A 115,343-nucleotide genomic window follows, 5' to 3' on the forward strand; every position below is an offset into this window, starting at 1 on the left:
GTTGGGGCAGGCGTTGCAAGCAGCGTAGGCGGCCGTGGCCTCCGCGCGGGGCGCGCAGACACCGACGTTTGTCGGGCACAGGAGGTGGCAAGCGGCCGCGCCCACGGTGTGGCGTCGTCCGGGCGGACCGGTGCGCCCGATCTGGCGGCACCGCCTGCGACCCGCCGCGCCTGGGTGCGGGACGCCTTCCACGCGATCGCGGGCCGCTACGACCTCCTCAACCACCTGCTGAGCGGTGGGGCGCACCTGCTGTGGAAGCGCGCGGCGGTGCGGGCCGCAGGTCTGCAGCGGGGTGGCCGCGCGGTCGACGTGTGCTGCGGGACCGGAGATCTGCTGGTCGGGCTCGCCAGGGTCAGCGGCCCCGGCGGCCGGGTCGTGGGCGTGGACTTCGCGCCCGCAATGGTGGCCGCGGCCCGCGCGCGCCTGACGCGCCGGCGGGCCACGGGCGCGGCGGTCGTGCTGGCCGACGCCGAGGCCCTGCCGCTGCGCGACGGGGTGGTCGATGCCGCCACCATCGCCTTCGGCCTGCGCAACGTGGCCCGCCCCGCGCAGGCCCTGCGCGAGATGCACCGGGTGCTGCGCCCGGGCGGCCGGGTGGTGGTCCTGGAGTTCGGACAGCCCCAACCGGCCTGGTTTCGCGCGCTCTACGACCTCTTCTCCAGAACGGTCATCCCGCGGCTTGGCGGCTGGCTCTCGGGGCGGCCCGACGCCTACCGGTACCTCCACGACTCCATCCGGCAGTGGCCCGATCCGGAGCGGTTGAGCGACCTGCTCCGCGAGGCGGGGTTTGCCGACGTGCGCTTCCGACGACTGACCCGGGGGATCGCCGTCCTCCACGTTGCGACCAAGGCCTGACGCGCCCGGGTACGTGGTCTGCCAGGCGGCACGCGGCCACACGTCGTTCGGCCGGCGGGGCCCACTGCAGGCGGGGAGAGGGTTCGTGTCACCAGGCGCCGGGGCCGGCCGATGTGGAGCTGCGGAGCTTCGGTGGCCTTGCGACCGTCTGGCGCTCAGTGTCCCATCACCGCGGCCACCTTCAGCCGTCCGTGCTCGCGTGCCAGGCGCAGCGTGACGCGTCGCGGCACGATGAGCGTCGGTTTGTACCCCGTCCAGACGGTCATTTCGACCGATGCGCCGCGGCAGTAGGACGCGACGCGTTCGAACCGCGCCTGCTGGAGGTAGGGCGAGAAGATGGCGCGCGCCGGCTCCGCGGGATGCTCCAGCGTCCGGGCATGGGCCGAGGTGGCGACGTGCGCGAACTCCTGCCAGGGTTGTCGGGCCCAGCTGCGGGTCAGCTGCGCCACGTAGCCCATCACCGCGCGCTCGGCCTCGTACGACGAGGGGCGCGCGCAGACGAGACCGGGCACGACGTCCGTTCGAAAGCCTAGCACCACCAGGGCAACGCACGCGCTCAGCCCCGCAGGTACCAGCGCATGCCGCCAGGTGGTCCGGTCCGTGCGCATCATGTGTCCCGCCGCCTCTGTGCCCGCGTGCCCGTGGGGGCTCGACGTGCAGCGAGTGGTCGGACGGCAGGCATACCCGCCTCCGTCGCCGTGCCCGCCCGTGGGGTGTGCCCTCACGCTCGGCTACAGAACCCGCACCTCCCGTGGCAGCCGGCTGAGGCGTTCGGGACCGGATGGGGTCACCACGACGATCTCCTCCAGGCGTACGCCGAACTCGCCCTCCAGGTAGATCCCCGGCTCGACGCTGAAGACCATGCCAGCCTGCACGGGCATCTGGTTCGTGTGCGTCACGGACGGCGGCTCGTGGCCGGTGATGCCGATCCCGTGGCCGGTTCGGTGCGTGAAGTGCTTGCCATAGCCCGCGGCCTCGATCACGCCGCGGGCCGCCCGATCGACCTCGGCGAGGGGCACGCCGGGGCGAATGACGTCCAGCGCTGCGCGCACCGCCTGCTCCACCACGGCGTGGATCTCACGGTAGCGCGGCGGCGGCTCGCCCAGGTAGGCCATGCGGGTGATGTCGGAGGCGTACCCGCCCAGCCGACCGCCCAGATCCACCAGCACCGGCTCGCCGGCCTGCAGCGGTCGCTCGGTGACGGCGTGGTGCGGGAAGGCGGAGTGCGGCCCTCCGGCGACGGTGGCGAACAGGACCTCGGGCACGCCCTGGGCACCGAACGCGTGCCGCACCGCAGCGGCCACGGCGACTTCGGTAACGCCCGGGCGGCACGCAGCGAACGCGGCGTCCACGGCGACGTCGGCCGTCGCCGCCGAGCGCCGCATGGCCTCGATCTCGTCGGGGCTCTTGATCATGCGCACCGGCGCCATCACCTCGGCACCCGACACGATGGTGGCGCCCGGCCAGCGCGCCTGCAGCAGCAGCAGGAAGTCGGCCCGCATCACGTCGCTCACGCACAGCCGCTCCACGGGACCGAGCCGGTCGGCGGCCTGGCGCAGGGCGTTGTCCGGGCCCTCCGCGTCGGTGTAGACCAGCAGGGGGACGTCGACGTGCGCGCGCGCCTGCCCGGCGTTCAGTTCGGGCACGACGAAGAGCGCGTCGGACTGGGTGAGGAACAGGTAGCAGGGCCGCTCGTCGGGGTGCGGCGAGTAGCCCAACGCGTAGAACAGGTCGTCCGACGGGGGCAGGGCCAGCACGTCCACGCCCGCCTGCTGCATCTGCGCCCGCACGCGCGCGATCCGATCCGGGTGCTTCATCGAACGCTTGCCTCCTGCGCCGGCGATCGACGGTCCCTCCGGTGTTTCGCGCCGGCCCGCGGTCTCTTCCTGCGGCCCGTGGAGCGCGATCCGTGCCCGGACGGCGAGGCGCAGGTGCCCGGTGCCCGCGCACGGGGCTGCAGGTGAGCCTGCCGACCGCCGTCTCCCGGGCACCGTGCGGTGTGCCCTGGACCCGGCAGCCGGTGCGGGGCAGGCCGCCAAGTCCACTGCCGACCGCTGTCTCCCGGGCGCGGAGGGCGCGCCTGGCGCCCTCTGGCGAGACTCCGATCGTCCCGGTACGATGGGGCGGGAGTGGCGCGCTGGAGGAGACGTGGACACGGTCAGCCTCGTCCTGCGGCGGTCGATCCTGGCGGCATCGCACAGCCCGCGGCTCGCCCGGTGGATGCGCCGGTACGGGATGCGCCTGGGCGCCAGGCGGTTCGTGGCGGGCGAGACGCTGGAGGAGTGCGTGGCGGTGTTGCACCGGCTCCAGCAGCAGGGCTTCAAGACCAACACGACGCTGCTGGGCGAGGCGGTGCGGGACGAGGGCACGGTCCGCCAGGTGGCCACAGAGTACCTGCGCGTGCTCGACCGGATACGACAGGAGGGCCTGCGCACGAACCTCTCGGTGAAGCTCACCCAGCTGGGCCTGGCGATCGCCGAGGACCTGGCGTACGAGACGCTGGCGCGGCTGGTGGCACGGGCGGCCGAGCTCGGCAACTTCGTGCGCATCGACATGGAGGAGTCGAGGTGGGTCGAGCCGACCCTGGACATCTACCGGCGCCTGCGCGCTGCGGGCTTCGACAACGTGGGGGTGGTGCTGCAGGCCTACCTTTACCGCGCCGAGGCCGACCTGCGGGCGCTGCTGCCGTTGCGCCCGAATCTCAGGCTGGTCAAGGGCGCCTACCTGGAGCCGCCGCACGTGGCGTTCCCCCGCAAGGCCGACGTGGACCGCAACTACGTCCGGCTGATCGAGCTCGCCCTGCCGAGCGCAGGCTACACGGCCGTGGCGACCCACGACGAGCGCATGATCGAGCATGCGATCCGGTTCGCGCGCGCGCACGACATCGGCACCGACCGCTTCGAGTTCCAGATGCTCTACGGCGTGCGCCCCCAGCTGCAGCTCGACCTGGTGCGCCGCGGCTTCACGGTGCTGGTGGCGACACCGTACGGCACCGACTGGTACCCCTACCTGATGCGCCGCCTGGCCGAGCGCCCTGCCAACGTGCTCTTCCTGCTACGGAACCTGCTGCGGCGTTGACCGCACGACGCCGGGCAAGGCCTGCGGCGCGCGGCAGGACCCGCTGCGTCGTGCGGCGAATGCGCCGGGCCGATGCCCCGCCGGTCGTCCACGCAAGCCCTGGTCCTCCCGACGGCGTCCCCGGTCTCCGCCCGGGTGCCCCCGGCGTTTCCCACGGGCGAAACCCTCGCGCAGGCCCGCCGGCGCGCGGCACGCATCGCCGCCGAGCTGGCCAGGCGCTACCCGATCACCCGGGTCCCGCTCCGCCACCGGACGCCGCTGCAGCTGCTGGTGGCCACGATCCTCTCGGCGCAGTGCACCGACGCCCAGGTGAACAAGGTCACGCCCGCGCTGTTCGCACGCTACCGCACGGCCGAGGACTTCGCCGCCGCCGACCTGTCCGAACTCGAGTCGTACATTCGCTCGACCGGCTTCTACCGCCAGAAGGCCCGCGCCATCCGGGAGATGGCCCGGGCGCTCCTGGCCCGCTTCGGCGGTCGGGTGCCCGACACGATGGAGGAGCTGCTGCAGCTGCCCGGGGTGGGGCGCAAGACGGCCAACGTCGTCCTGGGGGCAGCGTTTGGCCAGCCGGGCATGGTCGTCGACACCCATGTGCGGCGTATCGCCAAGCGCTGGGGCCTCACGACGCACGACGACCCCGCAAAGATCGAGCGCGACCTGATGGCGTTGCTCGACCCCGCCCAGTGGTCGGACTTCTCGCTGCGCGTGATCTACTTCGGCAGGGAGATCTGCAGCGCCAGGGCCCCCCGATGTGCAGGGTGCCCGCTCAGGCGCCTGTGCCCCTCGGCGCCGTACGCGGGCCGGCCGCCCTGGATGCAGGCCGGCCCACTGCGGGGACGGCGCGCAGGGCGGGGCGAAGGAAGGGATACGCCCGGCAGATCGTCCGCATCGGGCAGGTCGGGCAGCGAGGTCTCCGGGCGACGCAGACCGTAGCGCCCAGGTCCATGAGTGCCTGGTTGAAGTCGTAGGCCGCCTGCCGGGGCAGCAGTGCGCCGGCCAGCCGCCACAGCCACCCGTCGGGCTGCGGCGCCGGCCCGTAGAACACCCGCTGGAGGACCCTGCGCACGTTGACGTCCACCAGCGGCACGCGACGCCCGTAGGCGAACGCGAGGACCGCGCTCGCCGTGTACGGCCCGATGCCGTCAAGCCCCCGCAGGGTGTCTTCGTCGGCGGGGATCTTCCCGTCGAACCTGGCCACGACCTCGCGGGCGATCGCGTGCAGTCGCACCGGGCGGACGTTGTAGCCCAGCGGGTACCAGGCCTCGCGCACCTCATCCACCGAGGCCGCGGCCAGCGCGCGGATCGACGGGTAGGCGCGAAGGAACTCCCGGTACTTGGGGACGACGCGCGACACCTGCGTCTGCTGGAGCATGATCTCCGACACCAGGATGCGGTAGGGGTCGCGCGTACGTCGCCAGGGCAGGTCACGCTTGTGCTGCCGGTACCAGCGCAGCAGGCGCCGGACGAACGTCCGGCGGCGGCGCAGCGACGGAAGGCGGCGCGGTCCTACGCCTGCGCCATCTCCTTCTGGCCGAAGCCTGCCCACAGACCGACGACGCCGAGCACCAGGTGGATCAGGTTGTAGAGGGTGCCCGTCGTGATCCCCAGCGCCGCCAGCGTGCCCGCGCTAACGAAGCCCAGCAGGCCCACCAGCGTGTAGATCACGCCGAAGACCTGCGCCCCGGTCTTCACCGACTTGTCGGTGAAGCCGAGGTAGGCCAGGATCACGCCGCTCACCAGGTGGACGAGGTTGTGCGTGGTGGTGAAGGTGAGGGTGAGGAAGCCACCGGGGATGAGGAACCCGAGGATGCCCAGGACGATCAGGATGACTCCAACCCACTGGCAATAGGTCTTTGCCATGGCCGGCCTCCCTTCGTCGTGGTAACTTGTTTGCATACTACTACACCGAAGAAGGCATTCCTGCACCACGCAGGTTCCTCTACCCGGGCGTTCCCCGGCAGACCATGGACGTGCCGCCGGCGCGCCGGCAGCCGCAGGAGACCCCAGGTGCCGAGGTGAAGCCATCGACGACAACGCTCGAGGTGATCTCGCCATGCCACACAGCCGTTCGATCGTCGTCGCCCGCCGCGGTATGGTCGCGTCGGGCCATCCCCTGGCGTCGGCCGCGGGCTTGCAGGTCCTGGCGGCGGGAGGCAACGCCTTCGACGCGGCCGTGGCCGTGGCGGGGGTCCTGGGCGTGGCGCAACCGATGATGAGCGGCGTGGGCGGCGACACGTTCATGGTGGTCTTCAGCCGCCGCGAGAACCGGGTATGGGCGATGAACGCCAGCGGCCCTGCTCCGGCCGGCGCGACGCGCGACTTCTTCATAACGCGGGGGTACACGAAGATGCCGCTGCGGGGGATGCTCTCGCCCTCGGTGCCCGGCGCGGTGAAGGCCATGGAAGTCTGCCTGCAGCGCTGGGGGAGCGGCAGGTTCACGTTGGGCAAACTCCTGGAGCCAGCGATCCGGTATGCCGAGGAGGGTGTGCCCGTCGCGCGGCGGGTCGCCCACTGGATCCGCGAGGCCGAGCCGGTCCTGGCGCAGTATCCCTCCTCGGCCAGGATCTTCCTGCCCGACGGACGACCGCCCCAGGAGGGCGACGTGCTGGTCCAGCGCGACCTGGGCAGGACGTTGCGGCAGATCGCCGATGGCGGTGCCGACGCGTTCTACAACGGGCCCATCGCCCGCGCGATCGGCGAGTACAGCCAGACCCACGGCGGGCTGCTCTCGGCCGACGACCTGGCCGGCTACGACGTCGAGGTGACCGACCCCGTCTCGACGACCTACCGCGGGGTCACGGTGTACACCACGCCCCCGCCGTCCCAGGGGTTCCTCCTGCTGGAGATGCTGAACATCCTCGAAGAGATGCCGCCGGTGCCGTGGGGTTCGGCCGACTGGGTGCACCGCGGCGTGGAGGCCAAGAAGCTCGCGTTCGCCGACCGGCTGGCCTATGTGGGAGATCCCCGTTTCGTGACGAACCCGCTGGGTGTCCTGCTCAGCAAGGACTACGCCGCGCGGCGGCGGCGCGACCTCGACATGACCCGTGCGGCCGACGTGCCGGCGGGCGGGCTCACCGAGGTGACCGGCGACACCACGTTCTTCTGCACGGCCGACGTCGAGGGCAACATGGTGGCGTACATCACGAGCCTCTCGGCATCGTTCGGATGCGGCGAGGTGGTCGAAGGCACCGGCATCATGCTCAACAACCGCGCCGGTCGCGGCTTCTCCCTGGAGGCGGGTCACCCCAACTGCATCGCGCCCGGCAAGCGCACGATGCACACGCTCTGCCCCTACCTGGCCACCCGGGACGGGGCCCCATGGCTGGTCTGGGGCACGCCGGGCGGCGACGCGCAGCCCCAGTGGAACCTGCAGATCTTCCAGAACCTGGTGGACGCGGGGATGGAGCTCCAGGCCGCGATCGAGGCGCCCCGGTGGCACAGCTTCCCGGGCACCGATCCGGCCACCGTGGAGCAGCCGTTCGAGCTGCGCATCGAGGAGGGCTATCCGGCCGAGACGCTGACCGAACTCGCGCGCCGCGGCCACCGGCTCAAGCCGATGGGCGAGATGGAAGGCGGTGGCGGCGCGCAGGCGATCGTGGCCGACCGCGTACGCGGCATCTACCTGGGAGCCTCGGACCCGCGCGTGGACGGCTGCGCGATCGGCCTGTAGCCCCGAGCGGCAGGAGCGCCGGCGCCGGGATTTTGGCGGCCCGCGTACACGGCAGCCGGACGGACACCCGGTGCATGGGAGAGGTCGGCGCCGGACCCCGGCGGCGGTCTGCGGCCGATTACGGGCGGACGACCCCGAACGGACGACCCGCGGGGAACAGCTCGATCCACACCGGTCCCCGGGGCACGCTGACCGGCGCGCCGCCGGCCAGCGCGAGGCGGAGAGGACCGCCGGCGGGGCGGCTCCACGTGCCTTCGTGCAGCCGACCGCGGGTGACGACCGCCAGGCGGCCGCCGCCGACGAGGTCGAGGTGGCTGCTGGGACCGCCGCGGTCGTCCGTCTGCCACCAGCGGACCACGGCGACGAGGATCGCGGTGGCCGCCACGGGCTGCCCGTCGCTGTCGAGGTGGGGCTGCCCGTCCTGTTCGCGGAAGTAGATCGCGCGGGCGGGATCGTAGCGGTAGGTCACGGCGTACCGCGGGGCGTAGTCGAGCACCACCGCAGGGGCCTCGGCACCGCCCGGGGGGCCATCGCCGAACTGGTAGGGCACGCCGCGGGGCTGCACGTGCGGGTGGCGTTGCCGCGCAACCTCTTGCAGGCTGTCCAGACGCGCGTACAGGTTGTGGGGCGCCCGGCGCGCGGGATCGCGCCAGAACGGACCGGCGGTCCAGAACTCGTTGATGACCGGGAGGCGTTCGCGGGTGATGCGCGCCCGGGCCTCGGCGCTGTAGCCCGCGTGGACCGTGATGGCGCCCAGGTCGGCGGCGAGGTCGAGCATGAAGGCCCGGACGCTGCGGATCGGGCCGACCGCCGACGGCGTCGCGTCGCAGAACGCCGCCAGGAACCGCGTGATGAGCGCCTCGGTGGGCATGGCGAAGACCAGGCACGCCTCGGCCAGACCGGCCTGCGGGCGCGCCTCCGGGGTGTTCTCGACGACGACGAGCAGCGGGGCTGCGCCGTCTTCGCCCGGCCAGAACGTCTGGCGGGCCCGCGGCATGGGCAGCGACGGCTCGCGCAGCGCCACGCGGATCTCGTCGCGCGGGGCGGCCAGCCAGGCGACCAGGGCGGCCAGTATGGCAGCGCCTGCCAGGGTCACCGCGGCCACAAGCCAGCGTTGTCGGGAGCGCATCGGTGGGTACCATTATAGCGGCGCGACGTGGAGGTGGAGCATGATCACAGCACGCACGGAACGCACCCTCGTCTTCCTCAAGCCCGACGGCGTGCGGCGCGGGCTGGTGGGGGAGGTGCTGCGGCGATTCGAGCGGATCGGCCTGCGGATCGTCGGGCTGAAGATGCTGCGGGCGTCGCGCGACCTGCTGGAGCGGCACTACCCCGCCGACGAGGGGTTCCTGCGGACCATCGGGGGCAAGACGCGGGAAGCGTTCGAGGCGGCGGGCCTCGACGTGCGCCAGGAAGCCGGCACCGACGATCCGCTCGAGATCGGCCGCCGCGTGCGGCAGTGGCTGATCGAGTTCGTGGCCTCGGGGCCCGTGGTGGCCATGGTGCTCGAGGGGACGCACGCGGTCTCGGTGGTGCGCAAGGTGGTGGGCGACACCCTGCCCTATCGGGCAGCGCCGGGCACGATCCGCGGCGACTACTCGGCCGACTCGCCGACGGTGGCCAACCTCCAGAAGCGGCCGGTGCGCAACCTCGTGCACGCCTCGGGGTCGCTGGAAGAGGCGGCGTTCGAGATCGGCCTGTGGTTTGCGCCCAGCGAGCTCCACGACTACACCCGCGTCGACGAGGACCTGATCCTGGGATAGCCCGGGCCGGTGCGTCGGTGTGGCATGCGCAGGGGCGACGACGTGCGCGGGCGCCGATTATCCGATGGACGGGCCGACTGCGGGCAGCACTTCTCCCAGCACCCATCCGCTGGCCGCCAGCACGTTGCCCACCCGCGGGGGCACCGGAAGCACCTCACGATCGGTGGCCGCAGGGAGGGTGAGGTCGGGGGCCACCCCGAGGCGCATCCACCAGAAGGCGGCATCGGTGGCGGTGTTGACGAGTTCACGGGCCTCCACCACGCGGCCGACCACCAGGGCGGTGGCCTCCATGTCGTCCGCGGCCTCCTCCACGTCGAAGTGGGCGCTCGACGACACCGACGGCAGCGGTGGCCGGTACTCGCGCTCCCTGACGGTCGCGTAGGCACCCTCGGTGGGGTAGAGGGTCGCCTCGTGCAGCAGCAGGATGAGGCGCACTACCACCACCGCGCCCTCGCGTAGCCGCCCCGCCACCAGGGCGTAGTTCACGACGTCCACCCGCATCGGAAACGCCCCGGAGAAGGGCTCGTCGTCCTCGCTGGGGTTCAGCCAGCCGTCCACCCAGCCCTCCAGGCCGCGCTCGTCGGAGACGCCGCTACCAGTGACGGCCAGGCGGTAGGCGTCGTCGGTGGCAAAGAACGGCGTGGCGCTGACCACCTCGCCGGCCGCGTCCGCCAGGGCCCAGATCTCGGGACCGCCCCCCGGCGCCCAGCGAAACAGAGCATGGCCATCGGCGCTGCCCACGCGCTGGCCGGCAGCGACGGCCCGCTGCCCCAGCCGCCAGTAGTCGCGCATCTCGCGCACCGGGAAGCCCACGGCGTGAAAGTGGCTCGACATCCTCTCCGCTCGCCTCCGCAGATCCGGCGGCAGGGCCTCCCGCTGCAGGAGGGACGCCAGGACCGCCGGAAAGCGACCAAGGGCGGATTCCACGCGCCCAGGAGGCGTCCCTGTGACGACGACCTTCCCCCCGGGGTTCCGGTGGGGGGTGGCCACCAGCGCCTACCAGTTCGAGGGCGACAACACCGCCGCCGACTGGTGGGTCTGGGAGCAGCGGGGCCGCATTCGCGACGGCAGCCGGTCCGGCCGGGCGTGCGACTGGTGGCGTGCGGCCGAGCGGGACTTCGACCTGATCGCGAGCCTGCACCTGAACGCGGTGCGCCTGTCGGTGGAGTGGAGCCGTCTGGAGCCTTCCCCCGGCCGGTGGGACGAAGCGGCGATGGCCCGCTACCTGGTCATGCTGCGTGGCCTGCGCGACCGCGGGCTCGAGCCCATGGTCACCCTCAACCACTTCACGCTCCCGCAGTGGGTGGCCGCGCGCGGCGGATGGGCCTGGCGCGGGATCGTCGAGGCGTTCGCGGCGTTCGTCGGCCGCGTCGTGGCGGCGGTCGGGGAGCTGGTCGACCGCTGGGTCACCCTCAACGAGCCTATGGGCTACCTGCTGAGCGCCTACCTGCTGGGCCAGTTTCCGCCCGGACGCAGGAACCCTGCGGCGTTCGTGCGGGCGCTGCGCCACTCGCTGCAGGCGCACGCCGCCGCCTACCGGACCGTGCACGCCGCCAGGCCCGCCGCGCAGGTCGGCCTGGCGGCCTACCTGCGACCGGTCGACCCTGCCCGTCCCCGGGGCGTCGAGGCGGCGCTGGCCGCACGCCTGGACTACGCGTTCAACTGGCTGTACCTCGATGCGCTGCGCCGGCAGGTCGACTCGGGCCGCCCGCGGCCGGCTCAGGACGGTGTCGGCCTTTTGGACTTCCTGGGAGTCAACTACTACACGCGCACGCTCCTGCGGCTGGACCTCCGGCGCCCGCAGACGCTGTTCGTACGCGCCGCGCCTCCCCAGGGGGCGGACCTGGCGGACAGGGGGTTCGGCGAGATGTACCCCGACGGGTTGCTGGCGGTGCTGCGCCGTGCCCGCGGCTACGCCGTTCCGCTCTACGTGACCGAGAACGGCCTGCCCGACGCCGCCGACCGGCTGCGACCGCGGTTCATCGTCGAGCACCTGCGGCGCCTGGCCCAGGCCATCGCCGAGGGCTGTCCGGTGCGCGGGTACTACCATTGGTCGATCGTCGACAACTTCGAGTGGAACGACGGGTGGAGCCTGCGCTTCGGGCTGTACGCGCTGGACGAGCGCACGCAGGCGCGCACCGCGCGGCCCAGCGCGGCCCTCTACGCCGCCATCGCCCGGGCGAACGCGCTCCCCTGACCCGGCGCCACACCGGGTTGCGGCCGGTCCCGCCGATCGAGTACGGACGGGCCCTCTCGCCCTACCGGTGGATCCGACGCCACGCCGCGTTGCGGTCGGTTGCGCCCGCACGGCCCGGGCCGTCTCGCCCGCACGGCCCGGGCCGTCCGAGCCCTGTTACAATGCAGGTGGTGGGAGCATGAGCACGACCGCCTCGCCGCCTGCCGCCACCGCCGCGCTGGCGGCTGTGCTCGACGCCAGGACGGCGGAAGGTGTGCTCTACGAGCGCCTGGCCGCCGGCAAGGTGCGCTGCCTGGCCTGCGGGCACCGGTGCGTCATCTTCCCCGGACACCGCGGCATCTGCCAGGTGCGCTTCAATGCCGATGGTGCGCTGCGGGTGCCGTGGGGGTACGTCGCCGCGCTCCAGTGCGATCCCACAGAGAAGAAGCCGTTCTTCCACGTGCTGCCGGGGTCCCAGACGCTGACCTTCGGGATGTTGGGCTGCGACCTGCACTGCCCCTACTGCCAGAACTTCGTCACCTCCCAGGCGTTGCGGGACCCCATGGCGGGCGCGCCACCGCAGGACGTCACGCCCGAGCTGCTGGTGGACCTGGCGCTGCGCCATGGCGCCCGGCTGGTCGGTAGCTCCTACAACGAGCCGCTGATCACCGCCGAGTGGGCGGTGGCCGTCTTCCGCAAGGCGAAGGAGGCCGGTCTGCGCACCTGCTTCGTCAGCAACGGGAACGCGACCCGCGAGGTGCTGACGTTCCTGCGGCCCTGGTGCGACTGCTACAAGATCGACCTGAAATCGATGAACCCGAAGAACTACCGGTACCTGGGCGGGGTGCTCGACCGCGTCCTGGAGGCCATCAAGATGGTGCACGCCATGGGCTTCTGGCTCGAGGTCGTGACCCTGGTCGTCCCGGGATGGAACGACAGCGACGCGGAGCTGCGTGAGGCGGCGGAGTTCATCGCGGCGGTCTCCCCGGACATTCCCTGGCACGTCACGGCGTTCCACCCCGACTACAAGATGACCGACTACGCTGCCACGCAGGCGGCCACGCTGGTGCGCGCGGCCCGCCACGGGCAGGCCGCGGGCCTGCGCTACGTCTACGCGGGCAACCTGCCCGGCCGGGTCGGCCCCTACGAGCACACCTTCTGTCCCGGGTGCCGGACGCTGCTGGTGGAACGGGTGGGCTACCAGGTCCGCCAAAATCGCCTGGCTGCCACCGGCGGGCGGTGTCCGGCGTGCAGCATGGAGATCCCCGGGATCTGGTGCTGAAGGCCACGTTGCGGCCCGTACCGGTGCGTCCGGCAGACCGAAGGTCTGCGGGCCTCCAGGCTCCTGGAACGTGCGGGCTTCTTGGCTCGGGCGTTCACCAAAGATTCACGAGGCGTTCACCCTGGGTCCACCCGCTGGCCGTATGGTGGATGGAGAGGGTCTGCTACGGGATGGCCTCGCCGCCATGGGACAGGAGGGATGGGCGATGACAGGTCGAGATGTAGCGGTGGTGCTGCTGGTCGTGCTGGGCGTCCTGGTCCTGCTGCCTGCGCTTGGCTGGATCGGCATGATGGGTGGGTGGATGGGCCCGGGCATGATGGGGCCGGGCATGATGGGCGGTTGGGGCGGCCGGTGGGGCGGCGGATGGGGCATGCCGCTCCTGGGCCTCGTGTTCTGGGCGCTGATCGTGACCGGCATCGTGGTGGGTGTGGTGGCGCTCGTGCGGCGTCCGGCCCAAGGTGCCGGCGTGACCGGCGCGGTCCCGTCGGCCCCCGCCGGGTCGCAGACAACGGAGACGCCCCTGGCGATCCTCAAGCGCCGGCTGGCCAGCGGCGAGATCACCCGCGAGGAGTACGAGGCCTTGAAGAAGGAAATCGCGTCGTCCTGACGATGGCGCGCACCATCCTGGTCGTCGACGACGAGCCGGAGATCACCGCGATCCTGCGGCGCTACCTGGAGCAGGACGGGTACCGCGTGGTGGAAGCGCGCGACGGTCGGCAGGCTCTCGAGGCGTTCCGACGTGAGCGGCCACATCTGGTGGTGCTCGACCTGATGCTCCCCGAGATCGACGGCTGGGAAGTCGCCCGCCAGATCCGGGCTGCGGGGAACACGCCCATCATCATGCTGACGGCGCGCAGCGAGGAGACCGACCGGCTGGTGGGGCTGGGGCTTGGCGCTGACGACTACGTCGTCAAGCCCTTCAGCCCCCGCGAAGTGGCTGCCCGCGTGCGCGCGGTGCTGCGGCGCGCGACCGGCGAGGTGCCGGCCGAGGTGCTGGCCGTCGGCGACCTGGAGATCGACACAGGGCGCATGGAGGTGCGTCGCGGCGGCGAGACGATCACCCTGACGCCCACCGAGTTCCGGCTGCTGGCGGCGCTGGCGCGCGCTCCCGGCCGGGTGTTCACGCGCCTGCAGCTCATCGATCAGGTCTACGGGCACGCCTTCGAGGGCTACGACCGCACCATCGACGCCCACGTCAAGAACATCCGGCAGAAGCTCGAGCCCGACCCACGGCGGCCGCGCTACCTGCTGACGGTGCATGGGGCCGGATACCGCCTGGCGGATCGCCCTGGCGAGCGTCCGCCGTGACCTCACGCCGATGGCGGGCGCACGGTGCCAGCGCGGCGACACAGCGGTGGTCCGTGGAAGACCAATGAGCGCCCTGCGCCGGCCGCGGGCGCTCGATGCCGGGCGACGCCTCACCTGTGGCGGCCGCCCCAGGCTGTGTGGCCGTTGGAGCCGTTAGAGGCGGCCCGACGCGGAACTTCCGCGTGCACGTGCGGTGCGCCCCAGGCTGTGTGGTCGTTGGAGCCGTTAGAGGAGGCCGCGTGAGCCTGCAGCGCAGGTTGATTCTGGCCTTCGTGGCGGTGGCCGTACTCTCGGTGGCCTGCGTGGCCGCCATCACGAGCCGGGCTACCCGGACCGAGTTCCAGCGCTACCTGTTCGGCCCGCCGCGGGCCGGCCCCGGCGCGGGCATGCCCCACGCGCGCGACGCCGGCATGCAGGCGATGATGCGGCGCATGATGGGCGCCCCCGAGCTGCGGTTCCTGGCCGCGTTGCGGCGGGCGACGTGGCTGGCGGCGCTGGTGGGCGTGGTGGCCGCGGTGCTGCTGGGCATCGCCGTGACCCGCTACCTGACCGCGCCGCTGCGCCAGATGGCGGAGGCAGCGGGCCAGATCGGTCAGGGCCAGCTGGCGCAGCGGGTAACAGTACCCGCCGATGACGAGCTGGGGGCCCTTGCGCGCGCCTTCAACGCCATGGCCGCCAACCTGCAGCGGCTGGAAGAGAGTCGGCGACAGCTGGGCGCCGACATCGCCCACGAGCTGCGCACGCCCTTGTCGGTGCTGCAGGCCAACCTGGAGGGGATGCTGGACGGCGTGGTGGCGCCGTCGCCGGAGCGGCTGGCCGCCCTGCACGGGCAGGTCCGTCTGCTGTCACGGCTCGTGGACGACCTGCGCGACCTCTCCCTGGCGCAGGCCGGGCAGCTGCCGCTGCACCGTCGGCCGACCGACCTGGCGGCGCTGGCGGCGGAGGCGGTGGCCGCCGTTGCAGCAGCGGCCGAGGAGAAGCAGATCCACGTGGACTCCCGCGTGGCAGGGCCGGTGTCGCCGGTGTCGGTGGACCGCGAGCGTGTCCTGCAGATGTTGCACAACCTGCTCCACAACGCATTGCGACACACGCCACGCGGCGGCCGGGTGACGGTGGGGGTCGACGCGGGTCCCGGGCGGGTGCAGCTGTGGGTGCAGGACACAGGGCCCGGCATTCCGCCCGAGGACCTCGAGCGCATTTTCGAGCGGTTCGTCCGGCTCGACGCCTCACGCACGCGGGCGACCGGGGGCAGTGGCCTGGGGCTGGCGATCGTCCGGGCGCTGGCCGAGGCCCATGGCGGCACGGTCACCGCCACCAGCGCGCCGGGCCAGGGCAGCCGGTTCACGATCACGCTGCCCGTCGTGACAGGCGATGCAAGCGCCGCCGGCCCCGCGCAGGACGGCGCGGACGTCTCGTAGCCCTACGCCGGCGCCAGCACGTGTTCCAGCAGGACGACCCGGTCCGCCACCGCGTCGTAATGCGGCCAGGCGGTGCTCAGGATCACCTGCCGTTCCTTCGCGGCGGCCACCAGCAGCGGCAGCATCGCCCGGCGGCGTGCCTCGTCCAGGTGCGCGAACGGCTCGTCCAGGAAGAGCGGCGGCCGTCGGTCGCCCGTCATCACGTCCAGCAGGGCCAGGCGTAGGCAGAAGTAGAGCTGGTCGGCCGTTCCCTGCCCCAGGTCCGCCGGGTCGCGCCAGCCGTCCTGTGCGTGTACCACCGGGCGGAGAGTCCGATCGTCGATCGCGACCCGGGTGAGGGCGCCGCCCGTGGCGGTCGCCAGGTAGGCCGACGCGCGGCGCTCCAGCACCTGCCGGGCGGGGTAGACCGAGTGCGCGCGGGCTTCCTCGAGCATGCGCAGCGTCAGCGCCGCGACCTGGAGTGCCCGTCGGTCGCGGGCGGCGCGCGCCTCGAGCACGGCGATCGCCTCTTCCAGGCTCGCAGCCTCCTCGGCCCGGCCGCGCGCCTCCTCGATGGCGGCCTCCAGGCGCGCGCGACGCTCGCGCAGCTCCTGGAGATCGGCGTCCAGCCGGCGGACCTGGTGCTCGACGTCGTCGGGGGAGGCGGCCGCACCGCGCGCGGGAGCCGGGATCGCCTCCAGCGCGGCGCGTATGCCCGCCAGGTCCTGCGCCAGCGCCTCCAGGCGCCGCTCGAGCGCTGCCTTTGGGTCTGGGCCCCACACCGCGCGCAGTGCTGCCCGCAGCTCCTCGCGCTCGCGCAGCTGCTCCATGTAACTTGAGAACCGCTGCTCCACGTCTTCCAGGCTGGCGCTGCCGATGGCCTGCAGGCGCGCCGTCACGGCCGCCTCGGCCTCGGCGAGCTGGCCCTGCAGGACGTCGACGCGTCGGCGAAGGTCGAGCACGCGCTGTTCCTGCTGCCGGTAGTCGGTACCCGTCTCGACGATGCGTCCCCGGTAGCGCATCCCCGTGACGGTGACGCCGCCGGCGGCAGCCAGCACGAGCCAACCCAGCCAGTGCTGCAGCGCGGCGACGATGCCGGCGCCGCCCACCACGCCGATCGCCCCCGCCGTAACCAGCGCCCACCCTCTGGCGCCCAGCTGGCGGACGGCGTGGTGCGCCGTGGCCAGCCGCTCCAGCACGCGTTCCTCCCGGGCCGCCTGGTCGCGGGCCGTGGCCAGGTGCTGCTGCACCTGGAGGTACTGCCGCCGCGCCTGGAACAGGCTGGCGACCAGCGCCTCCTGATGCGCGGAGAACGCGGCCAGGGCGGCATCCAACTCGGCCAGGCGCCGGAGCTGGTCCTCGACGCGGGCCAGCTGCGCGCGCACGTCCGCGGCTTCGCGGGCGAGCGCCTCCTCCCGCTCCTTGAGCTCGACAGTCTGGCGGAGTGCGCGCAGCAGCGCCGTCTGGGCTGCCAGCTCGCGCTCGGTGGCCGCGGTGCGCTGCGCCAGATCGTCGAGCTCGAGCTGGTGGCGTCGCAGGCGCTCGTCCTGCTGGCGCAGCGCGGCCAGCTGGGCCCGCAACTCGGCGACGCGCGCGGCGGCGCCGTGCGGCCCGTGCAGGGCAGCAGTGAGCCGGCTGCGCTGCTCGCCCACCAACTGCATCGCCTCCTGCAGCCGCGCAGTACCCGCGCCGGCGAGCACCCGGGAGAGGTGGGTGGCCAACAGCCGACGGTCGTCGGTGATCCGCGCCAGGCCGGCGTGCCCCACGAACGCCACCGCCCGGTAGGCGGCCTCGGGGGAGATGCCGATCCAGTCCACCAGGCGTCGGTGCACGTCGCGGGGTGCCTCGAGACGCTCCGCGCCGTCGGCGCGCTGCAGCAGGATCGTGTCGGCTTCCAGATCGCGGCGCAGCAGCCAGCGCGCGCCGTCGACCTCCAGGTCGATGGTGATCTCGCCGAGCCGGTCCTGGCCCCACGGCCGCAGCCGCTGGGCCTCCTCGGGACGCACCGGGTGACCGAACAGCCCGGCGAAGACCGCCTCCAGCACCGTCGTCTTGCCCGCGCCGTTGGGTCCGCGGACGACCGTGAGACCGGGTGCGAAGGTCGCGGTGTAGTCTGCAAACCGCCGGTACCGCCGCAGGCGCAGCTGTACGATCCTCACAGGGGCCTCCGTCCTTCCAGCTCTTTCTGCGACGTCCAGGCCGTCCGGTACCGGCCCCGCGCAGCCGGCTGCACGGTCGTCATGGGCCCTGCCGTCCTTCCAGCAGCGCCAGGCCCAGCCGTAGCGCCGCTGCTGCGATCCGACGCGCCTCGGGGTCGGGCGCACGCTCCAGCTCGCGGCGCGCTACCGTGAGGAAGGCGCTCGCTGCCGAGAGCTCGGGGAACCGGGTGGCGGCCGTCTCTGTGGCAGCCACCGTCGTCTCGTCCTCCAGGTCCAGCGCCAGGAACGCGTCGCGGGCGCCGGCCAGCGCGCGGTCGAGGTCGATCGGCTGGTCGGCGCGCAGGGCGCCGGTCAGGCGGACCACTGCCGCCAGGTCCGGGCTGCCCAGCGCCCGGATGGCCGCGACCAGGTCGTCGGTGTGAGCGTACGCTGCGGCGTCGAGCGTCAGACGCTGGAAACGGCGCCGGGCCACCGGCACGGGGATCACGTGCGCGTGGTCGTTGCAAAACTCCACCAGCACCGGTCCGCCGTCCCCTTCGACGGGCGCGACCAGCTCCGGGGCCCCCGGGAAGAGCGCGCGCACACGGTCCGAACCGACCTCCCGGCGCACGGGCGAGTTGCCCAACGCCAGGTAGTGAGCGCCGGAGGCGTCGATCAGCCTCCGCAGCAGGGCCAGCGCTTCGTCGCTCTCGGGCACCTCCAGGCAGGCCGCGCCTACCAGGTAGGGACGGCGCGGATAGCGTGCCAGGGCCGCGAGGAAGTCCGCCGACACCGGGGCAGCGCCCCACGAGATCCCCACGATCGTGATGGCGCCGTCGGCGACGTCTATGGCCCGAGGTGCCGCGGGAAAGACGGTGACGCGCTCGAGGTCGGCGAAGGCGCCCAGGGCGTAGGTGCGGTCGACCACGGGGTCGAGGGGACCCGCGGCGATGAGGACGGGGATGGCCCGGGCGGTGAAGCGCGCGAGCTGGTCCCGGGCGAACTGCAGGAGGTCCCGCGAGGGGACCGGCGTGCCAAACAGGTTTCCGGTGACGAGGACGGCTGCCGGCTGCAAGTCGATGCCGGCGTCCACGGCGCGCACGAAGGCCTCGCGGACCTGGCGTCGGTGCGCGGCGCCGGCCTCACCGAGGAAGGGGAACGCTGCGCCCAGCCGGACGTCGGCCAGGTGGTAGAGGGCCGGCCCGCAGCGGGGCCCGCCGAAGGCGGAAGGCGACGGACTCTGCGTCATGCGTGCGCTCCGATGAAGACATCTGGACGGTGCACGTCGGTCCGGCGCCTGACGCGCCCGCCGCTTCCGCAGAGGATTGTGCCCCAGATGGGGGAAAATCAGGCCGGCGCCGGGATGCCGAAGATGCGCCGGGCGTTCCCGGCCAGGATCGCCTCGCGGTCGGCGTCGCTCAGCCCCAGGCGGTCCAGCACCTCCAGCTGCTCGGCGAGGATCTGGGTCCGGTAGCCCGACCACCAGGTCGAGTCGGTGCCGAAGAGGATGCGCTGCGGGCCGAAGGTCCGCAGCGCATCGCGGAAGACCTGCTCGAGGGAGGGCTCGCCCGGGGTGTACAGCCGCCAGTTGTTGGTGCCCGAGGTGTCCACGCAGATGTTCTCGGTGTGGTAGGCCAGGAACAGCGTCTCCCGCAAGAAGCCCGCGCCGAAGTGGGCGATCACGAAGGTGATCTCGGGGAAGTCGCGGCCCGGCGCCGACAGCGCCAGCGGGTTGGCGTAGACGAGATCGTAGAAGGCGCCGACGGTGATCCCGAAGTGCACGATGATGGGCAGCCCGCACTCGGCCGCGGCTTCGTAGACCGGGTAGAAGAGGCGGTCGTTGAGGTGGGCCTTGTACTGGGGCGCGTACAGCTTGAGCGCCCGCAGCCCCAGTGAGGGGAACCGTCGGACCGTGCGCGGCGCGTCGGGGTGCGTGGGGTCCAGCAGCGAGCCGCACCCGACCAGCCGGTCGGGCCGCACGCGACAGAACTCGGCCAGCTCGTCGTTGACCTCGCCCATGGCGATGAACACCCCGGCCTGGATGCCAGCGGCGTCGAACGCCTGCAGCCAGGTCGCCGCCTGCGCCGCCAGCGAGACGCCGTCCAGCTCGTCGATGCGGGCCTGGAACGACTGGCCGCGGACGCGGGCCCGCTCCCGCGCCGCCTGCCGCGTGGCCTGCGCGCGCTGCAGCGTCCGGCGCAGCATGCTGGCGGTCATGAGGTGGAGATGGGCGTCGACGATGCGCATCGATGTCGCTCCTCGAATCGGGCTGCGAGACACCGGGCGGCGGTTCAGTGGAGGATCTTCGACAGGAAGATCCTGGTCCGCTCCTCCCGCGGCTGGCTGAAGAAGACGTCGGGCGGCCCTTCCTCGACGATGACGCCCTGGTCCATGAAGACGATGCGGTCGGCGACCTCCCGGGCAAACCCCATCTCGTGGGTCACCACCACCATGGTCATGCCGGCTTCCCGCGCGAGCCCGCGCATGACGTCCAGCACCTCCTGGATCATCTCGGGGTCCAGGGCGGAGGTGGGTTCGTCGAAGAGCATGATCTTGGGCTGCATGGCCAGCGCCCGGGCGATGGCCACCCGCTGCTGTTGCCCGCCCGACAGCTGCGCCGGGTAGGCGCCCGCCTTCTCGGGAATCCCCACCTTGGCCAGCAGCTCCCGGGCCACCTGCTCGGCCTTGCGGCGCGGCCAGCGCCGCACGTGGATCGGGGCCAGGGTGATGTTCTCCAGCGCCGTCAGGTGGGGGAACAGGTTGAACGACTGGAAGACCATGCCGACCTCGCTGCGCACCGCGTCGATGTTGCGCAGGTCGTCGGTGAGCTCGATGCCGTCGACGACGATACGGCCGCGGTCGTGGCGCTCCAGGCGGTTGATACAGCGGATCATGGTGGACTTGCCCGACCCCGAGGGGCCGCAGACCACCACCACCTCGCCCGGCCACACCGTCAGGTGAATGCCCCGCAGCACGTGCAGCCGGCCAAACCACTTGTGCACGTCCTCCAGCACGATCGCCGGTGGTCCGTCGCGCCGCGCCCCCGCCATCTCCGCTATCCCTCGCCCCTCTCGTGCTGCTGTCGCGTGCTGTCACATCCCGTGGCGCGTCCTGCTATGGCCTCCCGCCGGCCTCCGCCGTCTACCGCTCCCCCAGCCCCAGCCGGCGCTCCAGCACGCGGCTGGCGTGCGACATGGCGTACGAGAAGACGAAGTACACCACCAGGGCGAAGACGTACACCTCGCGCACGTCGTGCAGGTACTCGGTCAGGGCCAGCAGCGAGCGGCCCACGCCCAGCAGGTCGGACAGCCCGATGATGACCGTCAGCGACGTATCCTTGAACAGGCTGATGAACTGACCCACCAGCGCCGGGATCATGTTCTTGAACGCCTGGGGCAGCACCACCAGCCGCATCGTCTGCCACCCCGACAGCCCCAGCGCCCGCGCCGCTTCCACCTGGCCCCGGCCGACGGACTGGATGCCCGCCCGCATGATCTCGCCGACGTAGGCCGACGAGAAGATCGTCATGCCGATCATGGCGCGCATGACCCGCGGCACCGTCTCGCCCGACAGCAGGCTGACGAAGATCGAGAACCACAACAGCACCGTAATGAGCGGGATGCCGCGAATGCCCTCGATGTACGCCGTGCAGAACCACCGGATCGCGGGCAGCTGGCTGGTGCGGCCGATCCCCACCAGGACGCCGATGGGGAACGACGCCGAGATCGACACCGCGGCCAATAGCAGGGTCAGGTACAGGCCGCCGACCTGGTCGAGCCGGATCGGCGCGAACAGCCAGCCAACGGCCACGAACGTCCCCAGCCACAGGCCGGCCAGGGCCCGCGGCCCCACGCGCGCGGCGGCGCCGATGGCGGTGAGGCCCGCGGCCGCCACCACCAGCCCGCCGGCCCACCACGCCCGCCAGAGCTGTCCCAGCGGCAGGAGGCCCACGGCCCACAGGCGGACGTTGTGGGTGACCACTCCCCAGTGGGCGGCCACCGCCCACCGCCACAGCGCCGCAGCCGCCCAGACGACGACGCCCAGCGTCACCAGGGTGAGGACCGTGTTGGCCCACCCGTCGAAGAGGTTGCGCTGCGCCCATTCTGCAGCCGAGAGGCGGTGGCGCGGGGGCAGCGTCGCGGCGGGCGTGACCACGGCTACGCTCCCGGCAGCGCCAGGCGGGCGCGGACGGCGTTGAGCACGGCGGAGATCGTCAACGACATGGCCAGGTAGGCCAGGGTGACGAACGTGAACGTCTCCAGGGCGCGGAACGACTGGCTGGCGACGGTCATGGCAGACGTCAGCATGTCGGCGAAGCCGATCCCGATGGCCAGGCTGCTGTTCTTCGTGAGGTTGAGGAACTGGTTGCCCAGCGGCGGGATGACGATGCGCAGGGCCTGGGGCAGCACCACCAGACGCAGGGCGCGGCCGTAGGACAGGCCGAGGCTGCGCGCGGCCTCCATCTGCCCGCGGGGGATGGCCAGGATGCCGCCCCGGATGATCTCGCCGATGAACGCCGAGGTGTAGACCGCGAGGCCCACCACCAGGGCCGTGAACTCGCTGGTCAGCTGGAACCCGCCGTCGACGACCAGCCGGCCGAACCGCTCGGTGAGCGTCCCGCCGATGGCCAGTCCCCGGTTGGTGAGGACCACCGTCCCCCCCAGCAGCACCAGGGGTGGGCTGTCAGGCGCCCCCGTGGGCAACTGGAGGAAGACGCCGAAGTACCAGAAGAACAGCTGGACCAGCAGCGGCGTGTTGCGCAGCACCTCCACGTAGGCGAGGGCCAGGCGCGCCACCAGCCAGTTGCGCGACAGGCGGGCGATCCCCACGGCCAGCCCCAGGGCGGTGGCGAGCGTGATGCCCGTCACGGCCACCGTCGCTGTGTTGACCAGCCCCGCGATCATGGCCTCGGCGTAGGAGTCCTCGGGCCCGTAGCGCTTGGGCCGCAGCCGCTCCAGGTCCAGGGTCCAGCCCAGCGCTGTCAGCTGGAACCCGGCGGGCTGCCGGAAGAACCCCCAGTCGAGCCGGATGTTCTGCCGCACCATGCTCCGCTCGACGGCCGCCTTGGCAGCCCACAGCAGCACGACCAGCACCGCGACGAACACGACCTGCGCCGCGATGCGCAGGACGCGGAGGTCGCGCCAGACGGGGGTCGCGCGGGCTGCGCGGCGCACGGCGGGGCGTGGGTGCAGGGGCGGCCATGGTGGGGGCGGCGCCTGCGGCGCCGCCCCCGGTGCCCTAGCGGAACGGGCGGCTGGTCATGGCCCCGCCGTCGCGCGCCAGCGCGTTGCGGGTCCCCTTGCGGGGGATGGCCGTGGCCTTGGTCGGCCCGAAGTAGCGGTTGTAGACTTCCCCGTAGTTCCCCACGGCGCGCACCGCCCGCATCACGGCCCCGTCACCGGCGGTGATCAGCGACTTGGCCACGGGATCCCGGTCGCCGATCTCGCGCAGCCGGCCCTCCGAGCCCGCGGTGATCTGCGTGATGCCCAGCTCTTCGGCCCCGATCAGGCCCCAGACCGTGTAGTTCACGGCGTCGGCCCAGCGCGAGTCGTTCTCCTGGTACATGGGCGCCAGGGGCTCGTCGCTGAACTCCTTGCCGACGACCATGAACTCGCGGGGGTTGGGCGCCGTGGCCCGGAACGCCGTGAGCTGGCTGGCGTCGGTGGTCCACACGTCGCACCGGCCCGCCACGAGCCCGTCGAACGCCTCCTTGGGCTGGGCGAACGTGATCAACTCGAACTTGAAGTTGCGCAGTCGCATCTGGTCGGTGATGTTGCGCTCGCTGGTGGTGCCGGTCTGGGTGCAGATGCGCGCGCCATTGAGGTCGGCCAGGTCGCGGATCTTGGAGCTGCTGCGGACCAGCAGGCGCTGCCCGTCGTAGAACGTGACGGGCCCGAAGTCCACCTGCGCGTCGCGGCTGAAGGTCTGGGTGGTCGTGCGGAAGACCACGTCCACCGACCCTGCCACCACGGCCGGGATGCGGTTGGCCGAGGTGAGCTGCACGAACTCCACCGACGGCACGTTGACGAACGCCGCCAGTGCCCGGCAGAAGTCGGCGTCGAAGCCCACCATCTCGCCGCTGCGCGGCTCGACGAAGCTGAAGCCGACCGTTGTCCCCGAGATGCCGCAGATCAGGCGCCCGCGGGCCCGTACTACGTCCAGGCGCGAACGCGGCGCCTGGGCCCAGGCCACGTACGAGAGCGCCGAGGCCACCAGCACGATCACCGCCACCGCCAGAACCAACATCCGTCGCATACCGCACCTCCCAGGGCGTGGACTGTCGCCGTGCGCGTCCGTCGGCCGTTGCGTCCCACCGGCGCCGTGCGGCACCCTGCGCCCGCGCGCCGCTCCCTGACACGCGACCCGGACCGTGGCGCGCGGGCACCCCGGCGGCGCACTGGTGGGGGAATTGCACGGCACGTAACCGCTTCCTGCTGGTGGGTCCGGGCCTGCGTCCGGTGCCGCATGACCGGTGCGTGGACGAGGCGCAGGCGGACCCCCTGGGGATGGCGGGAATCGGCGATGCGGTTCCGAGGATGCCGTAGGCTGCTCGGTGGCCTTGACGCCGCGCCGCCTACCCTGCTACCCTTCGTCTCGACGTCGAGGGGAGTAATCGGTGGCCGGCATGCGGCCACGGCGCGGTCGTCAGGACGGCGGGGTCCCCGCCCGGTCGCGCCCAGCGATGAGACCTCCGCACTGCGTCGGGCGCGGAGGCTTTTTCTTTGAGGGGCGGGCGCGGGCCCGCGGCAGGCGCGCACGCGCGACGCCGGCCCACGCCAGGCCTTCGACGCCCTGAGGAGGACGTCCGGTGTTCGAATCGGTCGGCACACCCTGGTTGTGGGGCGGGTTCACCCTGTTCGTGCTGGCGATGCTGGCCCTGGACCTGGGTGTCTTTCATCGCACCGCCCACGTCATCGGAACGCGCGAGGCGCTGGGCTGGAGCGTCTTCTGGATCGCCCTGGCGCTGGTGTTCAACGCCGGGGTGTTCCGGTGGTTCGGGCCGGAGCGCGGCCTGGAGTTCCTGACCGGCTACCTGATCGAGAAGGCACTCAGCGTCGACAACATCTTCGTCTTCCTGGTGATCTTCTCGTACTTCGCCGTGCCCGCCGCCTACCGGCACCGGGTGTTGTTCTGGGGCGTGCTGGGCGCCATCGTCTTCCGCGTGATCTTCATCGTGCTGGGCGCGGCGCTGCTGGCCGCGTTCCACTGGGTCATCTACGTCTTCGGGGGCCTGCTGGTGGTGACGGGCGTCAAGCTCCTGCGGGCGCCCGACCACGAGGTGCACCCCGAGCGCAACCCGGCGCTGCGCCTGGTGCGGCGGCTGCTGCCCGTCACCGCCACCTACGAGGGCCCGCGCTTCTTCGTGCGGCGCGAGGGGCGGTTGTACGCGACGCCGCTGCTGCTCGTGCTCGCCGTCGTGGAGGCCACCGACATCGTGTTCGCCATCGACTCGATCCCCGCGATCTTCGCCGTCACCGCCGACCCGTTCATCGTCTACACGTCCAACATCTTCGCCATCCTGGGACTGCGGGCGCTGTTCTTCCTGCTGGCCGGATTCATCGAGCGCTTCCACTACCTCAAGGTCGGTCTGGCCCTGGTGCTGGTGTTCGTCGGGACGAAGATGCTCGCCAGCGACGTGTACAAGATCCCCATCGGCGTCTCGCTGGCGGTCGTGGCGGGCCTGATCGGCGGGGCGGTGGTGTTCTCGCTCCGGCGGCCGCGGGCCACGGCAGCGGCGCCCGCGACCGGTGGAGTGCCAGGGCGAGCGCCGGGCCGGGGATCGGCTGCACCAGTCGAGGACGGGCTCCGGTGAGCCAGCCGAGCACGTCCATCTGCGACCTGCCCGCCGCCACGCTGGCGGCACAGCTGCGCGCGGGCGCGCTCTCGGCCGTGGAGGTGGTGGAGGCCCACCTGGCCCGCATCGCGCAGGTGGAGCCCCACGTGCAGGCCTGGGTGCACGTGGACGCGGCGGGCGCCCGGGCCGCCGCGCGTGCGCTCGACGACGAATACCGGACGGGCCGCGTACGCGGCCCGCTGCACGGCGTACCCGTGGCCCTCAAGGACATCTTCGACGCGGCAGGCCTGGTGACCACGTCGGGTGCCGCGCCCTTCGCGCACCGCCGACCCGAGGTCGACGCTCCGGCCGTGGCGGTGCTGCGAGCCGCCGGCGCGGTCGTCCTCGGCAAGACGACGACCACGGAGTTCGCCTACTCCGACCCGACCGAAACCCGCAACCCCTGGAACCTCGCCCACACGCCCGGCGGCTCGTCGGCGGGCTCGGCGGCGGCCGTGGCCGCGCGCATGGTGCCGCTGGCGCTGGGCTCCCAGACCATCGGCTCGACGCTGCGGCCAGCGGCGTACTGTGGCGTCGTGGGGTTCAAGCCCACCTACGGCCTCGTCAGCACCGAGGGCGTGACCCCGCTGGCGTGGAGTCTCGACCACGTGGGCATCTTCGGACGCACCGTCGAGGACGTGGTGCTGGTGCTCGCCGTGCTCACATCATCCGCTGCGGCGTCCGGTGCCGGCGTGAGGAGCGGCCGCGTCCCGGGCGCGCCCGGCGCGGCGGCGGGCCCCGCAGGCGGTCCCCGGGCGGATGCCCACGAGTCCGCCGGCGAGGAGGAGAGATCAGGCGGGGTGGAGTTTCCGCGGCTGGGCCTGCTTCGGGCGTTCTATGCCGGCATCGCCATGCCGGAAGTGACGGCCCACCTGGACGACGTGGCCGAGACGTTTGCCGGTGCCGGCGCCACGGTCGAGGAGGTCGCGCTGCCGCCCTCTGCCGCCGATCTCCTGGCCGCCGGGCAGCTGGTGCTGCGCGTCGAGGCCGCGGCCTATCACCGCGCGCAGTTCGAGCGCCACGCCGACGCGTACCGTCCCAAGATTCGCCGGCTCGTGGAAGACGGGCTGCGCGAGCGCGGGGTGGACTACGTGCTGGCCCAGCGGGTGCGCGCGCAGTTCCGCCAGGAGATGGCACCACTGTTTGCGCGCTTCGACGCCCTGCTGTTGCCCGTCGCCCCGGCCCCCGCGCCCCCGCGCAGCGAGGGGACGACCGGCGATCCGGTGCTGTGCGCGCCCTGGAGCTTCTGTGGGTTCCCGGCCATCGCGCTGCCCGCCGGCCTGTCGCGCGACGGCCTGCCGCTGGGGATCCAGCTCGTCGCCGGGCAGGCCGCCGAGGCGCACCTGCTGGACGTCGCGCGGTGGTGCGAGGCGCGGCTGGGGGTATCCGCGGCGCCGCCCCTTCAGGGCCGGTAGACGCCAGGAGGCGCTCGCGCGCCGAACTCGCGCCGAAGTGGGTGAGCCCCGCGGCTTCCGCGCGGGCAACGGGGAGCCTCCCCGGGTGTCGCGGCACCACCCGTCGGGTGCGGGAGGCAGCTGCGGACTTTCACGGGGAGCACAGACCCCACAGGCGCGCCGCCGCGGGCTCCGACAGCCTGCCGGTTCGATCTCAGGCGCCGCCCGGCGGCGCGGCCATCAGCGCCGAGCGGACGACGTCCTCGTAGCGCACGCTGCTGGGGTCGAACGCCTCGAGGTTTTCGATCAGCCGCTTGAACGTGGTGTCGAACGACGGCAGCGTCTTGCGCGCGCGGCCCAGCGGCGTCGTCCGCGCCAGGACGAAGGCCTTGACGTAGGGATGCCGCAGGCCCCGACGACGGAGCCTGGCCACGATGTCGTTGAGCACCTCGTCGGCTGCGCGTACCTGTGCGGCACGCTCCTCGCGGGTCCGCAACGCCGCGGGCAGGGGGAGCCTGAGGAAGCGGTCCACCCGCCGCAGGATCGGCGCGAACGCACCGCCGGCGAAGCGCCCGTCGCTCTCGTAACACAGCCCCAGCGTGATGTAGTGGGCGGCCTCGAACTGGAAGGCGTAGTCGTCCTCGGCCGCCCTGGGCGTCTCGGCGGCCAGCGCCCGGTACATGCCGATGACCTCCAGGGCCTTCTCCTTGAGGTTGTGGGCCTTCTCGGTGTTCAGCGCCAGAATCTGGTAGGCCACCATCAGGTCCGGGATGGCGATGGCCGGGACGAGTTCCCCCTGCAGTTTCTCCAGCGCCGCGCGCCGGTGGTTGCCGTTGGGTGTCCAGTAGACGCCGGGGCCCGGGGAGACGACCACGATGGGGTCGACGAAGCGGCGCAGTTTCCTGATGACCTCCTGGAGGCGCTTGACGTGGGTGGGCGAGAGACGGCGCTGGAACGGCGTCGGCGCTACCCGGTCCAGTGGCAACAGGCAGAACACCTGCCAGTGGTCGCCAAGCGGCTCCTGGTAGACCGCCAGCACGTGCCCGCCGTCAGCCTCGATCTGCTCGGCCAGGGCCCGCACCTGGCGCGGCGGCTCACGCTGCGGATACGTGGCCCACGGACTCATGGCGGCTCGCCGCCCCTGGGTCGGACGCCGGGCCTCCCGCCCCGGAGCGCGCCAGGGCCTGTCGGCGCGCGGAGCCCCGGCCGCAGGCGCCCGGTATGCCCGTCCACTGGAAGACCCACCGTCGGGACTATTCGGATCGCCGGCCCTGGGCTCCCTGCCGGCGGCGCGTCGTCACCGGAGCGCGCTGCGCCAGCACCCCGGGACCTGCGTCGCGCTCGGGTGGCCACGGGGACTGCCGCGGGCCGTCTGTTCGAGGCAGTGCGGAACCGTGCGATACGGTGGCCGCTAATATGGGTAAGAGGTTTTTGATCGAGCAGGTTTCCGGCTGGAGCCCGGAGGGAGGACGAACATGCAGGCCAACGGGCCAGGGCAGGGGCTGCAGTTCATCTACGTGCTGGCCCACGCCCTGGGACAGGTGATCGTGCGCGGCATCCAGACGATCGTGCCGCAGACGCCGATTCCGTCCGACCTGGTCGATCCCATCGGCCTGCTCGCGGTGCTGACGCTCTTCGTGCTGCTCGCGGGCGTCGCCCGGCGCATCGCCTGGATCATCGTCGTCGTCGGATGGGTCCTGATCGGCGTGCGGATCGCCCTGCTCCTGCTCGGGCGGTGACGTGCGCCGCAGGCGCGACAAGGTAGACGGTGCCGACCGTTCCTGCCGGCAGGAGCGCTCTGCTAGTATGGGGAGTACTCCACGCTTCTGGAGGTGACGGGCATGGCGACGGCTGGTTTCGGTGCGTACGCGCTGACGCTGCTGCGCGTGATCGTCGGCCTCACCTTCCTCCTGCACGGCCTGCCCAAATGGGGCAACCTGGGCGGCGTGGCCGGGTTCTTCGGGAACGTCGGGATCCCCGCGCCCTCCCTGATGGCCCCCTGGGTGGCGTTCCTCGAGACCGTGGGGGGCCTCGCGCTGATCGTCGGTGTGGCGACACGCTACGCCGGCGTGCTCTTGGCCATCGAGATGGTGGTGACCACCGTGGTGGTCAAATGGCCCCGAGTGGGTTTCATCGCTCCCCTCGACCGGCCGGGGGTCGGCGCCGAACTCGACCTCCTGCTGCTGGCAGGCGCGCTGGTGGTGGCGACCCTGGGCCCTGGCCGGCTGTCGGTGGAGGGCGACCTGCTCAAGCGACAGCTCTAGCCCCTGACCGCACGCTGACGCGCGGACGAAGCGTTGGCTGGCCGGGACCATCAGCAGGCACCTGACAGTGTGCGGTGCGACACGTACTGCGGGTGCGTAAAGGGAAGAGGCTCGTTGGCTCCGCGGGCAGGATTCGAACCTGCAACCCTCCGGTTAACAGCCGGACGCTCTACCGTTGAGCTACCGCGGACCGTACGGGCAGCACCTGCATTCTAGGCAGCACGCGCGCGGCGCGTCAAGGCAGCGAACCCGGGCAGGCGGGGCCTGCCGCGCCCACTGGCCGGACTGCCGTTCGCAGCCCCTCCCGTCCCGCGGTGGTGGGGTCGTCGATGTGTGACCCGCGGTCGGGGCCAGGGAACGGCGGTGGCGCCCAGAAGTTACACCCCGCGACGGTCGACCCGGCGGCCCGCGGAGGTGTGCACCTGGCGTCGCGTGCGGAACTGATCGTTGGCACCACGGTCGTCGTCACCACGGCCCTGGCGCTGGTGGGCCTGGTGCGGCTGCTGGCCGTCGTGGCCGAGGTGCTGGTCATCGTGCTGATCGCCGCCATTCTGGCCACGGGGCTGGCACCGCTGGTCGACCGCCTGGAGCGTCGGACCTGGAGTCGCCGGCGCTGGCGGCTGTCCCGCACGGCGGCGGCCGGGGTGGTGTACGTGGGCCTGCTGGCGCTGCTGGGGCTCGTCGGCAGCGTGCTGGTCACGCCGGTCGTGCGCGAGGCCACCGATCTCGCCGCGCGGGCACCGGAGCTCTACGGACAGCTGCAGACGATGATCGCGGACCTGCAGCGGCGCTACCCCTGGCTGCCCGACCTGACGGGGCTCGTCGAGCGACTGCCGGAAGAGGCCGGCCGCCTGACGGCGTACGTGGGCCGCGCCACCGGCGTCGCCTTCCGCGTCTTCGGGGCCGTCGTCTCCGCGGTGACCGTGCTCATCCTGAGCTTCTACATGCTGCTGGAAGGCCCGACGATCAAGGCCGCGTTCCTGCGCCTGTTCCCCCGCCGCAACCACCGGCAGCTCGAGGCGGTGCTCGCCGAGATCGGCCGCAAGTTCGGGGGCTGGCTGCGCGGGCAGCTGTTCCTGGGGCTGATCGTCGGGATGGCCGCGGGGGTGGGCACGGCGGCCCTGGGCCTGCCCTACGCGTTCCTGCTGGGGCTCGCCGCCGGGGTCACAGAGCTGATCCCGCTGGTGGGGCCGGTGCTCGGCGCGATCCCCGCGGTGTTCGTGGCCCTGTTCGGGCCGCCGTGGCGTCTGGTGGCGGTGGTCGTCCTGTTCGTGGTGATCCAGCAGGCGGAGAACCACTTCCTGGTGCCGCGGGTGACGCGGCAGACGGTGGGACTGTCGCCGGTGCTGACGCTGATCGCCATCATGGTGGGGACGAAGCTGATGGGCGTACTCGGGGCGCTGCTGGCGGTGCCGGTCGCCGCCGCGGTGCAGGTCGTGGCCGGCGAGCTGGTGCGCACGTACGGTCCAAACGGCTGACGGGCCGCGGCCCCGCGGCCCGCACGCCGCTGCTCGTCCCTGCCGCACGGTGGTACGCGTCGCCTTCCCTGCCCGGGGCGCGTCACCTCCGTGCCCGGTGCGCTTCGCCTCCCGTTCCCGGTGCGCGTCGCCTGGCGTGCTCGGGCGGCCGGCAGGCGCACGACCGGCGCGAAGATCCGAAAGGTTTCCAGTGATCCGGCGGCCAACATGCCAGTGATGCGCACAGCGCGTTTCCAGGCGGCGCGGACGTCGACGGTGCGCGTCGCAGAGACCGGGCACGATCCACGAGGAGGCAGGCGATGAAGCACCCGGCAGGTCTACACCCCGCCGAGGCCCACGACTACCTGGTCGTCGCGCGCGGCAAGTTGCTGGACTGGATCCGCCCGCTGGCGTCCGAGCTGTACGCCCGCGAGTTCCCCTTCGGCCACAAGAGCATCCGCGCCACGCTGGTGCACGTCGCCTCCGCGGAGTGGGGCTACGTGCGACGCCTGCGCGGCGAGCTGGTGCCGCCCATCGACCAGCGGCCGTTCGCGCGATACGCCGGCGAGCCGTTCGCCCCGCTGGAGGCCGCGTGGGCGGCGCAGGCCGAGGAGACGCGCCGCACCTTGCAGGAAGTGCGGGACTGGGCGCAGCCGCTGGAGTGGGTGGCGTCGGTGGGCGGGCGGACGCGGCGGTTTCGCACGACGACGGGTGGCGTGGCGCTCCAGCTGCTCTTCCACGAGATCCACCACCGGGCGCAGGTCATGGCGATGCTCCGCCAGCTGGGGATCGCCGCGGAGAACCTCGACTACTCCGTGCTGGGCTTCCAGGTCGAGAACGCCTGACCCGCCCGCCTGGCGCAGCCCCGGCTGCCGGGGCCGCCGGTGCGGGGCGTTGCGGAAGTCCCACAACGCAGGCAGCAGGAACCGCCGCTCCTGCTGGGGCCGCGCGATCTCTTCCCGCGAGCGGCCCGCGCAGCCGCTCTCCGGTGCCGGGAGTGGGGACGTCCGGGGGGTCCGTTACCGCTCGTCGCCCTCGATCGTCGAGAGGGCCAGCGAGAGCGCAGCGGTCAGGAACGCCGTGGCCTCGTGCTCGCAGAGGTCGTTGAACCCGCGCTTGTCGAGAAAGCCGCGCAGCGCGGGGATCAGCCGCGCCAGCTTGTGCGCGGTGTACGAGAAGAGGTCCCAGTAGGCTTCCTCCGCGGCCGGGTGCCCCATGCCCGCCCGTTCGGTGAGGGCCAGGTAGCGGCTGTGCAGGTCGCGGTACTGCTGGTCCTCCTCGTGCTCGGCCCGCAGCCGGTCCACCACGCGCGCGACGTCGGCGTCGTCCATCGCCTCCTGGGCCAGGAAGCTCATGTCGAGCAGCAGCTCGGCCAGCTCCTCGGTGGGGTGCCCCAGGTAGAGGTCCTTCTTGTGGTGCTCGGCCCCGATCAGCCGTCGCAGTTCGCGCGAGAGCTCGTCGTCGGCCTTGGGCAGGCGGGGCGGCCGGCTGCCGGGGCCGTTGGGGCGTTCGCGCACCGTGATCCGGCTGAGCAGGTCGGCCCCGAACCGCTCGGACAGGAAGGCCTCGAGCTGGGCGCGCACCGGGGGCTGCGGGTGCACCAGGGTGACGGCGTCGCCCTTGAACGCCGCGTAGCGCCAGCCCTCCTTCGCCAGCGCGTCCAGCACCGCCGCCAGCCGGCCGAGCTGCGGGCCGCCGCGGGCCGCCTCGCGGCGCAAGGCAGCCACCAGCGCCCGCATCGAGCGGCCGCGGAACGCAAAGGGCCGAGGGCGATCGAAGAGGCGAATCTCCAGCTCGGCCACCATGTTGGCGCGGGCCATGGGAAACCCTAGCTCCAGACGCGCGGGGTCATCTCGGGAGCGGCAGCGACGAGGCTGTGGATGCGCCGTGCAGCTGGCACACCTCTATCCTCGGCGATGGCCGCGCGCTTGTCAACCACGCCCGCAGCGCCGGCTGCCTCACGGCACCATGACGACCTTGCCGAAGTGCTGGCGCCCTTCCATGATCTCGTGGGCGCGCCGAATCTCGGCCAGGGGAAGCACCGCGTGCAGCACGGGGTCGATGGCGCCCGCGAAGATGGCGCCCATCACGGCCCGCAGGTCGGAGACGTTGCCCATGGGCGCGCCGATGATGCGCCGGTGCCGCTGGTAGACCTCGCGGATGTCGAAGTCGGGCCGCTCGCCGCCCGATGCGCCGCAGATCGCCATACGGCCGCCGCGGCGCAGGCTGCGGATCGTCTGCACCCAGGTGGGCGCGCCCACGGGGTCGGCCGCCAGATGGACGCCGGCGCCGTCGGTGCGCTCGAGCACCACCGTGCTGAACTCGGGCGTCGCGCGGTGGTCGATGGCGATGGCGCCCAGGGCTGCAGCCCTGCGCGCCTTCTCCGGGCCGCCGACTACGGCGAAGATGCGCCGGGCCCCGGCCATCTTGGCGATGGCCAGCGCCGCCGTGCCCACCCCGCCGGAGGCGCCCACCACCAGCACGTCCTCGCCCGCCCGCAACCCGCCAGCGGTGATGAGCATCCGCCAGGCCGTGCAGTAGGCGGCCGGCACGGCGGCCTTCTCGAAGGGCACGTGGTCGGGCAGCCGCAGCAGGTTCTGCGCCGGCGCCACCGCGAACTCGGCCAGGCCGCCCGGGGTGTGCTCGCCCCAGATGCGGTAGTCCACGCACATCGTCTGCTCGCCGGCCAGGCAGAACTCGCACCGGCCACACGAGAGGATGGGGTTGACGACCACGCGGTCCCCGGGTCGCCATCCGTCGACCTGCGGCCCGACCGCCTCCACGACGCCCGCGACGTCGCCGCCGGTGGTGATGGGGAAGGTCCGCGGCCGCCAGGGGAAGATCGGCCGGCCGCCAGGCGGGCCCGACCGCGCCCAGATGTCCATGTTGTTGAGCCCGCAGGCCCGCACGCGGATCAACACCTCGCCGGGGCCGGGCACGGGCACCGGCACGTCTTCGATCTGAAGCACCTCGGGCGGCCCGTGCCGGTGGATGACGACGGCCTTCATGGTGGCACTGCGGGCGGCGCTCACGACGCCACCAGCTCCCGGGCCGCGCGCAGCGCGGCGGTCACGCGGTTGCGGCCGCGGACCAGGGCGGTCACCGTCAGGAAGTACTGGTCCGAGTCGGGCGCCAGGCTCGCCCACGTCCTGGCGGGCGCCAGGTCCGGCAGCGGCGGGACGTCCACGGCGGGGTCGTGCCGGAACCGGCCCGCCCGGGTGTAGTTGATCGGCACCAGGATGCGCGCCAGCCGCCGCAGCGTGGCGTTGGCTCGCCGGACCTCGGGGTCTGCGGGCGCGCGGCCCACCAGGTGCGCCCGGTCCAGGTACCAGCGCTCCAGCTCGGCGCGCAGCGCCCGGGCCTCGGCCAGCGGCGCGCTCAGGTCGAACGCCCCGCCGGTGGCGTCCTGGTAGGCCTGCAGCGTGCCCTCCAGTTCCGCGGCCAGCGCCGTGAAGTCCAGCGGGTGCAGCGTGGCGTTGGCGGTGCGGTACGCGGCGACCAGGTAGACCTTGATGTCGCGCAGCAGGTTGTCCCGGTCGGCGATCTCGATCGTGTCGTCCTCGGTGTGCCACGCGATGTTGCCGCCGCAGCCGCCCACGGCGTAGTACCCCTTCTCCCTGGCCAGGGCCGGCGGCATGGTGGACGACAGCATGTAGAACGTCGAGACCCCGATGTTGCTGAACGACTTGTCGCCGGCGCGCAGCGGGCGGCCGCCCGAGGCCTCCTGGCCGGTCACGTCCTTGATGACGGCCCTGGCGATGCCTGCGGCCTCGCTCATCCAGAAGACGTCCTCGTAGACCGTCGCCCACCGGCAGCCCGGCGAGTCGCAGTTGATGTGGGCGATGCAGTGGGCGTCCAGGTCCAGCGCAAAGGTGTCGGCGTACCAGACCGATCCGGCGTAGCGCCCCTGGGAGTGGCCGGGCCACCACGCGATCCGGACCGACCGCGCCAGGCGGTGGCGGTGCTTCCACAGGACGCGCGCCAGCTCCAGCAGCGTGGCGTCGCCGGTGGCGTTGTCGCCGATGCCCTGGTGCCAGCCGTCGACGTGGCCGTGGACCAGCACGAACTCCTCGGGCACCTGCGTGCCCGGGATCTCGGCGACGCACAGGGGGCAGGACATCCACCCCTCCGTGAGTCGTGTGGAGAGGCGCACCCGCACCGGGCCGGCCTGGGCCAGCTGTCGCAGCCACGCCCCCTCGGTCTTGTTGACCATGACCACCGGGATGGTGGGCTTGCGGTCCCACGCGTCCAGGTCGGGCGAGCCCCAGATGGTGGTGCAGATGCCCTCGTGGATGCGCTCGCCGGGGCTGATGAAGATCGCCCCGGCTGCACCCGCCTTCATGAACGCGAAGACCTTGCCCGGCGAGGCGTAGCCTTCGGTGAGGGCGATGCGACCGCGGACGTCGACGCCCGTCCCGCGGGCCGCGGCGAAGATCTCCCGGATGTCGGCGGCGACGCCGGTGGGGACGTAGACGACCTCGCCGCGCTTCCACCGGCCGCCGGTCGAGGCCGACATCGAGGGCGTCTTGGCCACCAGCGTCCGGCGTTCCGGGGCCAGCACCTCCAGCCGGGCCCCGCGGGGGAGGCTGATGAACAGCGTCGGCGTGTGGACCACATGGGGCACGCCGAACTGCGCCAGGCGACCGCTGATGTAGTCGAAGGCCGCACGCTCGTCGGGCGTGCCCGACTCGCGGACGAGGGTCGTGAAGCGCTCGACGAGGGCCCAGGGTTCGTCCAGCGAGACCTCAGTCAGGAGGGCCTGCTCGTCGACGTCGTTGCGCCAGGTGCTGACTGCCTGCATCCTCGACCTCCCTTCCCTCTGTCAAACCTGTCAAACCGCGTCACACCGCGTGCCGTGCTAGACCTTCAAGCGGGGATCCAGGGCGTCGCGCAGCCCGTCGCCCAGGAAGTTGTAGGCCAGCACCGTCAGCAGGATCAGGACGCCCGGATACACGGCGAGGCTGGGGGCCGACCACAGGTAGATCTGGGCGTTCTGCAACATGTTGCCCCACGACGGCAACGGCGGGCGGATGCCCAGTCCCAGGTAGGAGATGGCGGATTCGGTGAGGATGGCGAACGCCACGTTGAGCGTGGCCGCCACGATGACCGACGGTACCACCTGGGGGAAGATGTGGCGCAGCATGATGCGGGCATCACCGGATCCCAGCGCCCGCGCCGCCTCCACGAACTCGCTGGCCCGCCAGCGCAGGTACTCGGCCCGCACGACCCGCGCCACCGGCATCCACGTGGTCAGCCCGATGACCGCCGTGGCGGTCGCCGGGCCACCGCCGAACACCGTCAGCGCCGCCAGGATGACGAACAGCGTCGGGAGGGCGAGCATGGCATCGGTGAACCGCATGAGGACGGTGTCGGCGCCGCCCCCGAAGTAGCCAGCCACGGCGCCGAGGGCCCCGCCGACGACGACGCTGATGGCCATGGCCACGAACCCCACGCTGAGCGACACCCGTCCCCCCAGCAGCAGCCGCGCCAGGACGTCCCGCCCGATCTCGTCGGTGCCCAGCGGGTGCGCCAGCGACGGGCCCCGCAGGGCGCCCAGCGGGTTGGCGGTGAACGCGTCCCGAGGGAGCGCCCAGGGCCCGACGACGGCCGCCAGGTGAATGGCGACCAGGAACGCGAGGGCGGCCAGCGCGGGCGGATTGCGTCGTAACCGCCGGAGCGCGATGGTGCGCAGCGTGCGCGCCGGCGGCGGGACCACCGCGACCGTCGTGCGCAGGGGGGCCACCCGGGGCGAGCTGCGGGCGCTATCCATTGGCAAAGGGCGCACGCGACCTCGGCCGTCGGGTCCTGGGCCGCCTGCATGTCGGCGCGGATCCGGACGTGGTCACTGGTAGGTGATGCGGGGGTCCAGCCATCCGTAGACGAGGTCCACGGCCAGGCTCGACGCGGTGACCACGATGGCCACCACGACCGTCACGGCCATCACCACGGGGTAGTCGCGCCCGATGGCGGAGGCGACCGCAAGCTGTCCCATCCCCGGCCACCCGAAGATCGTCTCGGTGATCACCGCGCCGCCCACCAGCCGGGGGATGAGCAGGCCCAGCACGGTGACCGTGGGGATCAAGGCGTTGCGCAGCGCGTGGCGGGTGAGCACGTGGGGCTCGGGCAGCCCCTTGGCCCGTGCGGTCCGCACGTAGTCCTGTCCGAGCTCTTCCGCCAGCGCCGACCGCGTGAAGCGCGTGATGTTGGGCAGGATCACCGTGGCCAGGACCACGGTGGGCAGGATCAGATGGCTGAGGCGGTCGGCCAGCGAAAACCCGACCCCGACCGTGGCGACGCCCGACGCCGGAAGCCAGCGCAACCACACCGAGAACACCAGGATCAGGAGGATGGCGAGCCAGAATGCCGGGATCGAGACGCCGACGACGCTGAAGAACGTCACCACGTGGTCGGTCAGCGAGTAGCGGCGGGTGGCCGAGATCACCCCGGCCGGAATCCCGATCGCCAGGGAGACGACCAGCGCCGCGCCGCCCAGCACCAGAGTGAGCGGAAGCCGCTCCCCGATGATCTCGGCGACCCGCCGGCGGTCGTTGAAGGAGCGGCCGAGGTCGGCCCGCAGCGCCGCGCCCACCCACTTGACGTAGCGCACCAGCAACGGCTGGTCGAGCCCGAGCTGGCGCCGCAGCGCCTCTTGCTGCTCGGGCGTCATCTCCATGGTCATCATGATGGCCGGGCCGCCCGGCGCCAGATGCACCATGGCGAAGGTAAGGGTCGAGACCACCACGAGGACCACCAGGGCCTGGACCACCCGCTGGAGGAGGTAGCGGCTCATGGCGGGGTACGTGGCGCCGGACGATCGCTGGCAGGTGGTCGCCGCCGCGACCACCTGCCCGTCACGCTACTCCAGCTTCCACTCGTAGGCCCACTCCAGCGCCGACCGGAGGTCGATGGCCGGCACGCCCTTGAGGCGCTTGGACCAGGCGCGGATCTCGTTGGGCCACCACAGGTAGAGGTAGGGCAGATCCTCGGCCACCACTTCCTGGAACTTCTTGTAGATGCGCTCGCGTTCGGCGACGGTGGTGGCCTTCCTGCCGGCCTCCAGCAGCGCGTCGACCTCCTTGTTGCTGTACATCGGCAGGTTGAACCCGCGGTCGGCAGTGCTGGAGTGCATGTAGGGGAAGAAGTCGGGGTCGTACGGCGTGATCCACCAGCCCATGAGGGCGTCGTACTGCCGCGCCAGCATCTGGCGGATGAAGACGTTGAACTCCCGCCCGTCGAGCTTGGCCTCGATCCCCACCGCGCGCAGGTACTGCTGCACCAGGGCGGAGAGGGGCTCGAAGTACTGGACCGTGGGGTACATGAGCGTGAAGCTGAACCGCTCACCACCCTTGGTCAGCACGCCGTCGGGCCCCGGCTGCCAGCCGGCCTCCGCCAGCAGTGCCCGGGCGCGGGCGCGGTCGAACTCGTAGGTCCTGACGTTGGGGTTGAAGTAGTTCTTCAGCACCGGCGAAATCGGCCCGCTGGCCGGGGTGGCGAACCCTTCCAGGAAGCCTTTGATCATCGCGGGGCGATCCCAGGCATACATGATCGCCTGGCGGACACGGCGGTCCTGGAACAGCCGGTGACGGTGGCTGGGCGCCATGTAGTAGAAGTTGTTCTGCGGCAGGGTGGTGACCTCGATGTCGGGGCGGCCCCGGACGGCCCGGACCAGCGCGGGGTTGTCGATGAACACGATGGTCAGGTCGCCGGCCAGCAACTGCGCGATCTGCGCGTTCACGTCGGGCAAGACCTTGAAGGTGATGGTCTCGATGCTCGGCGTGCCCGCGAAGTAGTTCGGGTTGCGCTCCAGCGTCACGTACGAGCCGGCCACGTACTCCTTCATCTTGTAGGCGCCGGTGCCGATGGGGTTGCGCTTGTTGAACGCGTCGTGCGTCCACGGGTCGGTGACTCCCGCGAAGGCGTGCCGGGGAATGATCCCGACGTTGGTGCCGACCAGCGCCACCAGGCTGGCCAGGGGCGACGAGAGCACGAACTGCACCCGCAGCGGATCCAGGACGCGGACCTCGCGCAGCACGGGGCGGAAGTTGGGACCGAACTGGGCGCCCAGCTGCGGGTTGATGATCGTGTCGAACGTGAACTTGACGTCGTCGGCGGTGAAGTCGCGGCCGTCGTGCCACTTGACCCCCCGGCGCAGGTGGAAGGTCCAGGTCAGCCCGTCGGGCGAGACCTCCCAGCGCTCGGCCAGGTCTCCCACCCACTGCCCGTTCTTGCCCCACTTGGTCAGGCGGCTGAACAGCACGCGGTTGACGATGATGGACTCGACGAAGGCCCGCGGGTGCAGTGGGTTGAAGGTCGGGTCCGCCACGATGGGAAACGTCACGCCCCTGCCGGGCGCGGGCGCGCCGCCGGCCGGCGCGTACAGGCCGGCGAGCAGTGCCACGCCCACCAACAGTGGCACCACGCGCAGCGTCATTCCTCGCCTCTGCATCGTCATCCCCCCTTGCCGGGATCAGATCACCGACGCTGAACTCTCAGCGTCGCCTACGACGCACGCCCGCGTCAACACGTCAGAACGTAGCATGCCGGGTGCAGGCGGTCAACGCGACCCGTTACACGCCGGCCAGGAGCCCGGGGCCGACGGCGAGAACTCTCGCGGGCGGACGGCGCGGGTGCAGGTCCGGAGGCTGTCATGGAACCGATCCCGGTGACCATCGTGACGGGGTTTCTCGGCAGCGGCAAGACCACGCTGCTCAACCGCCTGTTGGACCACGCGGGCGGACGTCGCCTCGGCATCCTGCTCAACGACTTCGGCCAGATCGCCATCGACGCCCGGTTGCTGCAGTCCCGCGACCAGGACGTGGTGGAGCTGGCCAATGGCTGCGTGTGCTGCACCGTGCGCGACGACGTGGTGCCCGCCCTGGCGCGGCTCCTCGAGCGCGCCCCCGCCCCGCAGGCCATCGTGGTCGAGACGTCGGGCCTGGCCGACCCCGCCCCGCTGGCACGGCAGCTGCTGGCCCCGCCGCTGCAGGCCGTGGTGCGGTTGGACGCAGTGGTGACGGTCGTGGACGCGGCCAACTTCGATCGGGCGCTGGACTACGCGGAGTCGGCGTACGGGCAGATCACCTGCGCCGACCTCCTGCTGCTCAACAAGGTCGACCTGGTGGCCCCGCCGATCGTAGCGCAGGTCGAGCGCGGGCTGCAGGAGTTGAACCCCACGGCCCGCCGGCTGCGGTGCGTGCGCGCAGAGGTACCACCGGCCCTGGTGCTGGACTGGGGAGGCGGTCTTGCGCGTGAGCGGGCGCCGGACGCGCACGCGCCTGCTCCGGCCGTGACCACGCGTCCCCTGCCCTGGGGCCTGCACGGCGATCGCTTTCGCGCCGTATCGCTGCGGCTGCCACGACCGCTCGACCTCCAGCGACTGGGCCGGTTGCTCGACGCGCTGCCGCCGGCCGTGTTCCGGGCCAAGGGCGTGCTCCATCTGGACGGTGTGTCTCGCCGGGTGTTGCTGCACCTGGTGGGCGGGCGCTGGACCGTCACCGCCGGCGTCCCGTGGGCCGACGGCGAGGAGCGCAGCAGCGAGCTGGTGCTCATCGCGCGGGACCTGGCCGACGACGAGCTGGGCCGCCTGCGCCGGGCCCTCGAGGACTGTCAGGTGGCGCTGCCGTGATCAGCGTCGTGGCACACAAGGAACGCGTGCGGGCGCGCGCCGCAGGCCCAAAGGGGCAGGCGCTGGTGGCGTTGAGCCGTCGTATCCACGCCCATCCGGAGGTGGCCTTTGCCGAACACCGGGCCAGCGCGTGGTGCCGCGAGCTGCTGGAGCGCCATGGGTTCGAGACGGCCGTGGTGCCCGGGCTCCAGACGGCCTTCGTGGCCACCCGGCGCGGGGTCGGGCCCGGTCCCATCATTGGCTTCCTGGCCGAGTACGACGCGTTGCCCGAAATCGGCCACGGCTGCGGGCACAACCTCATCGCGGGGGCAGCGGTGGGCGCGGGCGTGTTGCTGGCCGACGAGATGCCGGCGCTCCCCGGCACCGTGCGGGTGTTCGGCTGTCCCGCCGAGGAGCGGGGCGCCGGCAAGGTGCAGATGCTCGCCGCCGGCGTGTTCGCCGACCTGGACGTCGCCCTGACGTTCCACCCCTGGCAGGCCACCGCGCTCCTGCGGGCCTGCAGCGGCCTTTGCCTCTTCGACCTGGTCTTTCGGGGACGGGCAGCCCATGCGGCCGACGAGCCGTGGCGCGGGGCCAGTGCGCTGGACGGTGTGTTGCTCACGTATGCCAACCTCAACGCGCTCCGCCAGTTCATCGGCGACGGCGCGCGGATCCACGGCATCGTCACCGACGGCGGCCAGGCACCCAACGTGATCCCCGAACGCGCAGCCTGCACCATCGGCGTGCGCGCCGCAGATCCCGCGACGCTGGAGCAGCTCGCGCGGCGGGTGGTGCGGTGCGCGCAGGCCGCCGCCATGGCCGCCGACGTCGAGCTGGAGGTGCGGGAGGTGCAGCGGCTCGCACCGGTGCGGCACAACGAGACGGTGGGGAACGTGCTGGCCGCCAACCTGCGCGCTCTGGGAGAGACGGTGGGGGAGTGGCGCGCGATGGCCTCCACCGACTTCGGCGACGTCAGCCAGGCGGTCCCGGCCGTGCTGTTCTCGGTGGGGACGTGGCCGGCCGACGTGGCGTTCCACACGCGGGCGGCAGCGGCATGCGCCGCAACCGATCGGGCCATGGCGGCCATGCTGGTGGCCGCGCAGGCCATGGCGTGGACGGCCCTGGACCTGCTGGCCGACAGCGCGGTGGTGGCGGCGGCCCACACCGAGCATCGGGGGCCGGTGCCGGCCCCAACCGGGGAGTGAGGAGGACGCTGTGGGCATCGAGGACGGCCGGCTCGTGGCCGACACCATCCTGTTCAACGGGAAGATCCTGACGGTCGACGCCCGGTTCTCCATCGCCGAGGCCCTGGCCGTGGTCGACGACAAGATCGTCGCCGTCGGTACCGACGGCGATATCAAGCGTCTGGCCGGCGCGTCCACCCGACGAATCGACCTCAAGGGAGCCTGCGTCATCCCCGGGATGATCGACAACCACACCCACATGCTGCTGGCAGGGCTCGACCAGCCGGAGGTGGGCGTCAAGGTCAACCTGGCCTGGGCCCAGAACATCGCCGAGATCCAGGAGGCCATCGCGCAGCGCGCACGACAGGCGCGGCCGGGCGAGTGGATCGTGACGTCGTGCATGTACCGCGGCGCGCTGCGTGACGGCCGGTTCCCCGACCGCCACGACCTGGACCGTGTCGCTCCCAACAACCCCGTGTACATCTTCCAGTCGGGGAAGAACGTGATCCTCAACACCCTGGCGCTGCGCCTGGCGGGGATCGATCGGCACACCCCCGACCCCGGCGGCGACCCCAACGAGCCCGAAGGGCACATCGTGCGCGACGACAGCGGCGAACCCACGGGCCACCTCATCGCCGGCGCCGGGGACCTGGCGCGCCGGCGGCTCTGGGAGCGCATGGGCCTGCCGTTGAAGAAATGGGACTTCCCGCACTACGACACGGCGACGTACGTGCGGGCCATCCAGGCCCAGGCCCGGCTGCTGAACCAGTGCGGGGTGACGGGCACGCGGGACATGGGGCTCATCCCCGAAGAGATCGACGCGTACATCGAAGCGGACCGACGGGGCGTGCTGACCGTGCGCACCGATCTGCTCCTGGGCCTGCCGGCGCGCTACATGCGCATCGACGACATCCGCGACTCCCTGCGCCGCTACTTCGGACCCAAGCAGGGGCTGGGCGGACCGTTCCTGCGGCTGGGCGGGCTGAAGCTGGTGGTACAGAACGACGGGTGGTGGGCCTACTCGCCGGAGAAGCTGCGCACGATGCTGCTGGAGGCCAACCGGCTGGGGTTCACCATGGCGATCCACGTCGGCACCGGGTACTCCGAGGACTCCACGCAGCTAGTGCTCGACGTCCTGGAGCAGGCGGACCGTGAGCGACCGCTGCGCGGGCGGCGGTGCACCTACGAGCACGGCTTCGGGCTGATCCGCCCCGAGTACTACCGCCGGGTCAAGGCGCTCGACCTCATCATCGCGGCCAACCCGACGCTGGCCTACTTCGCGGCGGCGCGCTCGTTCCACATGCACGAGGCGATGTCGCGGGTCCGGATCGCCAAGCACCCGCCGTCGGATCCGTGGGAGCGCACCGTGAAGGACTGGGGACTGCCGGTGCGGAGCTGGCTGCGCGAAGGCCTCGTCGTCACGGGCGGCACCGATTGCCCGGCGGTGGCGTACGACCCGCAGCGCCCCCTGCTGGGCCTGTACATGGTGACGACCCAGCAGACCCTGGCGGGCAGGCTGCTGCCGGGGGAGGAGATCAGCCGGGAGGATGCGCTGCGCCTGTGGACCATCAACGGCGCGTACGCCACGTTCGAGGAGCAGCGCAAGGGGTCGCTGGAAGTGGGGAAGTGGGCCGACCTGGCGGTGCTCAGCGACGACTACCTGACGGTCCCCGACGATCGGCTGCCGACGATCACGGTCTCCCTCACCATGGTGGGCGGCCGGATCGTGCACGAACGCGCCTGACCGCTCCGCGCCGGGTTCGCCGGGTCGCAGGCGCCGCGTGCCGTGCGACGCCGGGCGGCTGCGCGACGGCCGGGCGTGGCTAGCGGACCGGGGCTGTCGCCCGCAGCTTGGGCGGCAGCGGGTAGGCTTTCTTGCTGTGCCGCAGTCCCGCCCCGATCAGCGCCTCCAGCACCTTCACCGCCGCCAGAACCGGGTTGACGACGGGCACGCCCACCGCTTCGGCGATGCGGCCGTGGGCCTCGAGGAAGCCCATGCTCATGCAGCCCAGGACCAGCGTGTCGGCACCGTCGTCGTGCACGGCACGCTGTCCCAGGGCGATCATGCGCTCGATGCTGGCGTCGCGGTCGCGGGCGAGGTCCAGCACCGGAATGTCCACCGCCCGCACCGCGGCCAGTTTGCGCTCCAGGCCCACGCGCACGGCCAGGTGGCGCAACGGCGCCACCACCGAGTCCAACACCGTGACGATCGCGAAGCGGTGGCCCAGGGTGGCCGCCAGCAGCATCGATGCCTCGGCCGGCCCGACCACCGGGATCGCCACCAGTTCCCGGGCCGCGTCCACCCCCGGGTCGCCGAAGCAGCCCACGATGACGCCGTCGTAGCCCGCCCGTGCCGCTTCCTGCACGCGGCGCAGCGTCCCGGGCACCGCCAGGTACTCCTCGTAGGCCGACTCGATCGACAGCGGGCCGTCGGGCACGTCCACGACGTCCACGTGGGTGTCCGCGGCGGCCAGGCGCCGCAGGATGCCGCGGCGCCGCTCGATCTCGGCCCGCCCGGCGTCGGAGTGGGAGAGGTTGCCGGGGAGAATGTACAGGAGCTTCATGGCGCCGCCTCCTCGCGGAGTCCGTGCGACACGCTCACCGATGTGCAACTGCCTGTGCTGCGGCGTGGCGCTGAGCGAGCGTCAGTCGCATTGTAGGGATGGTCGGCAGATACCGTCAATACGACGACCAGATACCGTCAATGCGACGACGCGGCGGCCACCGCTCAGGCAGGGCCGGCGCCCGCGGGCGCTCGTTCCACCGGCCGGAGCACCCGCTGCGCCACGCCCACCGCGGCCAGCAGCGCCAGCCCCGCCACGTCGGTGACCAGCCCCGGCCGGATCAGCAGCAACGACGCCACGAAGAGCACCGCGCGCTCGAGCAGCGTGGCCCGCCGCGCCAGGTAGCCGATCATCGCCGCGGCCAGACACAGTGTGCCCACCGTGCCCGTGGTCAGGGCCAGCAGCGTCTCCGGCCACGGCCGCTGCCCGACCAGGATCGACGGGCCGTAGACGAACATGAAGGGCACGATGTACCCGGCCAGGCCAAAGCGCATCGACTCTACCGACGACTCCCACATGGGCGCCTTGGCGATGCTGGCGGCCGCGAACGAGGCGAAGGCCACGGGCGGCGTGACCGCCGAGATGATGGAGAAGTAGAAGATGAACATGTGGGCGGCCAGGGGCACCGCGCCCATCTTGATGAGGGCCGGCGCGAGCACGCTGGCTGCGATGGCGTAGGCGGCCGTGGTCGGCAGCCCGATGCCCAGGATCAGCGCCGCGAACATGGTGGCCACCAGCCCCGCCAGGAGGTTGCCTCCGGCCAGGTCGATCAGCAACTCCGAGAACTTCCCGCCGAGCCCGGTGAGCGCCAGGATGCCGACGATGACACCCGCCGAGGCACACGAGACGCCGATCTCGATGGTGCGCTTGGCCCCTTCTTCCATGGCGCCGACGATCTTGGGCAGCGTGAGGCGCGTGTCGGCCCGCACCAACGACGCGACGAACGCCACGCCCAGGGCGTAGAGGGCGGCGCGGGCCGGCGCGGCGCCACGGCCCATGATCATGTAGAGCAGCACGACGATGGGGAGCAGCAGGTAGCCATGCTGGAGCATCACGTCGCGGAACCGCGGGAGCTCCGCCCGGGGGAGTCCCCGCAGCCCCTGGGAGGCGGCGTAGAACTCGATCATCCAGTAGGCCGCCACGTAGTAGAGCAGAGCCGGCCCGATGGCCGCTACGGCCACCTGCGCGTAGGGGATGCCCAGGATGTCGGCCATGAGGAAGGCTGCGGCGCCCATGATGGGCGGGACGATCTGCCCCCCGGTGCTGTTCATCGCTTCGATCCCGGCGGCCACCGGGCCGGTGAAGCCCGTGGCCTTCATCAGGGGGATGTTGATCACCCCGTCGACCATCACGTTGGCGGCCGACGAGCCGCTGGCGGTGCCGAACAGGGCGCTGGTGAGGATGGAGACCTTGGCCGGGCCGCCGCGCCGGCTGCCGGCGACGCTGAGCGCTGCCTGCACGATGAACCGGCCGATGTTGGACGCTTCGATGAACGCCCCGAACAGGATGAACAGGTAGACGTCCCGGGCCGAGACCTGGATCGGCACGCCGTAGATGCCGTTGTCGCTGAACAGGAACGAGACGACGGTGCCAAACGAGAACCCCTTGTGGTGCAGCAGACCGGGCAGGTAGGGGCCCAGGAACGGATAGGCGGCGAACAGGGCGCCCATGACGGGCAGCGACCAGCCCGTGGCCCGCCGCGCGGCTTCGGTGGCGACGATGATCAGCAGGACCCCGACGATGACGTCCTCCCGCGTGGGGAAGACGCCGGCGCGTCCGGTCAGCTCCTCGAACACCAGGAAGACGTAGGCCAGGACCACCAGGGCCGCGGCCACCAGCAGCCAGTCCAGCACCGTGGGGCGCTGCTGGCCGCGGCGCGCCGGCACCAGCAGGAACGCCAGCACGACGACGAACGTGACGTGGACGGCGTAGAGCTTCTGCGGGTCCGTGACGATGCCAAAGAAGCGGCCGAGCTGCACGATGTGGTAGATGGCCATGGCTGCGGCGATGGCCCGCACCAGGGCGTGCAGCCGTGGCGAGAGGGCGCGCGTGGGGAGCTCGACGACCTCGCCCACCCGCGCCGTATCGACCGGCAGGCCAGCCGGCGCTGCGGGCGCGACGTCGGGTGGCCCGGCGCTCACGGACGGGGCCTCGTGTTCGGCGTGCGCATCGGGGCGGGCCTGCGCCGGCGGGTGACGGTGTCAGGCCGCCACCGGCGCGGCCGCGTGTCCCTCGTGCTCACCGCGGATCCGGGGCGGGCGCCGCCCGCGCCCGCCCCGGCGGGGTGTGAGGTCTGGGTGCCCCGGGCGTCACCAGGTCGGCCTCACTTCCTGGCGGCCAGCTCAGGCGGCAGGTGGGCGTCGTCCAGCTTGACCCCCTGCTCGCGGAAGAAGCGGATCGCCCCGGGGTGCATCGGCATCTTGATGTAGAAGACGTTCACCGGCAGCATCTCGTTGGCCGTCGGGTGCACGGTGGCCAGGAAGTCGCGGTTGGCGAACATGGTCTTGACCAGCTCGTAGACGAAGTCCTCGGGCGCGTCCTTGTGCACGATGGCGGCGTTCCACATCTGCACCGTGGGGATCGGCGCGTCCTGTCCCCGGTAGACGCCGCCCCGGATGGCGGCGCGGGCCAGGTAGGGGAACTTCTCGGTGAGCGTTTCGATCTGCTCGGGGGAGAACCCGAAGAATCGCACCGGCCGCGTCACCGCCGCCTCGACCCAGGCGGGTACCGGCACGCCGATCACGCCGAAGTTGGCGTCCACCACGCCGTCGCGCATGGCGGAGGCGCCGTCGGCGAACCCGAGGTAGACGATCCGCCGCGGCTTCACGTTGAACAACTGCATGACCCGCTCGCCCACGAACTCGGCCGAGCCGCCGCGGGGCCCGAGGCTGACGACCTTCCCGGTCAGGTCGGTGACCGAGCGGATGCCGGAGTCGGCGTTGACCATCCAGTGGGCGTAGGAGGTGTACATCGGGAAGATCACGCGGACAGCATCCATCTTGCGGCCCCGGAACTCGCCGATGCCCTGCAGGGCTTCGTAGAGCGGCCCGGTGGTCGTCATGCCGAGCTCGATCTCCTTGGTCTGCACCAGCTGGATGTTCTGCACCGGCCCGCCGGTCACGCGGTTGGTGGCCGGGAGGCCCATCTTCTCGCTGATGACCCGCGCCCAGCCGCCGGCCACGACGAAGTAGACGCCCCCGATGGAGGCCGAGCCGATCGTCACCGAGCGCGGCCACCCGGCGCGCGGCTGACTCTGCGCCAGCGGGGCGATGCTCGCCACCAGCAGGACGGCGAGGACCAAACTCCACACAGCGCGCGATCGCAACGCCATCCGCAATCCCTCCCACGGTGTCCAGCTCCCGACGCTGTCGGGGCGTAAACAGTGTAGGGGGCCGCAAAGCTCGCACCAATCGGGTTCTTGCCCGATTTTCCCCCATATCTCTATTTGCCATATCTCAGATCAGAGATGGAAGACTCCCGCCGGCGATGGTCGGCGCTCCCCGAAGCGCCCCGCAGGACGCGCGGACCACCAGCCGGGGCTGGAGCACCACGGTGCGTGGCCTGCTGGCGCCGCGCTCCAGGCGGTCGAGCAGCAGGCTGGCGGCGGTCCGGCCCAGGGCGTAGGAGGGCTGGGCCACGGCGGTCAGCGGGGGGGTCAGGATCGGCGCCCAGTCCATGTCGTCGAACCCCACGACCGCCATCTCCTCGGGGATGCGCACCCCGGCTTCCTGCAAGCGCAGCAGGGCGCCGATCGTCATGAGGTTGTTGGCGACGAAGATGGCCGTGGGGCGCTGTCCCTCGAGGAACCGCCCCGCCAGCTCGTACCCGCTCTCCTCCTTGAAGGTGCCCTCCAGGATCCACCGGTCGACGACGGGCAGCCCCGCGCGGCGCAGCGCCGCCCGGAACGCCGCGAGGCGCTCGCGCCCGGTGTAGACCTGCCGGGGCCCGCTGATCATGCCGATGTGCCGGTGGCCCAGGCGCACCAGGTGCGCGACGGCCGCGGCCACGCCGGCCCGGTTGTCGCACACCACGGCATCGGCCGGCAGGCCCCGGACCCGGCGGTCCACCTGCACCACGGGCACCCGGCTGGCCACCAGCGCGCGCAGCAGCGGCGAGGCACCGCGCGAGGGCGAGACGATCACCCCGTCGGCCCGCTTCTGCCGGACCATGGCGATGTAGAGGGCCTCCTTGGCCGGATCCTCGTCGGTGTTGCACAGCATGATGGCGTAGCCGCGGGCCAGAACCACGTCCTCGATGCCCCGGACGACCGCGGCGAAGAACGGGTTGGCGTTGTCCGAGACGATCACGCCCAGAGTGTGGGTGCGGCCCTTGATCATGCTGCGCGCGATGGCGTTGGTCTGGTAGTCCAGGGCGCGTGCGGCGCGCAGCACTCGGTCGCGGGTGGTCGGGCTGACGTGCCCGTAACCGCCCAGGGCGCGGGCGGCGGTGGGCACCGAGACGCCGGCGCGTCGGGCGACGTCCTTCAACGTGGCCATGTCGGGCTCCAGACCGGGGCCATGGTGGATCCAGGACGAGAGAACGTTCTCGCGATCTCGTTCTCCAGGGGCCGGGTGATCCCTGCGCCCCGGTGGGGAAAGGGACCGGCGCCGCGCAGCCGCGGTTCGGCCACCACCCTCGTCCCAGGTGGCCTGCCGCCAGCGCCCGGGGACCCCTTTCTCGCCGGCGCGGACCAGCGGCGCCTTCACCCGGTGGGGGTCGTAGACGGCGATGATACAGGCCACGCCCTTGGGCCAGAGAGTGCCGCGGTTGAGCGGGTTCCCGGGGTGGCCCTCGGGCTTGACGATCCGTCCGTTGGTGAGGCGGCAGACCATTGACTGGCTCCATTTTCGGATCTATATTTGGATCTGTAAATGGTCATCGTCGAGGTGCATCCGGATTGCCTCTCCGAGGACCTCGGAAAGGTGCACGATGAAGAGGTTCTGGAGGGAATCCTCGACAAGATCGCCCTTCTTGAGCGGGAGCCTGATTTTGGACGACCGCTGAGGGGGCCCTTACGAGGTCATCACCGGATCACCTACGGTCGCTATCGTATTGTCTATCGGTGGGACCGCGCCCGTGACCACGTGCTGGTGTGGTACGTGGGTGTGCGCCGTGAGAACCTTTATGAGTTAATCGAGAAGGCCTTGCAACGTCGAGGGATCGGGGGAGTGAGGAGGAGTCGTCCATGAGCTTGACAGCGATGATCGACAAGGTCGTACAGATCAGCGATTTTAAGAAGAATCCATCCCGGTTCTTGGACGAGGTGGCCGCTGGTACGCCCATCACCATCACCCGAGGACGGAAGGCCGATGCTATCCTCGTTCCCCGGGAGACGTGGTCCCGCCTGCTGGCCCGCGTGCAGGAGTTGGAAGATGAACTGGAGACGCGGGAACTGCTCGCGGATCCCGTCGTCCGCGAGCGGCTGCGGACCGGTCTTCCGGCCAGGGGAGTTCCCCTGGGTGAGGCGCGACAGCGCCTGCGGTCTCGCCGGCGGCGCCGCTGACTGCACCCGCGCGGCCGCCCCCTGCGGGTTCGCTCCCTGGTACGCTTCCCCGATGTCCCCCGGACACCACAGACCTCAGAGATCCGCAGTCCCGCAGCAGTGGCGGAGTTTCTGGATCAGGAGATACCGTCTTGCACCGCCCGACACCACCGTGCTGGTTGAGATGGACGTCCAGACGCGGGACCGCTACGGGCAGCTGATCAACCGGGGGATCAGGTGCTGGCGTGGCAGTGGATCGGCGCGAGGTCCGGGCCGGGCATCCGGCGCGGGGTCGGCCAGCACCAGCCGGCGGCCACCGCCCAGTTTGCCAGGCCGGGCGGATCGAGCGCAGACCCGATTGCCCCACGCTGCGGTCCTCCGGTAGGCTCGAAGGTGATGCGGCCTCGGGCCGCCCCGGCAGGAAGTTCGGGAGGGGCCGCGAACTTTTCACGGGTCTGAGAACGTTATCACTACGCCTGCGGCCCGGCGCCGTCTCGGGAGGGGATCGATGAAGCCACCCAGGGTGGGAGTGCTGACCTTCTCCGACGGCCGTCCCGCCGTCCACCGGGAACTGCTCCCGCTCACCCGCCAGTTCCAGGACCGTCTGGCCGCGCGCCTGCGGGCGGCCGGATGGGAGGTCGTCGTCGGCCGCGAGATCGTCTGGACCACCGACCTGGCCCAGCAGGAGGCGCGGTACCTCGCGGCCCAGGGCGTGGAGGTCACGATCTTCAACTACGCCATCTGGGCCTGGCCGCACTACTCTGCCATCGCGGCCCAGTTCGTCCCCGCCCCGATCCTGCTGTTCTCCAACGTGAACCCGCAGTATCCGGGGCTGGTGGCCATGCTGGCGGCGGCCGGCAGCCTGGACCAGATCGGGGTGTGCTGCGGGCGGGTCTCGGGCGACATCGACGACGACGCGGTCTTCCAGCGGGTGCTGCAGTTCCTGCGGCCGGCGGCGGCGCGCAACCGGTTGCGCGGCGAGGTGTACGGTGTGATCGGCGGCCGCTCGATGGGGATGTACACCGCCGTGCCCGCCCTGGACGTCTGGCGGCGAGAGTTCGGCATCGACATCGAGCACATCGACCAGTTCGAGATCGTCCGGCGCGCCGCGCGGGTCCCCGACAGCCGGGCCGACGCCGCCATCGCCTGGCTGCAGGAGCACGGCGCGACGATCCACTACGACGGCGAGAAGCTGACCCCCGAGCTGCTGCGCCGCCAGATCAAGGCCTACCACGCCGTGCGCGAGCTCGTCGACGAGTGGCGATTGGACTTCTGCGGGATCAAGGGCCAGCCCGAGATGACCGATCACTTCGTCACCATGGACGTGCCCGAAGCCTTCCTCAACGACCCCTACGACTGGGAAGGCCCCCACGACCCCATCGTCTGCGCCACCGAGGCCGACAGCGACGGCGCCCTGACCATGGAGATCTTCAAGCACCTGGCCGGCACCCCGGTGCTGTTCGCCGACGTGCGGCACTACGACGCCGCCGACGACGTGTGGGACCTGTGCAACTCGGGCCAGCACGCCACGTACTTCGCGGGCCGATCGTTCGACCCCGCGGCCAACCTCCGGCACGTGCACCTCTACCCGGCGATCCTCTACTTTCCCGCGGGCGGTGCCTCGGTGATGCACGTGGCGGCGCCGGGCCCGGTGACGCTCGCCCGCCTGGCCCGCCGCAACGGCCGCTACTGGATGGCCATCGTCCCCGGCGAGTTCGTCGCCTTTCCGCCGGAGGTCACCGCGCGCAAGGTGGCAGCTACCACGCCGCAGTGGCCGCACGCGTTCGCGCGGCTGCGCGTCTCGGCCGACGCGTTCCTGGCCGAGTACGACTCCAACCACATCCACGGAGTCTACGGAGACTGGGTGGCCGACCTCGTCTGGTTCTGCCGCATGACGGGGATCGAGCCGCGGGTGTTCGGGCCGGCACCGTCTGCGCTGCCCGGCGCCTCTGCGTGACGGCGGTGACCACCTACACCGTCGGCGTCGACTTCGGCACGGAGTCCGCCCGGGCGGTCCTGGTCCGGACCGCCGACGGCGCGCTGGCGGCCACGGCCACCGCCGCCTACCCCCACGGCGTCATCGACCGGACGCTGCCGGACGAGCCTCGGCCGCTGCCCGCGGACTGGGCCCTGCAGCATCCCGACGACTGGGTGGGCGTCCTGGAGGTGCTGCTCCGCCAGATGGCTGCTGCGGTCCCAGCCGACGCCATCGTGGGCATCGGCGTGGACTTCACATCGTGTACGGTGCTTCCCACGACCGCCGACGGCGTCCCCCTGTGCACGCTGCCCGAGTACCGCCGCGAGCCTCATGCCTGGCCCAAGCTGTGGAAGCACCACGCCGCGCAGCCCTACGCCGATCGCATCAATGCGGCCGCGGACCGGCCGGACGCCGGGTTCCTGCGCTGGTACGGCGGGAAGACCTCGTCGGAGTGGCTGTGGGCCAAAGGGTGGCAGGTGCTGGCGGAAGCGCCTGAGGTCATGGCTGCTGCCGCGCGCTGGATCGAGGGCGGCGACTGGATCGTCTGGCAGTTGACCGGCCGCGAGGTGCGCAGCGCCTGCCAGGCGGGCTACAAGGCCCACTGGCAGAAGGCAGAAGGGTATCCCGACGCAGCCTTCTGGGCCGCGCTGGACCCTGCGCTGCCCACGCTGCTCGACCGCCTGGGGCCTCCTCAGCCCGTGGCCACGGCGGCGGGCGCGCTCACCGACGCCTGGGCGCGCCGTACGGGCCTGCGCGCGGGCACGCCGGTCGCGGTGGCCGTCATCGACGCCCATGCGGCGGTGCCCGCCGTGGGCGTGCGCGAGCCCGGCCGGCTGGTGGCGATCATGGGCACCTCGACGTGCCACCTGCTGGTCGACCCGCAGCGCCGCGCGGTCCGGGGTATCGCCGGCGTCGTGGAGGACGGTATCCTGCCGGGGCTGTTCGGGTACGAGGCCGGGCAGGTCTCGGTTGGCGACATCTTCCAGTGGTACGTGCGCACCAGCGTGCCCGAGCGGGTGGCCGCGCGGGCGGAGACCGGGGGCGCGGCCCCGGCGGGGCGCGGCGCCGGCGCGCCCGGCGAGGCGGCGCTCTTCGCAGCGCTCGAGGCGCAGGCGGCGACGCTGCAACCGGGGGAGGCGGGACTGCTGGCGCTCGACTGGTGGAACGGCTGTCGGACGCCGCTGGTGGACGCGGACCTCTCGGGGCTGCTGGTGGGGCTGACGCTCGCCACCGAACCCCACGAGATCTACCGGGCGCTGCTGGAGTCGACCGCCTACGGCACCCGGCGCGTGCTCGACACGTTCGAGGCAGGCGGCGTGCCCGTGCGCGAGGTGATCGCGTGCGGCGGCCTGGCCGAACGCAGCCCGCTGCTGCTGCAGATCACCGCCGACGTGCTGGGCCGTGAGGTCCTGGCCTCGCAGGCCCGCCACGCGTCGGCGGTCGGCGCGGCCATCTACGCGGCCGCGGCGGCGGGCGCGGACCGCGGCGGCGATGGCATGCTGGCCGCCATCGAGCGCATGGGCGATCGGCAGTACGTGCCGTACCGGCCCGACACGCGGGCGCACCGGGTGTACGACGTGCTCTACCGCGAGTACCTGGACCTCGCCCGGCATTTCGGCGAGGGGGGTTCGGACGTGATGCGCCGCCTGCGGGCACTGCGCGCGCAGGCGCGCGGGGCCCGGGAGCGGCGCGCAGAGGTGGCACGAGACCGCGAGCGCGGAGGTGACGGGAGATGAGTGGCAACGGGCGTGGGGACGGAAGCGCGATCAGCCGGCGCGCTTTCCTCAAGACGGCCGCGGCGGCGGCGCTGGCGACGTCGGCCGGAGGGGTGCGGCTGCCCCTGGCGGCCGCCCAGGAGCGGGTGCTCACCCTCGACTACTACACGCTGTTCCACAGCGGCGACGCCGCCGCCATGGAGCGCATCGTCCGCCAGTTCAACACCGAGCACCGCACGGTGCGGTTGAACCTGCTGCAGGGCCAGTGGGCCGAGTACTACGCGCAGCTGTTCGCGGCGGTGGGCGCGGGCAACGCGCCGCACATCGGCATCTGCCACTCCAGCCGGGTGATGGACGTCTACCGGGCACTCACGCCGCTGGAGGAGTCGCGGGCGGGCAACCTGCTGGAGATCGCGGACATCCGGGCGCCGGCCTACACCAAGACGGTGTGGGAGGCGGGCGTCTACCAGGGGAAGCGCTACCTGGTGCCGCTGGACTCGCACATGTGGGGGCTGTGGTACAACAAGGACCTCTTTCGCCAGGCCGGCCTCGACCCCGACCGCCCGCCGGAGACCCGGGAAGAGTTCGAGCGCGCCTGCGAGGCCCTGCGCACCCGCACCGGCCGCTTCGCCTTCCACCCGGCCGAGGACGCGCTGCCCCGGAAGATCCGCCGGGCATGGGAGATCCTGTTCTGGGGGCAGGGCGGCGAGCTGCTCACGCCCGACGGGAAGCGCGCGGCGTTCAACGACGAGCGCGGCCTGCGCGCCCTGGACTACCTGGTGACGATGATCCGGCGCGGCTGGAACCAGCCCGGCACCGACGGGTTCAAGCAGTTCGCGGCCGGGCAGCTGGGGATGCTGCTGGCGGGGAACTGGTACCTGCCCACGGCCAAGGACAGCCGGGTCAACTTCGGCTTCCATTACGTGCCGAAGTTCTTCGACCGGCCCGTGACCTGGGGCGACAGCCACAACCTCGTGATCCCGCGCCAGCGGCCGGACCGGGCCAGCAACGAGGTGCTGGTGGCGGCGATTCGGGCCATCAAGTGGATCAACGAGCACTCCGACCTGTGGGGGATCTACGGCGGGCACATCCCGGCCTACCTGCCCGCGCAGCGCTCGCGGGCGCTGCTGGAGTCGGACTCGTGGTCGCTGGCGCTGAAGAAGTTCACGGACATGGCCAACCGGGGCTACGTGCACTACCCGTTGATCCACGAGAAGGCCCCGCAGGTCCACGCGGCCATCGAGCCCTACATCCAGGAGGCGTATAACCTGCGGCTGGCTCCTCGTGACGCGCTGGCGCGCGCCGAGGCCGAGGTCAACCGGGTGCTGGCAGCCTAGCCGGGGCCGGCACGACCTTCTGGGGCGCTGGACCGTGCGGCACCGGGTTATGGGACGACGGCGGCGGGCTGTAAGCGGGCGGGGCGCGGGGGGATCCCCGCGCCCCGCCCGCGGCCGTCGAGTTGCCGGGTGCGGCGCCCGCGCCCGGACGGCGTGACGCCACGCAGGCGCCGGCTGCTGCGCGCCGGCGAGATCGCGCTGTTCCTGGCACCCTTCGGGGCGTTCTGGGTGCTCTTTCGGCTGGGCCCGGTGCTCTATGGCGTCGTCATCAGCCTGTACCGGTGGGATCCCCTGGGCGAGGCCCAGTTCGCCGGGGCCCGCAACTACCTGGCGCTGGCCCGCGACCCCCGCTTCTGGAACGCGTTGGGCAACACGCTGGAGTTCGCGGCGCTCGCGATCCCGCTCATCGTGGGGGTCGGGCTGCTGCTGGCGCTGTTCCTGTTCACGCACCGGGGCACGCGCGTCGCCCACTGGATGGAGGCGGGGTTCTTCTTCCCGTACCTGCTGACGGTGTCCGTCGTGGGCCTGGTGTGGCGGTGGCTGCTGGATCCCGACTTCGGTATCGTGCTGCTGGTGCTGCGGGGCTGGGGGCTGCGCCCGCCGGTCTTCCTCAACGAGCCGCGGTGGGCGATCCCGGCCATCGCGCTGGCCACCACGTGGTGGCTGGCGGGCTACCGCATGGTGCTGTTTCGGGCGGCGCTCGAGGACATCCCCGAGGAGCTCTACGAGGCAGCGCGCATCGACGGGGCCTCGGGCGCCCGCATCTTCGTGGCGATCATGCTGCCGCTGTTGAAGCCGGCGGTGCTCTTCGCGCTGGTGCTGACCACGATCTCGGGCTTCATCGTCTTCGGCCAGGTGCTCATCATGACCGCCGGCGGCCCGGGGCGCGCCTCGGAGGTGCTGGCGTTGTACCTGTACCGCTTCGGGTTCGAGTACCTCGAGATGGGCCAGGCCGCGGCGGTGGGCGTAGTGCTGTTTGCCATCATCCTGGGGCTCACGCTGCTCGCCTTTCGCTGGCTCGGCCTGGGGACGGCGCTGTGAGGGCAGACCGGCTGCTGGCGGGCGTCGTGCTGGCGGTCATGGCGGGCCTGCTGGCCCTGTGGATCGCACCCATCGCGTGGATGTTCGCCACGGGCGTCAAGCCCGCGCCCGAGATCTTCGCGCTCCCGCCCCGGTGGATCCCCCAGCAGCCCACGCTGCACCACGTGCAGGTCGTCCTGACCCGCTGGCCCTTCCTGCGGTGGATGCTCAACAGCCTGGTGGTGGCCACGGCCACCACGGTGCTGTCGACCCTGGTGGCGATCCCCGCTGCGTTCGCCTTCGCCCGCCTGCAGTGGCGCGGGCGCGACGCGCTCTTCCTGGCGTTCCTGTCGTCGATGCTGATCCCGCTGGAGGTGAACGTGATTCCCCTGTACTTCCTCATGAACCGCCTGCACCTGCTGAACACGTACCCGGCGGTCTTCCTGCCCATGATCGGCATGCCCATCGGCATCTTCCTGCTGCGGCAGTTCTTCCTCAACATCCCCACGGAGCTGGACGACGCCGCCCGCGTCGACGGCGCCGGGAACGTGCGGATCCTGCTGCACGTGATCGTGCCGCTGGCCAGGCCGGCGCTGGCGGCCCTGGTCATCTACATGTTCACCTTCGCGTGGAACGAGTTCTTCTGGTCGATGATCGCGCTGTCCTCGCCCCAGATGTTCACGCTGCCCATCGGGCTGCGGGCGCTGCAGGGGGCCTACGACATCGACTACGGGATCCTCATGGCCGGCGCCGCGCTGGCGGCGCTGCCTGCCCTGGTGCTGTTCCTGTTCCTCCAGCGGTCCATCATCCGCGGCATCGCCATGACGGCCCACCGGTAGGATGGCCGCCGGAGTCCTCGCGCGGCGCGCCATGACGAACCCGCTGCCCACGGCGTTCTGCCACGGGGCCACGCTGCTGCCGCTGCCCGACGGCAGCCTGCTGGGCGCGTGGTTCGGAGGTACTGCGGAGGGGCTCCCCGACTCGGGGATCTACACCGCACGGCTGGCCGCAGGGGCGATGGCCTGGTCGGCTCCCACGTTGGTGGCGCCCGCCGACGGACACCCGTGCGGGAACCCGGTGCTGTTCGCCGGCGCACCGGGCGTGCTCTGGCTGGCCTACTTTCGCGTCTACGGCGCGTGGTGCACCGGCGGCAAACCGTGCGCGCGGCTCTCGACCGACGGCGGACAGACCTGGTCGGAGGAACTTCTGCTGTGGGATCGCGCGGGCGTGCTGACCAAGAACAAGCCCCTCCGCGTGGACGCCACGCTGCTGCTCCCGGTGTACGACGAGGTGCGCTGGCAGGTGGGGATCGCGCGCCTGGACGTCGCGCGGCACACCACGGCGTGGGTATTCGATGACCTGACGATCGGCGCCGGCACCGGCGTGGCCATGATCCAGGGGACGCTGGCCGAAGCGGCGCCGGGTCGATTGCTGCTGCTCATGCGCACCCGGGTAGGCCGCATCTGGGCCGCCGAGAGCGCTGACGGCGGGCAGACATGGTCGACGCCGTACCCGACGCCGCTGCCCAATCCCAACGCCGGCATCGACATGGTGCGCCTGCCCGACGGGCGCCTGTGGCTGGCGTACAACCACACCGACCGCGGGCGGGATCCGATGCAGTGGGAGCTGCGGTACCCCCTCTGCCTGGCCGAGAGCGGTGATGGCGGCGCGACCTGGACGCGGGTGGCGGTGCTCGAGGAGGGGCCGGGCGAGTACTCCTACCCGGCCATCGTGCTGGACGGCGCTGGCCGGGTGCACGTGGCCTACACGGCACGGCGGCGGGAGATCCGGCACGTCGTGCTCGCACCCTGAGCGCCGCCGTCGGCGCCGGGCGTCAAGGATCACGTCGGAGCCGGCCCGTGCAGGGGGACTGGCATTGACTAAGTCATAGACTTAGTTCAAAATCTTGTGCGTGAAGGTGAGCGTCCATCAGGCGAAGACCCACCTCTCCCGACTCCTGCGGCGCGTGGAGACCGGAGAGGAGGTGGTGATCATGCGGGCCGATACGCCGGTCGCCCGCCTGGTACCCGTCCGACGCAAACCCGCAGCCCGGCGCCTCGGGCTCGATCGGGGAAAGGTGACCATCGCCGACGACTTCGACGCTCCGCTGCCGGACGAGATCCTCGCCACGTTCGAAGGGGCATGAAGATCCTGCTGGACACCCAGTGCTGGCTCTGGATGGAGGCCGCACCCGAGCGGCTCTCGGCAGAGGCCCGGCGCGTGGTCCAGGACGGCGCCCATGCCCTCTACCTCTCGGCGGCCAGCGCGTGGGAGATCGCCATCAAACACGCCCTGGGCAAGCTGCGGTTGCCCGTCGCGCCCGAGCGCTACGTTCCCAGCAGGATGCGGCGGGGCCGCATCCTGCCGCTGCCCGTGCAGGTCGAACACGGGTTGCGCGCCGGCCGCCTGCCGCCGTACCACCGCGATCCGTTCGACCGCTTGCTCGTCGCCCAGGCGCAACTCGAGGGGCTGACGATCCTCACAGCGGACCCGCAACTGGCCGCGTACGAGGTGCCGCTCATCCGCGCCTGAGGCCGCGAGCGCAGCCCCTGGCGCGGCGTGCCCGCCAGGCCCAACGCGCACTGGCTTCCATCAGACGACCGGGGCCCGCAACAGCGCCGCCCGCGCGGCGCGGGCCAGCGCCCGCACCGCGGGAAAGGGCAGCCCTTCCAGTTGCATGAGGACCTCGGCGGCCTGCAGCACGATGCGCTGCAGGTCGCCTTCTTCCACGTCCACGTCGGCCACCAGCTTGAGCCACTCGGCGCCCTGGGCCCACGCTTCCACCGCTGCCGCGCGGCGCTCGGCGGGCGACGGCAGTGGCCGCCGTCGCTGGCGGTCCCAGTCGACGCGGAACTCGTCGACGACCGGGTCCGCCGGCAGGTGCACCTCGCGCTCGACGCGCGCCACCTCGTGCACGATCTGCGCGAGCCCGCCGAGCCGCGCGTGGGCCCCACCGGCCCGCGGCGCCCGCTCGGTCCCCAGGGCGGCCGCCACCGCGGCCAGACGGGGGACGGTGCCCGGCAGGTGCCGCCGCCGGACGAGCTCGGCCAGAATCAGCAGCCGCGGATGGCGCAGGCGCATCGCCCACCGGCCCTCAGGCGTCAGGCGCGCGTCCGCGTCGAGGTAGCCGAAGACCTGGAGGACGGCCGCGCGCAGCAGGAAGACGGCGCTCACCCCGTCCCGCGCGCGCGCCACCGCGGCGGCGATGCGCCCCTCCGGCAGCCGGCGTGGCAGGCGTGGGGGTCGGCCGAGGAGGTCTTGAAACGCGGCGAGCGACCGCTGCAGTTCTCCCAGCGCGGTCTCGAGGTCGCGGCGGGCAAGCAGGTTGAGCACCTGGGTGTAGGACGGTGTGAACGCCGAGATCACGGGTTCGGGGTCGGCGTCGGCGAGGCTCAGCCCGAGTTCGGCGTCCTCGCGGGTGAACGCCGGGATGACCACCACGCCAATGCGGTCGCGTCCCCGCCGGCCGGCGCGGCCCGACATCTGCTGGAACTCCGTGACCGAGAGCGGTACGGGCCCCTGCGGGCTGTTGCGCACCAGCGTGGTGAGCACGACCGTGCGCGCGGGGACGTCGAGCCCGCTGGCCAGGGTGGTCGTGGCTGCCACGGCCCGCACGAGTCCCCGCGCCAGCAGGTCTTCGACCGCCAGGCGCCACCCCATCAGGTGCCCGGCGTGATGGGGGGCGACGCCGCTCTGGATCAGCGTGTGCCGGAAGCGGTGGCCCAGCAGCGTCGGGTACTCGCTCTCCCAGCGGGCCAGCGCCCGCGCGCGCTCCTCGGCCCCGGGCACCCGCAGTACCGCCAGCTCCCGTGCGGCCTCGTCGCACTGGCGGCGCGAGGGGAAGAACAGGATCGCCGGCAGCAGCTGCGCCGCGTCCAGCTGGCGGAACAGGTCGCGCAGCCAGCCCGGGCGCCGCTGCCCCGGACGGATGCGCCCCGCCAACGCCGGCGGCAGCAGGCGCCCGGCGGCGTCGGCGAGCAGCAGCCGTAGCGGGACCGGTCGCTCGTCCTCGCGCACGATGCGCGGCGGGCGGCCCCGGACGCCGGCCAGCCAGGCCGCCAGCTCCTCGGCGTTGGGGATCGAGGCCGACAGCAGCAGCAGCCGCGTCGTCGGCGCCGCGAGCAGCAGGATCTCTTCCCAGGCGGTCCCGCGCTCTTCGTCTCCCAGGTAGTGGGCCTCGTCGAGCACGATCAGCCCGATACCGGCGCCGCCGCCGTAGAGGATGTTGCGCAGGATCTCGGTGGTGCCGACGATGAGCGGCGCCCGCGGGTTGATCCGTCGTTCGCCGGTGAGCAGGCCCACGGCGGCTTCGCCGAAGCGGCGCTGGAACTGCCGGAACTTCTGGTTGGACAGCGCCTTGAGCGGCGTCGTGTACCAGGCGGTCGCACCGCGGGCCAGCAGCGCGGCGATCGCCTCCTCGGCGATCCAGGTCTTCCCGCTGCCGGTGGGGGCCACCACGAGCACGTCGTCATGGGCGACCGCCGCAAGGGCTTCGCGCTGAAAGCGCGCTGGTACCAGGGGCCCGGGCGGTACCTCGCCGACCTCGGCGAGGATCGGCCGCAGCCCCGGATGCAGGGTGCTTGGCGCCGTGGTGGCAGACGCGGGCGGGCGTCCCATCGACGTCCGCTTCCACGGGCCGCGGGACGTTTCCTACAGCGCAGCGTTTCCCTGTAGCACAGCGCTTCCCGCAGCGCGGCGTTTCCGACAGCGGGATGTCTCCTCCAGCGGTGTATTGGTGAGCGCCGCCGGCTGCTGCGAGGGCCAACACCTGCGGGGACCGTAGACCGACGTGGCCTGTGTACGTACTGTTTAAACACCCGGGCGATCTCAATACGAACATGTGTCCGATACCGGCATAGTGGACGACTGCGCCTCCGATCCATACGCGCGGGCGGCCGGGAGCCTGGGGTGCCCACAGCGCCAGCGACGGCACTTGGACACGCGCGCGGAGGTGATCGCGCCCAGATGAACCGGTCTGCCCGGTGGACAACACGTCGCCGGCTGGGGCGCACGTGTCGTCCCTGCCCTCTGTGGGTGCAGAGGAATTCCTGCGGGTGCCCGGACCGTGCGTGCTTTGGCTTGGCGGCTTCTCCCCGAGGTGGACTACCTGGAAGGCGGTGCGGCCCTGGCGAAGAAGACTCCCAGGCGATGCGCACGCGCGCCACCCGGGTGCTCGACGAGCTGGGCATCACCTACGAGCTGCGCGAGTTCGAGGCCGAGGCCTACACCGCCGCCGAGGCCGCGGCACGCCTGGGGCTGGCGCCGGGCCAGGTGTTCAAGACCCTGGTGGCCCGCACGGACGATGGGCGGGTCGCGGTGGCCTGTGTGCCCGGAGATGCTGCGCTCGACCTGCGGGCGCTCGCCGGGCTCCTGGGCGCCAAGCGGGCCGCGTTGGTCGACGCTACCGAACTTATGCGGCTGGTCGGCTATGTCAAAGGAGCGGTCTCGCCGCTGGCGCAACGGCGCCGCCATCCCGTGTTCATCGATGCCTCAGCCCTGCGCCACCCGCGGATCAGCATCAGCGCCGGAGTGCGGGGGCTACAGCTGTGGATCGACCCGCGCGACCTCGCCCGGGCCACCGGCGCGCAGGTAGTGGTGCTGACCGGCAAGGTGACACGCCCTTGATCTATGTGGAATCGTCCGCCCCGTCCGTGACCGCCGACCCTTCCCACAGTGAGGGTAGGCCCGCCAGCCGCCGCCAGCCTTCGCCCTCGCGCACGCGCTCGACCCGCAGCGCCTCGAAGTACTCGTCCAGCACGGCCGCGCGCTCCATGGCCAGGGGCGGCGAGCAGTAGTCCTCTTCCTCCCACACCGCCTCGCCCGTCTGCGGATCGCGGCGGGCGCCCTCCAGGGCGCGGGTCAGCGAGCCCCCAAACGGCCGCATGGGGGCAAACTCCTGGCGGTCCAACCGTTCGCGCAGTTCTGTCAGCCGGTCTGGCTTCGGACGGGCGCGCACCAGGTAGTAGGCCATGGGAGTCTCCTCCGGTCCGGCGATCGGATGCGTTCGCCTGACTTCAACCGCGCACGTGTGCGGGGCATTCCCGACCGTGATTCCTGCGCCCCGTGCTCAGCACCGCGTGGCGCGCGTAGCGCGCCCGTCACGGTCGTGCTTACGGGTGACTGGCGACCCTGCGTCGCTCACTCCAGCACCGCGTGGCGCGCGTAGCCTGCCCGGCACAACCGTGATTGCAATGACTGAACGACCTGCGCCCCTCACTCCAGCACTGCATGGAGCACGTGGCCTTCAGCATCGCGGGGCGTGGGGATGCCCAGCAGGTGCGCCAGCGTGGGGGCGAGGTCGATCAGGTTGATCGGCTGCTGCGGCCAGACGTGCCTGACCCCGGGGCCCGCCAGGATCGCGGCCGCATGCATCTCCCGCACCGTGGGGAGCGTCAGGTGGGCACCCGTGAAGTTGTGCAGCAGGCGCGAGGCCTCGAACTTCTCGGTGTTGACGATGATGCGCTCGGTGCCGTCACGGTACTTGACGGCGGCGCGGTAGACGTAGGGGTTGGCCATGTACCCGGGCTTCCAGGCGTAGAGCACGTCGCCGATGCGATCGTAGCCACGCCCCTCGTGCACGCCCAGCAGACGGGCGTCCTCCTTGCGCACGGCTGCGGCCACGATCGGTTCGCCGGTGACCGGATCGCGCAGGCGCATCAGGGCGTCGATGATCTCGTCCTGCACCCTGCCGTAGTCCTTGGGGTCCACGCAGCCCTGGGGATCACGTCCCTTGAGGTTGATGAAGATGTGGGCGTGGCCCGGTTCCAACGGGTAGCACTTGGTGCGCGTCCAGTCGACGAGCATCTCACCGCTTGTTGGGTCCAGCGTGAACGCCATGAGCCCGGCTTCGGCCAGGCAGTACTTGAGGAACGGAAAGACGTCGAGGTGGGTGAAGCCGTGGTCGGAGACCGCGAGCACCAGCGTGCGCTCGAGGTCCACGGCCTGCAGGATCCGCGCCACGCCCGCGTCGACCTCGCGGTAGACGTCGCGGATCACCCCCAACCAGCGGTCGGCGCTGGCAGGGTCGTAGGTGCGTGCCCGGGGCTCGATCCCACCGTACAGGACGTGCTCGACGTGGTCGATGGTCCCCACCCACGAGAAGGCGAGGTCCCAGTCGCAGGTGGTCAGCACGTGGGCCGTGGCCCTGGTCCACCAGGTCGTGTGGGCGGTGAGCTGTGCCGTGAACGCCTCCAGGGGAATCCAGCCGTCCATGAACGCCCACGGGTCGTCCACCTCCATGTAGGGACCCGCTACGGCCTCCAGGGCCGGCGTGAGCTCGGCCGGGATCGTGTAGGGCTCGGCGGTGTTGATGGCGGTGACGTAGAGCCGCAGGTCGTGGGCGTCGGGGCTGAGCGCGACGAGCTGGAAGCGGAACCGCCCGCGCCGGCGACCGCTGGCGGTCTCGAACGTCTCGGTGATCCAGTCGCTGAGCTCGCCGACCCGCAGCCGCGTCACGGCGGCCTGCCCGTCGCGCTGCGGGGCCACGAGGAGCTGGTCGTAGCCGGCGTCTGTAGTGGCCAGGATGGCCACGTGGTAGCGCACCCCGCGGGCATAGGTGGGCGGGACGTCGACGGTGATCTCCAGCGGCGGGCGCGTGCTGGGCGGCAGTCCCGTCCAGGCCCGTGCGGGCTCGGGGGTGACCACCACCATGCGCCCGGGCACCTGGTTGCACGGGAACCGCTGCGTGGCGAAGAACGAGCTGCTGGCGATGTCGAACAGCGGCATGTAGAAGAAGCGAAACGGCGGGTTGAGGGCGGCCGCCACCTGGACACCGCGCTCGAGCCCCATGGGCCAGGTGACCGGCCAGTTCACCAGCGCCGGCACCTTGCCGGCGCGCAGCCCCGCCTCCCACAGCGTCTCCGCCAGCTGGATCCGCCGGTCGAACGAGGTGTGCCACGCGTCCAGCGGTTCTCCGGGCAGGTGCACCATCAGGCTGGGCACGCCGGTGCTCCCGGGGCCTGCCCCCGTGACGATGGCCGACCACGCCGCTGCGGTCAGGGGCGGAAAGGTGGTCAGGGCGCGGGCGAAGACGCCCCGCCGCATCAGGCCCGCCAGCGCGGGGAGCGCGCCCTCGTCGGCGAAGCGCCGCAACAGGTCGGGGAGCGCCGCGTCCAGGCCCAGGATCAACAGCTTGTCGGGTCGTGCTGCCATGGTCGCCTCCTCGGAGGGCCCCGTCCTACCGCAGCGCCCCCAGGGTGAGCCCGCGCACGATGTGGCGCTGCATCACGAAGGCCACGACGATCACCGGGCCCATGATCATCACCGCCGTGGCGGCGAACGGGCCCCACAGGGTCTCCTCGGTGGTCAGGAAGCCGAAGATCGCCACCGGCGCCATGCGCACACGGGCGCCGGTCAGCACCGAAGCGTACACGAACTCGTTCCAGGCGTTGATGAAGGAGAGGATGGCCGTGACGGCGATCCCGCCGTAGGCCTGGGGCAGCACCACCCGCAGAAACGCCGTCAGCCGTGAGCAGCCGTCCACCAGGGCGGCTTCCTCCAGCTCGCGGGGCACGTCGAGGAAGTACGTGGTGACGAGCCAGACGGCGAACGGCAGCGTGACGGTGAGGTAGATCAGCAGGATCCCGACGTGGGTGTCCAGCAGCCGCAGCCGCGACAGCGCCAGGAAGAAGGGGATGAGGAAGCCGACGGGCGGCGCCATCTGCGTGAACAGCGTGTAGAAGAACAGCGGCTCGCGGTAGGGGAACCGCACCCGCGCGTAGGCGTATCCGGCCGGCACGCTGACCAGCAGGGTGAGCGCCATGGTGAGCGTCCCGACCAGGGCGCTGTTGACGATGCTGCGCGAGACGTCGACGGTGCCCAGGGCGGTGCGGTAGTGCTCGAGGGTGGGCGCAAACCACAGGCGCGGCGGAATCGTGAAGATGTCGGTGCGCGCCTTCAGCGACGTGGCCAGCACCCAGAGCACCGGCACGGCCCAGATGCCGATGGCTGCCAGCAGGGCCGCGTAGCGGGGCAGGTGGCGGGCGAGACGTCGAAGCCCGAGGGACCTTGCGCTCTGCGCGCGAGGGAGGCGAAGCGGGCTCATGCAGGGCCCCTTGACGCCACGACGCGTCCCGGTGGCGGTGCGTGGCGGGCGCGGGGCGGCCTCGTGCGGGGCCCTCTACCCCCTACGACGCGTCGCCGTGGCGGTACGTGGGATGCGCGCATGCGGGGCGACCTCATGCGGGGCTCTCCACCGCAGCGCGCAGGCGGCCGAAGAGCACGGTCATCGCCGCGGTCACCAGGAGGAGGGTGACCGTGAGCGTCGCCCCGTACCCGAGGTTGAGCGCGTTGAACGCCACCCGGTAGGCGTAGAGGTTCAGGATCTCGGTGGCGGTACCCGGCCCGCCGCCCGTGGCGGCGTAGATGGCGTCGAAGGCGCGCAGCGCCACGATGGTCCGGATGATGACCACGGTGACGATCGCCGGGCGCATCAGCGGCAACGTGATGTAGCGGAATCGCTGCCAGGCGGTGGCGCGGTCCAGCAGGGCGGCCTCGAAGGGTTCCACGGGCAGCGCGGCCAGGCTGGCCGTGAACACCAGGAAGGCGAACGGGGTCCACTGCCAGGTGTGCAGCACGATCACCGCGCCCAGCGCCAGCGTGGGGTCGCCCAGCCAGCTGTGGGAGCCGATGCCGAGCACCGTGGCCAGGTAGTCGAGCAGCCCGTAGCGCGGCGTCAGCAGCAGGGTGCGCCAGACGAGCCCCACCACCACCGGGGCCAGGACCATGGGCAGCAGCACGGCGGTGCGCAGGACGTTGCGCCCGCGCATCTCCCCCGCCAGGGCCAGGGCGAAAGCGAGCCCCAGCACCACCTGCAGGGCCACGCTGGTGACGGTGTAAACGGCAGTCACCCGCAGGCTGTGCCAGAACCGGGGGTCGGTGAGCATGGCCGTATAGTTGGTCAGGCCGGCGAAGCCCGTGGCCCACGGTCGGGTCAGCTCGATCCGGAAGAAGGTCACCGCGACCAGGAAGACCAGCGGCAGGGTGGAGACGACGGCCAGGACCAGCAGACTCGGCCCGGTCAGGAGCAGCCCGAACCGCGCCTCGTCGTCGAACGTTCGGCGGCGGCGCGGAACGGCCCGGGCCGCCCCGACCGCCGGCGGGATCAGGGCGCCCGGGAGGCCGTTCCGCGCGTCGGCCGCCTGCTGCGTTCTGCGCGTCACCGTCGCAGGATGCGCGAGAGCTCGGCGTTGGCGTCGTCGAGGGCCTGCTTCGGCGTCTTGCGGCCCACCAGGGCCTCCTGGATGGCGATGGCCATCGCCTCGCCGATCTCCGGCCACTCGGGGATGCGGGGCCGCCAGTCGGCGTCGGTGTCCTCGCGCAACGAGGTCAGCACCACGTCGGCGTAGTCACGGGTGAACGCGATGACCTTGCGGTACTCGGGGTCCTGCCAGATGGACATGCGGTTGACGCCGGTGCGCACCACCGCGTCGGGCGCCTCCTTGAAGGTGGCCGACGACAGCTGGGTGGGGCGGCTGGCGAGCCACTGGATGTAGAGCCAGGTGGCCTGCTTCTTGCGGGAGGGCAGCGCGGCGTTGATGGGCATCGCCCAGTTCCAGATGCTGGTGACGCGCTTGTTGGCCGGGCCCTTGGGCCAGCGCTGGTAGCCGATCTGCCCGGCCACCTTCGACTTGGCCGGGTTCTCGATGACCGACGCGGTGCTGTTGGCGTCGATGTACTGCACCACGGTGCCCGCGGCGAACGCCTCCATGATCTCCGGCCAGTTCCAGTTCTCCACGCCCCTGGGCGCAAACTCCCGCAGGACGCTCACGTAGTACTCGAGGGACCTGACGCCGGCCTCGCTGTTGACCGTCGGGCGGCCGGCGTGGTCGAACCACTGCCCGCCGTAGGCACGGAACAGCGAGGGCCAGATGTACATGTTCTGCCCCGCGCCGCGAAATCCGCGCAGGGCGAGCCCGAAGAGGTTCTGGGCCGGCGCGTGGCTGCGCCGGGCGGTCTCCCGCAGCTCGTCCAGGGTCTCCGGTGGGCGCAGCCCCAGGCGGTCGTAGACGTCCTTGCGGTAGATGTGGATGGTGACCTCGCCCTCCACCGGCATTCCCCACAGCCGGCCGCGGACGGTGTTGGCCCGGCGCCACAGCGGTACGATGTCCTCGAGGGCGAACCAGGCCCGGTCGGTGAGCTTCGCGTCGTCCAGGAACAGATCGAGCGGCTCGACCCAGTTGTTGGCCGCGTAGAGCGGCAGGAACATGGGATCGGCCGTGTGGCTGGCGTAGTTGGCGGTGCGGGCGCCCAGGTCGAGCACCGCCTTCTCGCGCATCTCGCGCGGCGGGATCACCTCGAAGGTGACCTCGATGCCCGTGAGCCGGGTGAACTCGGGCGTCACGGCCCGGAACTTGGTGAAGTAGTGGGCGGGCGTCACCAGGATGTGGATGCGCTCGCCCGCCAGTTGCCGCCAGTTGATGCGCGCTGCCGCGTAGGGGTCGGTGCGGGCGGCCGCAGCCCAGACGGCCTCTCCGGCTCGCCCAAAGTACCCGGCGGCCAGGCCCCCGGCGGTCATGCGGAGCAGTTCGCGTCGCGACATCCTACGCATGGTCTCGCCTCCCATCTGGAGTCTGTCTCACCTGCCACGCGCGGTACAGCACGCCCGCACGCTTTTCGCCTACCGCAACCCTGCGCGCACGCCGACCGGCGCCGCCTGCCCGTACAGCGGCAGCACGGGCTCCAGCCGCCACACCAGCGCGGGGACCACGGCCAGCTGCACGACGATCCCCGGCAGTCCGGTGACGATCGCCGTGGCCAGATAGGTCCTCGCGGGCACCGGGAGGCCCATGACCGGCCCGACCACGGCTGCCACCAGTCCCAGCACCGCCCGGCCAGCCGTCAGGGCCACGACCAACGCCACGTACTCTGCGACCAGCGCCGACCAGGAACGCCCGCCTGATGCAGGCGACGTGCGCGCCGGCGAATCGGGTATCGCGTAGCCCGCGGGCCCCCGGGCCGGCACGAGGCGGCGACGTACTGCGCCCATGACCAGCCCGTAGGTGGCCAGCTCCGCCGTCATGAGCGGGGCGACCGGCGGGACCAGGGGCGGCATGCCCGTCAGCAGATGCGAGAGGCCCGGTGCGAGCAGGCCCACCAGACACCCCACCCGCGGGCCGACCAGCGCCCCCAGCAGCAGGACCGGCAGGTGCATGGGCAGCAAGCTGGGGCCCAGCCCCACGGCGTGGAACGCCACGGGCAGCACGACCGCCAGGGCCACGCCCACGCCGACCATCGTGACGGTTGCAGCGGCACCCAGCTCTGGCCACGGGGCGCGCGCCCGGTGGCGTGCGCGTCCCCTGGTGGCCACGCGCGCTGCGGTCTCCCGCACGGCCGCCACGGCCTCGTCCAGGTCGCCGCCGCGGTCCAGCACCTGGGCGACGGCGGTTTCGAACGGACACGGCCCCGTTCCCGCGCGGTTCGTGATCATGGGAACCCGACGGTCGGCTGTAAACGTCAGGCCGAGGGCCCGGGCATGTCGCTCTGCGGCGTCGCTGGCCACCCCGGCGTGGACGGCCTCCAGGCCGCCCCACGCCGCCACCACCACGGCGGCCGCGCCGACGATCCGATCGGCCAGGGCTGCCCCGCGGCAGCCCGCGTCGCGCAGGTGCGCTGCAGCGTCGAGCAGGGCGCCAAGGCCGGGATCGGCCGACTCCGCCAGCACCCGGCCCTCGTGCACGATCACGAACCCCAGGTGGCTGGTCCGCAGGCGCGCCGCTGCCAGCGCGAGGTCTTCGGCGAGGGTATCAGGAGGGCGCGGCATCTTCGGACTCCCCAACAGGAGGCTGCGCCAGACGCTCGTACACCTGCACCAGCGCAGCGCTGTCCAGTCCGGCCAGGCCGCGTGCGCGCGCCAGGTGGTTCAGCACCTGCACCATCGTCGTCAGCACCGGTGCGGCCCCTGCGGCGCGGGCCATGTGCACCGCCAGATCGGTGTCCTTGCACAGCAGGTCGATGGAGAAGACAGGGGAGAAGTCGGCCCGGGCGATCTTGCCGCCGGCCTCGCGGAACAGCCCCGAGACCGTCGCGGCCCCGCTGGAGACGATCGCGTGGTACAACACGTCCGGCGCGATGCCGACGCGCGGCGCGGCGGCCATCAGCTCGGCCGTCGCCGCGTTGATGATGGCGAACATCATCTGGTTGAGCAGCTTCACCGTGTGCCCGGCGCCGGCGGGCCCCACGTGGATGACGGTGGCGGCGAACGCCTCCAGCACGGGCCGTGCCCGCTCCAGCACCGCGACCTCGCCGCCCACGGGCACCGTCCAGCGCCCTGCGGTCGCCGGGCGCCCGAGGATGGGCGCGTCGAGGTAGCCGACGTGCGCGGCCGCGGCCCTGGCCGCCAGCCTGCGGCTGATCGCCGGGTCGCTGGTGCTCGTGTCGATGATGACCTGCAGGCTGCCGGGGTGCGCCAGCAGGCGCCCCGTGACCTCGACGATCTCCGCCGGGCCGGGGAGCGACAGCACGACGGCGGCGATGCGGCTGCCCAGGTCGTCCAGCGTCGGCACGGCGGTCGCGCCGGCGTCGACAGCGGCCGTCCGCGCCCGGGGGTCGGGGTCGTAGGCGACCACGGGATACCCTGCAGCGTGCAGGGCGGTGACCAGCAACCGGCCCATCGTCCCGCACCCGGCGACGCCCACCGGCGCCGGCGGGACCAGCGGTGAGACGGGACCGGTTGCCACCGCGACGGCGTCGCTGCTGGCGGTCAGCCGCCGCGCTGGCCGCGCGCTGGTGGGGGCTGCTTTGCCGGCGGTCCGGCGGGACGCGGGCGTCATGGCGGGACGGGGACCTCAGTGTGGGCGCGTGACGCGGCGTGCAGGTGTACCTGCACGCGCGACAGCCGCGGCACGATCAGCAGACGTGGCCGCCCGCCGACGTGGCGCGCGGCGTGTCGCAGCGCCTCGTCGAAGGTGGCCACGGGAATGCAGTTCATGCCCCGGGCATACCCGGGGTCGCGGGCGCCGACGAGGTAGACGGCGCGCGCGTAGCGGTCGGCCAGTCCGCCCATGTAAGCCATGGAGAACCCGTGGAACGGGTGGTAGGCGTAGGCATGGCGGTACCGGCGGGTCCACTCCGGTCGCGTGCAGACGTCGTCTTCGTAGCGGGCGAGGTCGTCCACGCGGTGACAGCGCTGCAGCAGGTCGTAGATCTCACGGTACGCCGGGAACCACTCGTCGTTGAACCAGCCGTCGCACACGCACGCGGCGATGACCACGGGAAACGGCACGAGCGCCCCGAACGCGCGCGCCAGGGAGGCACCGATCGCCTGCTTGAGCAGCAGCGGGTTGGACCCCATGCCGGGGCCGTAGTGGAAGGTGCGGGGAATGCCCAGTACCAGCACGTCAGCGGGCTCGCCCGGCACCGTCACCTCCGTGCGGCGCCCGGCGGCCGGCCAGGTCGCCTGCTCGACGTCCGCCAGGCGGCCGGCGACCACCGTCAGCTGCTGGTTCTGGCCGTTGAGCACGGCGTCGACGGCAAAGAACGGCTGCTTCATTGCGCGTTCCATGGCCTCCCCGATGCGGCGCAGCTGCTGGCGAAAGCGGCTGCCGGTCGAGATGGGCACGAAGTCGGGTCGGAACATGGTGCCGGGCGCGTGGTGGCAGCGAATGGAACGCCAGCCCACGAGCCCCGTGCACGGCATCTTGTAGCCACCGCTGTAGCCGCCGTAGGGGTTCCCCAGCGTGTGCCCCAGCACGATGGTCAGGTCGGCCTCCAGCACGGCCCGGTTCACCTCGACCACGTCGCCGTCCTCGGTCTCGCCCAGGTGCACCATCCCCTGGGGGTCTTCGGCGTCGTGGTTGACCAGGCGCTGTCCCCGGAACCGTGCGACCACCTCGGCGCCGAGGTAGCTCTCGAACTCGTGCGGCAGGTTCTTGCGGTGCAGCCCGATCGCGCACAGCAGGGTGACGTCGCGGTCGCGGACGCCGGCGTCCTGCAGCTCCTCGAGCAGCAACGGGATCGTCACGCGCCGGTGGGCCGTGCCGTGCGTGCCGCCCTTCACCCGATCCGGAAAGGCGATCACGACCCGCGCACCGGGGCCCACGAGGGCGCGCAGACGCGGCGTGCCCAGCGGGTGGGCCAGGGCCTGCCGGGTGAGGGCGACCGGGTCCGCGGTCGGCACGGGGTCGTGGTAGACCGTGCCGGGCTCGACGACGATCGCGTCGTCGGGGACCTCGATCTCCATGATGCCGTCGCCGTACTCCAGGGGTACCCGTTTCGTCGCCATCGTCTGCCCCGCCGTGCGCCACACGGGCCGGGCGCGGAGGCCGCCTGCCCTGCGGTCGGTGCGTGGTGCGCCGTTTCGACGGGCATGTTGTTTATTCCTCTAGACAATTGGCGGAAAATTTGGACGTGCCGTGGCCCCGTACGGGGGCCCCGGCCGCCGCAGCGAGGTGGTCGTCCCGGGGGGAGGGTGCCCTGGGTGGATGCTCGCGGAGCGCCCACCGTCCCCGGTGGCGGGGTTGCCGTGGGGACAGAGGCTCCCTGCAGCGGAGAGGACGGACCAGCCACCTCTCGGCCTCCCGTTTCCAGGGTGGGTGCCGTGGGGACAGGAGGGTCGCTGCAGCGGGCGGGTGCTGGCAGCTGGCGGCCTGCGCGCGGCGGGCCGGCCGCGCCGCCAATTGTCCACAGGTCAGGACAAGTGTTACCATGCGGGAGGCCGCCTGCGGGGCGGCGGGAGTCACCGGTGCGGCTCGATCGGAACAGCGGCGTTCCCCTGCACGTCCAGATCCGGGAGCTCATCCGGCTGGGGATCGCCCAGGGCGCGTGGCGCGTGGGCGAGACCCTCCCGCCCGAAGAGGAGCTCTGCCGTACCCTGGGCGTGAGCCGGGGCACCATTCGCCAGGCCCTCAACCGCCTCGTGCAGGACGGCCTCCTGGTGCGGCAGCGTCGTGCGGGGACCCGTATCGTGCGCGGCGTGGCCGACGCGGGCCTCCTGTTCATCTCACCCTATCGCGCCATTCAGGCCGCCGGCATGGATCCCAAAGTGCAGGTGCTGGCACTGGAGAAGCGGCGGGCGCCCGATCGGGTCCTGGCGGCCTGGGCCGCGGGGGCGCGCGAGCGTCCGCGGCCCGGACGCACCGGCCGGCAGGCGATCCACTTCGACCGCGTCTTCTGGGCCAACGGGGAGCCCGTGGCCCGGGGCAGTTCGTGGGCGCCCCTGCCGCGCTTCGAACGCCTGCTCACCATGGATCTCACCGACCGCGCCTTCCTGGACGTGCTCGCCCGGGAGTTCGGCGTGGTCATCACCCGCATCGACGAGCGCATGGAGCTCACGGCGATGTCCGCCGAGAACGCCCGCTTGCTCCGAGGACGCCGCGGCGCCCCGTGTCTGGCCGTGACGCTGTGCCAGTGGTCCCGGACCGAGCCGGTGGAGTACGCGGAGTTCTGGCTCGATCCCGCCAAGTCGCGCTTCCTGCTCACCGGCGTCCTGGGGATCGATGCCCGGCTGGCGCGCGGGCCTGCGGCCCCGGGGCTGCCCGGGCCCCGGTGAGCGGCGGGTCACCGGTAGCGCCCTGCAACGTGCCAGGCGCGATCGGTACCGGCCCGCGGGCCTCGTGCGCGGGCCGGTTGCGGCGCACGATGGCCGGAATGCCGCGGGCGGTCGCTGGTGCGGTCTGCGAGGCTCTGCCTGGCGAGGGCCCCGGACCGCCCTGGTGCGGTGACGCCCGTCGTGCAGGGCTCCGGGCCGTGTGCGTCGGAGTCTCGCGATGCAAGTAGACAGCCACGAGCGTGGCACATCCGTGGCACCTCCAGGAGGGCATCGGTGCGCGTCTACATCTCGGTCGACATGGAAGGCATCACCGGCGTCGCGGTCAGCAAGCACGTCACGCCCGGCGAGAAGGAGTACGATCGCTTCCGCAAGCTAATGACCCAGGAGGCCAACGCGGCGGTCGAAGGTGCGCTGGCGGCCGGGGCCACGGAGGTCGTGGTCAGCGACGGCCACGGGCCGATGACCAACCTGCTGGTGGAAGAGCTGCACGAGGCGGCACGGCTGCTGTCGGGCAGCAACAAGTTGCTGGGCCAGCTGGAGGGCATCGACCGCGGCTGGGACGCGGCGTTCTTCGTCGGCTACCACCAGCGCGAGGGCGGCGGCGACGGCATCCTCAACCACACCCTGCTGGGCCGCATCGTCTACGAGGTGCGCCTCAACGGCGAGCCGGTGGACGAGGCGGCGATCAACGCCGGGCTGGCGGGCGCCTTCGGAGTCCCCGTGGCGCTGGTCACCGGCGACGCGGCGGTATGCGCCGAGGCCGCGCGCCGTCTGCCCGGCGTGGTGACGGTGCCGGTGAAGGAGGCGATGGACCGGGTGGTGGGTTTGAGTCTCACCCCGGCCCGTGCCCACGCGCTGATCCGCGACGGCGCGGCCCGGGCACTGCGCGCCGTACGCGAGGGGACGATCGCACCCTACCGGGTGCCGGTGCCGGTCGTCTTCGAAGTGGACTTCAAGCGCACGCCGCCGGCCCGCATGGCGACCCTCTTCCCGGGCGTGCAACGACGCGGCCCCCGCACCATCGCCGTCACCGACGTCGACTACGTGAAGGCGTTCAAGCTGTTCTGGGGGTGCCTGATCGTCGGCATGGCGACGGCAGAGGGGCTGCTGTAGACCACGGCTGGTGGGATCGTCGCCGGCTCACCCGTCCTTCCAGGCTCCCAGCACCCGCCGCACCACGATCAGCTGCCCGATGTGGTAGGCGTTGTGGTCGATGAGGATGAGCACCTCCCGCAGGTAGGTATGCCGCTTCGCGTGCGGGATGGGCGCCAGGAGGTCGATCGCCCGGTTGGCCACCAGGCGCTCCATGCGCCGGAGGTCTCGCTGGAAGGCCGCGATGCTGGCAGTCCAGGCGCCCGCGGTGGGAGGCGCCGGATCCTTTGGCCAGTAGCCCTCGGGCCACGGCGGCGAGACATGCCCGGGGTTCAGGCAGTACTCGACGATGTCCCACTGGGCGATGCGCAGGTGCTCGAGCAACATCCACGGCGAGTACGGCAACCCCCGCGGCTTGACGCCCCGCAGCCTGGAGGACAGGCCGGCCACCGCCTTCTCGAACGGCACGTGGGCATGGCCGCCGCGCAGCTGCCAGCGGAGCCAGCGGCGCAACGCAGGATCGGTGCTCATCGGATTCCTCCTGTGTCGAGAGGTTGGACGTGCTCCCGGCGGAGGCCCTCTTGCCGGTGGCGGCACAGCATCCTACACCGCCATCCCCATCGCCCTGAGCATCTCCAGGTCGGGGGGTACCGGTCCGCCGATGCTGCGCATGCCCTGGGGGCCGGCCTCCACCACATGGCGCACGCCCGGTGGGACCACCAGCGCGCACGCGGCGTGGAGCGCCACGCGCTCACCCGCATCGAGGTCGTGGGCCCACCCGGAGCCCGCCAGCACGAACAGGCTGTCCTCGGAGGTCGGGTGCACGTGGGGGCGGTTCGCTTCGCCCGGCGCGAGCTCCACCAGGTTCATCACCGCATACCGCGCGCCCGTGTGGGGGGCGATCACCAGCCACGACCGGCGGGCGATTATGGGCATGGGGATGCCGTCCTGCAGCGGATCGAAGATGCGCAGCGCGGCCGGCGGGTAGCCGCGCGGGACGCTGCCCGCAGGGTCGGCGAGGTCGACTGTGCCTCCCGCGCCGGCGAAGAGGGTCGGGTCTGGTGGGCACGGCCCGCCGGCGAAGACGGCCGGTCCGACCAGCCGGTAGGCGACCCCCGGCGGCACGTAGAGCATCTGGGCCTCGCGCACCGGATGCGCGGGCCCGTCGGGTTCCGCGTGCACGGCGCCCGCCCCGTGCACGACGAAGTACGCTGCCTCGTACGGATGGCACAGGACCGCGGTGGCAGCCTGCGCCGGCAGCTCGACGTACAGGAGCGCCCGCTCGCGCGCTCCGACCTCGGGCCGTAGCAGGGCCCGCACGCGTCCGCCGCCGGCCGCCAGCGGGAGCTCGGGGGCGTCGTCGAGGCGCGCGACGCGGATCGCGCTCACGCCGGCACCTCCACGTCGAGGAACGCGACGATCCGGCAGATCGACGCTTCCCCGCCCACGAACTTCCACGGGAAGGCGCCCACCACGCACCGGCGGTTGAGGACCTGCGCGAGGTCGCCGCCGAGGTTCTCGGCGTGCACTACCCCGTGGCGAAACGGCTCGTGGTGCATGACGAACAGGTGCTCCTCCGGGAAGCGCTCCTCGACGCTGACCCCGAACCGTCGCTCGTACTCGCGCGCGAGGTCCGGGCGCTTCCAGCGGATCGAGGTGTTCATGGGGTGGTCCGCGGAGCCGCAGTCGACGCCGATCCAGCGGAAGCGCATCTCGACCGCCCACTCGGCGAACCGGCGGTCGGGGCCCGGGTGCTTGCAGAAGTACTTGACCAGGTCTTCCTCCGACATGCCCGCGTAGTACCGATGCCAGCCGGTGTGGAGGATGAGGATGTCGCGCGGGCGCACGTCCACCTTCTGCATCACCAGCTCCGGGGTGTAGACGCCCCACTCTCCGACCTCGGACACGTCGGCCACGGCCGCAGGGCCCACGAGCTGGTCCAGGGGGAGCGAGGCGATGTCCGCCCCGCCGGAGATGCCGTGCATGGGCGCGTCGAGGTGGGTGCTGAGGTGCAGGGGCGTCTCGATCATCTGGCTCACGATGCCGTGGGTCTGGTGCGTTTGCAGGTACCACAGCTTCAGGCCAGGGTAGCCGACCCACCCTGGCGAGTGGATCGTCACGGGATGGCTGAGGTCGACCAGGCGCATCGGTATCCCTCGAACGTGGTCTTCACGGAGTGATTGACGACGACGCGGGCGATGTCCTGCATCGGTCGCAGGGTGCGGTGTCCCGCGCAGGCCCATCGCGGTGCCCGGTCGTGGCGGTTCCGGGGTTGGGTTGTGCGGTCACGATGCCCGAGCGTGGTGGTCATGGCAGCGGAGCGTGCGGTTACCGTCGCCAGCGCGCACCCCACGATGCGCCGTGCCCAGAGCGTAGCAGTGAGGGTGCCCGGTCGTGTGGTCACTGTGTCCGAGCGTGGTGGCCGCGAAACCCGGCCGTGGCGATGGCGGTGCCCGGCCGTGCGGTCGTGGCGCGGCAGCGCACTACGGGTGGGACCGGGGCAGGAGGGGACGCCCCGAGGAGGCGAAGTTTAAGCCAGGTTGAAAGGGCGCGCCCGGCCGATCGCCGTCCGGCGCGCGAGGGGGTGGCCGATGAGCATCGTCTCCGCAGCGGAGGCGGAAGGTGTCCTGGCCCGCATCGACCGCGAGGAGCTCGTCACGCTCGCCCTGGACCTGGCCAACATCGACAGCCCCACGGGCCAGGAAGGCCCGGTGGCCGACTACCTGGTGGCGACGCTGACCAGCTGGGGGCTCGCGCCCCGCAAGGTGGCGCTGCTCCCCGACCGCCCGAACGTCGTGGCACGGCTGCGGGGTACCGGGGGCGGGTGCAGCCTCATCTTCAACAGCCACATGGACACCACCATCGCCAAAGACGAGCTCTGGGTGACCCCGCGCGCCGCCGACCCGATCTTCCACAGCGGCTGGCGCGACGGCGACTACCTGATCGGCAACGGGGTCTGCAACAACAAGGGGCCCATGGCCTGCTGGCTGATCGCGGCCAAGGCGATCCACGAGAGCGGCGTGCGGTTGCGCGGCGACCTGATCCTCACCATGGTGGCCGGCGAGATCGGGCAGGAACCTGTCGACGAGTTTGTGGCCCCGCACTACCTGGCCAAGGAGACCGGGGCCCGCTACCTGGTCGAGCACGGCACCGTGGCCGACTTCGCCCTGGTGGCCGAGGGCACCGACTTCGCCCTGGGGTGGGTCGAGGCGGGGAAAGCCTTCTTCAAGGTCACGGTGTACGGCAGCGACTTTCCCCTGTACACGCCCTACATCACGCGCCCGACCCCGCTGGAGGAGAGCCCCAGCGCCATCGTGCGGGCCGCGCGGGTGATCGAGCGGCTGGAGGCCTGGGCGGCCGAGTACGAGCGCCGCCACCGGTACGAGTCTCCCGGCGGCACCGTGGTCCCCAAGGTGAACATCGGCGCGATCCGCGGTGGGGTGCCGTGGAAGATCACCAAGACCGTGGGGGTCTGTACGCTCTACGTGGACGTGCGCATCACCCCCGTGCAGGACCCCCTGGACGTCCAGGAAGAGCTGCAGGCCGTGCTGCGCGCGGCAGGAGTGCCCGGCGAGGTCGAACTCTACGTCTACCGCCGTGGCTACGAAGGGCGCGGGGTCGAGCCCCTGGTGGAGGCCATCGGCCGCGCCCACGAACGGCTGATCGGCGGCCGTCCGGGCCTGGCGGCGGCACCATACACCAGCATGTGGCGCGACGTCAACGTCTTCAACGCGGCGGGCATTCCGTCGGTCATGTACGGGCCCGGGCCGAGCGTGGGCGGCGGCCAGCTGGCCATGCGCATCGACGACATGGTGCGGGCGGCCCAGGCGTATGCGCTGATCGCGCTCGACGTGTGCACCCAGCCGCGCCCGGCCCGGCGCGCGGAGGGATGAGCCGGACGGTGGCGGCCACGACCACGCAGGGCACGACCACGCAGGGAAAGGAGGCACGACCATCGACCTGGTGATCCGCCGCGGACGCCTGCGCGGCCGGGAGGGGCTGTGGGACCTCGCCGTGACCGGGGGCAGGATCGCGGCGGTGGCCCCGGCCATCCCGGAGCGCGGCCGCGAGGAGATCGACGCCGCCGGCGGCCTCGTCACGCCGACGTTCGTGAACCCCCACGTACACCTCGACAAGACCATGCTGGGCGACGTGATGCGCCCCAACGTCTCCCAGACGCTGCAGGAAGCGATCGAGATCACCTGGGAGTTCAAGCGCGCGTACACCGACGACGACATCGTCGGCCGGGCCGGGCCGGTGGTGGAGGCTGCGGTCGCGTACGGGACCACCGTGCTGCGGGCCTTCGCCGACGTGGACAGCCACGCGGAACTCCGCGCCGTCCGCGGGCTGCTGGCCCTGCGCGAGCGCTACCGCGGCATCGCCGACATCCAGGTGGTAGCCTTCCCGCAGGAAGGCATCGTGCGCGATCCCGGCACCGACCGGTTGCTGCGCGAGGCGATGGCGCTGGGCGCCGACGTGGTCGGCGGACTGCCCTGGTACGAGCGCACCGACGAGCACATGCGGCGCCACATCGACATCGTCTTCGAGATCGCGCAGGCCTGCGACGCCGACATCCACATGCTGGTCGACGACACCGACGACCCCAACGCCCGCAGCCTGGAGTACCTGGCGGTGAAGACCCTGGAGACCGGGTACCGGGGACGGGTCGTCGCCAGCCACTGCGGGGCGCTAGCGGCCTACAACGACACCTACGCCGCCAAGGTCGTCGGCATGGTCGCCGAGGCCGGCATCACCATCTGCAGCAACCCCCACATCAGCCTGGTGCTGGCCGGCCGGCGCGACCGCGAGCCGATCCGACGCGGCATCACCCGTGTCCGGGAGTTGCTCGCCGCCGGGGTGAACGTCGTCTCCGGCCAGGACGACGTCAACGACCCCTACTACCCGTTCGGCCGCAATAGCCAGGCGGAGGTCGCGCTGTTCATGGCCCACACCGCGCACCTGACCTCTCCGGACGAGATCGAGCGCTGCTTCGACATGGTGACCGGGAACGCGGCCCGGGCGCTGCGGCGCGAGGGCTACGGGACCCAGCCGGGTGACCGCGCCGACCTGAACGTCTGGCGCGCCGCGAGCGCGAAGGAGATCCTGCGGTGGCAGCAGCCGCCGGCGTACGTGCTGAAGGACGGGCGGGTCCTGACCGCCTGGAGCTGGCAGGCGCACCACCGGTGGGCCGTCCCGGGGTAGGCGCCGCCCGCCGCGGCAGCCTGGCATGCTGGCCGCCGGCACGGGCGGGGGGCGAGCGTGGCCCGGCGCAGGTGCAGCGCGTGCGGGAGTGCTGGATGGAGGAGGGGAGGGGCATGCGGCGTGCAGGCATGGTGATCGCAGCAACGCTGCTGGTCGTGGTCACAGCGGGCGCAAGCGCGGCACCGGCGCCGGACTTGGTCCGGGTGCGGATGGCACGGCTCGCGTTCCCGTCACTGGTCACGGTCATGGTCGATGTCGTCAAGGGGGCCGGCCTGGACCGTACGCACGGCCTCGACCTGGAGCCGGTGTCGTACAGCGCGGTCTCGGCCTTCTACGCCGCCCAGGCTACGGGCGAAGTCGACGCAGGGGTCGGCGGTCCCCACGTCTACCAGCGCCTGCGCCTGGAGGGCGCGCCGATTCAGATCGTGGCGTCGTACGTGGGGCTGGCGGCCATGGTGGTGATCTCCCGCAACCCGCAGGTGCGCACCGTCGCCGACCTGCGCGGCCGCACCCTGGCGGCCGACATGGGCTCCTCGGAGTTCCAGATCCTGGCCATCTACGCCAGGAGCAAGGGCCTGGACCTGCGCCGCGACGTCACGGTGGTGCAGGCCGGGCCGCCGCTGGCCCGTGCCCAGCTTGCCGCCGGCCGCGTGGACGCGGCCATGACGTGGGAGCCGACCGCGACGCTGACCCTGCGCGACAGCACCGAGTACCGGATCATCCTCAACGGGCGCGCAGCGTGGCGTGAGCTGACCGGCAAGGACGGGTGGGAGCTCGTGGTGCAGGTGCGGGAGGACGTCGCCCGACGCACCCCCGAGGCGGTGGCACGGCTGCTGGCCGCGCTGCAGGAGGGGCAGCGGTTCCTGCGCACCAACCTCGACGACGCCGACCGGATCGTCGCCCAGAGCGTCGGCCTGCCCGCGGGCGTGTTGAAGGAAGCCGTGCTCTTCCGTCGCATCGTCTACGACGTCCGGCCCGCCTGGACACCCGCGGTCCGGGCGTCGCTGCAGGAGATGTTCCAGGCCGGCGTCGACCAGGGCATCCTGCCGCGCCTGCCCGACGCGGGGATCATCTACCAGCCGCCGCGGTGAGCCCGTGGGGCGACCGACGGCGTCCGGCCGGTAGGGACGACGGCGATGCAGCGACCCGGGATCGTGGCCCAGACCGAAGCGGTGGAAGCCCTGGAGGCCCGGGTGTCCCGGGCCGGCCGCATCCCCCGCGAGACGCTGATCGCCCTCCTGCTGTTCGCCGTCGCCTGGCAGGTCGCCTCGCTCTTCCTGCCCCCCTACGCCGTGCCGTCGTGGCCGCGCATCTGGCGGGCGCTGCTGGGCCTGCGCCTGGAGTTCGTCACGATCACCGTGGCGCGCGTGACCGTGGCGCTGGTCCTCTCGTTTGGCCTGGGCATCCTGGCCGCGGTCCTCATGTACCAGTGGCAGGCCATCGAGCGCTACGTCCTGCCGCTGGTCCGCCTGGTGATGGCGGTGCCGGTCGTCTGCTGGATCCTGTTCGCCGTCCTGTGGTTTCGCGGCGTGGAGCTGCGCATCGCGTTCGTTCTGGTCGTGGTGTGCGCGCCCATTTTCCTCATCGACGTGCTGGACGCCATGCGCGGGGTGAGCAAGGACCTGCGGGAGATGCTGCGGGCGTTCCGGCCCACGCGCACGCAGTTCTTCGCCAAGCTCATCCTGCCGGCGGTGGTGCCCGCGATCCTGACCTCCTGGAAGATCAACCTCAGCCTGGCCATCCGCGTGGTGACCATGGCCGAGCTGGTGGGCGCCACCACGGGGATCGGGTACGGGCTCGTCATCGCCCAGGAGCTGTTCTCGGTGGCCGACGTCTTCGCCTGGACGGTGGTGCTGGTGCTGATCCTCCTGGCGACCCAGATGGTCGTCGGGCAGATCGAGCGGCGGGTGCTGCTGTGGCGGGAGTGACGCCGGCCCGCGTCGACGGCGGCGCGCACGCCCCGGGGGGCCGGGGCGGGGCCGGGACGATCTCCGTGCGCGCCCTGCGCAAGGTCTACCGGCAGAAGGGCACCGGGGTCCAGGTCGTGGCGATCGACCGGCTGGACTTCACCGTGCAGCGCGGCGAGATCGTGGCGATCGTCGGGCGGACCGGGTGCGGCAAGTCGACGTTCCTGCACATCCTCATCGGGCTGGAGTGGCCGTCGGCGGGCGCGATCGAGATCGACGGGCTGACGCCCTACGGCGACTTCGCCGCGTTCCGCGGGCGCATCGCCGCCGTCTTCCAGCAGGATCGGCTGCTCCCCTGGCGCACGGTGCTGCACAACGTCGAGCTGGGGCTGGAGATCCTGGGCGTCGAGCCCCGTCGGCGGCGCGAGGTGGCGGAGGCATGGCTGGCCCGGCTGGGCCTGGACCAGTTCCTGGGGGCGTTTCCCGGTGAGCTCTCCGGCGGCATGCGCCAGCGCGTCGCCCTCGCGCGGGCCTTCGCCGTGAACCCCGAGATCCTGGTCGCCGACGAGGCGTTCGGCCACCTCGACGAGGTGACGGCGAGCCAGATCCGACAGGACTTCTTGAACCTGGCCCGCGCCGAGGGCAAGACGGTCTTCATGGTCACCCACCAGATCGAGGAGGCGCTGGCCGTCGGGCAGCGCGTGCTGGTCTTCGGCCGTCCTGCCACGGTGCTGGCCGACGTGCGGCCCGACGCCCTGGCAGGAGGCGACCGGGCGGCTGCCCGGGAGATGATCCAGGCGATGCTCAACAAGGGACGGGGCGTGGGGGTGGAGGAAGGAGGCCGGCTGGGGTGACCTGCGGCGGGGAGGAGGACGAGATGCGCGGGGGCGGACGTGCGCGCGGGTCGTGCGGGGCGTGGTGGCGTGCGCTCGTGGTCGGGCTCGTCACGCTGGTGGCGGTGCTGCTGGCGTACCCGCCGGCGGCGGCCCAGCGGCCACGCCTGCGCATGGCGGTGCTGTCGTTCCCGGCCATCAGCACCTTTGTGGGCGCGGTCATCCGCGAGGCCGGACTCGACCGAGCCCACGGCCTCGACGTGGAGACCGTGCCGTTCGCCACCATCTCGGCCTACTACGCGGCCATCGCCACGGGCGAGGTCGACATGCTCGGTGGTGGTCCGAACGTGTTGCAACGGATGCGCCTGGAAGGCGTGCCGGTGCGGGCCGTGGCGACGCTCGTGCGCCCGAGCGACCTGGTGCTGATCGCGCGGCATCCGGAGGTGCGCAGCGTCACCGACCTGAAGGGAAAGACCCTGGCGGCGGACATGGGGTCCCAGCAGTTCCTGCTGCTCTCGATCTACGCCCGCTGGAGGGGCCTGGACCTGCGCCGCGACGTGACCGTCGTGCAGGCCCCGTTCCCGCTGGCCCGGGCCCAGCTGGCGGCGGGCCGGGTCGATGTCGCCATGCTCATCGAGCCCGTCGCCACCCTGGCCATGCGGGACAGCACCGCCTACCGCATCATCTTCAACGGCCGGCGCGCCTGGCGCGAGATGACCGGCAACGACGGGTGGGAGCTCATCGTCTGGATGCGGGACGACGTGGTGCGCCGCGCCCCGGGGCAGGTGGACGCGGTGGTGAAGATGCTGGCCGGGTTCCAGGAGTTCGTGCGCACGAACCTCGACGAGGCCGACCGGATCGTGGCCCGCACCACGGGCCTGCCGGCCGGTGCTTTCAAGGAGGCCGTGCTCTACCGGCGGCTGCAGTTCGAGGTCTACCCGGCCTGGGGCCGCGAGCGGAGCGCGATCGAGCAGATGTTTCGGCTCGCGGTGGACGCGGGCGTGGTCGAGCGTCTGCCGGACGCCGGGGTGATCCACCGGCCGTGATGGTGTGCCGGGCGGGTAGGCGTCGCAGGGCGCGCCCGCACCCGTCGCAGGGCTTTCCGAGGGCCGCCAGCGGGGCCATGGCGATGCGGCCCCTGGCCGTGTGGTCGAACGACGCTGTCGGCACAGTACGAGTCGCAGGGCGCGAGGCGCCCGGGGCTAGCGCCGCTCTCGCTGAACAAGTGTACTATGACATTAGGCGGGGCAAGCGCAGACCGCACGGCGCACACGCACTGTGGTCGGTTGCGACGCCGCACGGGCGTCGCTGTGAGGCGCGCGGGATAGGCCATTTGACTACACGGGCCGTGAGGGGAGGAGACCGTGCGCGAGCGTGACCGGGAGTTGCGGCGCCGGCGTCACCGGCGCAGGAAGATCAGGAAGCTGCTGGCGCGCCTGCAGGCGGCGCGGACCGAGGACGAGCGGCAGAAGCTGCTGGAGAAACTCGCCCGGCAGTCGCCGGCGCGGGCGGCCGAGGTACGGCGGACCCTCCAGGCAGGGCGGAAGTAGCGGCGCCGGCAGCGCTGGCCTGCTGGAGGCGACGAGATCTGCCTGGACGGCGGGCGCTACGTGGTGGAGACGAGGGGATTCGAACCCCCGACCCCCTGGTTGCAAACCAGGTGCTCTCCCGCTGAGCTACGTCCCCCGTCGTGCCGTCACTCATCTTACGGGACGCCGGCGGTTCGAGCAACGGCTCCGAATGTCAGGCGCCTGGAGAACCACCCCTCTGCAAGCCAGGGGGCCAGGACCGGAATGGGTCCTGGCCCCCATTGCGAGACCAGACCGCGACGCTGCTGCCTATGGAGCCGTGAGGTTCACACCGAAGTAGGCCAGGGCCTCGCTGTGGGAACGTAGTGGGGTTGAACTGCGAGTCGGTGAACAGCAGGATCGTCTCCCCTGGCGCACCGCACACAGCCCCAGCTTCTTCCGGAACAGGGGGACCAGGTCGGTCGCCCCCGACGAGGTCAGCGGGAACTTCTTCACTACCGGTGGAAAGCCGCGCGTCGCCACCTCAGTCACCTCCGCTTTGCGGGGCAGGCCGCCCCGGATTCTTTGATCCGGCCCAGGCAGGAATCTCGCTTTTGACGGCGAATATGTTGCAAACCATATAATTGACGGAATTCCTGCGTCCTCCTTGACTGGCGGGGTCGGCCGGGCGGCCGGATGACCAAGGGGTAGATGGACGGGTTCGACGCGTACGTGGCCGACAACCAGGCGCGCTTCGTCGCCGAGCTGCAGGCGTTCTGCCGGCTCCCCAGCGTCGCCGCCGAGGGCCGGGCCGTCGCTGAGACTGCCGACGCGGTCGCCGCACGCCTGGCGCAGGCCGGCGCGGCGGCGCGTGTGGTGCCCGTCCCGGGCGGCTCGCCCGTGGTACTGGGCGAGGTCGGCCGCGGCCCGCGCACCCTGCTGATCTATGGGCACTACGACGTGCAGCCGGCCGACCCGCTGGCCGAGTGGCACTCCGACCCGTTTGGGGCCGAGGCGCGTGACGGCCGCGTCTACGCCCGCGGTGTCTCGGACAACAAGGGTCCGGTCATGGCGCGCATCCAGGCGGTGGAGGCCTACCGGCACGCGGCCGGCGACCTGCCGGTCCGGGTGCGGTTCCTGATCGAGGGCGAAGAGGAGATCGGCAGCCCTCACCTGGCGGCCTTCGTGGAGGCCCACCTCGCAGACCTGCGCGCCGACCTAGCGCTGTGGGAAGGCAACGGCCGCGATGCCACCGGCCGTCCGATGGGCAGCCTGGGCCAGAAGGGCCTAGCGTCGTTCAACGTCCGCCTGCGCACCGCCCGGCAGGACCAGCACTCGATGTGGGGCACGCTCGTGCCCAACGCCCTCTGGCGCATGGTCTGGGCGCTGGGCACGCTCAAGGATCCGGAGGACCGCATCACCATCGAGGGGCTATCGGACCAGGTGCGGTCGCCGGGCGCCGCCGAGCTGGCGTTGCTGGACCGGATCCCCTTCGATGACGACCGGATCCACCAGCAGTTCGGCATCCGCGGGTTCGTGCGCGGCCTGCGGGGCCGCGACGCCCTGCGGCGTCACCTGTTCGAGCCCGCGTGCACGATCAACGGCCTGTGGGGCGGCTACACGGGCCCCGGCGGGAAGACGGTCCTCCCGGCCGAGGCGCAGGCCAAGATCGAGATCCGCCTAGTCCCCGACCTGACGCCCGACCTGGTGGCCCGGCTGCTGCGGGTGCACCTGGACCGCGCTGGCTTCGCCGACGTGGAGCTCGAGCCCGTCGACCGGCTGACACCCTTCCGTTGCCGTCCGGATCACCCGCTGGTCGCAGAGGCGCTCGCGGCGGCGGAGGAGACGTACGGCGAGCCGGTGGCGCTCTACCCCACGTCGCCCGGCTCCGGCCCGATGTTCCAGGTCTGCGGCCCGCTGCAGATCCCCGGCATCTCCATCGGCGGGATGAACCACGCTGGGGCGAACATCCACGGGCCCAACGAGAACATCTTTATCAGCGACTACCTGCTCGGCATCCGCTTTGCGGGCCGCCTGTTCGCCCGGCTGGGCGGCACGCGGTGAGGGGCCCATGGTGAGGGGCTCACGATAAGGAGCGCACACTGACGGTCGAGGAGGCACGATGACGCGGACCAACGACATCTCTGATCTCTGTGAGGCGATCCTGACGCTCTCGAAGGTGAGGCCCGGCGAGAAGGTCTGCCTGGTGACCACGCACGTTTACGACGACCGGGTGCTCGAGGGGTTCCGGACGGCGCTGGGCCGGCTGCGCGCCGACGCCGTGCGCCTGGTCCTGCCGCCGCTCACGGACGGCGCCGACTGGATCAACCCGGTGCAGCTCGGCGCCTACGCGCACCAGATCCTGAAGTCGGCCGATATGGTCGTGCGGGTCAACACCCTGCGGGCCGTGGCGGACATCAGCATGTACACCCAGGCGGTCCACGAGGTGCTCTTCGCCGGGGTGCGCTGGCTCGACGTCAACGGCGAGGAGATGATGATGCGGCGGCTCTTCCCGTCCGAGGCGATGATCGCCCGGACGCGGGCCGGGGCCGAGCGGATGGCTGTGGCGCACACGCTGCGCATCACCTCTGACGCCGGCACCGACCTGACGGTGCGGAAGCAGGGTCGGAAGGGCCACGCCCAGATCGGCCTGGTAGACGAGCCGGGCCGGTGGGACAACTACGGGTTCGGGCTGGTGGCCTGCGCGCCCGAGGAGGACCAGACCGAGGGCGTCCTGGTGTTCGACGTCGGTGATTCGCTGGGGCTCTTCCTCGGCTCCTACGCGAACCTGCTCTTCGAGCGGGTCCGGTTCATCTTCGAGGGCGGCCGGATCGTCCGGATCGAGGGCGGCCGGATCGCAGGCATGTACGAGGACTTCCTGCGCAGGCTCAACCGCCCCGAGCACTACCGCATCGCCCACATCGGCTGGGGAACGCACGAGAAGGCGCACTGGAGCGGGCCGCACTTCACCGTGGCCGACTGGGAGTCGTATTACGGGAGCGTCATGATCCACCTGGGCCACAACATCTTTGACACCCCGGTCCGCAACAGCGGGCTGGGCGGCCGCAACCGGCCCACGACCGACTGGCCGATCCCGCAGCACTCTGGTGGCGTCGTCCTCAACCACTCGCTGTGGCTGGACGGGGAGCAGATCCTGGACCACGGACGGATCGTCGCGGAGGGGCTGGCGTGATCCCTGCCGCGATGCTGCCCCGGGCGGCAGGGACCGGGCTGGCCATGCGCGTCACCGGCGTGGAGTGCATCGTCCTCCGGCTGCCCGAGGTCAGGCTCATCGCCGACGGGACACAGGACACGCTATTGGTGCGCGTCCACACCGACGCGGGGATCGTCGGCGTCGGCGAGGCCCACACGGCGCCCTGGGTGCTGAAGGCGATTATCGAGGCGCCGCCCTCCCACATCTACGCCCAGGGGTTGCGTGACCTGCTCATTGGCGAAGACCCGTTCGACCGGGAGCGCATCTGGGACAAGCTCTACCGGTACAGTACGGTCTACGGCCGGCGCGGCGCCGTGATCCACGCGATCAGCGCGCTGGATCTGGCCCTGTGGGATCTCGTCGGCAAGGCCGAGGGCAAGCCGGTGTGGCAACTGCTGGGCGAGCGCCGGCGCAGCCGGGTCCCGGCGTACGCGAGCACCCTGATGCCGGAGGACGCCGCCGAGGCCGCGGAGGAGACGCTACGCTGGCACGCTGAGGGCTTCCGGGCCGTGAAGCTCGGGTGGGGCAGCCTGGGGCAGGACGTGGCCAGGGACCTGGCGATGGTGGCCGCGGTACGCGAGCGGGTGGGGGCGGACGTGGACCTGCTCATCGACGTCGGCTACGGCATGGACGTGGAGAGCGCGATCAGGCTGGCACGCGGTCTGGAGGCCCTGGACGCCTTCCTCCTAGAGGAGCCGCTCTCGCCGGACGACCTGGACGGCTACGCGCGCCTCGCCGACGCCGTGGCCCTGCCGATCGCCGCCGGCGAGAAGGAGACCACGCGCTTCGGCTTTCAGGACCTGATCGAGCGCGGGCGGGTGGACATCGTCCAGCCCGACCTAGCCCGCGCCGGCGGGTTCACCGAGTGCCGGCGCATCGCTGGGCTTGCGGCCGCGCGCGGCGTCACCGTCCTGCCCCACTGCTGGAGCACGGACATCCTGGTGGCGGCCACGCTGCACTTCGTCTCCGTGCTGCCCGAGTGCCCCTACCTGGAGTACTGTGTGCTGGAGACGCCGCTGCGGCGCGAGCTGGTGCGCGAGCCAATCCGCGCGCGGGGCGGGTTCGTCGAGGTTCCTGAGGGGCCGGGGCTGGGGGTGGAGGTGAACGAGGAGACGGTGGCGCGGTTCAGGTACGCGTAGCACGGCAGACTGACGAGGAGGCCGGCGGCTATGGCAGGCAGGTTCAGTATCGGCGACATCACGGTCGGACCCGGCGAGGTCGGGCGCGGGGCAGTGGCCCGTTTCCGCCTGGGCGACTCGCAGGAGGTCAGGGTCCCGGCGGTGGTCGTGAACGGCAGGGAGGATGGGCCGACCCTGCTGGTGACGGCCGGCGTGCACGGCCGGGAGGTCTGCGGCATCGGCGCGCTCCTGGACGCGCTCAAGCAGATGAATCCGTCCCAGATGTCCGGGCGCGTGATCGGGGTCACCGTGGCCAATCCGCTTGCAGTCCAGCTCGGGACGTACATCACACCCCACGACTCGATCAACCTCTCCAGCCCCATCTACTTCCCCGCCAACGCGCGCGGCACGGTGACCCAGCGCATGGCCGCGGGTATCGAGCAGGCCATCGAGGCGGCCGACTACGTCATCGACATGCACGCCAACCCGCTGCCCTCCATGCCGTTCGTCCTCACCTGCGTCTCGCTGGCGCCGGACGAGAAGAGCAAGGCCGAAGCGAAGCGGTTCGCCCGGGCGTTCGGCGTCACGGTCATCGAGATGGTGAAGACGACGGCCAGCAGCATCCGGGACTTCGCCACCCAGCGGGGGAAGCCGGGCATCACGCCCGAGCTCGCCGGCAACCACTTCCTCTGGGACAGCATCACCAGCGTCGGGACGCGCGGCATCCTGAACTGCGCGAAGGCGGTGGGTATCCTGCCCGGCGAGCCCGAGCCGCAGACCGGGGCCGAGCCGATCCTGGAGGGCGACTACGTCTTCCACGGGATGCTGCGCAGCAACGCCGGCGGGTTCCTCAAGGTGCACCGGAAGCCGGGGGAGTTCATCCGGGCCGGCGACCGCGTGGCGACGATCCTCGACTGCTACGGCGAGGTCCTGGAAGAGATCCCCATGCCGGTCGACGGCTACTGCTGGGCGTTCCTCGGCGGCAGCCTGCCTCAGTCCTGGGTGATCACCGAGGGCGACAGCATCGCGTACGTGTTCAGGAAGCAGGCGTGATGGAAGGGGTGTGGGTCAATCGGAGAGCGAAGCACCGGACTCTGCGAGGGGGGAGACGCATGGTGGCAATCCGTCTGGTGGCCATAGGCCTGGTACTCGTCCTGAGCGTGCCGGCGCTCTTGGCGCCAGGCACCGCGGCCCAGGGCCGGAAGGTGCTCGTCGTTGCCCAGGCGGGCGACATCGACAGTCTGGACAACGAGAAGGCTCTGGGGCCCTCGAAGAACGCGATCATCCTCTGCACCGACTGGCAGTATCTTGCGTTCAAGCCCGTGCAGTTGAAGAGCGGGCTGTGGACCGTCGACACGAACGTCCTGGTGCCCCGCATCGTCGAGAAGTGGGAGGAGCGCGCCCTGCCCAACGGGCGGTACCAGTACGCCTTCCAGATCAAGCGCGGGTTGAAGCACCAGAGCGGCAACCCGGTCACGGCGCACGACATCGTCTTCTCGATGCAGCGGCGCCAGGCGTTCAAGCGTGACACGCTGGAGCGCACGCTCGGGCGGTTCGAGGCCAACAAGGACCTGGCGGTGCCCGACGACTACACCCTGCAGATCAACGCGGCCGGCGTCGCCCCGCTGTTGTTCAAGTCGGTCATGACCCAGCGCAACCTCTACGACTCGAAGCGGGTCAAGGAGCTGGCCGGCGCCAGCGATCCCTGGGGCGAGGAGTACTTGAAGAAGAACTGCGTGGGCGGCGGCCCCTACCGGCTCAGCAAGTGGACGCCCGGCGTGGAGATGGTCTTCGACCGCTGGCCCGACTGGTGGGGGAACCAGACCTGGGAGAAGACGACCGTCGACCAGATCGTCCTCCGCGTGGTGCCCTCGGTCGAGACCCGGGCCCTGCTGCTGCAGCGGGGCGAGGTGGACATCGCGCTGGACATGCCCCCCCGCGAGATCGACCGACTGCGCAGCGTGCAGGGGGTTAAGATCCTGTCATACCCCAGCCAGAACATGCTGTACGTCGGGATCAACCCGGTTATCAAGCCCTTCGATAACGTGAAGGTGCGCAAGGCGATGGCGCTCGCCTTCCCGTACCAAACGGCGATCGAGCAGGTCTTCCGCGGCGACGCCCGCCGGCTGAACGGGCCGGTGCCCACCGGCGTCGCGCTGGCGCGCAAAGTCGCGGCGTACTCCACCGACCTCAATAAGGCGAAGGGGCTGCTCACGGAGGCCGGCGTGCCGGGCGGCACCGAGATCGCGCTGACATTGGACGCCAAGTTCCAGACCCACGAGGACCTGGCCGTGCTGTACAAGGCCAACCTGGAGCAGCTCGGCCTGAGGGTGAACATCCAGAAGATGCCATCGGCGCAGTTCAACACCGAGACCCGGGCGAAGCGGATCGCGTTCTTCTTCTACGAGGCCCTGTGGTGGGTGCCCGACCCGCTCTACATCCTCAGCCTAAGCTTCGAGAGCAAGGCCCACACCAACGTCAGCAACTACCAGAACGCCCAGGTGGACGACATGCTGGCGAAGGCGCTGGAGACCGCTGACGAGAAGCAGCGGCTGCGGCTTCTGGAGCAGGTGCAGAACTTTGTAATCGACGACGTGGGCTGGGTGACCGTGGCCCAGCCGAACTTCAACCTGGCGGTGCGCGCGAACATCGATCGCTACGTGCATCAGAACACCGAGCTGCACCACCTCTGGCTCGTCCAGAAGAAGTGAGGGCGCGGGGGCCGGGCGGTTCGCCCGGCCCCCGCGCCGGTCCGGTAATGCGGCGATGGGCGTGATCGCGGTACACTTGGAGGTGCCGGACCTGGCCGTCCCCGAGGCGCCGATCCTGCGGGTGGAGGACCTCCGCAAGACCTTCGTGGTGAAGGGCGCTGGATGGCGGCGGTGGCGCCTCCACGCCCTCAGCGGCGTGACGTTCGACGTCCGGCGGGGCGAGACGCTCGGCCTAGTGGGCGAGAGCGGCTGCGGGAAGTCCACCACCGCCCGCTGCTTGGTCCGGCTGCTCCGGCCGGACGGCGGGCGGATCGTCTTCGACGGCCAGGACATCACGCGCCTGACCGACCGGCAGTTCTGGCCGCTGCGCCGGCGCATCCAGATGGTCTTCCAGGACCCGACCGACTCGCTCAACCCCCGCATGACCGTGGAGGAGATGGTCGGCGAGCCCCTCGACCTGCACTTCAGGCTGACGCCGCGGGAGCGGATGGAGCGGATCGTGGCGGTCCTGACCCTGGTGGGGCTGAAGGACGAGCACCTCGACCGCTACCCCCACCAGTTGAGCATCGGACAGCAGCAGCGCGTGGGCATCGCGCGGGCCGTGGCCACCGGCGCGGACCTGCTGGTGTTGGACGAGCCCACCTCGGCCCTCGACGTGTCCGTGCGGGGGATGGTGCTCCGTCTGCTGGAGGAGCTGCGCGAGCGGCTGCACATGACCTACGTCTTCATCTCGCACGACCTTAGCGTGGTGAAGCACATCTGCCACCGGGTGGCGGTCATGTACCTGGGGATGGTCGTCGAGGTGGGCTCCACCGAAGAGATCTTCCGCCGGCCTCGCCACCCCTACACGGAGGCGCTGCTGCAGGCGGTGCCCATCCCCGACCCGCGCGCCCGCCGCGAGCGCCTGATCCTGCCCGGCGAGGTGCCGAGCCCCCTCAGCCTGCCGGCCGGGTGCTTCTTCTACTCGCGGTGTTCCATCCGGCGCGAGGAGTGCGCGACGACGCCGCAGTGGCTGCGGCCCGCCGGGGCCGGGCACTACGTGGCGTGTCACGTGCGGGTGCCCTAGGGATCGCCTATGCGCCTCCTCAAGTACACGGTCAAACGCCTGCTCTTCCTCGCGCCGGTGATGCTCGGGGTCCTGGTGGTGACATTCATCGTCGCCCGCATCCTGCCAGCCGATCCGATCTACCTGCTCGTCCCGGCCGACGCCGACAAGATCACGGTCGACGCGGTGCGCAGGGAGCTCGGGCTGGACAAGCCGGTCTACGCTCAGTTCATCGGGTACCTCAAGGGCGTGGTCCGCGGGGACCTGGGCACATCGATCCACACCGGGAACCCGGTGACGGCGGACATCCGGCACCGGTTTCCCGCGACCCTCGAGCTGACACTGCTGGGGCTGGCCCTCTGCGTCTTCGTGTCCATCCCGCTGGGCGTGTTCGCCGCGGTGCGGCGCGACGGGCTGGTCGACCACGTCGCCCGGATCGTCTCCCTGGTGGGCGTGTCGCTACCCTCCTTCTGGCTCGCCCTGCTGCTGGTCTACTTGCTCTTCTTCAAGCTCGGATGGGCGCCGCCGCCGCTGGGCCGGGGCCCGGTGGGCTTCTCGCCGCCCACCATCACCGGCATGTACTCGGTAGACACGCTGCTGGCCGGCGACTGGCAAGGCTTTCTCGTCGTGCTGCGCTACCTGGCCCTGCCGGTGATCAGCCTGGCCCTAATCAACATGGCGCCGCTGACCCGCCTGACCCGCTCGAGCATGATCGAGGCCCTGGGGTCGGAGTACGTGCGCTTCGCGCTTGCCGCGGGGATCCCGAAGCGCACCATCTACTTCCGGCTGGCGCTGAAGAACGCGCTGCTGCCGCCCATCACGCTGCTGGGGATCATCGTCGGGTTCCTGCTGGGCGGGGCGGTGATTATCGAGACGATCTTCGCCTGGCCCGGGCTGGGGCTGTGGGCCGTCAATGCCGCCATGCAGAGCGACTACGCGCCGGTCCAGGCCTTCGCGCTGCTGGCCGCGGGGGTGAAGGTCATCGTCTACCTGCTCACCGACCTGGTCTACTTCGCCATCGACCCGCGGATCAGGTACTGAGGCGCGCCCATGGTCACCGTCGAGACCACCGCCATCGCCAGCGCCGCCCGCCGGTGGACGCGCCTCAAGAGCCGCTGGAGCCACATGGCCTACCTGTTCCGCCGCAACCCCCTCTCGATGGTGGGGCTGGGGATCGTGTTGTTCTTCCTGGCCCTGGCGGTCCTGGCGCCGGCCATCGTTACTCACGATCCGCTGGCGCCAGATCCCGTCAACCAGGCGCAGCCCCCGGGCCGGACGCACCTCTTTGGGACGGATGGGCTGGGGATGGACGTGTTCAGCCGCGTCATCGCTGCGGCGCGGGTCGACATGTACGTGGCCATCGCCTCGGTGACCCTGGCCATCCTGGTAGGACTACCCCTCGGTGCCGTGGCCGGCTACTTCGGCGGCGTGGTGGACGACATCGTCATGCGCGCGCTGGACAGCCAGCAGGCGTTCCCCAGCTACATCCTGGCGCTGGCCATCGTCACCGCCACGGGACAGTCGCTGACGAACATCATCCTGGTCATCGCCTTCGTGAACTATCCCATCTATGCGCGGCTGGTCCGGGCCCAGATGCTCTCTGTCAAGGAGAGCCAGTACGCCGACGCCGCGCGCGTGCTCGGCAACCCGCGCTGGCGCATCATCTTCCGGCACCTGGTGCCCAACTGCCTGGGGCCGGTGTACGTGCAGGGGTCCCTTAACGCCGGGTGGGCGCTGCTGCTGGCCGCCAGTCTCTCGTTCATCGGCCTGGGCGTGCGGCTACCGACGCCCGAGTGGGGGCTGATGGTCTCGCAGGGCTCCCGGCACCTCGTCTTCGGCGAGTGGTGGATGTCGTTCTTCCCGGGGCTGGCCCTCTTCCTGGCCGTTCTGGGCTTCAACCTGCTCGGCGACGGTCTGCAGGACATGTTCGATCCGAAGCGGCGGTGAGCCCGCAGATGATGCCCCTGCTGACCATCCGCGGCCTACGGGTGCACTTCGAGACGTTCAGGGGGACGGTGCACGCGCTGAACGGCGTGGACCTTTCGGTCCGGCCGGGCGAGATCCTCGGGCTGGTCGGCGAGACCGGGTCCGGGAAGTCAGTGACCGCGTACGCCAGCCTCAACCTGGTCCGGCCGCCGGGCCGGATCGTCGCCGGCGAGGTGTGGTTCCGCGAGCAGGACCTGCTCGCCCTCCCCGAGCAGGAGCTGGAGCGCATCCGCGGTCGCGACATCGCCATGATCCCGCAGTCACCGCGCGCGGCGCTGAACCCGCTCTTCAGCATCGGGGATCAACTCGTGACCTACATCCGGGTGCACCAGCAGGCCGCGCCGGCCGCCGCCCGCCGGGCCGCCCTCGAGATGCTGGAGAAAGTGCGCATCGCCGATCCCGCCCGGGTCCTGCGCGCGTTCCCCCACGAGCTGTCCACCGGCATGTGCCAGCGGGTGCTTATCGCCATGGCGCTGTCCTGCGGGCCGGCCCTCCTGATCGCCGACGAGCCGACGACCGGGATCGACGTCACGCTACAGGCCCAGATCCTGCGGCTGATCACGGATCTGGTGCGGGACGAGCACACGGCGACGGTGTTGATCACCCACGACCTGGGCGTCGTCGCTGAGACGTGCGACCGGGTGGCCGTCATGTATGCGGGCCGCGTCGTGGAGGAGGGCCCGGTCGAGGCCCTGTTCTCCGACCCGCGCCACCCGTACACGCAGGGGCTCATCGCTTCCACGCTGCGGGTCGATCAGGACCGTCCGATCCACGTCATCCCGGGCACCGTGCCCAACATGCTGGAGCCGCCGCAGGCGTGCATGTTCCGCTTCCGGTGCCCGATGGCCGAGGCGGTCTGCGCCCAGATCGACCCGCCGGTGACGGCGGTGCAGCTGGGACAGGCGGCGCGGTGCCACTTCGCAGACCGCACGGCTGGGTTTCTCGCGGCTCAGCGGCAGCGGGCGGCGCAGTTGAACGCGCAGGATGTCGCCGTCTAGGAATCGGAATACGACACCTCGGGAGGAGGAGATCGCATGGACCGGCACAGCGTCACCTGGGAGGGGAACTTCAACGCCGTGGTCACGCCCTTTGCGGCGGACGGCAGCGTCGATGCAGAGAAGTTCGTGCGCAACTTGACCCTGCTCATCGACGAGGGCATCGACGGCTTGGTCGTCACAGGCTGCACGGGCGAGTTCTGGGCGCTTGACCGGCGGGAGCGCATCGAGCTCTACCGGCTGGCCGTCGCGACGGCCGCGGGCCGGGTGCCCGTGATCTGCGGGACCTCGGCGATCCGCACCTCGGAGGTCATTGAGCTGTCGCGCGCGGCGGAGACGGCCGGCGCCCAGGGCGTCATGATTACGCCCCCGTTCTACGCGCTGCCCTCGCCGCGGGAGATCGCCGCGCACTACCAGACGATCAGCGACCAGATCGGCCTTCCCATCTTGGTGTACAACATCCCCAAGCGGCAGGCGGTGGGGATCGGGCCCGAGCTGCTGCAACGGCTGGCCGATGTGGACAAGGTCGTGGCCATCAAGCAGAGCGCGCCGTCGTTCGACGACGTGACCCAGGCCGTCGCGCTGGTGGGCGACCGGATCCGCATCTTCGCCGGCCACTCGGTCACGCGCGGCTTCCCGGCGATCGCCATGGGCTGCGACGGGTACGTCAGCAGCGTCGAGCCCCAGGTGATGGGCCGGGAGGCGATCGAGCTCTTCCGCCTCTCGCGCCGCGGCGACGTCGCGGCCGCGCGGGCCCTGCAATACCGGTGCATCGCCCTCGACGAGGCGATCCATGGCGTGGGCACCTTCCCAGCGTCACTGAAGGCCGCGATGAACCTGGTCGGCCGGCCGGGCGGCTATCCCCGCGAGCCCCTGCTCCCGCTGACCGCAGAGGAGCAGCAGCGCCTGGAGCGCGTCCTGACGGCGCTCGGGCTGCTGGCTGCGGTGCCCTCGTAGGAGGCTGCGGTGGACGAGGTCGAGGTCCTGATCGTCGGGGCCGGCGTTGTCGGCGTCTGTACGGCCCTGGAGATGCTCCGCGAGGGCCGGGGGGTCCTGGTGGTCGAGCGCCGGGAGATCGGCGCCGGCGCGTCGGGCAACAACGCCGGATCGTGCGCGGTGCAGAACAAACTCCCGCCTTTCGTTGCGATTGCGCGGGAGGCCGTGGCGATCTGGCAGGCGCTGCAGCAGGAACTCGAGCACGACGGCCTCGACCTCGGATACGTGCGCACGGGCGGCCTCCGGCTGGCAGAGACGCCGGAGGAAGTGAAGGAGCTCAGACAGTCGTACCGGGTGCAGCGGGCCCTGGGCGCTCCGGTCACCTTCATGTCCGGGGACGAGGCCAGGGCGGTGGCCCCGTACCTGGGGCCCGGCATCGTGGCGGCCAACTGGTGCCCGGAGGACGGGTTCTGCGACGTCCTCCAAGCGATGCGCGTGCTCGCCACGACGGTGCGCCGGCGCGGCGGCACGATCTGGACCCACACCGAGGTTTCGGCGATCACCCGCGACCGCACGGGTTTCCGCGTGCAGACCTCGCGCGGGCCGGTGCGCGCCGGCCGGGTGGTGGTCGCCGCCGGCCTGTGGGCGCGCGACTTGGCCACCACGCTGGGCGCTCCGGTCCCGCTGCGGCCGAAGATCAACATCCTGTCGGTCACGCCGCGGGTAGCCCCGGTGATGCATCACATGATCACGCACGCCTCCCACAGGCTCACAATGAAGCAGCTCCAGGTCGGCACGGTGGTGATCGGCGGCGGCTGGCAGGGCGAGGGCGACTACCGATCCTACCGCGTCTGGCCGACCTTCCCGCACCTGATGGGGAACTGGCAGCTGGCGGTCCGCGCGGTGCCGGCGCTGGCGGACCTGAACATCCTGCGGGCGTGGGCCGGGATCGACGGCCGGTCGCCGGACAACCTGCCGCTCGTCGGGCCGGTACCCGGGCTGCCCGGGGCCTATCTGATGGCGTGCTGCCCTGGCGGATGGACGATGGGGCCGTTCATGGCCCGCATGCTCGCGGAGATGATCCGCACGAGGCGCACCCCGCGCGCGGTCGAGCCGTTCGGCCTGCACCGCTTCGTCGAGACCGGGAGGGGCGCGTGATCCAGACCGCGCTCATCTACCAGCCCAGGTTCGGCCCGCTCCTGGCCGAGGAGCTGCGGCGCCGGGAGCCCGGCCTGGAGGTGCGCCTGGCGGTGCAGCCCGAGCAGGTCGCGGGCCTCATCGGGGAGGCCGACGCGCTGCTGACCACGTCGCGGTTCCCGATGGAGGCGCTCGCACAGGCGCGGCGGCTGCGCTGGATTCAGGTCACGGCCGCCGGCGTCGATCACTTCGTCGGGTCGCCGCACCTGCGCTGCGGCGTCAGGCTGACGCGTCTGGTCGGCACCTTCGGCCCGCGGATGGCGGAGTACGCCTTCGCTTACGCGCTGGCGATCAGCCAGGATGTCGTCCGTGTGTTGCGCCAGCAGCAGGCGCGGCGTTGGGAGTCGTTCGATCAATGGTGGCTGCTGGGCAGAACGCTGCTGCTCGTCGGGGTGGGAACGATCGGCCGCGCGGTGGGGAAGGTCGGCCGGGCCTTCGGGATGCGCGTGATCGGCGTGGGCCGGCGCGCCCGGCCAGGGCAGGCGGGCGGGATCAAGGCGGTCTACCCGCGCGAGCGCCTCAACGACGCGCTGGCGGCCGCACACCTCATCGTCGTCACCGTGCCGCTGACCGCCCAGACCCGGGGGATGTTCGGCCCCGTCGAGTTCGCGACCATGCGCGACGACGCGGTCTTCATCAACATGGGCCGGGGCGCCGTCGTGCAGCAAGACGCGCTGGTCGCGGCGCTGCAGCAGGGCCGGCCCGCGTGGGCCGTGCTCGACGTGTTCGAGCAGGAGCCGCTGCCCGCCAGGCACCCGCTCTGGGGCCTGCCCAACGCGATCGTCACCCCGCACCTGGCCGGGCACACACAGCCCCACGAGACGCTGGAGGCGTTCTTCGAGAACCTGCGCCGGCTGCGCGCGCGGGGCGGCAGCTACGCCACGCCGTGACGCTGTCGAGAGGGTACTAGACGAAGCGATGGCAATCGAGACCGGACTCCTGGTGGCAGGCGGAGGACCCGCCGGGCTGGCGGCCGCAACCGAGGCTGCAGAGGCGGGCGTCGAGGTTCTGGTGGCCGACGAGCACCGCACCGCCGGCGGCGTGCTGGCGTGCCTGGGCCAGATGCCGGTGGCGACCGACGCCGGGCCGGCGCCGGCCGCAGACCTGCGGCGCGCGCTGGCCGACGCCGCCCGCGCGGCCGGCGCCACGATCCTGACCGAGACGCTGGTGTGGGCCGCCTTCGAGGACCTCAGCGCCGGCGTGCTCACGCCCGGGGAGAACCTGGAGGTCCGCGCGCAGGCGATCGTCGTTGCCGCCGGCGCCGCGGACAGGCCGCTGCCGTTCCCGGGGTGGGAGACGCCGAACGTGCTCAACGCCCAGGAGGCGCTGCGGCTCGTCTCGTTCCATGACGCGCTGCGCGACCGCATCGCCGTGGTGGCCGGCGCAGGCGGCGCCGGCGTGCCCGTGGCCCTAGCACTGCGCGCCGGCGGCCTGACGGTCGCCGCCCTCGCGGAGGCAGCGTCGCTGGCCGACGACGAGCGGGCGGCGCTGGCCGGCGCGGGCATCCCAGCCGTCGAGGGTGCGCGCGTCGCGGCCGCAGAAGGGCAGGAGTACCTCAGAGCGGTCATCCTGCAGCGCAACGGTGAGCGGCGCCGGATCGATGCCGATGTCCTGGTGCTGGCCACAGGCCGGATGCCGCTCATCGAGCTCCTCGGGGTGGCCGGATGCGCCACGGAGTGGCGGCCGGACCTGGGCGGGTACATCCCGGTGCGGTCGGCGCGCCTGGAGACCTCGGTCGCCGGCCTGTTCGCCGCCGGCGCGTGCGGCGCTGTCTGCGGGCCGCTCACCGCGGTGGCCGAGGGTCGCCTGGCCGGCGCCGCGGCGGCACTGCGCCTGGGCCGCGGCAGCGGGGCGCGGGTCGAGGCGCTGGAGCAGGCGCTGGTTCGGGCCAGATCGCAAGAAGCCGCGCAGGTCGCGCGCGAGATGACCGTGCTGGCGGAACTCGAAGCCGACGCGGTGGCGGCGGCGCTGCGCGATCCCGATCAGATCTTCTGCCGGTGCGAGAAGGTCCCGGTGGCGAAGGTGCAGGCGGCCATCGAGTGGGGCGCACGCACGGCCGGCGAGGTGAAGCGGCTCACGCGGGTGGGCATGGGCGAGTGCCAGGGCCGGGCCTGCCGGCCGCTGCTCTCGCGGGCCGTCGCGCAGATCCTGGGTGAGGACATCATCCGCGTCCAGCCCATCACCTACCGGCCGCCGGTGCGTCCCATCCCGCTGGCGGCCCTGCTGCGGGGGACGGAATGAGCCGGCCCACGGCCTACGGGGTCATCGTCGGCTCCGGCATCCGGGGCGCTGGCGCGGCGTACTTCATGGCGCGCAGGGGATGGCGCGTGCACGTGGTCGAGGTCGGTGAGGTCGGGGGCGGCACGAGCACCGCCACCAACGCCAACTTGGCGCCGCACAACCGCGACCCGCTCTCGCCCGAGTTCGGCCTGGCGATGGCGACCGCGGCCATGTACGCGTCGCCGGAAGCCGACTTCAGCGCCGATCTGGAGTTCCGGCGGTGCGGCAGGGTGATGCTGGCGGAGGACGTAAACCCGCTGCTCGCCGTCGGCGCGTACCTGCGGGCGGTGCGCCGGATGGGCGGTCAGGTGTGGACGCAGACGCCGGCGACCCGCGTCCGCGTCGAGCGCGGCCGCGTCGTCGAGGTCCAGACGCCGCACGACCCCATCGCCACCGGGCTCGTCATCGACGCCGCCCGCGCGTCGGCGGGCGCGGTGGCGTGTATGGCCGGCATGCCGTTCGACATCACTCTGGTGTGGGGACAGCTCGTGGTGACCGAGCCGGTGCCGTCGCGCGGCGTCGGGACGTGGAACGAGGCAGCGGTCGTCCTCCACCACCACGACCGCACCGGGTATGCAGTCCGGTTCCTGGCGACCAGGGTGGCGAGCGGGAACCTGCTGATCGGGCGGTGCGAGCTGGCCGGCGAGGCGCAACGCCGCGTCATCCTCGAAGCGGTGGCGCCGGTCCTGCGCCGCGGCGTGCGCTTCATCCCGGCCATCCGTGACCTGCGGGTGATCCGCATCTTCGCCGGCATCCGGCCCTACAGCCCCGACGAGCGGGCGGCGATCGGCCTGGTGCCCTCCCCGTTGGGGTTCGCGCTGCTGGCGGGGTTCGGCGACAAGGGCATCGGGCTCAGCGCCGGGACGCGGCTGCTGACGCAGGCGCTCTGCGGCGAGCGGCCCGATCTGCCGCTGGAGCCCTTCGATCCAGCGCGCTTCTCCGCCCGCGAGCCCCACATCCCCGCGCTCAAAGGAGGCCCGGCGTGAGCCACATCTTCTGGCGGGACCTGCGCGCGACATACCCGACCATCGTGCGCGGCGAAGGCGTCTACCTGTACGACAACACCGGGCGGCGGTACCTGGACGGGTGCTCCGGCGCGCTCGTCACCAACATCGGCCATGGGGTCGCCGAGATCGCCGATGCGATGGCCGCGCAGGCGCGCCGGGTGGCCTTCGCGCATATCTCGAACTTCGTTACCGAGCCGGCGCTGCATCTGGCGGCGCTGCTGGCCGAGCGCGCACCCCAGGGGTTGCGCTCGGTGTACTACGCTTCTGGCGGCTCCGAGGCCGTGGAGACCGCGCTCAAGCTCGCGCGCGCGTACTTCCTCGAGCGCGACGGCGCCGGGACGCCCAAGCACCTGATCATCGGCCGCTGGCACGGGTACCACGGCAACACGCTGGGCGCCCTGTCCGCGTCGGGGCATTGGCCCCGGCGCCGGCCGTACGAGCCGCTGCTGCTGCCCTTCCTGCACATCGAGCCGTGCAACGCCTACCGCCAGCCCTACGGCCCGGACTGCGCCGACTGGGACGTCCGGGCGGCCCGGGCCCTGGAAGCCGCCATCGTCGAGGCGGGGCCGCAGCGCGTGGCCGCCTTCATCGCCGAGCCCGTGGTCGGCGCGGCGGCCGGCGCGGTCGCGGGCACGCGGGCGTACTTCGAGGAGATCCGCCGCATCTGCGACCGCCACGACGTGCTCTTCATCGCCGACGAGGTGATGACCGGGTTCGGGCGCACCGGCCGGCAGTTCGCCATCGAGCACTTCGGCGTGACGCCCGACATGCTGGTGATGGGCAAGGGCATGGCCGCCGGCTACGCGCCGCTGGCCGGCGTGCTGGTGCACGACCGGATCCGCGAGGTCTTCGCGCGCGGCTCCGGCCGGTTCGTGCACGGCCACACCTACAGCGCGCACCCGGTGGCGTGCGCGGCCGGGTGCGCGGTGCAGGAGTACATGGACCGGCACCGGCTCGTGTCGCGCGCCGCAGCCCTCGGCCCCGGGGTCTGCCAACGCCTCCAGGTGCTGCGGCGGTGGAGGATCGTCGGCGACGTGCGCGGGATGGGCATGATGTGGGGGGTCGAGTTCGTCCGCGACCGGGCGACGAAGGAGCCGTTCCCGCGGGCGCTGCGCCTGGTCGAGCAGGTCGTCGCGGAGACGATGCGGCGCGGGGTCATGGTCTATCCCGGCACCGGTGGCGTCGACGGGGTCAATGGCGATCATCTGCTGGTGGGCCCGCCCCTCACGATCTCTGAGGCCGAGCTGGACGAGCTCGTCGGAGCACTCGACGAGGCCGTGGGGGCCGTAACTCGGGCCGTCCTGGCGGGGCAGTCGTAGAGCGCGCGAAGGGCGGGGAGCTGAGGATGAGCGGAGGAGCCAACATGCAGCAGACAGGGGCCGCGACAGCGTTTCAGACGGGCACGCGCTGGGCCTCGGGGCGACTGGGCCGGCTCGTGGTCGTCCGGCTCGCGCCTCGGGAAGACGTGAAGCGGGCGATCGAGGCGATCGCCGAGGCCGAAGGCCTGGCGGGCGCACTGATCCTCGGCGGCGCGGCCAGCCTGCGCCGCGTCACGCTGCGCAACGTCCGGGTGGCGCCGGAGCGGTGGCCGATCACCGACTCCAACCGCATCTGGACCACGCTTGAGGGCCCGCTCGAGCTGGTGTCGATCATGGGCAACATCTCGCGGTGGCCCGACGGCCGGCCGTTCGTGCACGCGCACGTCGTGGTCTCGACGGGCCGGCCCGACGGCGTGGCCTACGGCGGCCACCTGGTGGACGGCGCGGAGGTCCTGACCGCTGGGGAGCTGGCGCTCGCCGAGGTCCTGGAGGTGAGGATGAGGCGTGACCGCGACCCGGGTACCCTCGGCGAGGAGCTCTTTCCCGACACGACATGACCACGAGGAAGGGATCGCGATGATGAGAGAGAGCGCAACGAAGGCGGCCGCGACGTGGGAGCCGGCCCGCCCGGCCTACGATGACCTGATCCAGCGCATCCGGGACCGGCTCGACCAGATGAGCAACGGGTACCGGCAGGTTGCCGACTACATCCTTGAGCACTACGATCGCGCGGCGTTCCTGACCGCGGCGAAACTCGGCCGGACGGTCGGGGTCAGCGAGTCCACTGTGGTGCGGTTTGCCACGGCGCTGGGATACGGCGGCTATCCCGAGCTGCAGGGCGTCCTCCAGGAGATTGTCAAGAGTCGACTCACCACCGTCGACCGGGTCATCGGCTCGGCGGACACCCTCGGCTCCGAAGAAGACATCCTGACGGCCGTGATGCAGGGCGACATCGAGAACCTCAGGCTCACCCTGCGCGATCTGGACCGGAAGGCGTTCCATGCAGCGGTCTCGATGCTGCGGGGCGCCCGGCGCATCTTGGTCGTCGGGCTCCGCAGCTCCGCGGCCCTGGCGCTGTTCCTAGGCTTCAACCTCGACTGGATCCTGGGCAACGTGAAGGTCGCCGGCTTCGTGGCACAGGACGTCTGGGAGCACCTGGTGCACCTGGGCCGGGAGGACGTCGTCGTTGGCATCAGCTTCCCCCGTTACACGAAGGCCACCGTGCAGGCGCTGGCCGCGGCGCGGGAGCGCAGGTGCAAGATCATCGCGCTGACCGACAGCGTCGTCTCGCCCCTCAGCAAGTACGCCGATGTGGTGCTCGCGGCGCGCGACACTGTGCCCGCCTACACCGACTCGTTCGTGGCGCCGCTGTCGATCATCAACGCCCTGCTGGCCGCCACGAGCATGGCCGACCGGGCGCGCACCACGCGCAATCTGCGCCGGCTCGAGGAGCTCTGGAAGGAGTACGGGGTGTATCACCAGCCGTGAACGCCGGGGTCGACTACGGCCTGACCGGGAAGGTGGCCCTGGTCACGGGCGGGAGCCGGGGCCTGGGACGCGCCATCGCCGCGGCGCTGCTGCGCGCCGGCTGCCGCGTGGCGATCGTGTCCCGGAACGCCGAGAGCCTGGAGGCCGGCCGCCGGGCGCTGGCGCCGTTGGGCGACGTCGTCGTCGTCCAGGCTGACGTGACCGTGCGGCGGCAGGTTGACGAAGCCGTGCGCGCGGTGGAGTGCCGGGCCGGGCCGGTGGACATCCTGGTCAACAACGCCGGCGTCACCAGCCGGCGGTCGCTCGCCGAACTGACTGACGATCACTGGGACGAGGTCATGACCACCAACGTGAAGGCGCTGCTCTTCACCTGCCAGGCGGTCACCCCCTGGATGATGCGGAAGCGGTGGGGCCGCATCATCAACGCGTCCTCGTACGCTGCCTGGCACCCGCGCCTCAACCGCGGCGTGTACGCGGCCAGCAAGGCGGCGGTCGAGGCGCTGACCCGGGCGTGGGCGGGCGAGCTGGCGCCTTATGGCATCACGGTGAATGCCTATGCGCCCGGCGACATCGCCACGGACATGATGGCCGACATGCTGGCCGCGGGTGCCGGCGAACTCACCCGGCACATCGCGTTGGGACGGATCGGCACGCCCGAGGACGTCGCCGACGCCGTGGCGTTCCTGGCCTCCGAGCGGGCGGCGTACATCACGGGCACGGTGATGGCCATTTCCGGAGGCAAATACATCGTTCAGAATCCCTGGGATGCCTGGCCGCAGGCGCCCGGCGCCGGACCGTAGAGACCGCGCGACCGTCCCCCGAACGGGGAGACACCGGACGGGGAGATACAGGAGGGGGTGAGGAAGAATGCCGCGCAGGCTGGTGACTGTGACGCTGATCGCGCTGCTCGCCGCCACGCTGTTGCTCGCCAGGGTCAACGCCGCTCCGCCCACCCAGATCACCATCGCCGTGCCCAGCGACATCGTGTCCATGGACCCGCATGCCACCAGCGACTTTGTGACCAACCAGGTCATGACGGGCACCGTCTACGAGACGCTGGTCAAGGTGGGCACGAAGGGCGAGTACGAACCGGCCCTGGCCGTCTCGTGGAAGATCCTGGACAACCAAACCTGGGAGTTCAGGCTCCGGCCCAACGTGAAGTTCCACAACGGCGAGCCGCTGACCGCCGACGCCGTGAAGTTCAGCCTTGACCGCTGCCTGAACCCGGCCAACCGGTGCCCGCGCCGCGGGCAGCTCTCGGTCGCCCAGAGCGTCGAGGTCGTCGACCCCATGACCGTGCGCATCAAGACCGAGGGCGCGTTCGCGGCGCTGCCGAGCGCGCTGATGTTCGGCTTCATCGTCGCCCCCCGCGCCGTGCAGACCGATCCCCAGGCCCTCCAGAAGCAGGCTATCGGCACCGGAGCCATGCGCCTGGTGGAGTGGCAGCGGGGCCAGCGGCTGGTCTTCGAGCGCTTCAACGACTACTGGGGGAAGAAGCCGCAATTCGAGCGCGTGATCTACCGGCCCATCCCGGACGAGATCGCGCGGGTCGCGGCCCTGCAGGCTGGCGAGGTACACCTGGTTACGGCCATGCCGCCCGAGATGGTGCCCGTGCTGACCCGCAACCCCAAGACCGCGGTCGCCCGCCGCGGCCAGCGGCAGATCTACATCGGCATGGACGCCACGGGCACGAACCTCAAGCCCCTGGCCGACGTGCGGGTGCGGCAGGCGATGAACTACGCTGTGAACAAGGACGTCCTGGTGAGCCGCATCCTGGAAGGGAACGCCGTGCCCAACGTCGGCGGGATGTTCCCCCAGGCGCCGGGTTTCGACACCCGGCTCAGGCCCTATCCCCACGATCCCGGGAGGGCGAAGCGGCTCCTGGCCGAAGCCGGCTATGCCGACGGGTTCGAGGTCACCTTAAACTTCGTCCCCGGCCTGGAGGGATCGCTCAAGACCAAAGAGGTCGTCGAGTCCGTCGCCAGCGACCTGGGCAACGTGGGGATTCGTGTCAGACTAGTCCAGATGGAGGCGGCCGCCTTCTGGGACGGGTACTTCGGAAAGAAGTACCAGATGTACCTGCTCACCTGGGGGACAAGCCCGGAGGCCGGGCTGTACTACCGGACGCTGCTCCACTCCAGGACGCGCGGGCTCTACTACCGGAACTCGAAGACGGACGAGTTGATCGACGCTTGGTTCGCCGCGCTGGAGCCCAGGCAGCGCGTCGAGACCGGCCGGGTGCTGCACCGGCATGTCTACGAGCAGGCGCCCTTCATCTTCCTCTTCAACCAGTTCTCGCTGTTCGGTATGAGCGCCAGCCTGACGTGGGTCGAGCGGCCCATCGAGGTCATCTGGGCCTACGACCTGGGCTGGCAGGAGTGAGGGTCGAGGGGTGAGCCCCTGAGGTAGGGCGGACGGCGATGCGGCGTCTGCTGACGCTCCGCCTGGCCGAGGCGGCGGTGGTGCTGGTGGGGGTGCTCACCATCACGTTCTTCATCGCCCGCCTTAGCGGCGACCCCGTGCACCTGCTCGCCGGGTCGGAGGCGACCGCGGCCGACATCGAGAGCCTGCGGAAGGCGTATGGCTTCGACCAGCCGCTACTGGTGCAGTACGCGCGGTTCCTGGCTGATGTGGTTCAGGGCCGGCTCGGCGAGTCGCTTCGCTACCGCCAGCCGGCTCTCGACCTGGTGATCGAGCGCCTCCCCGCCACGGTGCAGCTCGCCGCGGCGGCCCTGGCCGTCTCTGTGGCCAGCGGCATCCCGCTGGGCGTCTTCGCGGCCACACGGCCCCACTCGCTGTGGGATCACGGGAGCATGGTGCTCGCCCTCATCGGGCAGACCGTGCCCGCCTTCTGGCTGGGCATCATGCTTATCCTGCTCTTTCCGCTGCGCCTGGGGTGGTTCTACACCTCGGGCTATGGGACGCTCGGGCACCTGGTGCTGCCGGCGATCACCCTCGGCGTCTTCCACACCGCGCGCCTGGCCCGGCTCACGCGCGGCGCCATGCTCGACGTGCTCACCCGCGACTACGTCCGCACCGCGAAAGCCAAAGGGCTGACTTATTGGACCGTTGTGCGCCACCACGCGCTGCGCAACAGCCTGCTGCCGCTGCTCTCGATCCTGGGGATCGAGGTCGGGACGCTCATGGGCGGTTCGGTCGTCACCGAGACCATCTTCGCCTGGCCGGGGATCGGCCGGCTGGCCGTCGAGTCCGTGTACGCGCGCGACTATCCGGTCGTGCAGGCCGTCGTGCTGGCGGCCGCGGTGACCTTCATCCTCAGCCATCTGGCTGTGGACGTGCTCTACGGCGTCGTGGATCCCAGGATCCGGTACGACTGATGAGCAGGTCTGTCGTCGTCATCACCGCGCCCGCGGGTGCCGGCATCCGACGGCCCCGGCCGGTGGCCCGTCACCTCCGGCGCCACTTGAAGGGGATCGTCGGCCTAGTCATCTTCGCGGCCGCCGTCGTCGGCGCGCTCGGCGCGCCCTGGATCTCCACCTACAACCCGCGCGTCGCCGACCCCACCAACCGCCTCCTGCCTCCGGCGTGGGCCGGGGGCCAGCCCGGGTATGTGCTCGGGACCGATCAGCTCGGCCGCGATCTCTTCACGCGGCTGCTCTACGGCGCCCGGATCTCGCTGGCCGTGGGGATGCTCTCCGTGGCCATCTCTGCACCGCTCGGCGTGCTGGCCGGGCTGGTGGGGGGATTCCGGGGCGGGCTCACTGACGAGGTCGTGATGCGGATCGTGGACAGCCAGCTCTCGATCCCGTTCCTGCTGCTGGCCATCGCCATCATCGCGGTGGTCGGCGTCAGCACGGTCAACACCATCGTGGTGCTCGGCATCGGCGGCTGGCCCACCTACGCGCGCATGGTGCGGGGCGAGGTGCTGTCGCTGCGGGCGCAGGAGTTCGTGGAGGCAGCGCGGGCGATCGGCGCCTCAGACGTGCGCATCGTGTTCCGGCACATCCTCCCCCACGTGATGACCACGACGACGGTCATCGCGTCGTTCGCGGTGGCGCACATGATCCTGCTAGAGTCCACGCTGTCGTTCCTCGGGCTCGGCGTGCAGCCGCCGACGCCGTCGTGGGGGCAGATGCTCGCCGACGGTAAGAGCTACGTCAGCCTGGCCCCGTGGCTGGCCATCTTCCCCGGCCTGGCCATTGCGGTGACGGTGCTGGCGATCAACTTCATCGGCGACTGGGCGCGGGATGTGCTCAGCCCGCAGACGCGCACCCTGTGAGGGCATGACGGAGGAGACGACCATGGACGAGCTCGGCACCAGACTCCCTGAGATCCGCGTGACTCCGCCGGGGCCGCGCAGCCGCGCGCTGCTCGACCGGCTGCGGCCCGTCGAGTCGCCCGCGGCGCTGTGGGCCGAGCCGCCCGAGGTCCCGGTCGTGTGGGCTCGTGCCCGCGGCGCCAACGTTGAGGACGCCGACGGCAACGTGCTCATCGACTGGACCGCCGGCTTCTCGGTGGCCATCGCCGGGCACGGGAACCCGGCCATCGTCGCGGCGGTCAAGGAGCAGGCCGACCGCCTGCTGCACGCCCAGGGCGTGCTCAACGCGTCCGACCGCCGCGTCGAGCTGGTGGAGCGGCTCGCGGCTCTGGTCCCGAGACCGCTCGAGGTCGTGCACTTGACGACTACCGGCTCGGAGGCCATCGACGTCGCGCTGAAGACCGCGGTGCTCGCCACCGGTCGCACGCGCTTCCTGGCCTTCCAGGACGGTTACCACGGGAAGGGCCTGGCCGGCACCAGCCTCTCGGCGAACCGCAAGTTTCGCGCGCCGTTCGCGCCCGTGCTCGCCAACGCCACGCACCTGCCGTTCCCCTACGCGTACCGCAGCGTATTCGGCGGGACACCGCAGGAGTGCACCGACCGGTGCCTGGCGTACATCGCCGACCTGATGGACAATCCTGCGAGTGGCCTGGTCGGCATCGCCGCGATGATCGTCGAGCCCGTGCAGGGCAACGGCGGCTGGATCGTCCCGCCGCCGTCGTTCCTGCGGGGCCTGCGGGCGCTGTGCGACCGCCACGGCATCCTGCTCATCACCGACGAGATCATCACCGGCTTCGGTCGCACCGGCCGGTGGTTCGCCTGCGAGCACAGCGACGTGACGCCCGACCTGATGGTGTGCGGCAAGGGCATGGCCAGCGGGCTGCCGATCTCGGCGGTCATCGGCACCCACGAGGTCATGCGCCACTGGCGGCCGATGTTGCAGACGAGCACCTTCCTGGGCCATCCCCTGGGATGCGCTGCCGCGCTGGCCTCGATCGGCGAGATCGAGCGGCTGGGCCTGGTGCCGCGCGCGGCGGCGCTGGGCGAGCGGTTCTACGCCGCCCTGCAGCGGCTGGCCGGCCGGCACCCGCTCATCGGCGACGTGCGCGGGCTGGGCATGATGCAGGCGATCGAGCTCGTCACCGATCGTGAGACGAAGGCGCCGGCGGCGGCCGAGGCCGCGGCCGTCGTGGCCGGCGCCCTGCGGCGGGGGCTGCTCATCAACAACCGCGGCGGGCGGCTGGGCAACGTGCTGAAGTTCTCGCCGCCGCTTGTCATCACCGAGGTGCAGCTCGAGACAGGGCTGCAGATCCTGGACGAGGCGATCGAGGAGGTGGAAGCCCGGATGCCCGGGCGGATGACGGTGTAGGGGCACGACGGAGGCCAGTCGCGCGCGGAACCGCGCGCACGCCGACAGGGTCGCACTCGGTTCAGAATCATGCGCGGGGACGGAGGTCAGGTCGTACACAGGGGAGGGAGTCGAATGGGGAGAGGGCTGCCGTGGGAAGGGGTCTTCGCGGCCATCATCACACCGTTTGATGAGGACGGACGGATCGACGAGAAGGGCTTCTCGACCATCGTCGAGCGCTTCACCGAGTGGGGGATCCACGGACTGGTCATCGCCGGCCACAACGGCGAGTCGTGGGCGCTGCGGGCCGGCGAGCGGTCGCGCTTGGTGCGGCTCGCCCGCGGGGTCTTCGGCGATCGGTTGCCGGTGGTGGTGGGCATCGACGCTGTGGCGCCGGCCGAGATCATCGAGGAGGCCCACCAGGTGCTCGACGCCGGGGCCGACGGCATCATGGTGGAGCCGCCTTTCCTGGTGACGACCGCAACCCGCGACGAGACGCTGACGCGCTACCGCGCGGTGCTCGACGGCGCCGGGTGCCCGGTCCTCGTCTACAACAACCCGCGCCGCACCCAGATCAACCTGACCCTGGACATCACGGTCGAGCTAGCTCGCCACGAGCGGGTCGTGGGCGTCAAGGAGAGCGTGCGCGACCTGGCGCACCTGATCATGCTCATCAGGCAGGTCGGCGACGACGCGACGGTGTTCGTCGGGCCGGCGCCGTTCATACTGCCCGGCCTGATCATGGGCGCGAAGGGCTTCATCAGCTCGGGCCCCCTCGAGCTGCTCGGGCCCAGGGGCGTCGAACTTTACGAGGCCGCGCGGGCCGGCGACCTGGAGCGCGCGCGGCCGCTAGCGTACACGGCCACCGCGATGTACCCTGTGCTCTTCGGGATCGGCACCTGGCCGGCATCGCTGAAGGCGGCGATGAAGATGCTCGGCCTGCCCGCGGGCGTGCCGCGGGCGCCGGTGCTGCCGCTCGATCGGCAGGCCACCGAGAAGCTGCGCCAGCACATGATCGAGCTGGGAATTCTGCAAGGCGCGGCCGCGCGGGCGTGATCGCGCGGCCCCGGCGCTGATGCCGGCCTGGACGCCGGCCCTGCCGATCCGCGCCCGGCCGGGTCGCGAGGGCGAGGCGTGGCGCCTGCTGGTCTTGCTCTTCACCGAGGCGCTCTCGTCGTACATGCTGCGCCCGGTCGTCCCGCTGCTCGCCGTGGCGCTCGGCGCGGGGCCGGCGATCGCCGGGACGCTGCTCGCGACGCAGGAAGCCGTCTCGGCCCTGGTCCGTATCCCAGCCGGCGCGATGGCGGTCGTCGTGGGACGCCGGTCGGTGCTGCTGGTCTGCTTCGTGGGCGGGATGCTGGCCGCCGCGCTCTTCGTCCTGGCCCCGTCGATCGGCTGGCTGTTCCTGGCGCAGGTGCTGTGGGGCGCGTCTACGGCGTCGTTCTGGCCGGTGCAGTGGGCCTACCTGACCGACCTGGCGATGCCGCAGCAGAACGCCGCGGTCGTCGGGTTCGGGATGGGCGTCAGCGGCCTGGGGCTCCTGGTCGGCCCGCTGGCGGGCGGCGCAGCAGCCGATGCCTGGGGGATGCGGGCGCCATTTGCCCTGGTGGGGTTCCTGATGGTGGCTTCATTCGCCGTGGTCTGGATGCTGCCGCGCTGGACCGGCCGGACGGCCGCGGGCGAGCTTCTGCTGTTGGGCGCCGCGCGCGCGGGCCGGCGGGCCCTGGCGATGCTGCGCCACAGGCCCGTGGCCGCTTCATGCGCCGGCAGCTTCATCAACCAGACCGTCGACGGCGCGTCCACGGTCTTCATCCCGCTGCAGCTCCACGCGGCGGGGTTGCCCATCGCCGCGATCGGTGCCCTGATCACGATGCGCAAGGCGACGACCGTGCTCATGCGGTTCCTGTTCCCGGCGCTCAACCGGCGCCTGCCCCTCAGCGCAATCGTCGCCGCGGGGTTCGCACTCGACCTGGGCGGGCTCACGGCATTCGCGCTAGCCGGGCAGTGGTGGTGGCTGGCGCTCGCGGCGCTGGTCTCGGGGACCGGCGGCGGGGTCGGCGAGCCGGCCGCGAAGACCCTGGTCGCCAACTCGACGCGCGACGAGCAGCGCGACCTGGGGCTGAGCGTTGAGGGCACCGCGCTCGTGATCGGCCGGGCGACAGGGGCGGTGGGACTGGGTGTGCTCGCCGCCACGGCGGGCGTGACCAGCGCCATGCTGGCGGCCATGCTCATGCTGGCCGGGCTGGCGACCGGCGTGGCGCTCTGGTGGCGTCAGGTCGAGCGGCCGCGGCCCGCGGCCGCGATGGCGTTCGGCAATTGAGCGGGTTCGAGGAGGTTGAATGGCGTTCGGAGACGAGCCAGTCGAGGAGGTCGCGTGGTGGCGACGTGCGCCGAGATCATCACCGATGAGCTGAAGCACCTGGGCGTCCGGCACTTCTTCCTGCTCACCGGAGGCGACCACGCGCTCTGGGTGAGCTTCAAGCGCGCGGGCATCCACCAGGTGCTGGCCCGCAGCGAGCACGCCGCGGTCTACATGGCCGACGCGTACGCGCGCCTCACGCAGGAGCCGGCCTGCGTCTACGGGCAGTACGGCCCGGGTGCCGCCAACGTCGCAGGCAGCCTGGCCGAGCCGTGGTGGTCATCGAGCCCCGTGGTCGCCCTGCTCTCGACCATGCGGCGGCCCCACCGGTACCGCTTCGAGTACCAGGAGCTCGACCAGCTGCCGCTCTTCGCGCCCGTGACCAAGTGGCAGGCCGAGGCAGCCATCCCCGCGCAGATCCCGCACCTGATCCGGGCCGGGCTGCTGCGCTCGGTCACCGGGAATCCCGGCCCGGTGTACATCGGGATCCCCAACGACCTCACCGGCGCGCCCTACGACGGCGAAGATCCCGCCCCCTCCCGCCGCGCCCTGCCGCGGTCGCTGCGGTTCCCGCTGCACCGCCCGAAGGCACCGGCCGAGACCGTAGCCCTGGCGGCGCGGCTGCTCGCGCGGGCGGCGCGCCCGGTGATCCTGGCCGGCAACGGGGTGCACGCCTCTGGTGCCTATGCCGAGCTGCTCACCCTGATCGAGCGCCTAGGCGCGCCACTGGTGACCAGCCTGGCCGGCAAGGGCGCGATCCCAGAGGACCACCCGCTCGCCATGGGCACCGTGGGCCGCTACTCGCGCACGTACGCCAACCGCTGCATGCAGGACGCCGACGTGATCCTTGCGGTCGGCAGCCGGCTTGGCGGCCTGGTGACCGACTCGTACCGGCTGGTCGGACCAGAGTGCACCGTCATCCACGCCGACATCGACCCCGAAGCCATCGGTCACAACTTCTCCACGGCCATCGGCGCCCAGGCCGACGCGCGGACCTTCCTGGAGGACCTGCTCGCGGCCCTGGACAGCGCGCGCGAGCTCGACCGCCATCGAGACGACCGCGCGCGCTGGGCCGGACAGGCTCTGGAGGAGAAGGCGGCTTGGCAGCGGAGGTTCGCCGAGGTGGCCTCGCGCGATGGCATGCCGATGCGGCCCGAGGCGCTGGTCCAGGCGCTGCAGGACGTCATGCCGCCCGAAGGCTTGCTGCTCGCCGACACGGGCTACGCCGCCGCGTGGGTCGGCGCGCTCTACGAGGTGCGCACCGCCGGCCGCGGGTTCGTGCGGTCAGACGGGTCGCTGGGCTGGGCGTTCCCGGCCAGCCTCGGCGCGAAGCTGGCCGCCCCATCGCGGCCTATCGTGGCGGTGACCGGCGACGGCGGCTTCGGCTACCACGTCGGCGAGCTCGAGACCGCCGTGCGGCTGCGGCTGCCGGTAATCGTCATCGTGCTGAACAACAGCTCCCTCGCCTTCGAGTACCACATCCAGAAGCTGCTCTACGGCGACCCCGTGTTCGAGGTGGACGACTTTGCGGACGTGGATCACGGCGCCGTGGCGCGCGCGTTCGGGGCTGACGGGGTCCGGGTGCGCACTCCGGCGGAGTTCCGCCAGGCGTTTGGGCGGGCGCTCGCGGCCGGCCGGCCGGTGGTGATCGACGCGATTATCGACAAGGACGCGATCGCGCCGGTCACACGATATGACGCGATCCGGGAAAGAGAGCTGTAGGCCATAGGGCCCCTGGTCGCGTCGGTCGCGCCCGTCGCGTCCGGTCGCGTCGCCTGGCGTGCCCAGGTTCAGATAGATCCGAAACACCCTGACTGACTGAGGATGTTGAAGCTCAAGCGCCACCTCAATCTGTTGGGAGGTCCGGCAGGCCGCCCAGCAGGAACCGGACTGGTACTTCTCGACCCGTGAGCACTGCGCATCCTGGATCTCCGAGACCTGGCTGGCACAGCAGCGTCGGACGCTCCCCCCCTCACGTATTCGCGCGGCTCCACGAGTCACGGTGGGTCGAGGGTGCCGGGGCTTTCCTGCTAGCCGCCGAGGTAGACGCGATCTTCGACCACACTCTGCGGCTGGCGGCCCAGCGCACGGCCGACGTCGCCCATGCCATCGGCCTCGACCTAGGGCTTGTGCGCGATCGCAATGCAGCCTGTGTTGCGCACAGGAATCAACAGACCGGCCATGTTGTCGTAGACGACATCCGCACGTGGACGGGTCGGCCTGGAGCATCGGTGGATCTGGTGGACGTGGAGGCCGAGGTGGCGGGGCTGGCCCAGATCTTTGGCGCATCAGTCGTCATAGACCCCTATCAGGCTGCACTGCTCGGACAGCGTCTCCATCGGGCAGCGGTCAGGGTCATGGAGCACCCGTTTACGGCGGAGAGCCGACGGCGCTTGTTTGGTCTCCTGCTCCAGCTCGTCAAAGACCGTCACCTGCGCTGCTTCCCCCACAATGACCTGCAACGCGAACTGCTCGCTCTGGAGGTCTCGGAGACTGCCAGCGGGTGGCGCGTGGATCACCGGCTAGGCCGGCACGACGACCACGTGGTGGCGTGGGCGGCCCAGGCGCTGACGGCCACGCGAGAACTGATCTACGGGGTAGACTACGGCATCTGCTGACCGTTGGGTCCCCTGGCGCCGGTCACCTCGTCCGCCTCGGCGGTCAGGCGGCGTAGCCACCAGGTGTAGGCCTGGAGAGTGGCTTCGGCGCAGCCGATGACGCGCATGGTCGGCAGAGGCGTCCCGCAGGGCCATGGCGCGGCGTACCCGTTGAACGTGCCTCAGGTTCATCCTCGTTCGCCTCTCCCGCTGTCATGCTCGATTGGCTGCAGTTTGGCTGCAGTAGAGCCTCTAGAGGGCTTCAAGCTGTGCCTGAGAGCGCCGGCTAGAATGCCCACTGCATGCGCACTTGCGCCATCAGGATGCCCAAAACCCTTGGTGTATGGGCCTTTTTGCGAGGATGACGGCTGGAATGCTGATTCTGAACGGTTCTTGGCTGGTGGAGACGAGGGGATTCGAACCCCCGACCCCCCTGGTTGCAAACCAGGTTGTACTGGCTCAGTAGCTCCGAAACACTTTCCTCCTTTCGCTGCTGGGTTTGCCAGCGGGTGACGTACTCCTGCGGTGTTTGGTACTGAAGGGCCTGGTGAGGCCGGACGGTGTTGTAGACCTGCTCCCAGGCCTGGAGCAGGGCATTGTGCTCAGCCAGGGAGTCGGGCACCTCTACCAGGTCGTAGAACTCCTCCTGCACCGTCCGGTGGGCGCGCTCGACATGGCCGTTCAGTTTCGGGCTCCGGGGCGGCAGCACGAACAGCCGACTCCCCAGGGCCTTGCACGCCTCCTCGAACCGCGCCTTGAACTCACTGCCTCCGTCGATCTGGATCGCCCGCACCGGGAACCCCAACCGGGGCAACGCCTTCCGCAGCACCCATGCCGCCGCCCGGCTGCTGCCCTGCGCGTGGGCTGCCAGCACCCCCGTGCGGCTGACGACATCGGTGGCCGTGAAGTGAATCCGCCGCAGCCCCGGCCGGACCTCGATCGGCGTGCTGTCGATCTGCACCAGATCCCCCGGCGCCCGGGGGACGTAGTCCCAGGGCTTCCGCTGCGCCCAGCGCCGCCGCCGGCTCCGACGCTGGCGTCGAAGCTGCTGCACCCGCACCACCGCCGGTTCCCGGAGCTGTCCCACTGCCCGCAGCCGGCTCAACGTCCGGCCCACCGTCGACGCCGAGACCACCCAGCCCTCCCGCTGCAGCAGCCAGGCCAGCTTCGCCTTCCCCCACCGGGGATAGGCCTCCCGTAGCGCTCGGATCCGCCCCACCAGCGCAGGCGGTGTCTGGGGCTGCCGCACCCGCCGCGGCCGTCGGGTCCGCCGCTCGTCCTCCAGGCTCTCCAGCCGCCGCGGGTGATACCGACGCCACCACCGGTAGAACGTCGCCGGACTGATCCCAAAGTGCCGACAGGTCAGCCGGGCGTTCCCGCCATGGGCCAGATAGAAGTCCATCCACCGCAGGCGCTGCCGAGCCTCCCGCGACAGCGAGGGCCCATCCGCACCCTGCGGCCTTCCGGGAGCACGATCTCCTGGACATTCATAGGGCCAGTATAGCCCCGGCGGACCGGCTTGAAACGGCGCTTGAGCTTCAACATCCTCAGTCAGGGTGTTTCGGATCTATCTGAACCTGGGCACGGCTCCGGATGTCAGGCGCCTGGAGAACCACCCCCTCTGCAAGCCAGGGCCAGGACCGGAATGGGTCCTGGCTCCCATTGCGAGACCAGACCGCGACGCTGCTGCCTATGGAGCCGTGAGGTTCACACCGAAGTAGGCCCCGCTCCAGCGTACGCCACAGTTGGACGCTCCGCCGCACATGATCGTGGGATCGTAATCCCAGTTGATCGCTGCCATGTCTACTGCCAGCGGGGCGCCCCCTCGTCCTCCCGCGCCCGGCGTTGGAGGCACCTGCCGTTGCGTCGCGCCCCCCGTTCGTCGCCAGGTTAGGACCCTTTCGCCCCTGCCATCGGAAGCCCACGGGCCAGCCGCGCCGGCGCCACCGGCAGCGAGGCGACGCGCACCCCTGTGGCGTCGGCCACCGCGTTCGCAATCGCCGCCGCGCCCGCTACCACCGGCGGCTCCCCGACCCCCTTGGCCCCGAACGGCCCCTCGTCGGAGGGCACTTCGACGATCACGGTCTCCACCCGGGGCACAGTGGTCGCCCGGGGGAGAGGGTAGTCGGCAAACGTGGCCGTCACCAGCGCCCCGGCCCCGTCGTAGACCACGCGCTCCAGCAGCCCCCAGCCGATGCCCTGCGCGGCGCCCCCGATCATCTGGCCCTCGACCGCCGGGGGGTTGAGGGCTCGGCCCACGTCCTGGACGACCACGTGGTCGGTGACCTGTACCTCGCCGGTCTCGCGGTCGACCCGTAGCCGGACCAGGTGCCCGGCGAAGCCCGGCGACTGCCGGGTGATCACGGTGTTGCCCACCCCGAAGACTGGCGCGTACTGGGCGCCAAAGCGCATGCTCATGGCGGCGATCTCGGCCAGGCTGACCGCGGCCGTGGGCGTCCCTTTGACGACCACCTGGCCGTCCCGCAGCTCAAGGTCGTCGACCCGCGCCTCGAGGTGGCTGGCCGCGATCTGGAGGATCTGGCGCCGCGCGTCTTCGGCTGCCAGGCGGACGGCGGTGCCGACCGTGTAGGTGATCTTGCTGCCACCGGACATGCCCGCGTAGGGCGCCTGGCTGGTGTCCGCGGTGCGGACGCGGACCCGCTCGGGCGGCAGCCCCAGCACCTCGGCGGCGATCAAGCCCATGGTGGTGAGGGTACCGGTGATGTCCACCGCGCCGACCACGACCTCGAACGTGCCGTCGGTGTTGGCGCGCACGCACGCCGAGGCCGACTCGATGCCGCCCAGCCATCCGCCCACCGCGACGCCGACCCCCTCGTCGGGCGCCTTCGGCCGGTGGCGGAGGGGATGGGCCTCCAGGACCTCGAGCACCTCGCGCAGGCCCATCTTCGCCCACGGCCGGCCGTTGGGCATCGGGT

The 115,343-nt window shown here is 71.6% G+C and carries 101 protein-coding genes, 3 tRNA genes and 1 pseudogene (2 of these 105 running past the window's edge); 65 read left to right on the forward strand and 40 right to left on the reverse strand.

Features of this window, described 5'->3' with window-relative positions:
* Positions 1 to 855, forward strand: the end of a protein-coding gene (gene menE / locus QN157_07345) for an o-succinylbenzoate--CoA ligase (protein ID MDR7555407.1). 1,482 nt of this gene lie to the left of the window's left edge; only the last 855 of its 2,337 coding nucleotides appear in the window; its start codon lies beyond the left edge, outside the window; its stop codon occupies positions 853 to 855.
* Positions 856 to 1,010: 155 nt separating this feature from the next.
* Here menE and QN157_07350 read toward each other — a convergent pair whose 3' ends face one another.
* Positions 1,011 to 1,466, reverse strand: a complete 456-nt coding sequence (locus tag QN157_07350) for a hypothetical protein (GenBank protein MDR7555408.1) — start codon at positions 1,464 to 1,466, stop codon at positions 1,011 to 1,013.
* A gap of 120 nt (positions 1,467 to 1,586) precedes the next feature.
* Positions 1,587 to 2,672, reverse strand: a complete 1,086-nt coding sequence (locus tag QN157_07355) for a Xaa-Pro peptidase family protein (protein MDR7555409.1) — start codon at positions 2,670 to 2,672, stop codon at positions 1,587 to 1,589.
* A 331-nt stretch (positions 2,673 to 3,003) separates the two neighbouring features.
* Between QN157_07355 and QN157_07360 the strand changes: the two genes are divergently transcribed.
* On the forward strand, positions 3,004 to 3,933 hold the full coding sequence (locus tag QN157_07360) for a proline dehydrogenase family protein (GenBank protein ID MDR7555410.1): 930 nt from the start codon (positions 3,004 to 3,006) through the stop codon (positions 3,931 to 3,933).
* Between the two features lie 72 nt (positions 3,934 to 4,005).
* Complete coding sequence (gene nth, locus QN157_07365) at positions 4,006 to 4,866, forward strand: endonuclease III (protein MDR7555411.1); 861 nt, start codon at positions 4,006 to 4,008, stop codon at positions 4,864 to 4,866.
* 109 nt (positions 4,867 to 4,975) lie between these two features.
* Here the strand turns inward: nth and QN157_07370 are convergent.
* Both QN157_07370 and QN157_07375 read right to left on the reverse strand, forming a co-directional pair.
* Positions 4,976 to 5,305, reverse strand: a pseudogene (locus QN157_07370) (A/G-specific adenine glycosylase).
* Positions 5,306 to 5,439: 134 nt separating this feature from the next.
* Positions 5,440 to 5,793: a hypothetical protein gene (locus tag QN157_07375; GenBank protein MDR7555412.1), complete on the reverse strand. Its 354-nt coding sequence runs from the start codon at positions 5,791 to 5,793 to the stop codon at positions 5,440 to 5,442.
* 193 nt (positions 5,794 to 5,986) lie between these two features.
* Between QN157_07375 and ggt the strand changes: the two genes are divergently transcribed.
* Positions 5,987 to 7,603 carry a gamma-glutamyltransferase gene (gene ggt / locus QN157_07380; GenBank protein MDR7555413.1) on the forward strand — a complete coding sequence of 539 codons (1,617 nt, stop codon included), beginning with the start codon at positions 5,987 to 5,989 and terminating at the stop codon, positions 7,601 to 7,603.
* Positions 7,604 to 7,721: 118 nt separating this feature from the next.
* Here the strand turns inward: ggt and QN157_07385 are convergent, their stop codons facing one another.
* The gene (locus QN157_07385) at positions 7,722 to 8,699 is read right to left on the reverse strand and encodes a DUF3048 domain-containing protein (protein MDR7555414.1); all 978 of its coding nucleotides are present in this window, start codon (positions 8,697 to 8,699) and stop codon (positions 7,722 to 7,724) included.
* A gap of 73 nt (positions 8,700 to 8,772) precedes the next feature.
* Between QN157_07385 and QN157_07390 the strand changes: the two genes are divergently transcribed.
* Entirely contained in the window at positions 8,773 to 9,366 is a 594-nt protein-coding gene (locus tag QN157_07390; GenBank protein ID MDR7555415.1) for a nucleoside-diphosphate kinase, read from the forward strand.
* 57 nt (positions 9,367 to 9,423) lie between these two features.
* On the opposite strand, the gene QN157_07395 is transcribed toward QN157_07390, so the two are convergent.
* Entirely contained in the window at positions 9,424 to 10,200 is a 777-nt protein-coding gene (locus QN157_07395) for a hypothetical protein (protein MDR7555416.1), read from the reverse strand.
* 112 nt (positions 10,201 to 10,312) lie between these two features.
* On the opposite strand from QN157_07395, the gene QN157_07400 reads away from it, so the two are divergent.
* From QN157_07400 to QN157_07420, 5 genes are all read left to right on the forward strand, one after another.
* Entirely contained in the window at positions 10,313 to 11,563 is a 1,251-nt protein-coding gene (locus tag QN157_07400; protein MDR7555417.1) for a family 1 glycosylhydrolase, read from the forward strand.
* Between the two features lie 178 nt (positions 11,564 to 11,741).
* Positions 11,742 to 12,824, forward strand: a complete 1,083-nt coding sequence (gene amrS / locus QN157_07405; protein MDR7555418.1) for an AmmeMemoRadiSam system radical SAM enzyme — start codon at positions 11,742 to 11,744, stop codon at positions 12,822 to 12,824.
* Positions 12,825 to 13,029: 205 nt separating this feature from the next.
* The gene (locus tag QN157_07410; protein MDR7555419.1) at positions 13,030 to 13,431 is read left to right on the forward strand and encodes an SHOCT domain-containing protein; all 402 of its coding nucleotides are present in this window, start codon (positions 13,030 to 13,032) and stop codon (positions 13,429 to 13,431) included.
* Between the two features lie 2 nt (positions 13,432 to 13,433).
* Positions 13,434 to 14,132, forward strand: a complete 699-nt coding sequence (locus tag QN157_07415) for a response regulator transcription factor (protein MDR7555420.1) — start codon at positions 13,434 to 13,436, stop codon at positions 14,130 to 14,132.
* Between the two features lie 239 nt (positions 14,133 to 14,371).
* On the forward strand, positions 14,372 to 15,550 hold the full coding sequence (locus tag QN157_07420; protein ID MDR7555421.1) for an ATP-binding protein: 1,179 nt from the start codon (positions 14,372 to 14,374) through the stop codon (positions 15,548 to 15,550).
* Between the two features lie 2 nt (positions 15,551 to 15,552).
* Here the strand turns inward: QN157_07420 and QN157_07425 are convergent, their stop codons facing one another.
* The 7 genes from QN157_07425 to QN157_07455 form a co-directional block, all read right to left on the reverse strand.
* A complete protein-coding gene (locus QN157_07425) occupies positions 15,553 to 17,688 on the reverse strand; it encodes an AAA family ATPase (GenBank protein ID MDR7555422.1) in 2,136 nt (711 codons plus the stop codon).
* A 79-nt stretch (positions 17,689 to 17,767) separates the two neighbouring features.
* Positions 17,768 to 18,916 (reverse strand): hypothetical protein, encoded by a 1,149-nt coding sequence (locus tag QN157_07430; GenBank protein ID MDR7555423.1) that lies wholly within the window; start codon positions 18,914 to 18,916, stop codon positions 17,768 to 17,770.
* Between the two features lie 98 nt (positions 18,917 to 19,014).
* Entirely contained in the window at positions 19,015 to 19,914 is a 900-nt protein-coding gene (locus QN157_07435) for an amidohydrolase family protein (GenBank protein MDR7555424.1), read from the reverse strand.
* A 44-nt stretch (positions 19,915 to 19,958) separates the two neighbouring features.
* Positions 19,959 to 20,717 (reverse strand): amino acid ABC transporter ATP-binding protein, encoded by a 759-nt coding sequence (locus QN157_07440; GenBank protein ID MDR7555425.1) that lies wholly within the window; start codon positions 20,715 to 20,717, stop codon positions 19,959 to 19,961.
* 91 nt (positions 20,718 to 20,808) lie between these two features.
* Positions 20,809 to 21,822, reverse strand: a complete 1,014-nt coding sequence (locus tag QN157_07445) for an amino acid ABC transporter permease (GenBank protein MDR7555426.1) — start codon at positions 21,820 to 21,822, stop codon at positions 20,809 to 20,811.
* A gap of 2 nt (positions 21,823 to 21,824) precedes the next feature.
* The gene (locus QN157_07450; GenBank protein ID MDR7555427.1) at positions 21,825 to 22,841 is read right to left on the reverse strand and encodes an ABC transporter permease subunit; all 1,017 of its coding nucleotides are present in this window, start codon (positions 22,839 to 22,841) and stop codon (positions 21,825 to 21,827) included.
* A gap of 64 nt (positions 22,842 to 22,905) precedes the next feature.
* Entirely contained in the window at positions 22,906 to 23,922 is a 1,017-nt protein-coding gene (locus tag QN157_07455) for a transporter substrate-binding domain-containing protein (GenBank protein ID MDR7555428.1), read from the reverse strand.
* 553 nt (positions 23,923 to 24,475) lie between these two features.
* Between QN157_07455 and QN157_07460 the strand changes: the two genes are divergently transcribed.
* Both QN157_07460 and QN157_07465 read left to right on the forward strand, forming a co-directional pair.
* On the forward strand, positions 24,476 to 25,480 hold the full coding sequence (locus tag QN157_07460) for a TerC family protein (GenBank protein MDR7555429.1): 1,005 nt from the start codon (positions 24,476 to 24,478) through the stop codon (positions 25,478 to 25,480).
* Positions 25,477 to 26,916 carry an amidase gene (locus QN157_07465; GenBank protein MDR7555430.1) on the forward strand — a complete coding sequence of 480 codons (1,440 nt, stop codon included), beginning with the start codon at positions 25,477 to 25,479 and terminating at the stop codon, positions 26,914 to 26,916. Before QN157_07460 ends, QN157_07465 begins: the two co-directional genes overlap by 4 nt.
* Before the next feature lie 193 nt (positions 26,917 to 27,109).
* Here the strand turns inward: QN157_07465 and QN157_07470 are convergent, their stop codons facing one another.
* Positions 27,110 to 28,021, reverse strand: a complete 912-nt coding sequence (locus tag QN157_07470; protein ID MDR7555431.1) for a ParB N-terminal domain-containing protein — start codon at positions 28,019 to 28,021, stop codon at positions 27,110 to 27,112.
* Between the two features lie 349 nt (positions 28,022 to 28,370).
* Between QN157_07470 and QN157_07475 the strand changes: the two genes are divergently transcribed.
* Entirely contained in the window at positions 28,371 to 28,634 is a 264-nt protein-coding gene (locus QN157_07475) for a hypothetical protein (protein MDR7555432.1), read from the forward strand.
* 102 nt (positions 28,635 to 28,736) lie between these two features.
* The gene (locus QN157_07480; GenBank protein ID MDR7555433.1) at positions 28,737 to 29,159 is read left to right on the forward strand and encodes a DoxX family protein; all 423 of its coding nucleotides are present in this window, start codon (positions 28,737 to 28,739) and stop codon (positions 29,157 to 29,159) included.
* Positions 29,160 to 29,274: 115 nt separating this feature from the next.
* Here QN157_07480 and QN157_07485 read toward each other — a convergent pair.
* Positions 29,275 to 29,349: transfer RNA gene (locus QN157_07485), tRNA-Asn, on the reverse strand.
* 139 nt (positions 29,350 to 29,488) lie between these two features.
* Between QN157_07485 and QN157_07490 the strand changes: the two genes are divergently transcribed.
* Both QN157_07490 and QN157_07495 read left to right on the forward strand, forming a co-directional pair.
* Positions 29,489 to 30,637, forward strand: a complete 1,149-nt coding sequence (locus tag QN157_07490; GenBank protein MDR7555434.1) for an AI-2E family transporter — start codon at positions 29,489 to 29,491, stop codon at positions 30,635 to 30,637.
* A gap of 299 nt (positions 30,638 to 30,936) precedes the next feature.
* Positions 30,937 to 31,461 (forward strand): DinB family protein, encoded by a 525-nt coding sequence (locus QN157_07495; protein MDR7555435.1) that lies wholly within the window; start codon positions 30,937 to 30,939, stop codon positions 31,459 to 31,461.
* A gap of 174 nt (positions 31,462 to 31,635) precedes the next feature.
* Here the strand turns inward: QN157_07495 and QN157_07500 are convergent, their stop codons facing one another.
* The 6 genes from QN157_07500 to QN157_07525 all read right to left on the reverse strand — a co-directional run bounded on the left by QN157_07500 (position 31,636) and on the right by QN157_07525 (position 39,062).
* Entirely contained in the window at positions 31,636 to 32,436 is an 801-nt protein-coding gene (locus QN157_07500) for a hypothetical protein (GenBank protein ID MDR7555436.1), read from the reverse strand.
* Positions 32,437 to 32,574: 138 nt separating this feature from the next.
* Positions 32,575 to 33,648 (reverse strand): alcohol dehydrogenase catalytic domain-containing protein, encoded by a 1,074-nt coding sequence (locus QN157_07505; protein ID MDR7555437.1) that lies wholly within the window; start codon positions 33,646 to 33,648, stop codon positions 32,575 to 32,577.
* The gene (locus QN157_07510) at positions 33,645 to 35,417 is read right to left on the reverse strand and encodes a M28 family peptidase (protein MDR7555438.1); all 1,773 of its coding nucleotides are present in this window, start codon (positions 35,415 to 35,417) and stop codon (positions 33,645 to 33,647) included. The genes QN157_07505 and QN157_07510 overlap by 4 nt, the downstream gene beginning before the upstream one ends.
* A 57-nt stretch (positions 35,418 to 35,474) precedes the next feature.
* Entirely contained in the window at positions 35,475 to 36,359 is an 885-nt protein-coding gene (locus tag QN157_07515) for an ABC transporter permease (protein MDR7555439.1), read from the reverse strand.
* A gap of 99 nt (positions 36,360 to 36,458) precedes the next feature.
* Positions 36,459 to 37,406, reverse strand: coding sequence for an ABC transporter permease (locus tag QN157_07520; protein MDR7555440.1), 948 nt, complete (start codon positions 37,404 to 37,406; stop codon positions 36,459 to 36,461).
* A 66-nt stretch (positions 37,407 to 37,472) separates the two neighbouring features.
* Positions 37,473 to 39,062, reverse strand: coding sequence for an ABC transporter substrate-binding protein (locus QN157_07525; GenBank protein ID MDR7555441.1), 1,590 nt, complete (start codon positions 39,060 to 39,062; stop codon positions 37,473 to 37,475).
* A 201-nt stretch (positions 39,063 to 39,263) separates the two neighbouring features.
* Here QN157_07525 and QN157_07530 point away from each other — a divergent pair, with 201 nt between their 5' ends.
* The 3 genes from QN157_07530 to QN157_07540 are packed head-to-tail and all read left to right on the forward strand — an operon-like array spanning position 39,264 to position 43,148.
* A complete protein-coding gene (locus QN157_07530; GenBank protein MDR7555442.1) occupies positions 39,264 to 40,241 on the forward strand; it encodes a GTP-binding protein in 978 nt (325 codons plus the stop codon).
* Entirely contained in the window at positions 40,238 to 41,425 is a 1,188-nt protein-coding gene (locus QN157_07535) for a M20 family metallopeptidase (GenBank protein ID MDR7555443.1), read from the forward strand. The genes QN157_07530 and QN157_07535 overlap by 4 nt, the downstream gene beginning before the upstream one ends.
* 10 nt (positions 41,426 to 41,435) lie before the next feature.
* On the forward strand, positions 41,436 to 43,148 hold the full coding sequence (locus QN157_07540; GenBank protein MDR7555444.1) for an amidohydrolase: 1,713 nt from the start codon (positions 41,436 to 41,438) through the stop codon (positions 43,146 to 43,148).
* Between the two features lie 79 nt (positions 43,149 to 43,227).
* On the opposite strand, the gene QN157_07545 is transcribed toward QN157_07540, so the two are convergent.
* The 4 genes from QN157_07545 to QN157_07560 form a co-directional block, all read right to left on the reverse strand.
* Positions 43,228 to 43,968 (reverse strand): aspartate/glutamate racemase family protein, encoded by a 741-nt coding sequence (locus QN157_07545; GenBank protein ID MDR7555445.1) that lies wholly within the window; start codon positions 43,966 to 43,968, stop codon positions 43,228 to 43,230.
* A 164-nt stretch (positions 43,969 to 44,132) separates the two neighbouring features.
* Positions 44,133 to 46,109 (reverse strand): TRAP transporter fused permease subunit, encoded by a 1,977-nt coding sequence (locus tag QN157_07550; protein ID MDR7555446.1) that lies wholly within the window; start codon positions 46,107 to 46,109, stop codon positions 44,133 to 44,135.
* A 182-nt stretch (positions 46,110 to 46,291) separates the two neighbouring features.
* The gene (locus QN157_07555) at positions 46,292 to 47,299 is read right to left on the reverse strand and encodes a TAXI family TRAP transporter solute-binding subunit (protein MDR7555447.1); all 1,008 of its coding nucleotides are present in this window, start codon (positions 47,297 to 47,299) and stop codon (positions 46,292 to 46,294) included.
* A gap of 124 nt (positions 47,300 to 47,423) precedes the next feature.
* Positions 47,424 to 48,800 carry a substrate-binding domain-containing protein gene (locus tag QN157_07560; protein MDR7555448.1) on the reverse strand — a complete coding sequence of 459 codons (1,377 nt, stop codon included), beginning with the start codon at positions 48,798 to 48,800 and terminating at the stop codon, positions 47,424 to 47,426.
* A 39-nt stretch (positions 48,801 to 48,839) separates the two neighbouring features.
* Between QN157_07560 and QN157_07565 the strand changes: the two genes are divergently transcribed.
* From QN157_07565 to QN157_07610, 10 genes are all read left to right on the forward strand, one after another.
* Positions 48,840 to 49,157, forward strand: a complete 318-nt coding sequence (locus QN157_07565) for a type II toxin-antitoxin system RelE/ParE family toxin (GenBank protein MDR7555449.1) — start codon at positions 48,840 to 48,842, stop codon at positions 49,155 to 49,157.
* On the forward strand, positions 49,154 to 49,471 hold the full coding sequence (locus QN157_07570; protein ID MDR7555450.1) for a type II toxin-antitoxin system Phd/YefM family antitoxin: 318 nt from the start codon (positions 49,154 to 49,156) through the stop codon (positions 49,469 to 49,471). Before QN157_07565 ends, QN157_07570 begins: the two co-directional genes overlap by 4 nt.
* Positions 49,472 to 49,958: 487 nt before the next feature.
* A complete protein-coding gene (locus QN157_07575) occupies positions 49,959 to 51,407 on the forward strand; it encodes an L-fucose/L-arabinose isomerase family protein (GenBank protein ID MDR7555451.1) in 1,449 nt (482 codons plus the stop codon).
* A 5-nt stretch (positions 51,408 to 51,412) separates the two neighbouring features.
* Positions 51,413 to 53,164 carry a ribulokinase gene (locus tag QN157_07580; protein ID MDR7555452.1) on the forward strand — a complete coding sequence of 584 codons (1,752 nt, stop codon included), beginning with the start codon at positions 51,413 to 51,415 and terminating at the stop codon, positions 53,162 to 53,164.
* Positions 53,161 to 54,480: an extracellular solute-binding protein gene (locus tag QN157_07585; protein ID MDR7555453.1), complete on the forward strand. Its 1,320-nt coding sequence runs from the start codon at positions 53,161 to 53,163 to the stop codon at positions 54,478 to 54,480. The genes QN157_07580 and QN157_07585 overlap by 4 nt, the downstream gene beginning before the upstream one ends.
* Before the next feature lie 153 nt (positions 54,481 to 54,633).
* Complete coding sequence (locus QN157_07590; protein ID MDR7555454.1) at positions 54,634 to 55,521, forward strand: sugar ABC transporter permease; 888 nt, start codon at positions 54,634 to 54,636, stop codon at positions 55,519 to 55,521.
* Positions 55,518 to 56,339 (forward strand): carbohydrate ABC transporter permease, encoded by an 822-nt coding sequence (locus QN157_07595; GenBank protein MDR7555455.1) that lies wholly within the window; start codon positions 55,518 to 55,520, stop codon positions 56,337 to 56,339. Before QN157_07590 ends, QN157_07595 begins: the two co-directional genes overlap by 4 nt.
* Before the next feature lie 31 nt (positions 56,340 to 56,370).
* Positions 56,371 to 57,312 carry a sialidase family protein gene (locus QN157_07600; GenBank protein ID MDR7555456.1) on the forward strand — a complete coding sequence of 314 codons (942 nt, stop codon included), beginning with the start codon at positions 56,371 to 56,373 and terminating at the stop codon, positions 57,310 to 57,312.
* Positions 57,313 to 57,418: 106 nt separating this feature from the next.
* On the forward strand, positions 57,419 to 57,646 hold the full coding sequence (locus QN157_07605; GenBank protein MDR7555457.1) for a type II toxin-antitoxin system Phd/YefM family antitoxin: 228 nt from the start codon (positions 57,419 to 57,421) through the stop codon (positions 57,644 to 57,646).
* Positions 57,643 to 58,032: a type II toxin-antitoxin system VapC family toxin gene (locus QN157_07610; GenBank protein ID MDR7555458.1), complete on the forward strand. Its 390-nt coding sequence runs from the start codon at positions 57,643 to 57,645 to the stop codon at positions 58,030 to 58,032. The genes QN157_07605 and QN157_07610 overlap by 4 nt, the downstream gene beginning before the upstream one ends.
* Positions 58,033 to 58,092: 60 nt before the next feature.
* Here the strand turns inward: QN157_07610 and QN157_07615 are convergent, their stop codons facing one another.
* Positions 58,093 to 60,117, reverse strand: coding sequence for a DEAD/DEAH box helicase (locus QN157_07615; protein MDR7555459.1), 2,025 nt, complete (start codon positions 60,115 to 60,117; stop codon positions 58,093 to 58,095).
* 531 nt (positions 60,118 to 60,648) lie between these two features.
* On the opposite strand from QN157_07615, the gene QN157_07620 reads away from it, so the two are divergent.
* A complete protein-coding gene (locus QN157_07620; protein ID MDR7555460.1) occupies positions 60,649 to 61,125 on the forward strand; it encodes an aminoacyl-tRNA deacylase in 477 nt (158 codons plus the stop codon).
* Position 61,126: 1 nt separating this feature from the next.
* Here the strand turns inward: QN157_07620 and QN157_07625 are convergent, their stop codons facing one another.
* The 8 genes from QN157_07625 to QN157_07660 all read right to left on the reverse strand — a co-directional run bounded on the left by QN157_07625 (position 61,127) and on the right by QN157_07660 (position 70,720).
* The gene (locus QN157_07625) at positions 61,127 to 61,471 is read right to left on the reverse strand and encodes a hypothetical protein (GenBank protein ID MDR7555461.1); all 345 of its coding nucleotides are present in this window, start codon (positions 61,469 to 61,471) and stop codon (positions 61,127 to 61,129) included.
* Between the two features lie 242 nt (positions 61,472 to 61,713).
* Positions 61,714 to 63,651 (reverse strand): alkaline phosphatase family protein, encoded by a 1,938-nt coding sequence (locus tag QN157_07630; protein ID MDR7555462.1) that lies wholly within the window; start codon positions 63,649 to 63,651, stop codon positions 61,714 to 61,716.
* Between the two features lie 25 nt (positions 63,652 to 63,676).
* Positions 63,677 to 64,543, reverse strand: a complete 867-nt coding sequence (locus tag QN157_07635; GenBank protein ID MDR7555463.1) for a carbohydrate ABC transporter permease — start codon at positions 64,541 to 64,543, stop codon at positions 63,677 to 63,679.
* 133 nt (positions 64,544 to 64,676) lie between these two features.
* Positions 64,677 to 65,660, reverse strand: coding sequence for a sugar ABC transporter permease (locus QN157_07640; protein ID MDR7555464.1), 984 nt, complete (start codon positions 65,658 to 65,660; stop codon positions 64,677 to 64,679).
* Positions 65,657 to 67,048, reverse strand: coding sequence for a sugar ABC transporter substrate-binding protein (locus tag QN157_07645; GenBank protein MDR7555465.1), 1,392 nt, complete (start codon positions 67,046 to 67,048; stop codon positions 65,657 to 65,659). The genes QN157_07640 and QN157_07645 overlap by 4 nt, the downstream gene beginning before the upstream one ends.
* A gap of 69 nt (positions 67,049 to 67,117) precedes the next feature.
* Complete coding sequence (locus QN157_07650; protein ID MDR7555466.1) at positions 67,118 to 68,260, reverse strand: ECF transporter S component; 1,143 nt, start codon at positions 68,258 to 68,260, stop codon at positions 67,118 to 67,120.
* A complete protein-coding gene (locus QN157_07655; protein ID MDR7555467.1) occupies positions 68,244 to 69,269 on the reverse strand; it encodes an NAD(P)-dependent oxidoreductase in 1,026 nt (341 codons plus the stop codon). Before QN157_07655 ends, QN157_07650 begins: the two co-directional genes overlap by 17 nt.
* Complete coding sequence (locus QN157_07660; GenBank protein MDR7555468.1) at positions 69,266 to 70,720, reverse strand: lactate racemase domain-containing protein; 1,455 nt, start codon at positions 70,718 to 70,720, stop codon at positions 69,266 to 69,268. The genes QN157_07655 and QN157_07660 overlap by 4 nt, the downstream gene beginning before the upstream one ends.
* 459 nt (positions 70,721 to 71,179) lie before the next feature.
* Here QN157_07660 and QN157_07665 point away from each other — a divergent pair, with 459 nt between their 5' ends.
* Positions 71,180 to 71,986, forward strand: coding sequence for a GntR family transcriptional regulator (locus QN157_07665; GenBank protein MDR7555469.1), 807 nt, complete (start codon positions 71,180 to 71,182; stop codon positions 71,984 to 71,986).
* Positions 71,987 to 72,259: 273 nt separating this feature from the next.
* Positions 72,260 to 73,099: a M55 family metallopeptidase gene (locus tag QN157_07670; GenBank protein ID MDR7555470.1), complete on the forward strand. Its 840-nt coding sequence runs from the start codon at positions 72,260 to 72,262 to the stop codon at positions 73,097 to 73,099.
* A gap of 27 nt (positions 73,100 to 73,126) precedes the next feature.
* Here the strand turns inward: QN157_07670 and QN157_07675 are convergent, their stop codons facing one another.
* The 3 genes from QN157_07675 to QN157_07685 form a co-directional block, all read right to left on the reverse strand.
* Positions 73,127 to 73,609 carry a DinB family protein gene (locus QN157_07675; GenBank protein MDR7555471.1) on the reverse strand — a complete coding sequence of 161 codons (483 nt, stop codon included), beginning with the start codon at positions 73,607 to 73,609 and terminating at the stop codon, positions 73,127 to 73,129.
* A 72-nt stretch (positions 73,610 to 73,681) separates the two neighbouring features.
* Complete coding sequence (locus QN157_07680) at positions 73,682 to 74,467, reverse strand: cupin domain-containing protein (GenBank protein MDR7555472.1); 786 nt, start codon at positions 74,465 to 74,467, stop codon at positions 73,682 to 73,684.
* The gene (locus tag QN157_07685) at positions 74,464 to 75,225 is read right to left on the reverse strand and encodes a cyclase family protein (protein ID MDR7555473.1); all 762 of its coding nucleotides are present in this window, start codon (positions 75,223 to 75,225) and stop codon (positions 74,464 to 74,466) included. The genes QN157_07680 and QN157_07685 overlap by 4 nt, the downstream gene beginning before the upstream one ends.
* 444 nt (positions 75,226 to 75,669) lie before the next feature.
* Here QN157_07685 and QN157_07690 point away from each other — a divergent pair, with 444 nt between their 5' ends.
* The 7 genes from QN157_07690 to QN157_07720 all read left to right on the forward strand — a co-directional run bounded on the left by QN157_07690 (position 75,670) and on the right by QN157_07720 (position 82,570).
* Positions 75,670 to 76,971, forward strand: coding sequence for a M20/M25/M40 family metallo-hydrolase (locus QN157_07690; GenBank protein ID MDR7555474.1), 1,302 nt, complete (start codon positions 75,670 to 75,672; stop codon positions 76,969 to 76,971).
* 70 nt (positions 76,972 to 77,041) lie between these two features.
* Entirely contained in the window at positions 77,042 to 78,280 is a 1,239-nt protein-coding gene (locus tag QN157_07695) for an amidohydrolase family protein (GenBank protein ID MDR7555475.1), read from the forward strand.
* Between the two features lie 113 nt (positions 78,281 to 78,393).
* A complete protein-coding gene (locus QN157_07700; GenBank protein ID MDR7555476.1) occupies positions 78,394 to 79,371 on the forward strand; it encodes an ABC transporter substrate-binding protein in 978 nt (325 codons plus the stop codon).
* A 45-nt stretch (positions 79,372 to 79,416) separates the two neighbouring features.
* Complete coding sequence (locus tag QN157_07705) at positions 79,417 to 80,208, forward strand: ABC transporter permease subunit (GenBank protein MDR7555477.1); 792 nt, start codon at positions 79,417 to 79,419, stop codon at positions 80,206 to 80,208.
* Entirely contained in the window at positions 80,196 to 81,041 is an 846-nt protein-coding gene (locus QN157_07710) for an ATP-binding cassette domain-containing protein (GenBank protein ID MDR7555478.1), read from the forward strand. Before QN157_07705 ends, QN157_07710 begins: the two co-directional genes overlap by 13 nt.
* Positions 81,038 to 82,066: an ABC transporter substrate-binding protein gene (locus tag QN157_07715; GenBank protein MDR7555479.1), complete on the forward strand. Its 1,029-nt coding sequence runs from the start codon at positions 81,038 to 81,040 to the stop codon at positions 82,064 to 82,066. Before QN157_07710 ends, QN157_07715 begins: the two co-directional genes overlap by 4 nt.
* A 318-nt stretch (positions 82,067 to 82,384) precedes the next feature.
* Entirely contained in the window at positions 82,385 to 82,570 is a 186-nt protein-coding gene (locus QN157_07720; GenBank protein ID MDR7555480.1) for a hypothetical protein, read from the forward strand.
* Positions 82,571 to 82,631: 61 nt separating this feature from the next.
* On the opposite strand, the gene QN157_07725 is transcribed toward QN157_07720, so the two are convergent.
* Positions 82,632 to 82,706: transfer RNA gene (locus QN157_07725), tRNA-Ala, on the reverse strand.
* Positions 82,707 to 83,239: 533 nt separating this feature from the next.
* Between QN157_07725 and QN157_07730 the strand changes: the two genes are divergently transcribed.
* The 26 genes from QN157_07730 to QN157_07855 all read left to right on the forward strand — a co-directional run bounded on the left by QN157_07730 (position 83,240) and on the right by QN157_07855 (position 112,428).
* Entirely contained in the window at positions 83,240 to 84,592 is a 1,353-nt protein-coding gene (locus QN157_07730; GenBank protein ID MDR7555481.1) for a M20/M25/M40 family metallo-hydrolase, read from the forward strand.
* A 58-nt stretch (positions 84,593 to 84,650) separates the two neighbouring features.
* Positions 84,651 to 85,721 (forward strand): hypothetical protein, encoded by a 1,071-nt coding sequence (locus QN157_07735; GenBank protein ID MDR7555482.1) that lies wholly within the window; start codon positions 84,651 to 84,653, stop codon positions 85,719 to 85,721.
* Positions 85,718 to 86,881: a mandelate racemase/muconate lactonizing enzyme family protein gene (locus tag QN157_07740; protein ID MDR7555483.1), complete on the forward strand. Its 1,164-nt coding sequence runs from the start codon at positions 85,718 to 85,720 to the stop codon at positions 86,879 to 86,881. Before QN157_07735 ends, QN157_07740 begins: the two co-directional genes overlap by 4 nt.
* 30 nt (positions 86,882 to 86,911) lie before the next feature.
* A complete protein-coding gene (locus tag QN157_07745) occupies positions 86,912 to 87,913 on the forward strand; it encodes a succinylglutamate desuccinylase/aspartoacylase family protein (GenBank protein ID MDR7555484.1) in 1,002 nt (333 codons plus the stop codon).
* 59 nt (positions 87,914 to 87,972) lie between these two features.
* Positions 87,973 to 89,571: an ABC transporter substrate-binding protein gene (locus QN157_07750; protein MDR7555485.1), complete on the forward strand. Its 1,599-nt coding sequence runs from the start codon at positions 87,973 to 87,975 to the stop codon at positions 89,569 to 89,571.
* A gap of 61 nt (positions 89,572 to 89,632) precedes the next feature.
* Positions 89,633 to 90,637, forward strand: a complete 1,005-nt coding sequence (locus tag QN157_07755) for an ABC transporter ATP-binding protein (protein MDR7555486.1) — start codon at positions 89,633 to 89,635, stop codon at positions 90,635 to 90,637.
* 9 nt (positions 90,638 to 90,646) lie between these two features.
* On the forward strand, positions 90,647 to 91,657 hold the full coding sequence (locus QN157_07760) for an ABC transporter permease (protein ID MDR7555487.1): 1,011 nt from the start codon (positions 90,647 to 90,649) through the stop codon (positions 91,655 to 91,657).
* 9 nt (positions 91,658 to 91,666) lie between these two features.
* Positions 91,667 to 92,563, forward strand: coding sequence for an ABC transporter permease (locus QN157_07765; GenBank protein ID MDR7555488.1), 897 nt, complete (start codon positions 91,667 to 91,669; stop codon positions 92,561 to 92,563).
* An 8-nt stretch (positions 92,564 to 92,571) separates the two neighbouring features.
* Positions 92,572 to 93,600 (forward strand): ABC transporter ATP-binding protein, encoded by a 1,029-nt coding sequence (locus QN157_07770; GenBank protein ID MDR7555489.1) that lies wholly within the window; start codon positions 92,572 to 92,574, stop codon positions 93,598 to 93,600.
* A 36-nt stretch (positions 93,601 to 93,636) separates the two neighbouring features.
* Complete coding sequence (locus QN157_07775) at positions 93,637 to 94,554, forward strand: dihydrodipicolinate synthase family protein (GenBank protein ID MDR7555490.1); 918 nt, start codon at positions 93,637 to 93,639, stop codon at positions 94,552 to 94,554.
* Positions 94,555 to 94,563: 9 nt separating this feature from the next.
* Positions 94,564 to 95,691: an FAD-binding oxidoreductase gene (locus QN157_07780; GenBank protein ID MDR7555491.1), complete on the forward strand. Its 1,128-nt coding sequence runs from the start codon at positions 94,564 to 94,566 to the stop codon at positions 95,689 to 95,691.
* Positions 95,688 to 96,620, forward strand: a complete 933-nt coding sequence (locus QN157_07785; GenBank protein ID MDR7555492.1) for a D-2-hydroxyacid dehydrogenase — start codon at positions 95,688 to 95,690, stop codon at positions 96,618 to 96,620. Before QN157_07780 ends, QN157_07785 begins: the two co-directional genes overlap by 4 nt.
* A 28-nt stretch (positions 96,621 to 96,648) precedes the next feature.
* Complete coding sequence (locus QN157_07790) at positions 96,649 to 97,971, forward strand: FAD-dependent oxidoreductase (protein ID MDR7555493.1); 1,323 nt, start codon at positions 96,649 to 96,651, stop codon at positions 97,969 to 97,971.
* On the forward strand, positions 97,968 to 98,996 hold the full coding sequence (locus QN157_07795) for an FAD-dependent oxidoreductase (protein ID MDR7555494.1): 1,029 nt from the start codon (positions 97,968 to 97,970) through the stop codon (positions 98,994 to 98,996). The genes QN157_07790 and QN157_07795 overlap by 4 nt, the downstream gene beginning before the upstream one ends.
* The gene (locus tag QN157_07800; protein ID MDR7555495.1) at positions 98,993 to 100,336 is read left to right on the forward strand and encodes an aspartate aminotransferase family protein; all 1,344 of its coding nucleotides are present in this window, start codon (positions 98,993 to 98,995) and stop codon (positions 100,334 to 100,336) included. Before QN157_07795 ends, QN157_07800 begins: the two co-directional genes overlap by 4 nt.
* Before the next feature lie 26 nt (positions 100,337 to 100,362).
* A complete protein-coding gene (locus tag QN157_07805; GenBank protein ID MDR7555496.1) occupies positions 100,363 to 100,893 on the forward strand; it encodes a DNA-binding protein in 531 nt (176 codons plus the stop codon).
* A 19-nt stretch (positions 100,894 to 100,912) separates the two neighbouring features.
* On the forward strand, positions 100,913 to 101,824 hold the full coding sequence (locus QN157_07810) for a MurR/RpiR family transcriptional regulator (protein ID MDR7555497.1): 912 nt from the start codon (positions 100,913 to 100,915) through the stop codon (positions 101,822 to 101,824).
* Entirely contained in the window at positions 101,821 to 102,624 is an 804-nt protein-coding gene (locus tag QN157_07815; GenBank protein MDR7555498.1) for an SDR family NAD(P)-dependent oxidoreductase, read from the forward strand. The genes QN157_07810 and QN157_07815 overlap by 4 nt, the downstream gene beginning before the upstream one ends.
* Before the next feature lie 67 nt (positions 102,625 to 102,691).
* Positions 102,692 to 104,206 carry an ABC transporter substrate-binding protein gene (locus tag QN157_07820; GenBank protein ID MDR7555499.1) on the forward strand — a complete coding sequence of 505 codons (1,515 nt, stop codon included), beginning with the start codon at positions 102,692 to 102,694 and terminating at the stop codon, positions 104,204 to 104,206.
* 38 nt (positions 104,207 to 104,244) lie between these two features.
* Positions 104,245 to 105,162, forward strand: coding sequence for an ABC transporter permease (locus tag QN157_07825; GenBank protein ID MDR7555500.1), 918 nt, complete (start codon positions 104,245 to 104,247; stop codon positions 105,160 to 105,162).
* Positions 105,162 to 106,064, forward strand: coding sequence for an ABC transporter permease (locus tag QN157_07830; protein ID MDR7555501.1), 903 nt, complete (start codon positions 105,162 to 105,164; stop codon positions 106,062 to 106,064). Before QN157_07825 ends, QN157_07830 begins: the two co-directional genes overlap by 1 nt.
* Before the next feature lie 22 nt (positions 106,065 to 106,086).
* Positions 106,087 to 107,472 (forward strand): aspartate aminotransferase family protein, encoded by a 1,386-nt coding sequence (locus QN157_07835; protein MDR7555502.1) that lies wholly within the window; start codon positions 106,087 to 106,089, stop codon positions 107,470 to 107,472.
* A 114-nt stretch (positions 107,473 to 107,586) separates the two neighbouring features.
* Complete coding sequence (locus QN157_07840) at positions 107,587 to 108,507, forward strand: dihydrodipicolinate synthase family protein (GenBank protein ID MDR7555503.1); 921 nt, start codon at positions 107,587 to 107,589, stop codon at positions 108,505 to 108,507.
* Positions 108,508 to 108,526: 19 nt separating this feature from the next.
* On the forward strand, positions 108,527 to 109,771 hold the full coding sequence (locus QN157_07845; GenBank protein MDR7555504.1) for an MFS transporter: 1,245 nt from the start codon (positions 108,527 to 108,529) through the stop codon (positions 109,769 to 109,771).
* Between the two features lie 57 nt (positions 109,772 to 109,828).
* Positions 109,829 to 111,532 (forward strand): thiamine pyrophosphate-binding protein, encoded by a 1,704-nt coding sequence (locus QN157_07850; protein ID MDR7555505.1) that lies wholly within the window; start codon positions 109,829 to 109,831, stop codon positions 111,530 to 111,532.
* A 509-nt stretch (positions 111,533 to 112,041) separates the two neighbouring features.
* A complete protein-coding gene (locus QN157_07855) occupies positions 112,042 to 112,428 on the forward strand; it encodes a hypothetical protein (protein ID MDR7555506.1) in 387 nt (128 codons plus the stop codon).
* A gap of 377 nt (positions 112,429 to 112,805) precedes the next feature.
* Here the strand turns inward: QN157_07855 and QN157_07860 are convergent.
* Both QN157_07860 and QN157_07865 read right to left on the reverse strand, forming a co-directional pair.
* Positions 112,806 to 112,892, reverse strand: a tRNA-Ser gene (locus QN157_07860).
* Between the two features lie 1,405 nt (positions 112,893 to 114,297).
* On the reverse strand, positions 114,298 to 115,343 hold the end of the coding sequence (locus QN157_07865) for a xanthine dehydrogenase family protein molybdopterin-binding subunit (GenBank protein MDR7555507.1). 1,225 nt of this gene lie beyond the right edge of the window; only the last 1,046 of its 2,271 coding nucleotides appear in the window; its start codon lies beyond the right edge, outside the window; its stop codon occupies positions 114,298 to 114,300.

It is taken from the genome of Armatimonadota bacterium (assembly GCA_031459855.1).
Classification (GTDB): Bacteria; Sysuimicrobiota; Sysuimicrobiia; order Sysuimicrobiales; family Humicultoraceae; genus Fervidifonticultor; species Fervidifonticultor primus.

What these genes read in the sequence shown, in the direction of transcription:
- QN157_07350 (MDR7555408.1), bottom strand. Translation starts at nt 1,466, where the DNA reads ATGATGCGCACGGACCGGACCACCTGGCGGCATGCGCTGGTACCTGCG.
- QN157_07355 (MDR7555409.1), bottom strand. Translation starts at nt 2,672, where the DNA reads ATGAAGCACCCGGATCGGATCGCGCGCGTGCGGGCGCAGATGCAGCAG.
- nth (MDR7555411.1), top strand. Translation starts at nt 4,006, where the DNA reads ATGCCCCGCCGGTCGTCCACGCAAGCCCTGGTCCTCCCGACGGCGTCC.
- QN157_07375 (MDR7555412.1), bottom strand. Translation starts at nt 5,793, where the DNA reads ATGGCAAAGACCTATTGCCAGTGGGTTGGAGTCATCCTGATCGTCCTG.
- ggt (MDR7555413.1), top strand. Translation starts at nt 5,987, where the DNA reads ATGCCACACAGCCGTTCGATCGTCGTCGCCCGCCGCGGTATGGTCGCG.
- QN157_07390 (MDR7555415.1), top strand. Translation starts at nt 8,773, where the DNA reads ATGATCACAGCACGCACGGAACGCACCCTCGTCTTCCTCAAGCCCGAC.
- QN157_07395 (MDR7555416.1), bottom strand. Translation starts at nt 10,200, where the DNA reads ATGTCGAGCCACTTTCACGCCGTGGGCTTCCCGGTGCGCGAGATGCGC.
- amrS (MDR7555418.1), top strand. Translation starts at nt 11,742, where the DNA reads ATGAGCACGACCGCCTCGCCGCCTGCCGCCACCGCCGCGCTGGCGGCT.
- QN157_07410 (MDR7555419.1), top strand. Translation starts at nt 13,030, where the DNA reads ATGACAGGTCGAGATGTAGCGGTGGTGCTGCTGGTCGTGCTGGGCGTC.
- QN157_07415 (MDR7555420.1), top strand. Translation starts at nt 13,434, where the DNA reads ATGGCGCGCACCATCCTGGTCGTCGACGACGAGCCGGAGATCACCGCG.
- QN157_07430 (MDR7555423.1), bottom strand. Translation starts at nt 18,916, where the DNA reads ATGACGCAGAGTCCGTCGCCTTCCGCCTTCGGCGGGCCCCGCTGCGGG.
- QN157_07435 (MDR7555424.1), bottom strand. Translation starts at nt 19,914, where the DNA reads ATGCGCATCGTCGACGCCCATCTCCACCTCATGACCGCCAGCATGCTG.
- QN157_07440 (MDR7555425.1), bottom strand. Translation starts at nt 20,717, where the DNA reads ATGGCGGGGGCGCGGCGCGACGGACCACCGGCGATCGTGCTGGAGGAC.
- QN157_07455 (MDR7555428.1), bottom strand. Translation starts at nt 23,922, where the DNA reads ATGCGACGGATGTTGGTTCTGGCGGTGGCGGTGATCGTGCTGGTGGCC.
- QN157_07470 (MDR7555431.1), bottom strand. Translation starts at nt 28,021, where the DNA reads ATGAGTCCGTGGGCCACGTATCCGCAGCGTGAGCCGCCGCGCCAGGTG.
- QN157_07475 (MDR7555432.1), top strand. Translation starts at nt 28,371, where the DNA reads ATGCAGGCCAACGGGCCAGGGCAGGGGCTGCAGTTCATCTACGTGCTG.
- QN157_07480 (MDR7555433.1), top strand. Translation starts at nt 28,737, where the DNA reads ATGGCGACGGCTGGTTTCGGTGCGTACGCGCTGACGCTGCTGCGCGTG.
- QN157_07490 (MDR7555434.1), top strand. Translation starts at nt 29,489, where the DNA reads ATGTGTGACCCGCGGTCGGGGCCAGGGAACGGCGGTGGCGCCCAGAAG.
- QN157_07495 (MDR7555435.1), top strand. Translation starts at nt 30,937, where the DNA reads ATGAAGCACCCGGCAGGTCTACACCCCGCCGAGGCCCACGACTACCTG.
- QN157_07500 (MDR7555436.1), bottom strand. Translation starts at nt 32,436, where the DNA reads ATGGCCCGCGCCAACATGGTGGCCGAGCTGGAGATTCGCCTCTTCGAT.
- QN157_07510 (MDR7555438.1), bottom strand. Translation starts at nt 35,417, where the DNA reads ATGCAGGCAGTCAGCACCTGGCGCAACGACGTCGACGAGCAGGCCCTC.
- QN157_07520 (MDR7555440.1), bottom strand. Translation starts at nt 37,406, where the DNA reads ATGAGCCGCTACCTCCTCCAGCGGGTGGTCCAGGCCCTGGTGGTCCTC.
- QN157_07525 (MDR7555441.1), bottom strand. Translation starts at nt 39,062, where the DNA reads ATGCAGAGGCGAGGAATGACGCTGCGCGTGGTGCCACTGTTGGTGGGC.
- QN157_07530 (MDR7555442.1), top strand. Translation starts at nt 39,264, where the DNA reads ATGGAACCGATCCCGGTGACCATCGTGACGGGGTTTCTCGGCAGCGGC.
- QN157_07545 (MDR7555445.1), bottom strand. Translation starts at nt 43,968, where the DNA reads ATGAAGCTCCTGTACATTCTCCCCGGCAACCTCTCCCACTCCGACGCC.
- QN157_07555 (MDR7555447.1), bottom strand. Translation starts at nt 47,299, where the DNA reads ATGGCGTTGCGATCGCGCGCTGTGTGGAGTTTGGTCCTCGCCGTCCTG.
- QN157_07560 (MDR7555448.1), bottom strand. Translation starts at nt 48,800, where the DNA reads ATGGTCTGCCGCCTCACCAACGGACGGATCGTCAAGCCCGAGGGCCAC.
- QN157_07565 (MDR7555449.1), top strand. Translation starts at nt 48,840, where the DNA reads ATGGTCATCGTCGAGGTGCATCCGGATTGCCTCTCCGAGGACCTCGGA.
- QN157_07570 (MDR7555450.1), top strand. Translation starts at nt 49,154, where the DNA reads ATGAGCTTGACAGCGATGATCGACAAGGTCGTACAGATCAGCGATTTT.
- QN157_07575 (MDR7555451.1), top strand. Translation starts at nt 49,959, where the DNA reads ATGAAGCCACCCAGGGTGGGAGTGCTGACCTTCTCCGACGGCCGTCCC.
- QN157_07585 (MDR7555453.1), top strand. Translation starts at nt 53,161, where the DNA reads ATGAGTGGCAACGGGCGTGGGGACGGAAGCGCGATCAGCCGGCGCGCT.
- QN157_07600 (MDR7555456.1), top strand. Translation starts at nt 56,371, where the DNA reads ATGACGAACCCGCTGCCCACGGCGTTCTGCCACGGGGCCACGCTGCTG.
- QN157_07610 (MDR7555458.1), top strand. Translation starts at nt 57,643, where the DNA reads ATGAAGATCCTGCTGGACACCCAGTGCTGGCTCTGGATGGAGGCCGCA.
- QN157_07615 (MDR7555459.1), bottom strand. Translation starts at nt 60,117, where the DNA reads ATGGGACGCCCGCCCGCGTCTGCCACCACGGCGCCAAGCACCCTGCAT.
- QN157_07620 (MDR7555460.1), top strand. Translation starts at nt 60,649, where the DNA reads ATGCGCACGCGCGCCACCCGGGTGCTCGACGAGCTGGGCATCACCTAC.
- QN157_07625 (MDR7555461.1), bottom strand. Translation starts at nt 61,471, where the DNA reads ATGGCCTACTACCTGGTGCGCGCCCGTCCGAAGCCAGACCGGCTGACA.
- QN157_07630 (MDR7555462.1), bottom strand. Translation starts at nt 63,651, where the DNA reads ATGGCAGCACGACCCGACAAGCTGTTGATCCTGGGCCTGGACGCGGCG.
- QN157_07635 (MDR7555463.1), bottom strand. Translation starts at nt 64,543, where the DNA reads ATGAGCCCGCTTCGCCTCCCTCGCGCGCAGAGCGCAAGGTCCCTCGGG.
- QN157_07645 (MDR7555465.1), bottom strand. Translation starts at nt 67,048, where the DNA reads ATGCGTAGGATGTCGCGACGCGAACTGCTCCGCATGACCGCCGGGGGC.
- QN157_07650 (MDR7555466.1), bottom strand. Translation starts at nt 68,260, where the DNA reads ATGCCGCGCCCTCCTGATACCCTCGCCGAAGACCTCGCGCTGGCAGCG.
- QN157_07655 (MDR7555467.1), bottom strand. Translation starts at nt 69,269, where the DNA reads ATGACGCCCGCGTCCCGCCGGACCGCCGGCAAAGCAGCCCCCACCAGC.
- QN157_07660 (MDR7555468.1), bottom strand. Translation starts at nt 70,720, where the DNA reads ATGGCGACGAAACGGGTACCCCTGGAGTACGGCGACGGCATCATGGAG.
- QN157_07675 (MDR7555471.1), bottom strand. Translation starts at nt 73,609, where the DNA reads ATGAGCACCGATCCTGCGTTGCGCCGCTGGCTCCGCTGGCAGCTGCGC.
- QN157_07685 (MDR7555473.1), bottom strand. Translation starts at nt 75,225, where the DNA reads ATGCGCCTGGTCGACCTCAGCCATCCCGTGACGATCCACTCGCCAGGG.
- QN157_07690 (MDR7555474.1), top strand. Translation starts at nt 75,670, where the DNA reads ATGAGCATCGTCTCCGCAGCGGAGGCGGAAGGTGTCCTGGCCCGCATC.
- QN157_07700 (MDR7555476.1), top strand. Translation starts at nt 78,394, where the DNA reads ATGCGGCGTGCAGGCATGGTGATCGCAGCAACGCTGCTGGTCGTGGTC.
- QN157_07705 (MDR7555477.1), top strand. Translation starts at nt 79,417, where the DNA reads ATGCAGCGACCCGGGATCGTGGCCCAGACCGAAGCGGTGGAAGCCCTG.
- QN157_07730 (MDR7555481.1), top strand. Translation starts at nt 83,240, where the DNA reads ATGGACGGGTTCGACGCGTACGTGGCCGACAACCAGGCGCGCTTCGTC.
- QN157_07735 (MDR7555482.1), top strand. Translation starts at nt 84,651, where the DNA reads ATGACGCGGACCAACGACATCTCTGATCTCTGTGAGGCGATCCTGACG.
- QN157_07745 (MDR7555484.1), top strand. Translation starts at nt 86,912, where the DNA reads ATGGCAGGCAGGTTCAGTATCGGCGACATCACGGTCGGACCCGGCGAG.
- QN157_07750 (MDR7555485.1), top strand. Translation starts at nt 87,973, where the DNA reads ATGGTGGCAATCCGTCTGGTGGCCATAGGCCTGGTACTCGTCCTGAGC.
- QN157_07760 (MDR7555487.1), top strand. Translation starts at nt 90,647, where the DNA reads ATGCGCCTCCTCAAGTACACGGTCAAACGCCTGCTCTTCCTCGCGCCG.
- QN157_07765 (MDR7555488.1), top strand. Translation starts at nt 91,667, where the DNA reads ATGGTCACCGTCGAGACCACCGCCATCGCCAGCGCCGCCCGCCGGTGG.
- QN157_07770 (MDR7555489.1), top strand. Translation starts at nt 92,572, where the DNA reads ATGATGCCCCTGCTGACCATCCGCGGCCTACGGGTGCACTTCGAGACG.
- QN157_07775 (MDR7555490.1), top strand. Translation starts at nt 93,637, where the DNA reads ATGGACCGGCACAGCGTCACCTGGGAGGGGAACTTCAACGCCGTGGTC.
- QN157_07790 (MDR7555493.1), top strand. Translation starts at nt 96,649, where the DNA reads ATGGCAATCGAGACCGGACTCCTGGTGGCAGGCGGAGGACCCGCCGGG.
- QN157_07795 (MDR7555494.1), top strand. Translation starts at nt 97,968, where the DNA reads ATGAGCCGGCCCACGGCCTACGGGGTCATCGTCGGCTCCGGCATCCGG.
- QN157_07805 (MDR7555496.1), top strand. Translation starts at nt 100,363, where the DNA reads ATGAGCGGAGGAGCCAACATGCAGCAGACAGGGGCCGCGACAGCGTTT.
- QN157_07810 (MDR7555497.1), top strand. Translation starts at nt 100,913, where the DNA reads ATGATGAGAGAGAGCGCAACGAAGGCGGCCGCGACGTGGGAGCCGGCC.
- QN157_07820 (MDR7555499.1), top strand. Translation starts at nt 102,692, where the DNA reads ATGCCGCGCAGGCTGGTGACTGTGACGCTGATCGCGCTGCTCGCCGCC.
- QN157_07825 (MDR7555500.1), top strand. Translation starts at nt 104,245, where the DNA reads ATGCGGCGTCTGCTGACGCTCCGCCTGGCCGAGGCGGCGGTGGTGCTG.
- QN157_07830 (MDR7555501.1), top strand. Translation starts at nt 105,162, where the DNA reads ATGAGCAGGTCTGTCGTCGTCATCACCGCGCCCGCGGGTGCCGGCATC.
- QN157_07835 (MDR7555502.1), top strand. Translation starts at nt 106,087, where the DNA reads ATGGACGAGCTCGGCACCAGACTCCCTGAGATCCGCGTGACTCCGCCG.
- QN157_07840 (MDR7555503.1), top strand. Translation starts at nt 107,587, where the DNA reads ATGGGGAGAGGGCTGCCGTGGGAAGGGGTCTTCGCGGCCATCATCACA.
- QN157_07845 (MDR7555504.1), top strand. Translation starts at nt 108,527, where the DNA reads ATGCCGGCCTGGACGCCGGCCCTGCCGATCCGCGCCCGGCCGGGTCGC.